Raw genomic sequence first — 115102 nt, forward strand, 5'->3', positions numbered from 1 at the left:
TGCCGTCCTCCTCGGTGGTGGCCTCGTGGTCACCCGTCGCAGCGCAGCGCGCCACTGATCCTCGGCGCCTGATCGCGGCCGCGGTGGCCATGGTCGCCGCCGTCGCAGTACTCGTCTGGGGCCCGGCCCTTCGCGGTGACTCCTCCGAGTCACCCGAGGGCCGGGCCTCGGCCGCACCGGGCGCGAGCGCCACGGCGACTCCGGTCAAGGGCGGCCACGACGCAGGCACCTGGGTCGTCTCAGCCACGCTCGCCTGACCGCCCAAGCGAATGGCCTCCACCTTTGCGGCCACTGGCGAAACTTTCTGACGCCGGATGCAACCATTCACCCCCCTTGGTGCGTCACCATGAGTGAGCGCGGCAACAGGCCGACGCAGTCTCACGATCTCCACAGGGGGAGTCCCATGCACGCCCGCACGTTGACCCGCAGCACCGCCGCAACCCTGCTGACGGCGGGGGTGGCGTTCGGGCTCGGCGCAGCACCAGCCCACGCCGCGAGCGAGAGGTTCCGCTACCTGTGCGACGCGACCACCGAACAGGGTTCCTTCACAAATCTGCCCACCACGGCCGCAGGTGACATCGCCCCCGAGGACGACGCACTCCATCCGGAGGGTAGGCGCGTCCCCATCAGCTCCGTGGTCGTGTCGATGCAACCCGGCGCCGCCCTTCGCGACGTGGTCGAGGCTGTGGAACCGAAGGACTCGGTCGACATGTGGGATGTCGACGCCCACATCGAGGTCTCAGAACTCCCTGACATGCGCGTGAATGTGGCTTGGCAGCCAGAGTGGTTCGGCATGGGGAACAAGTCGATCGGCTTTCTCGGACTCACCGACGCCTCAGTCGTCGCCTCGGTGGCGTCGCCCTACACGGTTCGTATGGGCGAATTCACGCTGACGTATCCCGCGGGTGAGACCCCAGTCGCCACTCTGACCTGTGCACCCGTCCCTGGTCAGGACCTCCAGATTGGCCACATCCACTCCTTCAAGGGTCCGATCTACACCCCCACCTCCACCTCCACGCACACCTCCAGCCCGGCACCGTCGCGCCCCACCGTCGTCCAGACCGACGCCGAGCAGCCGCCGCCCGGGGACAACCGACTCCCGTATGCCGTCGCCGGACTCACCGCTCTCGTTGCGGCGGGTGCCCTTCTCGTTCGACGACGCGGCACGCAGGTGCACTGACGGCGCGAGGCCCGGCTGGGCTCAGTCGTCGTCAGCGGGCGGCTCGACCTGGCACCAATGCTGCGCCACGAGACCGGCGACGGTGAGGATGAGCGCGGCAGCGACAAGGATCGCGAGTCGCCACAGGCGTGACTCATTGGCCACGAGCGAGAGGTCACCGGCGACGACAGCCAGCTGGCCGGCATACCAGCCAACGGCAGCAGCGCCAGTGAGGGTGGCGGCCTGGGCGAGCACGACGACGCGCGCAGCGCGCAGTGGGTCAAACGGTCGGGTGGATCGGCCTGCGAGATAGGACCGGACGGGCCAGGCGAAGCCGACGACGAACGCCGCCATCGCCGCGAGCAGGACGGCGGCGAGCCACGACGGGCGAGGCACCAGGCTGCGTTCGCTCGTGATCAGCTGCCAGAGCAGCCACGACCCTCCCCCGACGACGAGCGCGACGAGGAGTGCCACCCCGGGACGCACACCACGACCGTTCACCATCCGTCATCCATGAGGTTGACGTCGGGTCCGAGTGCGACGCCCTCGTGCCCGACCTCGTCGACGAGTTCGGCCACGCGGCGCACCTTGCCGTCCACCCGCAGCGCGGCTTCGGGGTCGGCGTCGGCCCAGGGCACGAGGACGAAGGCCCGCTCGCGCGCCCGGGGATGGGGAAGGGTGAGCGCCTCGGTCGACAGTCGGACGTCCGTGTCGAACACGGGGTCGCCGTACTGGATGAGGTCGAGGTCGAGGGTGCGCGGCCCCCACCGCTCGTTGCGGACCCGGCCGTACTCGAGCTCGATGTCCTGGAGCGTGCGGAGCAGTCGTTGCGGCGACATCTGGGTCGTGCCGACGACGACGGCGTTGAGGTAGGCCGCCTGCGCGGGTCCGCCCACCGGTGCGGTCTCGTAGACACGCGATGCAGACTTCAGTTCGAGCGCGAGCCAGAGTGCCCCGACCGCGTTCTGAATGGTCTCGAGGGTGTCACCCATGTTGGAACCGATGGCGATGACGACGGGGGTCTCGCGCAGCCGTTCGACGGTGACGGCGACATCGGTGAAGGGGTGCCCGACCGGTGCCTGCGGCTTGTGCACCGTGACCGTGACGGCCTCGACGAGCGGACGGGTGAGCACCTTGGCGGCGATCCGGTCGGCGAGCGCCTCGATGAGGTCGAGCGACTCGCCCTCGATGAGACTGACCACGTCGCCTGCGACCTCGGCGTAGTTGACGGTGTCGTCGAGATCGTCGCTCGTGCCAGCAGGCCCGAGGTCGACTTCCATCACCACATCGACGACGAACGTCTGGCCGTCCCGCTTCTCGAAGTCGAGGACCCCGTGGAAGCCCGTCGCCGAGATGCCCTTGAGCGTGATCCGGTCACTCATGGCTGCTCCTCAACTGGTCGGTGCCACCGAGCGCGTCGGCGACATCCAGCGCCTGGATCGTCGAGGCGACGTCGTGCACGCGCACCGCCCACGCACCGTGCCGGGCGGCGTGGAACGAGGTGACTGCCGTCTGCAGGTCACGCTCTGGGGCAGGTCGTGGCTCGGCGCCCTCGGGTCGCCCCAGTCGTCCGAGGAAGGCCTTGCGGGACGTCCCGACGAGGAGCGGGTGGCCGAGTTCGACGAGGTCATCGAGGTGCCGCAGCAGCGTCCAGTTGTGCTCGGCCGTCTTGGCGAACCCGAAGCCTGGGTCGAGGATGATCCGCTCGCGGCGAACTCCACTCGCCTGCAAGGCATCCACCCGGTCTCGCAGCTCGCGGCTCACTTCGGCGATGACGTCGCCGTAGACCGCGCGGGACTGCATGTCGGCGCTGTGACCGCGCCAGTGCATCGCGATGAACGGCACGCCGGACTCCGCCACGAGTCCCGCCATCTCGCCGTCGGCGAGGCCACCGCTGACATCGTTGACGAGGGACGCTCCGTCCTCGAGGGCGGCTGCGGCGACGGAGGCTCGCATGGTGTCGATGGACAGGACGGCCCCCTCCGCGGCCAGGGCGCGCACGACGGGGATGACCCGGCGCAGCTCCTCCTCGACGGGAGGACGCTCGGCACCCGGCCGGGTCGACTCACCGCCGATGTCGAGGAGGTCCGCCCCCTCCGCCAGGAGGGAACGGCCGTGGGCGATCGCCGCCTCCGGCTCGAACCACTCACCGCCGTCACTGAACGAGTCGGGGGTGACGTTGACGACCCCCATGACGAGCGGCCGGGGACCGGCGACGAGGGGGATCACCGGAGCGCCGATCAGCGCTTGCCGCCGAGGAGCAGGGACATGGCCTCGGCCCGGGTCGCAGGGTCACGCAACTGCCCGCGCACGGCGGACGTGAGGGTGCGAGACCCTGGCTTGTGCACCCCACGCATCGACATGCACAGGTGCTCGGCCTCGATGACGACGATGACGCCCTGGACGTTCAGGTGCTCGACGAGGGCGTCGGCGACCTGGGTCGTGATGCGCTCCTGCACCTGTGGGCGACGCGCGAAGACGTCGACGAGCCGGGCGAGCTTCGACAGCCCGGTGACCGTGCCGTCCACGGCCGGGATGTAGCCCACGTGCGCCACCCCGTGGAAGGGCAGCAGGTGGTGCTCGCACGTGGAGAAGAGCTCGATGTCGCGCACGATGATGAGCTCTTCGTGGTCGATCGAGAAACGCGCCGACAGGACATCGGCCGGGTCCTGCGACAGACCGGCATACAACTGCGTTGCGGCGCGCGCGACACGGTCCGGGGTGTCCCGAAGCCCTTCGCGGTCCGGGTCCTCGCCGATCGCGAAGAGGTATTCACGCATGGCCGCGCGGGCGCGCGCGTGGTCGACCTGCCTCGGGGGGATCGTGTCTTCCTCGTCGTCGAACTCAGAGGCCCGGCGGTCCGCGGGTTCGGTCACGGGATCAGTGGCCTTCCGGGTCGACGCGCTGACCGTCAGGCACCTCGATCACCTGCGTCGGCGGGTTCTCGCCTCCGGTCTGGGTCGCGGGGTGGGCGCCCGCGTCGGCAGCCTTGTCGATGGCAGCCGTCGTCGACGGGTCGCCCTCGTTGACGTGAGCACCGACGGGCTCACCCGACGGGCCGTGCCCGTTGAGGGCAGCCTGCTCGGCCGGCGTGAGCACCGGCGGCTGGTCGGAGATGCCGCGGTGCTCACTCGACAACCAGGTCGGGCGCAGCGGACGCTTGACGATGTCCGCGAAGACCTCGGCGATCTCCTTCTGGTTGAGCGTCTCCTTCTCGAGCAGCTCAAGGACGAGAGCGTCGAGGATGTGGCGGTTGTCATTGATGACGTGCCACGCCTCGTCGTGGGCTGCCTCGATGAGGGAGCGCACCTCTTCGTCGACGATTCCGGCGATCTTCTCGGAGTAGTCGCGCTGGTGGCCCATGTCCCGGCCGAGGAAGACCTCGCCCTGGCTCTGGCCGAGCTTGATTGCGCCGACTCGCTCGCTCATGCCGTATTCGGTCACCATCTTGCGGGCCATCGCGGTGGCCTTCTCGATGTCGTTGGCGGCACCGGTCGTCGGGTCGTGGAAGATGATCTCCTCCGCGACACGGCCGCCCAGGGCGTAGGCGAGCTGGTCGAGGATCTCGTTGCGGGTCGTGGAGTACTTGTCGTCGATCGGCATGACCATCGTGTAGCCGAGGGCGCGACCCCGCGGCAGGATCGTCACCTTCGTGACGGGGTCCGTGTGGTTCATCGCCGCGGCGACGAGCGCGTGCCCACCCTCGTGGTAGGCCGTGATCTTGCGTTCCTTGGCCGACATGATCCGCGTCTTCTTCTGCGGACCGGCGATGACGCGGTCGATGGCCTCGTCGAGGGTCGCGTCGTCGATGAGGGTCTTGTCGGTGCGCGCCGTGAGCAGCGCGGCCTCGTTGAGGACGTTGGCGAGGTCCGCACCGGTGAAGCCGGGAGTGCGACGGGCCACGGCGAGCAGGTCGACGCCGGCGGCCATGGGCTTGCCCTGGGAGTGCACCTCGAGGATGCGGTGGCGGCCGAGCATGTCGGGGGCCTCGACGGCGATCTGGCGGTCGAAGCGGCCCGGGCGGAGCAGTGCTGGGTCGAGGATGTCAGGGCGGTTGGTCGCCGCGATGAGGATGACGTTGGTCTTGACGTCGAAGCCGTCCATCTCGACGAGCAGCTGGTTGAGCGTCTGCTCGCGCTCGTCGTGACCGCCACCGAGGCCGGCACCACGGTGGCGACCCACGGCGTCGATCTCGTCGACGAAGACGATGGCCGGGGCGTTGGCCTTGGCCTGCTCGAAGAGGTCACGCACGCGCGAGGCACCGACACCGACGAACATCTCGACGAAGTCCGAGCCGGAGATCGAGTAGAACGGCACCCCGGCCTCGCCTGCGACGGCGCGCGCGAGGAGGGTCTTGCCCGTCCCGGGAGGGCCATAGAGCAGGACGCCCTTGGGGATCTTGGCGCCGACCGCGAGGAACTTCGCCGGGTCGGACAGGAACTCCTTGATCTCGTGGAGCTCCTGGACCGCCTCATCGGCTCCGGCGACGTCGTCGAAGGTGACCTTGGGCGTGTCCTTGGTGGCGAGCTTGGCCTTGGACTTGCCGAACTGCATGACCCGGGAGCCGCCACCCTGGGCCTGGCTCATCATGAACCAGAACAGACCCACGAGCAGCAGGATGGGGAAGATGCTGATGAGCAGGGTCCAGAGAGGGTTCTGGGTCTCGCGCTTGTCGTTGTAGCCCTCGGTCGGCTCGTTGGCCTTGACCAGTTCCACGAGCGACTCGGCGCGGGCCTCGACGAACTCCGCCTGCACCTTGTCGGCGTCGGCGATGTTGGCTTCCTCGTCGGAGTACGCCGATCCGTCCTTGAGGTCGAGCCTGAGGATGTTGTCGCTCGTGAGCTCGGCCTTGTCGACCTTCTTGTCAGTGATGAGCTTCTCGGCCTTGGCGGTGTCGATCGTCGCGTAGCCGCCGTCACCTCCGAAGCTGAACATCACGACGGTGATGGCGATGACAGCAAGGACCCAGAACAACGGGGTCTTGAACACGCGCTTGGCATCCATGAAATGTGTCGAGGGCCGGGGCCCACGTCCTCCTGATCAACGAGCTCATCCGTGCACGCTCGCGCGCCACAGGCCTAGGTGTACACGCTACCCGTGACAGTGCCGTCACTACTGAGTGCGTCCGACCGAACAACGAGCGACGTATGCCGTGTGTTCCGCCCCGCTGCCCGCCCACCTTCCCGACTTTGTGCCCGATTGGGACACGGTCGTCGGCCGAAGGCCTCCTCAGCGTGTCCCAATCGGGCACAAAGTCGGGGTTTCAGCTGTAGACGTGGGGGGCCAGGGTGCCGACCTGGCGCAGCCCGCGGTACTGCTCGGCGTAGTCGAGGCCGTAGCCGACGACGAACTCGTTGGGGATGTCGAAGCCGACCCACTTGACGTCGACCTCGACCTTGGCGGCCTCGGGCTTGCGCAGCAGGGTCACGATCTCGACCGACGCCGGGTTGCGCGACTCGAGGTTGGCCTTGATCCACGAGAGGGTCAGGCCCGAGTCCACGATGTCCTCGACGATGAGCACGTGCCGGCCCGAGATGTCGACGTCGAGGTCCTTGAGGATGCGGACGACTCCGGAACTCTTGGTGCCCGAGCCGTAGGACGAGACCGCCATCCAGTCGACCGGTGCGGTGATGGGCAGGGCACGCATGAGGTCGGCCATGACCATGACGGCTCCCTTGAGAACGCCGACGAGGAGGACATCCTTGTCGGCGTATTCGCGGGCGATCTCTTCAGCGAGTTCGGCGAGCTTGGCCTGGATCTCGTCCTCGGTGACGAGGACCCGCTCGAGGTCGGCTCCCATGTGGGCAGCGTCCACGGTGCACTCTCCTGGTCGTTCGTGGTCGTCCGGTTGGTCGTGTCCTAGTCAACCGGACGCGACCAGCCGGAGGACAGCCGGGCATCAGCCAGATGGGGCCGCGGTTGCTGCGCGCGCGAAGCGACCGCCGAGCGATGACTGCAGGGCCGCGTCACGATGAAGCATGGGACTTCATCATTGGATCACCGGCCCAAGGCGGCGGGATCCTTTTTCTTGGTCTGGTCCTCTGCGCGCCGACCTGGGCTCGGAGGGGCGCTCAGGTCGGCGGAGAGAGGTCTCCGAGGAATGCCTCGGCCGCCTCCGTGCGGAAATAGAGCAGCGAGCGGCCGTCACGGATACTCGCGACGAGGCCGACGTCGCGCAGCCAGCGCAGTTGCTGGTTCGCCGCGGAGACACTGATCCCGCGCCTCGATGCCACGGTCGTGCTCGACATGGGCTCGCGCAGATTCACCAGCAGGGTGGCACGCGTGTCACCGAGAAGTCGGGCGGCGCGCTCCGGCGCGGCGTCGGGCAGCGCGAGCCGACCCCGACCGAGTGCCGGATAGAGGATGTAGGGCGGTGCCTCGGCATTGAACGGGTACGACGCGTGAGGCGTGAAGTGGGTCGGGACGAACACGAGCCCGCGCCCGCGCGCGTCGGCCTCGAAGTGCGGACCACTCGGGTTCCAGGCGTGGATCTCCTTGCCCTCGAGCGTCAGTGCCGGACTCAGCCCGCTCAGCATGGGACGCAGCCCGATGCGCGTACTCGTCACTGCCCGGATGGTGATGTCGCCCGACAGGTTCGCGTGCATGGGGCTCCACCACGGCCGCACACACTGCACCCAGTACTCGTCGAGAGCACGAACGATGCGATCGAGGACCCGGCCAGTCGGTCCGACGAGTGCTGCTGGACGCCCGCTCGGATAGAGGTCGTCGAGGTCCCGCTCGACGATCCGCACCGGCAGCCGCGAGACCGTGAGGAGCTCCGCGTCGAAGTCGGTCGTGGCCGCGACGGGCCGCGGGTTGAGGAACTCCGGTGTCGAGTAGTCCGGCGCCACGAGGGCCAGCAGCATCTCGAGGTCAACCCCCGCCAGACGACGCTCGATCTCCCGACGCCAGGGCGACATGTGGGGGTAGATCTCCGGACGCCACACGGCACGCAGCGACAGGGTCGTCTCACTGAGCGTCGAGATCCCGAAGGTCGCCATGGTGAGGTCGCGCTCGGCAATCCGATAGGTCACCATCAGGGCTGCTCCCCGCCCGGTGAACTCGCCTGTGCCGCAATGACACCGGCCCGCCGTGTCACTGCAACTCGACCGGGCGCATGCACGGCTCCTTGTCCGTGCCAGTTCGTGATCAGGGCGTCGCACGCCTCCGTATGCCGTGCGCTCACCTGCCCTGCCGGCGCACCTGCCGAGATGAGGAGCCTTCTCCAGACCCGGGTCCGGACGGCCCGGGGCAGGACCTTGAACGCCGCAACGTCCCACGGCCCGGCGCCGAGTTCCAACACGGCCTCGTCGGCCATCGCGTCGAGGGCGTCGGCGTCCTCACGAAGCTGATCGGCCGAACGCCCCAGTGCCGCAACGACTCCGGGCCCGAGGTCGGCCTCAAGGTCGGCGATGGCTCGCCGTGTCCGAACACGTGTGAAGGCCGGATCGTCGTTCATCGGGTCCTCCCACCAGGACACCCCTTCCGCATCCAACGACTCGCGGCATTCGAGGCGGGTCACTCCGAGAAGGGGTCGTCGGAAGATGCCGCGGGCGGACGGCATACCGGAGAGGGAACGGGCACCGGACCCGCGAACGAGACCGAGGAGCACCTGTTCGGCCTGGTCGTCGAGGGTGTGACCCAGCAGGACCACCGCGGCGCCGAGCCGCTCTGCTGCACCGGTCAACGCGGCATACCGGGCATCCCGCGCGGCGGCCTCAAGCCCAGAACCGCTCTCCGACACCGCAGCTCGCTCGACCACGACTGGATCCAGTCCGAGGTCACGGCAGCGTTGGGCCGTGAGTTCGGCAACCTGGGCCGACCCGACCTGCAGGCCGTGGTCGACGACGACAGCCCCACCCCGCCACGGGGCATGCCGCTGCTGGTGTGCGACCGCCTCCGCGAGCGCCATGGAGTCCCCACCACCCGAGCACGCCACCAGCACCAGAGGTCTTCCCCCCGTACCGAACTCACCCAATTGGACGGTTGGGGACACGACCCGCCCGTCCCCAACCGTCCAATTGGGTGAGTTCGGTACGGGACCGGGTGAGAGGTCTGCGAGAGCCGCGCGGACGGCATACCGGATCTTTGCCGTGGAGGGATGCGGACCGGACACGGCCCCAGCCTGCCAGCCACGGCCGGCCACGCAACCGCACTCAGCCGTGGACGCGCGTCACCCAGGCAGCCGGGTCGGTGATCTCGAGCGGCTTCGGGAGCGTCTCGGGCGAGGTCCAGACGGCGTTGAAGCCCTCGACGCCCACGCGCTCCTGGACGCCGCGGACGAACGCTGCGCCGTCCTTGTACTGACGCATCTTGGCCTCGAGCCCCAGGAGCCGCCGCAACACCTTGTCGACCGCGCCGGCGCCCTTGCGTCGCTCGGTGAACTTCGCGCGGATCTCGGCGACAGTCGGGATGTGCGCCGGCCCCACGTCATCCATGACGACGTCGGCGTGGCCCTCGAGGAGCGACATGACGGCCGTGAGCTCGGCGAGCTTGGCACGCTGCTCAGGCGTCGTCACGAGGTCCGTGATGCCACCGGAGCCGCTGCTGAACAGCTCGGGAAGCTTCTCGGTGATGCGCTTGGTGAGCTCCTGCACGCGCTCCTGATCGGGCGCCATGTCGGTCGCGAGCTGGCGCGCCTCAGTGATCATGTGGTCACGCAGCCACGGGACCGCGGTGAACTGCACCCGGTGCGTCTCCTCGTGCATGCAGACCCAGGCGCGGAAGTCCTCGGGGTCGACGCCCAGCTCGCGCTGCACCTGGAGCAGGTTCGGAGCGACGAGCAGGAGCGCCGGCGTCCCGCCGGGCGCCAGGTCGTACTGGCCCAGGACCTTGCTCGACATGAACGCGAGCAGCGCACCTGCCTCCGCGCCGGTGACCTTGCCGCCGATCGAGGCGGCGATGCCGTTCGGAGCCGCGGCCGTCCCCCGCTTGGTCATGATCTGCTCGAACGCCGGCCCGAGCATGGCGCCCATGGAGTCGGCGTTCATCGCGATCCACGTCGGGCGGTCGACGATCAGGGCATCGGGTGCGTCGTCGGGCGTCTGCAGCCGGGAGGTCTCCGCCACCGGTCCGTGGGCGCGCCGCGCCGCCTCGCGGATCGCCCCGACCTCCGCGGCCGCTTCATCGGCCGAGACGCTCGGCCCGGCGGCGACGAGAGTCCTCCCGGTGGTCTTGGCGAATTCCCAATCGACGTAGGTCGTGCTCACGTGCCCTCCTGACGGCAACCGCACTTGGTCAAGGCGGTGACGAACCGATCCAACGCCTTGCGCGCTCCCAGCGTTCCCGACGTTGCCGGAACCTTGTCCGCAAGGATGACGAACGTCAGGAGACGCCCGTCGGCGTCGACGGTCGTTCCGGCCAGGCTCGAGATGCCTCTGAGCGTTCCCGTCTTTGCCCTCGGTATGCCGGCCACGGCCCGGGTCTCGTTGCTGCGGTAGCGATCGTGGAGACTGCCGCTCAACCCTGCCACGGGGAACGTCGCGACCGCCCGGCGGAACTCGGGGAGGTCACCCGTGGCGGCCCGTCCGAGGAGTTCGGACAGGGAACTGGCGGTCAGTGCCTGGCCTGGCGAGAGACCACTGGCGTCGAGGATGCGCAGCCCGTCTGTGGGTATGCCGGCCGCACCGAGGGTCGACACGAGGAACTGCCCGGGCCCGCTCGGTGCGGCGGGAGACTCACCGGCCGCGACCATCGCCTGGCGGACGAGGTTCTCGGTGAGGGCGTTGTCGCTGAGGGCCATGGCCACGCCGAGGTGCTCGCCGTAGGTCGCTGACTCGACGGACCCGAGCTCGGTGGCTCCCTGCGGAGCCGCCGTGCCGGCACCCCGCACCGGCAGAACGGTCGTCTTGTGTCCATCCGCCGTGAGCGCAGCGGCGAAGGCCTTGGCGACGCCGGCCTCGGGGTTGGACGGTGGCTTCTTGCCGGGAACGGCACGCTGCGAGACGAGGTCCAGCATCGACACGGCCTGCGAGAAGCCGGCCGCGACATCTTCTGGCTTCCACGTGGTGGGGTGGCGAGGTCCGGCGGCGTAGGTCGCGTCGACGCGGAGGGTCACCGGCCCGACTCCACGGGCGGTGAGGGCCTCCGCCACCTGGTCGGCGAGCGTGGTGAGACCCGCGTGGCCCTCGACCGAGGTGGGATCGGACCGCCCCTCGGTGAGGAGGGTGTCTCCGCCGGCGACGAGGACGATCTCGTTCGGAGCGTCACCCGTGACGACCTTGGTGGTCATGCGCGCGTCGAGGTCGACGTGCTCGCTCACGGCGAAGGCGCTGAGGACCTTGAGGGTCGAGGCGGGCGCACGTGGGACATCCGGTGACACGGCATACAACTCCTCGCCGGTCACGCCGTCCCGGACGCTGATGCCGACGCTGGGACCCAGCCATGGGTCCTTGGCGAGCGCGGCGAGGGCCGTGGTGAGACCTGCGGACGTCGGGCCGGTCCCCGCCACCCCCGCGGACGGATCGGCGCTCGGCGACACCGCGGGGTCGGCACTGGGAAGCGCAGCCCACGTGGGGCTCGCGGTGGCCGTGCCGGTCGGCGTCGGCGGTGCGACGGGGGCCCCGTCATAGGTGAGGATGCCGGGCGCGAGGTCGACGACGTCGGCAGCGGCATAGCCGACACCTCCCACGAGAAGGCACGTGACCCCCGCCACAACTGCCCGTCGCACGCTCAACCCCTTTCGACGCATCCGTCCGGATGCGGGACACTGATCCCCGAGCGTAGGTCATCCGTATAGATCTGAAAGGCCACCACCGTGGAGTTCGACGTCACGATCGAGATCCCCAAGGGACACAAGAACAAGTACGAAGTGGATCACGAGACGGGGCGTATCCGCCTCGACCGGATGCTCTTCACCTCGATGGCGTACCCGTCGGACTACGGCTACGTCGAGGACAGCCTCGGCGAGGACGGCGACCCGCTGGACGCCCTCGTGCTGCTCGACGAGCCGACCTGGCCCGGCTGCCTCGTCGCGGTGCGCCCCATCGGCATGTTCCACATGCGTGACGAGGCCGGCGGCGACGACAAGATCCTGTGCATCCCGGCGGGCGACCCGCGCAAGGCGCACATCACCGAGCTCGAGCACATCAACGAGTTCGATCGCCTCGAGATCCAGCACTTCTTCGAGACCTACAAGGACCTCGAGCCCGGCAAGTCCGTCGAGGGCGCGCACTGGGCCGGTCGTGAGGACGCCGAGCGCACCATCAGGGAAGCGCTCCAGCGCGCGAAGGACAACGGCGTGAGCACGGCCCGCTGGCGCATGCCGGCCGGTCACGAGTCCGACGGCCATGCGCCGTCGTTCGAGGAAGGTCACGAGTCCGCTGCCCGCACCGAGGAGGAGCACGCTCACGCGGCCGCGAAGGCCAAGGAAGAGCTGGCCACCAAGGAGAACCCGCTCAGCGACTCCCCCGACGCCTGAGTTCACCCAGACAACGACGACGTATGCCGTGTGCGCACCTTGGGTGCCCACACGGCATACGTCGTCTCTTGAGCTCTGTCAGTCACGAGCAGGTGAAGATCTCCCGGGAGACGACCGGAGCGCCCTTGGCGTTGACGGTCCACTTGCCGGAGAGCTGGAGCAGCAGCGCCGAGCCGTCCGTGCCCTTGAGCGGAAGGCGCAACCGGAACTGGCCGACCCTGAGGATGTCGTCGCCGGTCTCGGGGTCGACGCCAGTGATGATCGCGTTGAGCTTCTCGCGGTAGGTGCCGGAGTAGGTGGGCAGCGAGGGGTCATCAGGGATGAGCTCGACGAACCCGTCCACGACGCCGTTGACGTGGAACTCGCCTTCGACCTGGCCACCGGGCGGGACGTGCACGCGATAGCCACCGGTGCGAACCTCGTGGAACGTTGTCGCCCAGTCGCCGCAGAAGTTGTCCTCGGCGGCCAGGTGTTCCGTGCCGTCGAAGGCGGCATCGACGAACTGGTGCTCCGCCCGCTGGGGCGCTGCAGTCGCGGTGGCGGGGGTCAGCGCGACGGCCGCAATCAGGGCGACGCCGAGAGCGGAGGCGAGGCTGGAGACTCTGGACGTGCGGTGGGTCAACATGGTCGTGCTCCTTCGTGGTGGTGATCAGTCCCGGTGAGTTGTCCTCATCGGTGGTGTGGTGCGTCGAGGGTCAGCCGACGACGCACAGGAACGCGCCCGCCGTGAAGGCGAGCAGCCCGAGCACGAGTCCGATGGTCGACCTGGCTGACAGTGAGCCGACCCGGCGCCGGTACTCCAGCGCGAGCCCTGCTGCCGTGAGACCGAACACGAGCGGCCAGCCGGACCAGAAGGCCCAACCAGTGACGAGGGCAGCGATCCCGAGTCCGAGCGCGACGTGCTCGAGCCGCGTTGGCTGCCCGTTCCACGCCCATCGGCCGAGGGCGACCGCCAGAACGACGGCTGCGGCCACGACACCGATGTAGCCGAGGATTTCGCCGTGCTGATCGGCGGGGAGTCGGGTTCATTCCCGCCCGGGTCGAACCTGTAGTTGATCGACATCGTGACGCCGAAGACGGCGGCGCCGACGAGAGACGTGACGAATGGGCTGAGCGCCGAGATCTGGCTGGGGCGAGTGGCTGCGATGGTCATGACGACCTCCGATCGGGGCAGGTGCTGGGACGCATCCAGCACAGCGCGGGGCGGAATCCGGGACCAGCGCCGGGCGTCACGGACTGCCCGGGAGGATGTCCCGGCCGCCCAAGGACTCCAGCCCCCTGACAGGACGCCCTGTCGAGGTTCACACTCGGGACATGGAGGCCCCACGGTCCCCGACCACGACACCTGTGCGGGTGGCTTGGCTGCTCGCGGCGGGCTCGCTGGTGCTCGTCGCCGCAGCCCCGCTGTTCCTGCTGGGCGAGGTCATGGACAGGCCCGGAGTTCACGGCGAGAACGCGCCAGGTGAGCACGTCACCTTCGTTGTCATCGTCGCGGCCTTCACGCTGTCGGGGGCGTGGCTCGTGCGAGCCAGACCCCGCAATCCGATCGGGTGGATCCTGCTGGCCAGTGGAGTGCTCCAGGCCGTGCAGCGGAGCACGGAGCTCTACGGGACGAGAGCAGTGACAGATCCCGACCAGTCGCTGCCGCTCGGCCTGACTGCGCTGTGGGTGGCGTCGTGGACCTGGATGCCATCGTTGCTCATCGTGGTGGCGGTGCTCCCCGGCCTCTATCCATCCGGCCGGCCGGCATCGCGCCTCTGGGTCTGGCAGATCCGACTGGCTGCGACCGCGATTGCCCTGGTGGCCCTTGCCGTCATGACCACCCAGGGCGGCGTCGATGACGCGGTCGACGGCACCCGTTTGCCGTGGGACCTGCCGGCTTGGTGGCCGTGGGTCGTCGGCATTCTCGCGGCGGCCAGCCTCGCTGTCGCCGTGGCCATCGCCGTCGTTGGCACCCTCGTTCGAGTCGTGCGCGCCACGTCACCGGAGCGACAGCAGCTCCTCCTGCTCCTCGTCGCGATCACGGCGATGGTCGGCACCGTCTTCCTGCCCTTGGAGTTCGTGTTCCCTGTGGCCTACGCCGCCGTACCCGTCGCGGTCATGGTCGGGGTTCTGCGCTACCGGTTGCTCGGCATCGAGGTCGCTCTGCGCAAGACCCTGCTCTATGTCCCGTTGACGTTGATGATCGCGCTGATCATCGGAGGGACGACGACGGTGCTGGCTCGACTACTGCCCGACGGACCACTCGCCCTGCTGATCGGCTCGGGAGTCGTCGCAGCGCTGTTCTTCCCCATATCGGGGTTCCTCCGACGAGGCGTCGACCGGTTCATCCTCGGAGGCCGGGCCGACCCACTCGGAGCGGTCACGCGGGTGACCAGCGATGTGGAGTCCTCGGGCCACGACCCGGTCGCGTCGATGCTGGACGCGGTCACGGCGGCGACCGGAGCCACCTACGCCACGGTGACCGACGCGTCCGGAGCGGTGCTGGCGGCGACCGGAGCCGAGTCCGCCTCGCTCACCGAGGCTCCTCTCCTCCACGGCGGCGACCGGCTCGGAACCCTCCGCATCGCACCGCGGAAGGGCGAGCGGAGGGTGACGGATCAGGATGCCCGCCTGGTCGCGGCCCTCGCGCCACACTTCGCCGTGGTGCTCCGCAGCCAACAACTCACGCAGGAACTGGACCGGGAACGACGCCGGGTCACCACCGCGACCCTCGCGGAGCGGGACCGGTTGCGCCGCGACTTGCATGACGGCCTCGGACCTTCCCTGTCAGGGATCGCACTGGGCATCCAGGCCGCCACCCAAAGCCTGGACCACGACCCTGCCGCCTCCCGAGTAGTGCTCGACCGCACTCGGGCCGAAGCAGAGCGGGCCGTGGCCGAGATCCGGCGAGTTCTGCAGGGCCTGCGCCCCTCCGTGCTCGACGAGCGCAGCCTGGTCGACGCACTGCACCAGGCCGCGTCATCGATGGGGTTCGGGCAGCCCGGCCACCCGCTTCTCTCGCTCGACAGCACGCCCCTCCCTGTGCTCAGGCCGGAGGTGGAGGAGACGGCCTTCCGGATCGTCGCCGAGTCGCTCAACAATGTCGCTCGGCACTCCGGTGCGGCCCACTGCACGGTGTCCTTCACCAGCACCCACGGCGATCTCCGGATCGGCATCGTCGACGATGGTCACTGGCACCAGCCGTCCTCCGAGGATGGCGTGGGGGTGCCTTCGATGCATCGACGGGCGACCGACCTCGGCGGGCATCTCTCCGTGATCCCCGGTCCGGACGGCACGGTCGTGGAGGCCACCCTTCCGATGGAGGCGCGATGACCATCCGCGTCGTGGTGGCAGACGACCACCCCATGTACCGCTACGGCATCACGGCCATCCTCGGCCAGGCCGACGGGATCGACGTCGTGGCCGAGGTGGCCGATGGTGAAGCCCTGGTCAAGGCCGTCCACCAGTTCCAGCCCGATGTCGTTCTGACCGACCTCTCCATGCCGGTGCGCGATGGTGCAGCGGCTGCGGGTGCGCTGATCTCTGCGTTCCCTGAACTGGCCGTGCTCGTCATCACGATGCACGAGGACGACGAGCATGTCTTCGCCGCGCTGCGGGCCGGTGCTCGCGGCTACCTGGTCAAGGGCGCCGACGGCGACGAGATCGTCCGAGCGGTCAGGGCGGTCGCGAACGGCGACGCGGTCTACGGCGGGCCGGTGGCGCGCCGCATCGTCGCTGCCTACTCGGGGGGAGAACGGGGATCCGTGACCGCGCGGGCCTTCCCGACCCTCACGCCCCGGGAGCGCGAGGTGCTCGAGTTGGTCGCGACCGGCTGTCGCAACCACGAGATCGCTCGGCGCCTGTTCATGTCGGAGAAGACGGTCCGCAACCACGTGTCCCAGGTATTGCTCAAGCTGCAGGTCCCGGACCGCACCGCCGCCGCCCTCAGGGCCCACGAGGCCGGGGTCCGCGGCCCAAACCCGGGTTCAGGGGGTCGCCAGTGAACGTCGCTGGTGGCCTCCGGCGTCGAAGTTGGCGGGATCGAGCCAGGCCTCATGCGCGGCCCGCACCCGCGGCCACTCCTCGCCGATCACCGAGAACCAGTCGGTGTCGCGGTTCCGTCCCTGCGTGACCATGTGGTTGCGGAAGCGACCCTCCTGCGTGAACCCGAGTCGCAGCGCGGCACGTCGGGACGGCTCGTTGAGGCTGTCGCACTTCCACTCGAAACGGCGGTAGCCCAGGTCGTCGAACGCGTGCTTCATGAGCAGGTGGATGGACTCGGTGGCCGCGCGCGTGCGCTGGAGCACCGAGCCATAGAGCACGCCCGCGACCTCCACCTGCCCGGTCCGAGGGTCGATCCGCTGGAACGACGCGATCCCGGTGGCCTTCCCGGCCCGCTCCCCCTCGAGCGGGATCAGCGCACAGGTTGGATGCGCCTCAGCGGTGGCCGCCAGGTGCATCCACAAGGTTGCGAGCGACGTGGGCTTCGGGATGGGCCGATAGGTCCACAGGGCACCGTCGCCCTCACCGCACACGGCTGCGAAGAGGTCGGAGTAGTGCACCGAGTCCAGCGGGACCACACGGACATAGCGCCCGTCCAGCCGCACCGCCTCCGCAACCGGACGCCGCCCCCAGCCCGGCACCACGTCACCCACCGACTGACCGAACTCGTTCACCTCGGTCACTGCGCCGCGACCTCCGAGTCGGCCACGCCCGGGTCGTCGTCGAACGCCGGGAGACCGTCGAGGCTGGTGCGGTTCTTGGTGCGGCGATAGGCGGCCGAACCGTCAACACCCTTGCGCTCGAAGAACTGTTGGAGCAGATCCCGCTCCCCCACATGAGACATGAGCGGCACGCCCCACCCACACGAGTCCGAGACCCGCGCGACGTCGACGACGACAACAGCCCTCGCGCCGGGCAGATCGGTGAACCGCGAGGCCCACGCGTCGTAGTCCTCGTCATAGATCGTGACGACGCGCCCCGTACCGTGCAGTCGAACGATGTTGGGCGCGCCCTCGAAGGCGCAGAACATCACCGTGATCCTGCCGTTCTCCCGTAGGTGAGCGATCGTCTCGCTCCCGCTGCCGGTGCCGTCGAGCCAGGCGAAGGTGTGCTCATCGATCACGGCAAACGTGCCCGGGAGGCCGCGCGGTGACACGTTGGCGTGCCCGTCCGCGGCCAGTGGCGCAGTGGCGACGAAGAAGACGTGCTGCGCCTCGATGAACTCACGCAGCCGGCCGTCGATCGCCTCATGCACCTTTCCCATGGCCAGCACCCTAGGCGTGCAGTCAGGCGCCACCCCGCACTGCCCCGACCATGCCTCGTTCGCAGGACCGCATCATCCAGGTGTGGTTCGCACGGAGGAGCGGTGCGAGGGCCGGAGCGACATGGCGCAGGCCCCGGGCCGTGATCTCCACCTCCTGCCGAAACGCCACTGCCGCACCGGCATTCACGCCCTCGGAGATCCGGAACTCGGCCCAGCCCGTGAGGTCACGCTCGAGCCGGACCCGCAGCCGACCGGTTGCCGGGTCCTCGATCTCGCGAGTGATGAGCAGTCGCAACGTGTAGGGGAGGACGCTCCTCACCCGCGCCTCCCCGCTCCCCCCGTCGACCCGCTGTATGGAACGGATCTCACGCCACCAGGTGGGGTAGTCATCGACGGCCGCGCACACGGCATACACGTCCTCGACGGGAGCCGGGACGAGCCAGCCGTGGGCGAACCGCCAGAGCCGAGGCATGGGTTCAGTGTTCACGACTTTCCGTATGCCGTCCGCTCCCGTTCGCCGGACAGGCCCCCTTCGCGCGGCGTACGTTCACAGCATCGAGGAGGTGGCGCGATGCGCGGTGGCCTGCGGTGCTGCGTCATCGCACTGTGCTGCGTCCTCCTCGCCGCCTGCGGATCGCGCACCACGTCGGAGACCGACTGGGCCGAGCCGCAGCTTGCGACCAGCCCCGGATTCCGAATCAGCGACCGCGACCCCGATGGTGCCGCGATCGCGAAGGCGGCACGCGAGTGGGTCGATCAGGGAAGCCTGCCCGGAGCCGGGACCCGTTGGGAGTCGATGAGCCGCTGGGCGCTCATCGACATTCACCAGATGATGAGCGGCCTCGGCGAAGGTGGCGCGCCAGCCGCGGGCGCGGCGCCGAGTTGGGGCTACTTCTGGCCGCGTGACGGAGCCTTCCTCATCGTGGCGCTGGACCGGACGGGTCACCACGAGGAGGCTCGGCACCTCGTGGACGTGTTGGCCCGGCTGCCCTTCGACGAGACCGAAGGCTTCGACGCGCGCTATCTCCTGGGTGGGGAACGGGTGACGCTTGATCCGCGCGGTCCGCAGTCGGACGGGTGTGGCTGGGTGCTGTGGGCACTCGGGTCGATGGCGGCCTCGTCGCTGCCGCCGAGCGCGGCCGGCCTGCGGTCGCAATGCCTCACCAACCTCATGCGACTGACCTGGAGCGGATGGCAGCTGCCGCCCCCTTCGCCGGACTACTGGGAACTCCCGGTGACGCGGACCTCACTGGGAACCGTCGCGCCCATGGTCGCCGGGCTGCGTGCGGTGGCTCGATCAGGCACGAAGACAGAGCGCGCACTCGCGGAACCCATGGCCAAACGGCTTGCGGCACAGGTGCATTCGGAGCTCGGACCCGAGCTGGGGCGCTTCGGCGACAGTGGCGGCATGGACGCGGCGGTGGCCATGCTTATGCCGCCCTTCGGCCCGACGGACAGGCGAGTGACCTCACGATGGCTGGCGTACCAACGGGACGCGGCGCGTTCCTCGGGCGGGTTGGCTCCCGGTTCCGGCTGGAGGAACGACGGGACGTCCTGGACACCGGAGACGGCGCTCGTGGCCTACACCGCGGCGGCAGCGGATCGGGATGCGACCGCTCGACGCTGGCTGGACTGGCTCGACGAACACCGCACCGAGTGGGGGTCGTTGCCGGAGAAGGTCAACAGGTCGGGCAACCCCGCAGGTCCCGCTCCTTTGCTGTGGACGGCAGCCCTCGTTCTGTTGACCCTGGACGAACTGGACGCTGCTTGACTGTGGGCATGACCGCGTCAGCCGCCTCCCCAGCCAGTTCGGTCGAACTCACCTTCACGGTGACCGAAGAGGACACGGCCACGGCGCTCGGCTCGGGCAGCCTGCCCGTGCTGGCGACGCCCCGGCTGCTCGCGTGGTGCGAGGCGGCGACGTGTGCGGCGGTGGAACCCGCCCTGGGCGCCGGGCAGACGAGCGTCGGGACGCGGGTGTCCCTTGAGCACTCCGCTGCGTCCCCTGTCGGGGCAGAGGTCATCGTGAGCGCGGACCCGACCCACCGCGACGGGCGACTGCACCGCTTCAGGGTGAGCGGACGGCATACGGACGGGAAGGTCGTCGCCACGGGAGAGGTGACGCGCGTCGTGGTCGACACCGACCGATTCCTCGCGCGGCTCGGCTGACGCGCCAGCGTCAGTCGCCCTCGTGGAGCGCGATCACGTTGCCGTCGGGGTCCTCGAAGGTTGCCCACCAGCTCGTCTCGCTGATCTGCTCCTTCTCCTTCGTGACTCGACCGCCCTGGGCCTTGACCTTGGCGAGGGCGTCGTCGATCGAGTCGACCTCGACCGTGGAGCGCGGCTGGGTGAACGAGCCGTCGCGCGGGGCGAGTCCGCCGCCGCTGACCTCGTTCGGTGATCGAAACATGGGGTAGCCCTCATAGCCGGGGTACTCGACGAACTCCCAGCCGAAGAGGTCCGAGTAGAACGCCTTGGAGCGTTCCATGTCGCCGCTGGGGATGTCGACGTGCGTGATGTCGCCGTGGGCCATGTGCCAACTCCTGGTGATGGGGGCGGCCGTTGTGTCGACCGCATCTGTCGTCGCTTCTGGCGCCTCCGAGTCTGGCACGCTGCTCGTGGCCGCAACAGCGTCTGCGCATGGCAGGATCGCCGCTTGTGCATCGGATCATCTGGGCCCCTGTAGCGGTCGTTCTGGCACTGGCGGGGTGCACCTCCAGTGCCACGCCTGCTGCCCCGGAAGCATCGTCCTCGACGGTGGAGGCTGCCTCCGCAGCTCCGGTCGCGGCGTCGGCGCCCGATCGTGATCTCGGTCCGGATCCGGGAGCCGATGGCTATCGGACTCTCAACCTGTGCGCGCTGGTGACACCCCGTGAGCTTGAGCCTGCCTTCCACAAGGAGGGCGGGACCGGGAAGGTCATCGGGGAGGTCGGCGGGCCTGGCGCCTGCGACTACCGGCACGAAAATGACAAGGGGACTCGGGCCAGGATGGAGTTCGCGGATCCTCGCGCTGAGATGCCCGTCGATGTTCGCACCACTGACCCCGGCACGAACAAGGTCGACTCCAGTGATGCGGGCGTTCTTGTCCACGACGCGGCGGTCGCCGTGGTCCACGTGCTCTCGAAGTCCGGCTACATCGTGAAGGTGACCGGACCCGGTGACACCGTCGATGCGCAGCGACTGACGCTGGCTCTGAGCAAGAAGGTTCGCGAACGCCTGGGCGCCGACGCGCCGTTGCCGCGGCTCGAGGTGCCTGACACCGCTCTGAGCCGGCAGGACATCTGCGCAGCTGCGAAGGAAGCCGACGTCATGGGTGCGCTCAGGGTGACCGGGAGCGTCAAGAGCAGTGTTGACGGACGTGTGTGCGAGTTCCCGGACGGGTTCTGGGTGAGCTTCTCTGTCATGGGGAACCTGCCGGCCACCACCTCGTCCGCGGGTGAGCTCCACATCGCGGGCAAGGCAGCCCAAGTCACGTCGAACTGCGAGATTCTCGTCCCGCTGCGTCGCGCACCCAAGGGTTCCTGGTGGGAGCAGGACTCCCTCTTCGCTGGTGCGAAGGACGAGAGTCCAGCCGCATGCGACCGGCTCATCCGAGCGCTCGACCCATTGGTCACGCACCTGACCGGGTGACGTCAAGGCGCCGCGGCTCACCGATGGCGCTTCCAGGCACACCTGGGTGTGCGCACTCTCCTCCCGGTGGCCGGGCTGGGTCAGGATGTCGTCATGACGACGCCGAAGCAGCACCTCCGGAACGCGGCGGGCTTCACGCTGGTGTGGGTCGCGGCGACGGCTGCGCACCGAGTGCGTTTCCGGACGGCAGGGTCGGTGCCGCGCACCGGACCGGTCATCCTCGTCGCGAATCACCTGACAATGACCGACCCGCTGGCGGTGGCGCGAGCGGCGATCGGGCACAGGCGCTTCCCGCACTTCCTCGCGATGCAGGAAGTGTTCGGGTGGCCGGGCGTGGGGGCTCTGGCCCGGGCTACGGGGCAGATCCCCGTGGCGCGGGGGTCGGCGTCGGCGGCTGCGGCCTTGGACCTTGCATCGGAGCACCTCTCCAAGGGGCACTTGGTCGCGCTCTATCCCGAGGGACGCTTGACGACCGAACCGGACCAGATGCCGGGGCCGGCGCGGACCGGCGCAGCGCGGTTGGCGCTGCGGCATCCCGAGGCGCCCGTCATCCCGGTCGGGACGTGGGGACCGAAGCAAGGCAACGAGCACATCTGGCACCGCCACACGGCGTGCCTGTCCGTGGGCGCCCCGGTCGATCTGTCGGTGTGGGCGGGCAGGACCGATGAGGCCGCGGCGCGCGAGGTGACCGAGGCGATCATGGCTGCCATCCGCGACGAGATCGCTCACGCCAAGGAGATGTGGCACGACCGCTGACCGCTGAGCGGTCGGCGGTGGGGCGATGCGGGCACTGCAAGCGGCAAACGCCCCACTGAGCGGGTCGGTCACGCGTGGGGGACCGGGAGCCGTCGTCGTTTGCCGCCTGACGTGCTCAACTCAGGAGCGTGATGCGCTGGCGCGGCGACCGGTGATGGCTCCGGGCGTGTTCCTGTGGACGAGGAGGTTCACGACCAGGACGAGGTAGCCGATCCAGGGCAAGACGAAGAGGAGCACGAACCACCACACGGGCTTGAGGTTGATCCAGGGCAGGAGCCAGCCACCCGACACATGCTTGGCGTAGAACGCGATCGCGAGAGCGGGGATCAGGAACAGCGGGACGACGCCCCAGTTGATGAAGAAGCCCACGTCCACGTCCACGTGGGCAGGCTACGCAGTTGACGCCTGACCACGCAGAGGAACCGCCCGAGCCGCCCACCCGATCCACCCCACCGCGCCTAGAATTGACGCGTCCTCACGCGATGGAGCAGGGCGAGCGGCCAGGAGGTCGTCATGGGTGAGTCCGAGAACCGAGCCGTCATCGAACGCCTCGTGCAATGCCTCAACGACAAGCGGACCGAGGTGATGGACGACCTCTTCCACGAGGACGCGGTCATGGACTGGCCCCAGTCCGGCGAACAGGTGATTGGTGCGGTCAACCGTCGAGCCATCTACGGCGCGTTCCCCGGGCTGCCAACGATCACGCCGCGACGGATGCTGTCGGCCGGGGACCTGGTGACCCTGGAGGCCACGCTGGACTACGACGGTCCGGTGTATCGGAGCGTGTTCATCTTCGAGCTGCGCGACGGCCGCATCGCCCGCGAGACGGCCTACTGGGCCGAGCCGTTCGAGGCTCCGGACTGGCGCGCGGCGTGGGTCAAGGTCGACCCTGCCTGACCACAGAGGGCGGGCCGCGCGCGGCCCAGCGGGATAGGCCCACCGGCGAGAGCCGATACAATGGACGTGCCTAAAAGATTCAGGCTGGTGTGGTTATTCCAGCCCTCGGTACTCCTGAGATGAAGTCGCGCCACACGGCGCGAACCCGAGGCGCCCAACCCCTCAAGATTGCGGTTGGCGGCGCCCCTCGGAGCATCGATGGCGTCGTCGTCGCGGACAAGGAACGGACGATGGACAAGAAGAGCGCCCTCATCTCGCAGGTCATCATGACCTTCATCATGGCTGCGACCATGTCGGGCACCATGGGCCTGATTTTCGCTGGGCCATCCATGGAATGGCTGGCCGCCTGGCCCCGGCAACTCATCATCGCCTGGCCCATCGCGTTCGCGCTCACGATGATCGCGTGGCCGGTGTCGATGAAGCTGACGGGCGCGATCCTTCGGCCTCGCGAGCGCACACCCCGACCCGCGAACGCTGACTGAACGTCAGATGACCGAGGGTCGGTCGACCTGCCAGTAGTTCAAGCCCACCTCGTCGAACTGCGACTCCAGAGCCTCCAGCCCCGAGGCAGCCACAAGGTCCCGCTCGGCCATCGTGATCGGGAGCAGCCACAGGAACTCAACGTGTCGATCACCAACATGGGACGTCTGGAGGTCGGGTCCGTACGGGTAGGGGCGACAGACAAGCAGATGGTCACACCCGGAACCCGGCAACCACGGTTCTCCGATGGGCTGCGTGTGGCCGATGCTCAACTTCCCACCTCGGTTGTAGAACACGATCATGGCGAGCAGTTCCACGGCTCGGTCCTCTGCGGTTGCGGTGGAGAGTACGAACTCCAGCCCGGAGTCGCCGTCGGCGTCAGCCCAGCCGCCGACGGAAACGTAGGTCCAGACGTCTGCGGTCGTGGCTGGTGCAACACGCAGAACCCGAAAGTGCGGGTTCTGCTCGTGGATCGGCCCAGCGGGCCACGTCAGAACGTCGATCGTGCGGCCTGCAAAGAAGCGGCGAACATGCTCCTCCAGGGCGCCGCACACGTCATCACAGGGCGGAAAATCCGGCACCGGCAGAGTGTAGGACGAGCGGACGAGCGCCTGTCGTCATCATCGGGCTGAAACCGTCACAGAACGGTCCAAGCGCTGCGCGAGGGCTGCCGTGAGTACGGCTGGCCACGCCGCTCAGTTGGTCACTCAGAGCACACTTTCGGCGCTACCACCAACGGACACGGAAACGGCCCCTCGCCTGCTTGTGCGGGTGAGGGGCCGTTTCTGGTGGAGCCGCTTATCGGAATCGAACCGATGACCTATTCATTACGAGTGAATCGCTCTGGCCGACTGAGCTAAAGCGGCGTGGTGCCCGACGCGAGGTCGAGTACGCCGGACGAGTATACGAACAACCCCGCCCCAACCCGAAATCGGGGCCCGCTCGAGCACCATCCGAAGCTGACACGACCGCCAACCGGGCCTCCGGACATGCAGTGCCGCCGACCCAGCCCACCCAGCCCGCCGAGAACCCGCGCCAGCGCACGAGAGGTGAGCGGACGGCATACCCACTGCATGTCCGTGGGCACACGGCTCCCGTCAGACGGTCAGCACTTCAGCCCATCCTGCGGCACGGTCCCCTTGACGTAGAACTCGTTGATCGGCTCGTCGACGCAGTCGCTGGACCGCATGTATGCCGTGTGCCCGTCACCGTCGTTGGTGATGAGCGACGCCTTCGCGAGTTGCTCTCGCAGCCGCACCGACCATTCGTAGGGCGTGGCGGGGTCACGCGTCGTCCCCACGACCACGATCGGCGGCGCACCCTCCGCGCTGACCTTCTTCGGCGGCTCCGACGATCGCTCGGTCTCGACCGGCCACGAGCCGCACGTCAGCGACGACCACATGAGGAACGGGCCCCAGGTGGGCGCCTCTGCCAACGACGCCTTCGCTGCGGCCGCCTGCTCCTGGGCCGAGTCGGACTGGGGCTTGTCGAGGCAGTTCACGGCATAGATGACTTCCATGATGTTGCCGGTGTAGCCACCGTTCGGAACGCGGTCGGCATAGGTGTTGGCCAGCCCCATGAGCTCCGTGCCTTCACCGTCGAGGGCCGCGCGCATCGCCTCGACGAGCGTGTCCCACTTGCCCTCGTCATACATCGCGGCCGCGATCCCGGTCGACGCCCAACCCTCGGTGAGTTGGGTGACGGCACTGTCCCCGGTCTCCGCGAGCGGCTGCTCGTCGACCTTCGCCAGGAAGTCGCGCATCCCCTGCATCACCTCGTCGACAGAGTTGCCCAGCGGACACTCGCCCTGGTCGATGCAGAACTGCGCCCACGCTCGGGTCGCGGTCTCGAACCCCTTGGCCTGACCGAGATTGCTCTCGGCCGCGGTGAGGTCGGGGGCCACGACACCGTCGAGAACGAAGCGGCCCACGAGCTGTGGGAACAGGTCGGCGTAGGTCGCGCCGAGATAGGTCCCGTAGGACTTGCCGAGGTAGTGCAGCTTCTCCTCCCCCAGCGCCGCCCGCAGGACGTCCATGTCCTTGGCGGCGTCGACGGTCGAGACGTGACCGAGGAGTGGCCCCGCGTTGCTGCCGCACGCCTGCGCGAAACCCTTCCAGCGATCTGCGAAGGCCTGCTCCTCACCGGCGTCGTCCGGCGTCGGGTCGGAGCCCAGGAGGGTGTCGAGTTCGGAGTCGCCGAGGCAGTCGATCGGCGCGGACCGACCCACACCCCGGGGATCGAAGCCGACGACGTCAAACCGCTCCCGCACGCCGGCGCCCACGATGAAGTCCGCGGCGCGCGCATAGTTGACCCCCGACGCGCCCGGGCCACCGGGGTTCACGACGAGCGAGCCGATCCGCTGCGACTGCTTGCGGGCCGGGACGCGGAGCACGGAGACCTTGATGGTCTCTCCGTCGGGCTTCGCGTAGTCCACGGGCACCATGAGGTCGGCGCAGAGCCCGCCGCTGCACGACTCCCACTCGAGCTTCTGCTCGTAGAACGTGTCCAGTCCCTCCATGCCGGTCGGCGGCTCCTGCGGCGACCACGACGGGTCCGGCGCCTGCTGCGCGAACAGGTCCTCGACTGTGGAGCACCCCGACGCGAGCAGGGCGACCGAGACGAGGGCTGCGGTGAAGGAGGTGCGGCGCATGGCGCCCGACTCTAAGTGACAAACCTTGGTATGCCGTCCGCCCCCGTCCCAGCGAAACCTCGCCGTCTCAGCGTGGGAGGCGGAGGTCGAGGGCCATGGCCTCGAGCGCCAGCAGGGGCTGGACGTTGGCGGCGATGCGCTCGCGCGCCGTCCCAATGGCGTCCATGGCGATGAGCACGCGCTCGGGCGACAGCACCTGCGCAACCTGGGTCACGGTCTGTCGTGAGTCCTCGTTGACGAGGGCCGTTGGCGCGCCGGTGTGGAGGACGAGCGCGTCGCGATAGACCGACAGCAGGTCGACGAGCGCCCGGTCGACCATGTCGCGGGAGAAGCGTGTGGCCCGGGCTTTCTGCTCCTTCTCGAGCGCCGACAGTTGCGAGCGGATGTGTGGCGGCTGGGTCCGGGCGCTCGGGTCGGCGCCGAGGACCTCCATGAGTTTGGCCTTCTCGGCGGCGTCACGTTCCGCCGACGATGCCTGCGACTCCTCGGTCGCGATCGTCGAGAGGTCCGAGGCGGCGTCAATCGCGTCGCCGACCGTGCGGATCTTGGCCGCCATGGTGATGACGTCGTGGCGCCGGATCCGGGCGTTCTCGTCGCGAGCCAGCCGACGCGCGAGGCCGACGTGCGACTGAGCCGCGCGGGCGGCATACATCGCCATCGGGGGGTCGATCCCGTCTCGGCGCACGAGCAGATCGGCGACGGACTCGACCGACGGGGTGCGCAGGCGGACGTGCCGCGAGCGCGAGCGGATCGTGATGATGACGTCCTCGACCGAAGGAGCGCAGAGCATCCACACGGTGCGCGGGACCGGCTCCTCGAGCGCCTTGAGGAGGGCGTCGGCGGCGCGTTCGGTGAGGCGGTCGGCGTCCTCGACGATGATGACGCGCCACCGGCCGACCGACGGTCGGTGCGCCGCCAACGCCACGAGGTCACGAGCTTGCTCGACCTTGATCGAGAGGCCCTCCGTGGCGATGACGTCGACGTCGGCGTGGGTGCCGTCGGCTGCTGTCCGGCATTCGCGACATTCGCCGCACCCGCCCGTCGGGCACTGCAGGGCGGCGGCGAAGGCCCGCGCCGCCACGGAACGGCCCGACCCCGGCGGTCCGGTGAGCAGCCACGCGTGCGTCATCGACCCCGGCTCGGCCACGGCCCGTGACAGGGTCGCGACGGCCGCGTCCTGGCCGATGACGTCCCGCCACACGCTCACGCCGAACCACCGCCCAGCAGCCCCGACGCCGTGAGCCGCCCCATGACGGCCGCGTGGATCTCGTCGGGCGGGAGCGTGCCGTCGACGACGAGGTAGCGCTCCGGCGACCCCTGCGCCATCGCGAGGAAGTGTGCCCGGATCGCGTCGTGGAAGGTGTCGGCCTCGGACTCGAGCCGGTCGTGAACATCGCCCCGGCGCCTGCGCCCCTCGTCGGCCGTAACGTCGACGATCACCGTGAGGTCGGGCAGCAAAGAGTCCACCGCCCACATCTGCAGGTCGTGCACCTCCGCCGCGCCGAGGTCGCGGCCAGCGCCCTGGTAGGCCACGGCCGAGTCCGTGTAGCGATCGGTGATGACGACAGCGCCCCGGTCCATCGCCGGCCGGATGAGCTGGTCGACGTGGTGCGCCTTGTCCGCGGCGAAGAGCAGGGCCTCGGCCCGCGGCGACACGTGGTCACCGTGGAGGACGAGGTTGCGGATCTCCGCCCCGAGGTCCGTCCCACCCGGCTGGCGGGTCACGACCACCTCTCGACCGAGCTCCTCGAGCGCGCCGGCCAGCAGACGCACCTGCGTCGACTTGCCCGCGCCGTCGCCGCCCTCGAAGGCGATGAAGAGTCCCTGTCCGCTCACGCGCCCGAGCCTAGGCGAGCGGAACGACAACCGAACTGGCCGGCATACAGGCGTGGTCTGAGACGACCGGACGAAAAGTGCGGGGTCCGGAGGGAAATCAGCCCTCCGGACCCCGCACCACCCCTCATGGGGAGCAAAAGTTGGGGCTCACGAGGCGCCAGCGTGGCGGTCGGCGTTCGCGTGGATCGCATCCCGCACGTACTGCGCCAAACCCGGCGCGATGTCCTCGTAGGTCTTCGTGAACCGAGGGTCCGCGACGTACATGTCGGCCAGGTTCCGCTGGAAGTCGTGGTCCAGGTCGTAGAACCACGTCTCGATCTGCACCCGGTGCGCCTCCGCGGCATCCATCGCCTCCGCCGACGTCGCCGGAAGCCCCGCCTCCAGCGCCGCGACGAACGCCTCGTTCACCGCGTCACCCTCGGCCTTGATCTTCTCCCAGTCGGCCTTGGTGTAGCCCTTGGTGCGCTTCGCCGACTGCTTCCACGCGTCGGTCTCGCCCCAGCGCTCCTGCGCCTCGGACTGGTACTCGTCGCTGAACCCGTCGCCGAAGATCTCCTTGAGGTCCTCGTGGGTTGCTGCCTGCTCGTTCATCTCTCTCTCCAATGCTCGGTCGATCGCGTCGACGAGCCCGTGCAGCTCCTCGACCTTGTGCATGACCGCGTCGCGCTGGCGCCTGAGGTGCTCGACGGCCGAGCCGTCGCCACGCAGCAGCGCCGCCACCTCGTCGAGGGACAGGTCCAGCCGCCGGTAGGTGACGATCGTCGCCAGCCGCTCCAGGTCCCCGGGGGTGTAGAGGCGATAGCCGGCGTACGAACGCTCCGACGGACTGAGCAGCCCGATCTCGTCGTAGTGGTGCAGCGTTCGCACCGTCACGCCGAAGATCTCGGCCACCTGGCCCACCGTGAGCATCTCGTCCTTGTCGAGCACGGCAACAGTCTCTCGAATCGCGGTCATGAAAGAAGCGTCACGCCTCACGTCGCGTGAGGGTCAACTTCCTTTTCCCGTATGCCGTCCGCTCACGTCTTCGGCGCTTCCTCGCCGTCCGGCTGGAGCGCGTACCAGTTGCCACCGTTGAGGAAGATGTCGTGGCACCTCACCTCGTTCTTGCCCTCATGGGCGTAGAAGTAGAGCGGTCGATCGTTGTAGGTCACCTGCACCGAGCCATCACTGCGTGTGGTGGTGCCAAGCAGCCTCGCGCGAGCACCCGTGCCCGCGACCGGTTCGCCGTCGGTCAGGACTGGTGGCCACGCCTCGGCGCAGTCGTCGTAGCACGCGGGCTCCGCGGTCGTCTCGAGGTCGAACACGTAGATCGCCTGCCCGCTGGCGTCGAAGAGCACGGCGCCGAACTGGCTGTCGGCCGCGATGATGCTCGTGCCGTCTGCGGCGGCGGTCGAGGTGGCCGAGGGAGTCGGCGCACTCGGAGTGGGCGAGGCGACCGTTCCAGTCGAGCCCGCGGTGGTCGGCGGCGAACTGCTCTCCCCTGCCTCCGGGGCGGGTACGGTCCCGCACGCACCCAGCCCACCCACGAGGACCAGCGCCAGGATCCCTCGCCGTGCGCGATGCCATGGACCGTGCGTCCAACGGGCACTCGCCATTGCCCCATCCTCCACCCTTGCAGGACCCTCGTCATCACCTTCTGGCCGTGGGAGGCTGACGACGTGGCGAACGGCTTCCTCAGCACGTTGACCGGTTCCTTCTCCTCGCCCGCCGACGACAACCCGACGGTGGCGATGATGGAGGCGGCCTACGCCGCGGCCGGGCTCAACGCCCGCCACGTCAATGTCGAGGTGAAGTCTGCCGACCTCGCCGACGCCGTCACCGGAGCCCGGGCCATGGGCTGGGTCGGGTTCACCTGCTCGGCGCCGCACCACGTCGCGGTCATCGACCACGTGGACCAGCTCGCCGAGTCGGCCGAACTCATCGGCGCCGTGAGCTGCGTCGTGGTCAACAACGGGAGCCTCACCGGACACAACACCGACGGCCGGGGTTTCGTCGAGGCGATGCGTGAGTTCCGTCATCCGGGCGGGACGCACGTCGTCGTCCTCGGGGCTGGCGGTGTGGGACGAGCCATCGCCGTCGAGACGGCCCTCGCCGGCGCTGCTCGTATCACCGTCGTCAACCGCGATATCGGCCAAGGCGAGGCCCTGGCCGCGCTCGTCGCCGACCGCACGGGTGTGGACGCGGACTTCCAGCCGTGGACGACCACGTATGCCGTCCCCGACAGTGCCGATGTCGTCGTCAACTCGACGCCGGTCGGGTGGGGTGACGACGGTGCCCTCCACGGCATCGACGTCGACAGCCTGAGACGCGAGTTGCTGGTTGCCGACGTGAGCCCGACTCGGCAGCGGACGGCATACCTGCGCGAAGCGGATCTGCGGGGAGCCGAGACGCTCGACGGAATCGGCATGCTCGTCGCGCAGGGCGCCGTCGCCATCGAGCTCTGGCACGGCCTCAGCCCCGACCGGGACCTCATGCGGACCCGCTTGTCCGAGGCGCTGGGTGCGGAGACGGTGATCTGACGCGAGGATGTACCGTCTTTCCCGTTCCCCTCGTCGGAGCAGCGACGAATCCGCTGCACGAGGTGATCAGCAAAGGATCAGGTACGCCCATGAGCCGCAAGCTCGTCATCGTCGAGTCGCCCGCGAAGGCCAAGACCATCGCCGGATACCTCGGATCCGACTGGGACGTCGAGGCGTCCGTCGGCCACATCCGCGACATCCCCACCCCGTCGGAGATGCCCGCCGACATGAAGAAGGGCCCATTCGGCCGCTTCGGGGTGGACGTCGACAACGACTTCGAGCCCTACTACGTCGTCGACTCCGACAAGAAGAAGAAGGTCGCCGAACTCAAGCGGCTGCTCAAGGGCGCCGACGAGCTCTACCTCGCCACTGATGAGGACCGCGAGGGCGAGGCCATCGCCTGGCACCTCCTCGAGACGCTGCAGCCCAAGGTCCCGGTCAAGCGCATGGTGTTCCACGAGATCACCAAGGAAGCCATCCAGCGCGCCGCAGCCAACACCCGCGACCTCGACACGGCCATGGTCGACGCCCAGGAGACCCGCCGCATCCTCGACCGCCTGTATGGCTACGAGATCTCGCCGGTGCTCTGGCGCAAGGTCAAGGCCGGGCTCTCCGCCGGTCGCGTCCAGTCCGTCGCGACCCGCATGGTCGTCGAGCGCGAGCGCGAGCGCATGGCGTTCCGGTCCGCCAACTACTGGGACGTCGAGGGTGAGTTCACGCCCGACGCCGAGTCCTCCGCGTTCACCGCCCGGCTCTCGTCGGTCGATGGCCGACGCGTCGCGACCGGTCGTGACTTCGGTGACGACGGCCGCCTCAAGGGCGACGTGGCGCACCTCGACGAGGCTGCGGCGACGGGCATCGCCCACGCCGTCATGGCCGCCGACGTCTCTGTCGTGTCGGTCACCGAGAAGCCGTACACCCGCCGTCCGAGCGCGCCGTTCACGACGTCGACGCTCCAGCAGGAGGCCTCCCGCAAGCTGCGTCTCTCGTCGAAGAACGCGATGCGCGTGGCGCAGCGGCTCTACGAGAACGGCTACATCACCTACATGCGAACGGACTCGACGGCCCTGTCGCAGTCAGCCCTCACCGCGGCACGTCAGCAGGCCCGCGACCTCTACGGCGGCGACTACGTCCCCGACGCTCCTCGCAACTACGCCAAGAAGGTCAAGAACGCGCAGGAGGCCCACGAGGCCATCCGCCCCGCCGGTGACCGCTTCCGCACGCCGGCGCAGGTGGCCGGTGAACTGCGTGGTGACGAGTTCCGCCTCTACGAGCTCATATGGAAGCGCACCATCGCCTCGCAGATGGCCGACGCCAAGGGCTCGACCGCCACCGTCCGTCTCGGCGCCACCCTCGACTCGGGTGCCCCCGCGGAGCGGGTCGAGTTCACCGCGAGCGGAACGGTCATCACGTTCCGAGGCTTCCTCGCGGCATACGAAGAAGGCCGGGACGAACAGCGCAACGCGACGACCGACGAGGAGCGCCGCCTCCCCCGCATGGGTGAGGGCACGGCCCTCAAGACCCTGCGCGCCGAGGCCGACGGTCACGACACGTCGCCGCCGGCCCGCTACACCGAGGCCACGCTCGTCAAGGCCATGGAGGAGAAGGGCATCGGTCGCCCGTCGACCTACGCCTCGACGATCGGCACGATCCAGGACCGCGGCTACGTCTCGAACCGCGGCAACGCCCTCGTCCCGTCGTGGCTTGCCTTCGCGGTGACGCGCCTCATGGAGGAGCACTTCACCCGTCTCGTCGACTACGACTTCACCGCCTCGATGGAGGAGGACCTCGACGAGATCGCGCGCGGCGACGAGCAGCGTGCGGCGTGGCTCAAGCGCTTCTACTTCGGTGACGAGGCGAAGTCGTCCGAGGGCCTGCGCGACCTCGTCGCCGACCTCGGCGAGATCGACGCCCGCGGCATCTCCACGATCGAGATCGGCGACGGCATCGTCGTGCGCGTCGGCCGCTATGGGCCGTATGTCGAGGAGGTCGCACCCGCCGGCGTCGACCCCGTGACCGGCGAGATTTCCGAGTCGTATGCCGGTGACTCGGCTTCCGACGACCAGCCCGCCACTCCGCGACGCGCGACGATCAACGACGACATCGCCCCGGACGAGATGACGCCAGAGAAGGCGCGTGAACTGTTGGCCACGGCCGCCGACGACGGGCGCGTGCTCGGCCAGGATCCGGAGAACGGCCGCGACATCGTCGCCAAGGCCGGGCGCTACGGCCCCTATGTCACGGAGGTCTTGGATGAAGAGACGGCCGCGCTCAAGGGCAAGGCCAAGGTCAAGCCCCGCACCGCCTCCCTCTTCAAGGACATGGACCTCGCGACCCTCGACCTCGAGACCGCGCTCAAGCTGCTCTCCCTCCCCCGAGTCGTCGGGGTCACCACCGACAAGGTGACCAACGAGGACGGCACCGAGGGCGAGAAGCAGGTCGAGATCACGGCGCAGAACGGTCGCTACGGCCCCTACCTCAAGAAGGGCACGGACTCGCGCTCCCTCGAGACCGAGCAGCAACTCTTCGACATCACGCTCGAGGAGGCCGAGGCCATCTATGCCCAGCCCAAGCAGCGTGGCCGAGCCGCCGCGAAGCCTCCGCTCAAGGAGTTCGGCCCGGACCCCGTGTCGGGCAAGCCGGTCGTGGTCAAGGACGGTCGCTTCGGTGAATACGTCACCGACGGCGAGACCAACACGACGCTCCGCCGCGACGACGACCTCGAGACCCTGACCGCCGAGCGCGCCTTCGAGATGCTCGCGGAGAAGCGCGCCAAGGGTCCGACGACCCGCAAGCGTGCCGCGAAGAAGACGGCCAAGAAGACCACGAAGAAGACGGCCAAGAAGACCACGAAGAAGACTGCGGCCAAGAAGACCACCGCGAAGAAGGCCACGGCGAAGAAGGCCACCAAGAAGGCCTGACCTCGCGGCACTCTGCTCGTGGGGCCAGGCGCGCAACATCCTGCGCGTCTGGCCCCATTGGCAATTCGCGGCCGATCCGCGACGGGCGACGCGTTGGACTCCGCTACTCTGACGCTGCCGCGCCGTGGGGGCCGGACGTCGCGGGCGGGGATCGTTCGCCAGAACAGAAGGTTCCTCGTCTATGCGTGCCTCGCTGCGCCGACTCCTGTCCATCCTCGGAACGGCCGCCCTGGTCCCGATGCTCCTCGCCGCAGCACCAGCGTCCGCCGTGGTGAGCGACACCGCCTACCCCACGCTCCGTGGGGTCACGATGAGTGCGACCACCGTGGCTGCCGGAAGCTCGATCGTGGCAGTGCTCGATGCCTCCGATGACGTCGCCATCGCGAGCGCGAAGCTGAGGTTCGTCAGCTCCGAGAGCTCACACCGCATCGAGACCACCCGTCCCTGGAGGGACGACGGGAGGGTCGGTCTCGCGGTTCCCGAGAGCAGCACGACCGGGGCCTACACGCTCGACCTCGTCACCCTGACGGACAGCTCCGGCAACAGCGCGACCTACCAGGTGCTGGGACGCAACCTCACGCTCCAGCCACCCGTGTCCACCGGCCCCTTCACGCACGGGCTCGACCTCTCCGCCACGACCTTCACCGTCACCGGCGGGGTCGACCGGACAGCGCCCCGGGTCACCTCCCTGTCGATGCCGGTCCGCCCGACGTACGCCGAAGCACCGGGCGTCCTGGAGGTGGCGGTCGATGATCTCGGTCCCGTGGAGGTGACCGCAGTGTGGCGGCAGCCCTACGGCATATGGGGTACGCCGTACGGCAAGGTGACCGCGCGGGGCGGCACCGGTCGAGTGCCATTCCGGCTCCCCATTGCGGGCACACACACCCTCGACGGTCTTGTGGTGATCGACGCGGAGGGCAACGGCCGCCAGTACGACCGTGACGGTCGCGAGTCGTCCATGAACGGACAGGCGCGGCACACGCTGGACTTCTCACCCTTCGACGTGACCCTGCGACCCAGCCCGCCGAGTGCACGCCTGATCGCCCGTCCCGGGTCCGCGCGGGTCGTCCTCCACGCGACGGAGGACGTTGCGAAATCCATCGACGGCTGGCGCATTTCCGTCTACCCCGGGTCCACCGTGCGCCACGTCCCCGCCAAGGCCGGGCTGACGCAGGTGGACATCGGCGGCCTGTCCAACGGACAGTCGTACAGCGTCTTCGTGACCGCTCAGAGCAAGACCGGTGCCAGCCGGCGGTCCGGCGGGGTGGTCCGCCCCATGCTGTCGACCAATGTCTTCGCCGTCGCCGACGCTACCGGCGACCGACGCGTCGACCTCATCGCGCGGCAGCCGTTCAGCGCCGCGGGCGAGGGCGACAGCTATGTCTACCCGACGAACGGCACGGCTGGCGTCGGGCGACGGTTCGCAGCCTTCCGCGCTGGTGACAACTCGTGCGAGCGAATCGCCCCCTTCGACCACTACATCCTCGGCGACGGTGAGGTGCTCTGCTATGGCCCCGACCTGCTGGCACTGAACAAGGACGGCAGCGGCTCGATTCTGGCCACCGGCGGCTGGTCCGCGATGCGGTTCGTCGACGGCGGATCCGACCTCACCGGGGACGGCTGGCCCGACATCATCGGGGTCGGCACGGACGGTGCGCTCAGGGTCTACCAAACCCGGGACGAGTCACGGATCGTGTCGACCACGAAGGTGGGCGGTGGTTGGGGAGCCTTCACTGCGCTCATGCAGGTGGGCGACTTCAATGGCGACCGCAAGTCCGACCTCGTCGCGGTCGACACGGCCGGGCGCGTGTGGCTCTACCCAGGGAACGGCCGCGCAGGCTTCGGCGCCCGCACCCAGATCGCGTCCGGCTGGGGCGGTTTCGGTGCCGTCCTCCCGCTCCGCGACTTCAACGGCGACGGCAAGGTCGACATCGGCACGATCACCATGGACGGCATCCTCTACATGTATCCCGGCAATGGCCGCGGAGGTTTCCTGCCCAGGGTCGCCATCGGCGGCGGTTGGGGCGTCTACCTCTGAGGTTCAGCCCCAGGTGACGCGGGCGAGTTCGCGCCAGCGCGCGAGCATCGCCTCGTCATCGGTGGTGACCTCGTCGCCGCGGTTCCACAGTCCCAGGCAGAGGTCGGCGGCAGTGCCGCGGAACGTCACGTCGGCGTCGTCCAGCTCCACAGCCTCTGCCGTATGCCGTGTCGCCGCCGGCTGCTCAGCCCTCACCTCGACGATCCACGCACGATCGACGTCGGTCGGGCGCACGGCCACGCGCACCGGCTGTTGCGTGCGGAGCTTGCTCTTGGGGCGTGGCAGGAAGCCGGTGAGCAGTTCGTCCAACCCGTCCACCGCGACGGGCGACGAGACCTCGGAGAGGCGGGCGGACGGCATACCGCCAATCCGGGCGGACAACGCGTCCGCAGCGTGGATCGTCGTCTCGTGACACTGCCGACGGGCCCAGAACTCCCGCGGCGCAGGCGCGTCCGCGAGGAACACGAACGCCTCGAGGTCGGCGGGAGCGGCAGCGAGCGCGGCGATCAGCGCCGAACTCCCCTCGACCAGCCATGACACGGGGTCGGCATGGGCGAGGCCCTCTTCCTCGAACGCCGCCGGAACCTCGATCCCTGCGCTATTTCCGAGCACCTGCGCCGTGGCCCAGCGGTGGACCATCCCCTGGTGCGCGATGAGGTCGCGGACCGACCAGCCGGGGCACGTCGGGACCCGCGCGTCGAGGCCCGCAGCCTGTGCGTCGCGGGCGAATCGGCCCGTCGCTTCGGCCAGTGCGGTGACGTGGGCGCTCAGATCCATGGGTGCATGGTGGCCGTCGGGTGTGACGGGAGGCACGGGCGTCCACGCCTTGTCGCCCTACCTACTCCAACGTAGGGTCTTCGCTTGATACCCCCCGCACCTCAACGAGGAGGACCCTCGCTATGCCCACGATCGACCCCACGACCTTCGCCACGATGGACCCGGCCGAGTTCGCCGCCACCGTGAAGAAGATGTCCGACAAGGAGATCAACGAGATCATGGGCGGGGAGCACCGTCAGTCGATCCTCGACGCGATCTTCGACCGCTTCCCGGTGCTGTTCAACGCCGAGAAGGCCAAGGGCGCCGACGCCCGCGTCAACTGGCGCATCACCGGCGGTCCCGGTGGGAGCGATGACACCTACGCGGTCGTCGTCAAGGACGGCGCCTGCACCGTCGAGAAGGACCCGACCGAGGAGCCCAAGACCTCGATCATGCTCGGCCCGGCCGAGTTCGCCAAGCTCATCACCGGCTCTGGCAACCCGACGATGATGGTCATGATGGGCAAGGTCAAGGCCCGTGGCGACCTCAGCGCGGCGATGGCGTTCCAGAACTGGTTCGACACACCCAAGGCCTGATCCCCATGACGATCAGCCTTCTCACCGTCGGTGCCGTCATGGCCAAGCGCGGGATGCTCGCGCCCGGCCCACCCCACCGCCAGATCAACCAGCTCCGTGCCCTGGGCAAGTGGGGTTGGGGACTGGCCGGCGAGCTCCGTCAGGCGGCCAACCGCAGCCCCAACCACACCGCCGTCATCGACGAGGAGCGGGGCGAGATCACCTACGCCGAGCTCCTCAACCGGTCCGAGCGGGTGGCCCTCCTCCTGCACGAGAAGGGCTTCCGGCAGGGACAGCGTCTCGGCCTGCTGGCGCGCAACCACGTCGGCGCCATCGAGATCATGACGGCTGCATCGTCCATCGGTGTCGACCTCGTGCTCATGAACACTGGCTTCTCGGCGAGCCAGCTCGCTGTCGTCGCCGACCAGCAGAAGATCGACGGGCTGATCCACGACGACGAGTTCGACTCGGTCGTCACGGAGCTCTCGCGACGCATCCAGGTCGTCCGGGAGAGCAGCTGGAACGAGCAGCTGGAGGCCACGCCGGCTCCCCAGCGGATGGTTCCGCCCGAGAAGGGTGGCCGCACGATCATCCTCACGTCCGGCACCACCGGAACGCCCAAGGGTGCGGCGCGCCGGACGCCCAAGGGCTTCGGTCCGCTGATCTCGATCATCGACCGCATCCCGCTGCGGGCGCATGACCGCATCTTCATCGCCGCGCCGATCTTCCACACGTGGGGCTATGCAGCGATGCAGCTCACCATGGCGCTGCGCGGGACCATGGTGCTCCAGCGCCGGTTCGACCCGCAGCGCGCCAAGGACACCTTGGAGATGAAGGAGTGTCACGCGATGTTCGCCATCCCCGTGATGCTCCAGCGCATGATGGAACTCCCCTCCGACGAGGGCGGCAAGAAGCGTCGCAAGAACCTGCGCATCGTGGCCACGTCCGGCTCGGCCTACCCGCACGGGTTCACCACGAAGTTCATGGACGAGTACGGCGACGTGCTCTACAACCTCTATGGCTCGACCGAGGCGTCGTGGGTGTGCATCGCCACGCCCGAGGACATGCGGCGTGAGCCCGACACCGCGGGCACTCCCCCGCTCGGGACCGTCGTCAAGATCCTCGACGAGCAGGGCAAGGAGGTGAAGCCCGGCGAGACCGGTCGCATCTTCTGCGGCAACGACCTCGTCTTCGAGGGCTACACCTCGGGCGCCAACAAGGACTTCATCGACGGACTCGTCTCCACGGGCGACATGGGCCACGAGAAGGACGGCCTGTTCTTCGTCGACGGCCGCGACGACGACATGATCGTCAGCGGTGGCGAGAACGTCTATCCGATCGAGGTCGAGTCGCTGCTCATCGAGCACCCTGCGGTGCGCGAGGTGTCCGTCGTCGGCGTCCGCGACGCCGAGTTCGGCCAGCGTCTGGTGGCGTTCCTCGCCCTCCACGACGGCCACGAGCTCTCCGAGGACGAAGTCTTGCAGCACGTCAAGGCAAACCGGGCCCGGCACGTCGTGCCCCGCGAGGTGCACTTCATCGACGAGCTCCCCCGCAACGCGACCGGCAAGATCCTCGTCCGGGAACTGCGCGCCAGCGTCGACTGACCGACCCTCCAACTGATTGCCCCTCACTGCACGGCCACCGTGCAGTGAGGGGCAATCAGTCGTTTCAGGGGGCGCTTCACGCGGCACGACACAGACGCCCCCGGTGGGGAGCGCTCAGTGGGCCCCTGATCCCACCGAGCGCCCTCCGCCGGGGGCGTCCGTGTCTGCTGCGGCCTACTTCACCTCGCGGTGCATCACCCGCCAGGCACCGATGGCGAGCGGCAACAGCACCCACACGCCGGTCGACGACGCGAGCTGCGCCCAGTTCTCGCCGGTCATGGACCCGCTGAACAGCGGATCGGTCACCTGGTTGAGGTCGAGCCACTTGCTCGGCTCGGCCAAGGACGCGATCATGCCGACCGCGATGCTCCACAGGGTCGGAAGCAAGAGCGACGCGACAATCGCGAACGGCGTGTTGAGGAAGACGAACCCGAACGCCAAGCCCTGCAGGACGAAGATCGCGAACGCCAGGGTCACGCCCAGCGCGACCTGCCACGTCAGGTCCCACGCTCCGTTGCCATCGCCGAAGGTCGAGCCGATGACATTGCCCAACGCTGAAGCGGCGAAGGCGGTGGCCGTGACGACAAGGCCGAGCATGAGCGTCGCGATGATCTTCGCGACGATGACGCGTCCGCGCCGTGGCTCCAGGGTGAAGGTCACGAGTCCGGTCCGTTGGCTCCACTCCGAGGTCGCCGCCATGATGCCGAGGATCGGCAGAAGGATGACGAGCGGGAGCGACGTCAGGCCGAGCAGCTCGCTGTAGTTGGCCTCCTCGGACGGACCCCAGATGAGGAACGCCGCCATGACGACGAGCGAGATCGCCGACATGACGATGAGCATCCAGCGGCCGGCCCTGGTGTCGACCATCTTGCGGAGCTCGACGCGGATGAGTCGCTGCAGCGGCACGCCGGGGCTGCCGTCGACGTCACCCGTCGCTGCGGGGCGAGCCACCTTGGCCGGGTCGACCTGAGGCGCCTGCGGGGTGCGGGTGTCGGTGGTGGTCATGCTGCGGTTCCTTCGCGGGAGGTGGCGGCCGTGAGGCTGAGGAACATCTCCTCCAGCCCCTCAGAGCCGCCGGAGCGGAGCTCGAGCAGGACGATGCGCTCGTCCAGGGCGATCTGACCGACGACACCCGGTTCGGCGTCGACGACAAGTCCCGACGCGACGGAGGTGACGTGGACCTCGGCACGGGAGAGTGCGGCATACAAGGCGGCGTCGTCCGTGGAACGGACGGTCGTGCCACCGCGACTGAGGAGTTCGTCCTTCGTGCCCTGCGCGACGATCTTGCCGCGACCGATCATGACGAGGTCGTCGGCGATGACCTGGACCTCGTGGAGGAGGTGGCTCGAGAGAAGCACGGTGCCGCCTCCGTCGGCGAAGCTGCGCAGGAGTCCGCGCATCCAGTGGATCCCCTGCGGGTCGAGACCGTTGGCCGGCTCGTCGAGGATGAGCACTTCGGGCTGCCCGAGCAACGCGGACGCGAGACCGAGTCGCTGTCGCATGCCGAGCGAGTAGTTGCGCACCCGACGCTTCGCCTCCTCGTCCGTCAGCCCGACGAGCGCGAGCGCGTCGTCGACGCGCGACTTCGGGACCCCGATCTGGATGGCCGCGAGGCGCAGGATCTCGCGGCCGGTACGGCCGGGGTGCTGCGCCGAGGCATCGAGCATGACGCCGACCTGTCGGCCGGGGTTGTGGAGGTCGCGGTAGGGCTTCCCGAGGACGGTCGACCGGCCGCTCGTCGCGGGGGTCAGGCCCGTCATCATCCGCATCGCCGTGGACTTGCCCGCCCCGTTGGGTCCGAGGAACCCGACGACGCTCCCCGGCCGGACCTCGAAGGAGATGTCGTCGACGGCAGTGAAGCCGCCGTAGCGCTTCGTGAGGTTCTCGACTGTGATCATGACAACCACTCTTGTCCGCGGCGTGGGTCGCGCACATCCGTCGGACGGACAGAACGGCCTACGACTTTGGTATGCCGTCCGCTCGCGTTCCGCAGCCCCTGGGCTGACGCGTCGGGCGCGGTCTCGGGCCTACGCTGCCGAACATGTCCGACACCACGACCCGCGAGTACGGCCGAGGGAGCGCCCTTTGGCGCTGGGCCCTCGCGCTGCTCATCAGCGCAGTGGTGTGGGGCACCATCGCCATCGACATGGCCATGGCGGACGTGAGCGACGGGCCGATCATCGGCTGGTTCTTCGTTGCCGACCTCGTCATCGGACTCCTGTCGTTCCTGTTCGTCCCCATGCGCCGCGAGTGGCCCCGCGGCGTCGCCGTCGCCCTCAACCTCGCCTCGACCGTCTCGGCGAGCTCGACCGGACCTGCCACGTGGGCGATGGGCTCCCTGGCGGCCAAGCACCGGTGGCGCGACCTCCTCGTGGTTGCTCCCCTGGCTGTCGTCGCGGGTCTGGGGCAGGAACGCCTCTACCCCGGGGGTGACGAGTTGCCGGCGTGGGCGATCGTGCTCTTCGGGCTCCTCGTCGTCGGCATCGTCATCGCCATCGGATGGGCGATGGGTTCGCAGCGCAACCTCATGGAGTCCCTGCGTGATCGAGCCGTCACGGCCGAGCGCGAGCAGCAGGCACGGGTCGCCCAGGCCCAGGCAGCCGAGCGCACGCGCATTGCGCGCGAGATGCATGACGTTCTCGCACACCGGATTTCGCTCGTGGCGATGCACGCCGGAGCGCTGAGCTATCGGACCGACCTCTCCGCCGAGGAGCAGTCCACGGCCGCGAAGACCATCGAGGAGAACGCCCACCGGGCATTGCGCGACCTCCGTGACGTGCTCGGCGTCCTGCGGGATCCGATGGCACCGACAGGCTCCGGGCCAGAGCAGCCGCAACCAGTCATCGGCGACATCGCCCGCCTCGTGGAGGAGGAGCAGGCCAACGGGATGCGCGTGTCTCTGGCTGAGACCCTCGACGGCGACGTACCCGACGGACTGGGGCGGACGGCATACCGGATCGTCCAGGAAGCACTGACCAACGCGCGCAAGCACGCGCCCGGTACCTCGGTCACGGTGAGCCTCACCGGGTCGCCGACCGATGGGCTGACGGTGACGGTGCGCAATGCGGCGCTCGTCAGCGCGAGTGCCTCGCCGCTGCCCGACTCCGGCCTCGGCCTCATCGGCCTGGACGAACGCGTGGCCCTCTCCGGTGGGCGCCTGCGCCACGGGCCGGACGCCAGTGGCGGATATGTGGTCGAGGCGTGGATACCGTGGGAGGCGTGAGCGACTCCGCACCGATCCGGCTGGCCATCGTCGACGACGACCCGATGGTGCGCGCCGCCCTCGGGATGATGCTCGGCGGCAACTCCGGCATCACGGTGGTCGGTGAGGCGGTGAACGGAGTGGAGGCGCTCACTGTGGTGCCGCAGTCCGGTGCCGACGTGGTGCTCATGGACATCCGGATGCCGGTTCGTGACGGTTTGAGCGCGACCGAGCTACTCCTGCAACGGGATTCGACACTCAAGGTCATCGTGCTCACGACCTTTGACGCCGACGACATGGTACTGCGGGCGCTCCGTCTGGGTGCTGCCGGGTTCATGCTCAAGGACACTCCACCGGCTCGGCTGGTCGACGCGGTGCGCACGGTTGCGGCAGGCCAGCCGATGCTGTCGCCGAGTGTGACGGCCCAGCTCATCGCGGCGGTCACGGAGACCGACGGCGGGGCAACGGATCGTGCAGACGCCGCTCGGGCGCGCCTCGCCGGGCTGACGGAGCGTGAGCGCGAAGTGGCCGATGCGGTCGGCCGCGGCCTGAGCAACGCGGAGATCTCTTCTGAACTCTTCATGAGCGTTCCCACCGTCAAGACCCATGTGGGGCGCCTGTTCACCAAGCTCGATGTCGACAACCGGGTCCAGGTTGCGATCCTCGTCCACGATGCCGCCGACTGAGGCACCAGACGTGACCCAGAGGACGAATGTGGTCGCCACCGAGGGTGCTGCGGCCCCGCAGGTCGGGATCGTCGTGCACCCGGTCAAGCAACGGAGCTCCGATGCCCTGGCCGCCGTGCGTCGGGCCACGCGACATCGCGGCTGGCCCGAACCACTCATCCTCGAGACGGCCATCGACTCCCCCGGCTCCACCCAGGTCGGGGAGCTCCTGTCCCAGGGCGCCGACCGGCTCGTCGCGATCGGCGGCGACGGTACGGTCCGCGAGGTGGCAGCCGCGCTCTCCCGTTCGGGACCGGCCTCCGAGCACGTGACTCTGGGCGTCGTTCCCACGGGTACAGCGAACCTCTGGGCCCGCACCATCGGGATCCACGGCGCATCGCTCGACGAGGCCGCGGTGATCGCCATCGACGGAGCCACCCGCGACAGCGACCTTGCCTGGCTCACCCTGACCGAGGGGGATGGCACCACGCGGACGCACGACGTTGCTGTCGTCATGGGTGTGGGGATGGACGCGGAAGCGTTCGCGGAGACGGCTGAGCGGGCGAAGGCAGCCCTGGGGTGGGCGGCATACTTCGTTGCCCTCGGACGCCGAGCGGTCGGCGAGCCGATGACGCTGACCGCCCTTCTCGATCGCCGGGAACCCGTCCGCGAGTCGGCACGCACTGTCCTCGTCGGCAACTGTCGGGTCCTGCCTTTGGGCCTCCCCCTCATGCCCTCCGCTTCGATGACCGACGGGCAACTCGATGTGCTCGTGGTCGCGCCACGGTCCGTCATCGGCTGGCTCGGCGTCGCCGCGGGAGTGGTCACGCGACGTCGCGGCGCCTGGACTGCGATGCGCACCCGCCGGGCCCGACACGTCGTCCTCGACCTCGACCGACCCACAGCGGTTCACGTCGACGGCGACCCGGTGGGCGAGGCCATGCGCGTCGAGATTGGTGTGACGCCAGGGGCGGTGCTCGTCCGCACGGGCTCGGCGGCGTCCGACGACCCCGCTGCTCGTGTCCGCGCTCTCGTTGCGTCACCGGATCCCGATCTCCCTGCCCGCGCGGGCGCCCTGCAGCGCAGCCGCCGAATGTCTTCGGACCATGCTCACGAAGGGCTGGTCCGTGACGCCTTCCTCGGGCTGCGAGGGCCTGACCTCACCCGGTTCAAGAGCCTGCTGAACTCCGGTCGGGACCACCGCGACCTCGAGCACCTCGTGTATGACGTCGTCGACGACGAGGGACTCCGCCGCGACATCCTCGACCACATCGCCTCCGAGGCTGCGCTCGTCGACGTCCCGGACCTCCACGTCCTCAGCGACATCGACGACACCCTGCGCTGCGCGCTGCACGACGACCGCTATCCCCGGGGAACGGTCTATCCGGGAGTCGTGGCGCTCTATCGCGCGCTCGACGCCGGGCATGCCGCGGACCCCGAGGCGCCGGGGGATCTGACCTTTGTCACGGCGCGTCCGATGGACCCGTTCGGACTCATCGAGCAGCACACCCGACGGGGATTGCGCGACCTCGGGCTCCCGCCGCACGCCGTCCTGTCGGGCACGTTCGAGGGGCTGCGCAGCCACGACGCGATGGCTGGGGTCAAGCTCGAGAACTTCGTGCGCTTCCGCGCCCTCATGCCCGAGACGCACGTCGTCTTCATCGGGGACAGCGGTCAGGGCGACATCGAGGTGGGCCGGCGCATGCTCGGCGCGGACCGCGATGCCGTGCGGCTGGTCCTGATCCACGACGTCGTCGCGCTTCCCGATGAGAAGCGAGAAGCATTGCGGTCAGAGGGGATTGTCGTTGTCGACACCCCCGCGGGTGGCGCTCTGGAGGCGTATGCCGTGGGGCTCGTCTCCGCGTCCGGCCTCACCTCGGTCGTCGCTGCTGCTGAGCGCGAACTCGAACTCATCGAGTGGGACTCCCCCGAGCAGGCGAAGGCGACGCGAGCGCTCCTGGAGCGCGATCTCGAAGCCGCGCGCACGGCACACAACTGACTCACCGGGGCATACGCCTGACTGACCCAGCCGACCCGCCCACCCACGGCCGTGTACCGAACTCACCCAATTGGACGGGTTCTGCACACGACGTGCCCTCCTGCCCGTACCGAACTCACCCAATTGGACGGGTGCTGCACACGGCGGCACTTGACAAGTCCTTGACATGGGATAGATAAACTATCCAATATTGGAGAGCACGCCTATCCAAGGAGTCCCGATGTCCCTCTTGACCGATCCGCAGGCGATGGCGACCGCCACCGCCACTCTGTCCGATGCCTCGCGCACCACCGCAGGGATCCTGCTGCTCGCACTCGTCACCGTCGAGACGGGCGGGCTCTACCTGCTCAGCATCGTGCGTGGCTCCGCCGAGGTGACGCCGTTCCAGGAGAAGTTCGCCCGCGCCGGTCACGCCCACGCCGGCGTCCTGCTGCTGCTCGCCCTCATCTGCCAGGTGCTGGCTGACTCGACGACCCAGACCGGCGCGCTGAACTGGCTGTCGCGTTCGGGGGTCGCGATCTCCGCGCTCCTGATGCCAGGCGGCTTCTTCTTCTCGTCGATGGGGGCCGGGCGGACGAAGCCCAACAAGTTCATCTGGATGGTCTTCGCTGGTGCGGCCCTGCTCGCCCTCAGCCTGATCAGCCTGGGAGTTGGGCTGCTGACCGCTTGAAGACTGGCCCGTGACATCGTCTGGAGCCCGTGCGCAAAATGGAAGATGGTCACTCCAGCCCGCCCCTCCCGCCGTCTGATCCTGACCGGCGCCGCAGCAACCGTCGTGGCGTCCACCTCCTCTCTGTCCGCACCCGCCTCCGCCGGACCCCGACGGGCTCCACGCGCTCCAGAGACCGTCGCACTGCCCAACGGACTCCAGCCCGAGGGCATCACGTCCGGGCCCGGCACCCGCTTCTATGTCGGCTCGCTCGCCGGCGGCCGCATCGTCGCCGGCGACCTGCTGACAGGCACGTCGAACACCCTGCTCGCCGGCGCGACCGGGCGCTCGATCCGCGGCCTCTTCTGGGATTCCCGCACCAACCTCGTCTGGGCCGTCGGCAGCGTCGGCGCTGTGGGCCACGTGTGGGCGGTCAACGGCACCACCGGGGCGATCGTCCAGGACACCGTCGTCCCCGGCGCCGGCTTCCTCAATGACCTCGTGGTCCAAGGCAACACGGTATGGGTCACGGACTCCCCCCTCGACCGGCTCACCGCGATCGCCCTGACACCCGGGGGCGCACCCACAGGCGCCGCTCCGACGTTCCTCCCGCTGAGTGGCGACTGGCCCGCCGCAGGCGGAGCACCGTTCAACTCCAACGGAATTCGCGCCCTCTCGGACGGCAGCCTCATCCTCAACAACTCGCGGGTCGGCGGCCTCTGGCAGGTGAACCCGATGACCGGCCACACCACCGAGATTCCGGTCCGTGGCGGGCCGGGCATCATCGGCGGCGACGGACTCGTCCTCGACGGACAGTGGCTCTACAACGTTCGCGGATCGGGTCCGAACCAGGTGTCGCTCCTCCGGCTCTCTCAGGCCGGGTCGGGCTGGACGGCCCGCTGGCGTGGCGCCCGCACCGACGAGACACTCGACGTCCCGACGACGGCCACGATCGCAGGCGGCTGGCTCTGGGCGGTCAACGCCCGCTTCGGTGTCGCGTCACCCGGCACCGCGAGCTACTGGATCACCCGAATGCCCGCTCGCTGACCGCCCACGACCCGATCCGGGCCTAGAGTCGCGCCATGGAGACTCGCACCCCGACGATCTATCTCAGCCACGGCGCCCCGCCCCTCGCCGACGACGAGCTCTGGACGAGCCAGTTGTCGGCGTGGTCGGCCGACCTGCCCCGGCCCACCTCGATCCTCATGGTGTCCGCGCATTGGGAGCAGGCCCCGATCTCGGTGAGTTCGACGACTGCGGGCACGCCGCTGCTCTACGACTTCTATGGCTTCCCGCAGAAGTACTTCGAGGTCACCTATGACGCCCCGCCCGCACCCGAACTGGCCCAGTCCGTGGCCGGTCTGCTGGGTGACGTCGGCGGCGGTCTGCACCAGGACCCGAACCGGGGCCTCGACCACGGCGCCTACGTCCCCCTCGTCGAGATGTTCCCCGAGGCCGACATCCCCGTCGTCCAGTTGTCGATGCCGACCCTCGAGCCCGAGCAGCTCTTCGCGATCGGCCAGCGCCTCGCTCCCCTGCGCGACGAGGGTGTCCTCATCGTCGGCTCGGGGTTCACCACGCACAACCTGCGCTGGTTCAGGCCGCGTGACGGCGCCGACAGCCCGCCTCCCCAGGCCTCCTCGGAGTTCGACAACTGGGCAGCCGAGGCCGTCGACGCCGGCGACGTGGACTCGATTCTCGACTTCATGAACAAGGCCCCGGCCGCCCAGGAGGCGCACCCCCGCACCGAGCACTGGGCGCCCCTCTACGTCACCCTCGGAGCCGCCCACGCCGGCGGCGGCATCGACGGCGACAGCGTCATCGACGGATTCTGGTACGGCCTGTCGAAGCGTTCCTGGCAGTTCGCCTGACCTCGAACGCTCGGGGACGTTGAAGTCTGCACGTCCCGAACCGAGGAATTCCTCGGTTCGGGACTGAGCCGTCACGCGAAAAAGCGAGATGCCCTGTATGCCGGCCACACGGCATACGGGGCATCTCGCCTTTTCGGGTCAGTGCTTGGGCTTGGGCTTGTTGCGTGGTGCCGGACGGGTCTCGTCGTCCGGTGGCCGCTCGACGTGGTCGGGGACAACGGTCGGGCGGGCCTTGGCCCAAGCCATGAACCCGGCCGCGACGACGAGGAGTGCGAGACCGGTCCAGAGGTTGGCGTTGACGCCGCCGGTCTTGTCGAGCTCCTTGTCACCGAACAGGCCCATGAGCGTGAGGATGATGCCGTAGAGCCCGAGGAGCAACCCGATGAAGTTGCGGATGTCGAAGGCTCCGGCGGTCTTCTTGGTCGTGTCTGACATGTCGAGACCTCCTTAGAAGATGAAGTTGAGGACGAGGACCATGACGCTGGCGAGGAGAGCCAGGGGGACCGTGCGCTGGTACCACGGCTTCGAGGCCTCGTCGGGATCGATGAGGTCCTCCTTGGGGGTCTCCGAGTAGACGAGGCCCTTGAGCTCAGACGCCGGCTTCGGCTCGGTGGCCAGCGAGACCACGACCGAGACGACGATGTCGACGACGAACGCCGTGGACGCCGCGACGAACGCGAGACCCTGTCCGGGCAATGAGAACCAGCCGAGGATGTCCGGGTTGCCGGCAAGCCAGACCAGGACGGCCGAGAGCGTTCCGGACACGAGGCCCATCCAGCCGGCTGTCGGGGTCATCCGCTTCCAGAACATTCCGAGGATGAAGGTCGCGAACAGCGGTGCGTTGAAGAAGCCGAACAGCGTCTGGAGGTAGTCCATGATGTTCGAGAAGTTGCCGGCGATGGACGCGGTGAAGATCGCGATGATTGTTGCCGCGACCGTGGCCAGACGCCCGATGCGCAGGTAGTAGTCGTCGCTGCGGTCCTTGCGGATGTAGCGCTGCCACAGGTCGTAGCTGAACACCGTGTTGAACGCGGAGATGTTGGCTGCCATGCCGGCCATGAAGGCCGCGAGCAGACCCGCGATCGCCAGACCCAGGAGTCCGTTGGGGAGGACGTCGCGCATCAGCAACAGGAGCGCGTCGTTGTATTTGACCTCGCCGCTCGCTCCACCGGCGGGGGTGCCACCGTTCTTGAGCTCGACCATCTCCGTGACGAGGACGGCCGCGATCATGCCGGGGAGGATGACGATGAACGGGATGAACATCTTGGGGAAGGCACCGATGATCGGCGTCTTGCGCGCGGCCGAGATCGAGTTCGAGGCCATGGCGCGCTGGACCTCGACGAAGTTCGTCGTCCAGTAGCCGAAGGAGAGGACGAAGCCGAGTCCGAAGACGATGCCGACTACCGACAGGATCGAGGAGTCGAAGCCGGAGAGCGCCGTTCCTGGCCAGGACGAGGCCTGCTCGGCGACAGTGGCGGTGGTCTCGCCCTCGGCGTCGATCGCGGGCTGCATCTTGTCCATGAGCCCGTCCCAGCCTCCGACCTTGTTCAGGCCGATGAGGGTGAGCGGGAGCAGCGCGGCGACGATGACGAAGAACTGTAGGACCTCGTTGTAGATCGCCGCCGACAGGCCACCGAGGGTGATGTAGGACAGCACGATCACGGCGGCGACGATGAGTGCGACCCAGAGCGGCCAGCCCAGGAGCGCCTGCACGATCGTGCCGAGGAGATAGAGGTTGACGCCCGCGATGAGCAGCTGCGCGAGGGCGAAGCTGATCGCGTTGACGAGGTGGGCGCCGGTGCCGAACCGCCGGAACATGAACTCAGGGACCGAGCGCACCTTGGAGCCGTAGTAGAACGGCATCATCACGACGCCGAGGAAGAGCATCGCCGGGATCGCGCCGACCCAGAAGTAGTGCACGGTCGGCAGGCCGATCTGCGCACCGTTGGCCGACATGCCCATGATCTCGACGGCACCGAGGTTGGCCGAGATGAAGGCCAGGCCCGTCACCCACGCCGGGAGGGATCGCCCGGAGAGGAAGAAGTCGATCGAGTCGGACACGGCTCTTCGGGCCGCGAGGCCGATACCCATCACGAACGCGAAGTACAACGCGACCATGAGGTAGTCGACGACGTTCGCGTCGATGAGCGGTTCGGCAGCAGCCAGGGCCACCGGGGAGAGGGTCACGGACATCAACAGCCTCCTCGCGATCGGACGGCTCATTGAGCCCGAACGATCTCAACGTACTCCCGGAGGCACCCTCAAGCGGGGACGACGAACCGGCCGATCACGAGTCCCGACCCGAGGTGGCGGACGTCAACGCGTTGCGGTGACCCGCTCCCCGACCCATGTGCCGAGCTCGCGCAGCGTCTCGAGGGTGATGCCGTGACCGCCCGGGTCGCGCCGTGCGCGCGTTGTCGCACCCGACTCCACATCGAGGTAGTCCCAGGTGCGGTCGAGCAGCTCTCGCGGGATCACGTGGTCGGCGAGACTCACGATCTGGGTCTCGTCCGAACCCCGGCCGTGGAGGAGGACGACGAGCGGCGCGTCGGGGTCGGTGGACCCGGCGCGGGCGACGACGGGTGCCGCGAAGGCGGTCACGCCGTGGCCTCGGCGGCTTCGACGCTCTCGGTGACGATGCGGCCGGCGGTGCGGACGCCACCCCATTCCGCGATGTCCTTGTCGAGGTTGAGAGGGAGAACGGGTGCGAGGTCGTCGAACTCGCCCCACTTCTCGACGGGGAGCATCCACATGATCTCGAACTCGTTGCCGTCGGGGTCCTTGCCGTAGACGCTGCGGGTCGCTCCGTGGTCGGACTCGCCGACGAAGGCGCCGGCCGCCATCAGGAGATCGCGGGCGGTCTCGAGGTCGGTGATCTCGTCGACCTGCCAGGCAAGGTGGTAGAGCCCCGTGCGGTGCGTCTTGGGGGTGGTGTCCGGGCCGACACCGAAGAGGCCGAGGTCGTGGTGGTTGCCCGAGCGAGGCAGGCGGAGGAAGGCCGCACCGAAGCGGGGCTCGCTGGCGACGACCTCCATGCCGAACACGTCGGTATAGAAGGCGACGGACCGGTTGAGGTCGGCAACATAGAAGACGGCGTGGTTGAGACGGACCGGGTTGATGCCCATGAGGAGCTCCCTGCGAGAGTTGTTCGATTAGTTGACTTGACAACCAATCTAACGCACGTCCGGGTCAGTCTGTTCCAGCGCCGCGCCGGTCCTGCGGCGCGTCACCCTTCGGGTCGACCTTGGTGAGGATGGCCCCGAGGGCTTCGGAGAGCGCAGCCACCTGACGTCCGTTGAGCGGATCGAGGACGTGCTCGCGCACGGTCTGGACGTGGCCGGGCGCCGCGGCGACGATGACCTCCCAGCCGGCGTCGGTGAGCGTGGCGTCGTTGGCGCGCTTGTCGTCGGGGGCCACGGTGCGGGCCACCAGGCCGCGACCCTCGAGGCGCTTCACCACGTGCGACAGGCGCGGCAAGGTCGCGTTCGTCTCACGGCCGAGCTGCGTCATGCGCAGGGTGCGGTTCGGCGCGTCGGAGAGCATCGCGAGGACCTGGTACTCGTAGTGCGTCAACCCACTGTCCCGCCGGAGCTGGGTGTCGAGGACGCCCGGCAGTCGCTCGGCGACCGCGATGAGGCGCAGCCACGCGGTCATCTCGTCGCTGTCGAGCCACTTGACCTCATCGTCCGCAGTCACGGCTCCGAGATTAGCGCCAACATGGACCCGTACCTGCCCCATCGATTCATTGGTTGCACAATCAACGAGTTTAGTTGTAACATCAACCAAGAACACGATCCGAACCCCACCACAGGAGGCAGCAATGGCCAGCATCACGATCTTCGGAAGCGGCAACATGGGCGGCGCCATCGCCGACATCGCCAACGCCGGCAGCAACGAGGTCCAGGTCCTCGGCAAGGAGGACGCCGCCGCCGCCGTCACCGGCGACATCGTCGTCCTGGCCGTCCCCTACGGCGAGGTCGCTGGCATCGTCGAGGCACGCCGCGACCAGTTCTCGGGCAAGGTCGTCGTCGACATCACCAACCCGGTGAACCAGGAGACCTTCGACGGACTCGACGTTCCGGCCGACTCCTCCGCGGCTGCGGTCATCGCTGACGCACTCCCCGACGCCAAGGTCGTCAAGGCCTTCAACACGACCTTCGGCGGCACGCTCGCCGCCAAGGAGGTCGGCCCCCTCCCGACGACCGTCCTCATCGCCGGTGACGACGCGGACGCCAAGTCCTCCGTCGCTGACTTCATCGAGGCCGGTGGCCTCAAGGCCATCGACGCCGGCTCCCTCAAGCGGGCCCGCGAGCTCGAGGCCCTCGGCTTCCTCCAGATCACGCTCGCCGCCGGCGAGAAGGTCTCGTGGAACGGTGGCTTCGGCGTCGTCCGCTGACCCCTCCCCACCTGCGGCTAGCGTCCGCAACATTGGTCACCAGAGCGACCAATGTTGCGGACGCTTTCGTATGCCGCCCGCTTGCGTCCGCAACTTTGGTCACCTGGGCGACCACACTCGCGGACGCAACCCCTCACTCGACGGGTTCGGCGACTGCGGAACGGAACTGCGCGGCATACAGGGCGGCGAAAGCACCACCCGCAGCGAGCAGGTCCGCGTGCGAGCCCTGCTCGACGATCCGGCCGTTCTCCATCACGAGGATCAGATCGGCGTCGCGGATCGTCGACAACCGGTGGGCAATGACGAAGCTCGTCCGGTCCTGACGCAGCGCGGACATCGCATGCTGCACGAGCTGCTCCGTGCGGGTGTCGACCGACGACGTCGCCTCGTCGAGGATGAGCAGTGCCGGGTCCGAGAGGAACGCGCGCGCGATGGTGATGAGCTGCTTCTCCCCGGCGCTGATGTTGCCGGCCTCCGCGTCGAGGACCGTGTCGTAGCCGTCGGGCAGTGAGTGGACGAACCGGTCGACATAGGTCGCGCGCGCGGCGGCCATGACGTCCTCGTCGGAGGCACCCGGCCGCCCATAGGCGATGTTGTCGCGGATCGTCCCGCCGAACAGCCAGGTGTCCTGCAGCACCATCCCGATCTCTCCGCGCAGGTTGTGCCGCGTCAGGTCGGTGATGTCGACGCCATCGAGCGTGATGCGACCGGAGTCCAGCTCGTAGAACCGCATGATGAGGTTCACGAGCGTCGTCTTGCCCGCACCGGTCGGGCCGACGATGGCGACCATCTGCCCCGGCTCCACGGTGAGATCGAGGTTCTCGATGAGCGGGGAGTCGGGGCTGTAGGAGAAGGACACGTTCTCGAACTCGACGCGCCCGTGGGGGTCGTCGAGCACAGTGGGCCGGGCCGCCTCGGCCTGCTGCTCCGGTGCGTCCAGCACCTCGAACACCCGCTCGGCAGAAGCCACCCCGGACTGCATGAGGTTGGCCATCGACGCCACCTGGGTGAGCGGCTGCGTGAACTGACGCGAGTACTGGATGAACGCCTGCACGTCACCGAGGGTCATCGAACCATTGGCCACGCGCAGCCCGCCGACCACGGCGATGACGACGTAGTTGAGGTTCCCGATGAACATCATCGTCGGCATGATGATGCCGCTGACGAACTGCGCCCCGAACCCTGCAGCGAACAGGTCGTCGTTCTTCGCCTTGAACGACGCGCGGGCCTCGTCCTGACGGCCGAACACCTTGACGAGCTGATGGCCGGTGTAGGTCTCCTCGACGATGGAGTTGAGCTCCCCCGTCGACTTCCACTGCTGCACGAAGTGCTTCTGCGACCGCTTGCCGATGAGGGCGGTCACCACCATCGTCACGGGAATCGTCACCAGCGCGATGAGCGCGAGCAGCGGCGAGATGTAGAGCATCATCGCCACCATCGCCACGACGGTGAGCAAGGACGTGAGCATCTGGTTGAGCGTCTGCTGGAGGCTCTGCGACACGTTGTCGATGTCGTTGGTGACGCGACTGAGGAGTTCACCGCGCGGCTGGTTGTCGAAGTAGGGCAACGGCAGACGGTTGAGCTTGTCCTCCACGTCGCGACGCAGGTTGAAGATCGTGCGGTTCACCGCGCCGGTGAGGATGTAGCCCATCGCCCACTGAAGCAGGCTCGCAACGACATAGATCGCCATGACGATGAGGAGCACTCGGGCGACAGCACCGAAGTCGATGCCGGCACCGGGAACGAGGAACGGCATGCTCTCGACCATGTCGGCGAAGGTGTCCTGACCTCGGGCCCGCAGCCCCGCAGCGATCTGCGCGACGGTGCCCTCGGTGGGGAGTTGCTTGCCGACGACACCGGCGAAGATGAGGTCGGTCGCCCGCCCCAGGATCTTGGGCCCGATCGCATTGAGGGCCACACTGCCCACGGCAAAGGCGAGGACGGCATACAGGGCAAGTCGTTCGGGACGCATGAGTCCCAGGAGGCGCTTGGCCGACGGAAGGAAGTTGGCCGACTTCTCCCCCGGCTGACCCACGCGCATGTGCGGCGGTCCGCCGCGGTGAACGGCACCCGGGCCCCGACGCTCCGCGGCGGCCTTCTCTTCTTCGGTGAGGATCCGGTCGGTCATGCCGCCGCCTCCTCTGCGCTGCGCTGGCTCTCGACGATCTCGACATAGGTCGGGCACGTCTCGAGGAGTTCGTCGTGCGTGCCCTGGCCGACGACGACTCCGTCGTCGAGCACGACGATGTGTTCGGCGTCGATGATCGTCGAGACCCGTTGTGCGACAACAACAACCGTCGTATGCCGTGTCACCGGCCTGAGTGCCTCACGGAGCCTTGCATCCGTGGCCAGGTCGAGCGCCGAGAAGCTGTCGTCGAAGAGGTAGACGTCGGGCTTGGCGACGAGCGCGCGCGCGATGGCAAGGCGTTGACGCTGCCCACCTGAGACGTTGGTTCCGCCCTGGGCGATGTGGCTCTCGAGGCCTTCGGGCATCGCGCGGACGAAGTCCTCGGCCTGGGCGATGCGCAGCGCCTCCCAGAGGTCCTCGTCCGTGGCATTGGCGTCGCCGTAGCGAAGGTTCGACGCGACCGTGCCGGTGAACAGATAGGGCTTCTGCGGGACGAGCCCGATGCGCGACCACACGTCCTCGAGGGTCGCGTCGCGCACGTCGACCCCGCCGAGGAGGACTGCACCGTCGGTGACGTCATAGAGCCGCGGGATGAGGGACAACAGCGTCGACTTCCCCGAACCGGTGCTGCCGATAATCGCCGTGGTGCGCCCGGGTTCCGCCGTGATCGAAATCCCCTGCAGCACAGGCACATCGGCGCCAGGGTAGGCGAACTCGACATCGCGGAACTCGACGGTCGTGCCACCGGTGGGCAACGCCGCCGGCTGGATCGGCTGCACGACGGTCGACGACGTGTCGAGCACCTCCGCGATGCGTCCGGCGGACACCGTGGCACGCGGGATCATCATCGACATGAACGTCGCCATCATCACGGACATGAGGATCTGCATGAGGTAGGCCATGAACGCGGTGAGTGCACCGACCTGCATCTGACCACTGTCGACGCGCTGCGCGCCGAACCACAGGACGGCCACGGTGGACGCGTTGAAGATGAACATGACGATCGGGAAGATCAGCGCCTGGAGCTTGCCGACGGCGAGCGCGGTGCCGGTGTATTGCGTGTTGGCCTCGGCGAAGCGCTCCTTCTCATGGTCCTCACGGACGAAGGCACGCACGACCCGAATGCCCGTGATCTGCTCACGCAGCACGCGGTTGACCCAGTCGACCGACTCCTGCATGAGGCGGAAGTTGGGGATCATCTTGCGGATGACGAGGGTGACGCAGAGCGCCAGCAGCGGCACGGCCACGGCGACGAGCCAGGACAGGCCGACGTCCTCACGCAACGCCATGATGATGCCGCCGATCATCATGATCGGGGCCGAGACCATCATCGCGGCACCCATGAACACGACGGTCTGGATCTGCGTCACGTCGTTGGTGTTGCGTGAGATGAGGGTCGGGGCGCCGAAGCGCGAGACCTCCTGAGCCGAGAAGTCGCCGACCCTGGCGAAGATGCCGGCTCGCAGGTCGCGACCGAAGGCGGCGGCGGCACGCGCACCGAGATAGGTCGCCGCGATCGACGCGGCGATCTGCACGAGGGACACGGCGAGCATCCAGCCGCCTGCCGAGAGGATGTAGTCGGTGTCGCCCTTGGCGACACCCTCATCGATGATCCTGCCGTTGAGGCTCGGCAGGTAGAGCGCGGCGATCGTGCCTGCCAGTTGCAGCAGGACGAGCACCGCCAGTGACCCGCGGTAGGGCCGCAGGTAGTCACGCATGATTCTGATCAGCACTACTTGTTCCCCCTGGTGGACGTGGAGTTCTGGGTGAGGCGCGCGTCGCTCGCGAGCGCACCGTCGAGGAGCACGTCGATCAGTGCCTCCGGCGAGGACGCTTCCCCGCCGAGCATCGGGTGGACGCTGGAAAGGGTGAGCATCCGCAGGTGGCCCACGAAGGTGGATGCAGGGATGCGCAGGTGGGCTGCGTCGCCGCCGATGAGTTCGACGAAGGCTGCGTCGAGCTCTGCGGTCGCCTCCTCGCGCCGGCGGTGTGCCTCGCCGTCGTGGTGCGGTCGCAGGGGTTGCCCCGAGGACTGCAGCACGGTCATGAGGGCGAACATGCCGCGGAGGTGCTCCTGCATGATCGCCACGCCGGCCGCCAGCCGCCCACGGAGCGGAAGCGCCCGGTCGATGTCGGCGAGTTCGACGATCAGGGTGGAGTTGTCGAAGGCGTCGTGGATCGTCGCCTCGATGAGCGCTTCCTTGCTCTCGAAGACCCTGAAGATCGTGCCTTCGGCGATCCCTGCCGCCTTCGCGATCTCCTTGGTGCTGACGACCCGACCCCGCTCGCGGAGCAGTGGCATCGTCACGGCGATGATCGAGGCCCGGCGGGCTTCGGGGCTCATGGCGGGGGCGCGGGGAGTCACGTCCTCAAGTATGAGTGAGTGAGCACTCACTCACAACAAGATTCCTGACCTGCGGCGTTACGGGCCACGAAGTCCCCATCGGCCCGCCCACTCACTCACGGGCGGGCCGATCCGTCGGTGGTTGGTGCTGCTGCCTGAGTCGGCCTCAGGCGTCTCAGTCGTCCGAGTGGAGCTGGCCCCGAACGGCCCCGGAGGGGAACTCACCGTTGTGGATGTTGACGTAGTAGTCCTCCGGGTTGGCGAGGATCTCCTGGACCTCGCCCGGGTCGAGACCCTTGCCCACCTCACCCTCGGTGAGGCAGTCCGCCGCCTGGCCGCCTTGCGGGAAGGCGAGGTTGACCTCGACCGGTCCGTTGGCGCCCTTGGCGCCCTCGTGGATGTGCGCCATCCGCGGTCCGCCGGGCGCCTGGTCGAGCTCGGCGATCTTGCTCACCTCGAGGATGTAGCAGAGGGTCGTGGGGTCGCCGTCGATGCCGAAGACGTAGGCCTCACCCCGACCGTTGGGGTCGCCGGCCATCCGGTTGGAACCGTCAGCGGCCACTTCGGCCCGACCCGTGAGGTGGGCCCCGATGAGGGTGTTGGTGTGGCCCGCCTGGGCCGCGCTGGGTGCCAGCACGAGGCCGGCCGCGAGTCCGGCGGCGCCCATGGCACCGCCGATGAGAATGCGCTTCATTGCGGATCAACTCACTTTCGCAGGGAGGGTCGCGGAGTCGACCCTGTGCGTTGTTCGTTGCCGATGGCGTTCCGGATTGCTCCGGCCCGGATCAGGCCTGCGCTTCGACCAGCAGCGCGTCCTTGGCGGCATCGCGCACGAACGCGACGATCTCGCGCTCGGTCTCGGCCGGATCCACGTCGAGGATTCCGGCGATCGCGCCTGCCGCCTGCCTTGGGGTGAGCTCACCGTCCGCGACGGAGAGGTATGCCGCGGTCACCGTCGAGAGCGTGATGATCCGTCCCAGCCCACCGCCTTGACGAGCCACGATCACCGACGGATCGGAGGCGCCGGGGAGGGTGTGACGCTCCTCGGTGACGTCGGGCGTCGCCTTCCACGCCCGGTCGAGCACCTCGTCATCGGTGTGTTCTGCCAACCACGTGCGCGCCTCCAGCCCCACCCACACGGCCTCGCCCATCGCCAGGGGGACGGGTCCACGCTCGTCCATGAGGTCGAGGAAGGGCTCGCGGTCCGTGGTCGGCCGGTGCAGGGTGATCACCCCGAGGCCGATGGACTCGATGTCGCGAGATGCGAAGTCGTCGAGCCACGCGGCATACATCGCGTCGAAGTCCGCCGTCCCGGCGTGGTGACCGCCGTCGCGAGACCACGTCTCGGCGTACTCCGCGGGGTCCTGCACCTCGCGTTGGACGACCCACGCGTCCACGCCTGCGCCGTCCAGCCACCCGCCGACACGCTCGGTCCAGGTGGAACCCGCCGGCACCTCCCAGTTGCCGAGGAACTGCGCCACTCCCCCTGGCTCGAGGTGCTCCCCGATCGAGCGCACGAGTCCGGCGACGACCGCGTCACCAGCAGCCCCTCCGTCGCGGTACTCGAACAACGGCACCTCGCCCGATCGGGGAGTGATGACGAAGGGCGGGTTGCTGACGATGAGGTCGAAGCGTTGTCCTGCAACGGGTTCGAGCATCGAGCCGTCGCGCACGTCCCAGTGCACGTCGTTCAGAGCTGCCGTGAATCGTGCGAAGGCGAGAGCTCGCTCGGAGAGGTCCGTGGCGACGATCGAGTCGGCGTGGGCCCCGAGGTGAAGGGCCTGAACGCCGCATCCAGTGCCCAGGTCGAGAGCGGTGCCGACCGGTCGACGGATCGTCCATGCCGCGAGAGTCGTCGAGGCCCCACCGATGCCGAGGACGTGGTCCTCCCTCACCGGCGATCCCGTCGCGACTTCCGCGAGATCGGACACCACCCACCAGTGGCGCTCGTCAGCGGCGTAGGGACGCACGTCGAACCGCGCCACCACGGCGTCGCCCTCCTCATCGAGGAGGCCGAGGTCCACCGCACCAGTCGCACGCAGGGTCGGCAGGGCCACGTCGACCTCGGAGACGTCGACGGGGTCACCGAGGGTGAAGAGCCGGATGAGGGTCGCGGCCGGAGCGTTCGAAGCACCAGCCACCCGGCGGGCAGGCAGCGGCTGCTCGCGCAAGAGCGCACTGCTCGCGAGAGGTCCGAGCACGTCGAGGACCCCGGTCACGGTGAAGTCTGCAGCCGCCAGGTCGGTGCGCAGGCGCGCGATCAGATCGAGGTCGAGGTGCGGTACGCGGGCGGACACGACGTGCTTCGCTCAGCCGTCGAGGAGTCCGCCGAGCATGCCGCCGCCGCCTCCGCCGCCCGAGGCCGCCGCCGGCGGGCCCTCGCTCGGCTGGACGACGACGAAGCCCGGGCCGTGGAACGCGTACTGGAACGCTTCGCCACTCCCGCCTCGCAGCATCGAGCGCATGTTCATGCTCGACACGACCTGCGGCACGAGACCGAGCGACCAACCGACGCAGGACTGCACGTCGACGTAGGTCGGCTGCTGCGAGCAGTCGAGGACGACCGGCTGCCCGACCGTGTGCATGGCCACGGTGCCCGTGCCCTGGAGGGTGGTGTTGAAGAGGCCTCCGCTCATCATCCCCGCGCCCTGGACGCGCTTGATGTCCCATTCGATCGCCGCGTCGAAGGCCAGGAGGTTGCGGACGTTGAGGCTGATCCCGTCACCGGTGAGCTCGATGAGGTGCACGAAGCCGGCGTCGCTGGCGAAGAAGACCTCACCGTTCCCGGCGACACGCATGAGGCTGACGTCCTCGCCGGTGACGACCTTCTTGAAGAGTTTGCCGACGCTGCCGGCCTTCTCGTGGTCGAAACGGACCTGCCCCTGGTAGGCGACCATCGCGCCCTTGACGGCGAGGACGTCGGCACCGAGCCGCACCCTCAGGAGCTGCGGGTTCTGGAGGGCGAACGCGTGGTCGGATTCGAGCTCGAGGTTGGCCTGTTCGAAGAGCGAGGAGCGCATGCCCCCACCCTAGGGCCGCCCTCTGGCGCGACGACGGGGCTCCCGAGCATTCCCGCTCCGCGCCAGAGCTGCGACGGTCATCTGTGGCGCGAACGAGCCAATAGTTCCCGAGCGCGTCACCGGTGGATGATGCATTCGCCAATTATTGGCTCGCTCGGCTCCCGGTCAGTCGGGGGACCCAGGTCGAGGCTCTCTGGGCACCTAAGCCGCGTCGAACCACTCGTTGCGGGCAGTGGGCCGAACTCCCTGTGCCGCCAACCTGGCGACCATGAGCTGTGGCCGAGTGGCCTCCGCCCAGACCCACCGCGCCATCCTGCGGTCGGTAGCCCGGATGCGGTCCTCTCGCTTCTTCTCACGCCAGAGCACCTGCGTGACCTCCTCGGCTGCCATGCCTTCGTCCACCTGGTACTTCTTGAGGCCGTCGAACTCCCCCACCACACGCTCCCGCTTCCACCAGAAATCGCAGATGCCCACCAGTCCGTCGTCATCCTCGATGGGCACTTGCAGCTGGGGCCTCGGGACGTTGAGCCGAAACATCTGGACTCGGGACAAGGACTCCCCCACCGACATCGCCCCGGGCTCGGCAAAGTCCACGACCAGAGCGGCCCGCGCCCGCCCCCTCGCGCCCACGGGGACCTTGTCGAGTTCGGCCATGAGTTCCTCGCGAGTGCACAACTTGTGGTGCAGCGCATGATCGGCCGCCGCAACCGCGTCAGGGAGTTCCTCGGCGCGTGCGATGTCGATGATCGTGCGAGTCAACGTCGTCACGAGAAGACCATCGATGACGTCATACTCATCCACCTCGCCGATGTGCCTCTTCACCAGACCTGATGAGCGCACCGTCGGGCGCGTCGAGGTCACGGCAATGCGCGTGGGCCACGGAGTGATGCGCGGCAACGCCCGAAGCGCGGCAGCCGACGTGTGGGAGAACCCGATCAGCCTCGAGCCCCTCATCTGCATGGCTGACGCGTGGACGAAGGCGGCGTGTCGCTGTTCCGGCTTCAAGCCAGTCCATAGGTCTGCCGGTGCAACCACCCCGTGCCGGACCATCGTCCACTTGGGCTTGCCCCGAGCATCCCGGTCTTCAGGACTCTCTCCCAGTCTGCGCAGATCCGCGGTGGGACGCAGTCGGCTGAACACCGGTTCATGTGGGCTCGAGGTGGGCATGCTCGATCGTGGCAGCGATGGCGATGTCGCCCGGGGTGTTATCCACAGGGCACCGCGACCGATGCACCAATGGGTGAGCCGACCACCCGTGGGTGGTCGGCTCACCAACTTTTGGCTCGCACGGGTTCAGAACCGCGGCGTATGCCGTGTGCGCGCCTAGCGCTGGGCGGGCACCTCGACCGCGTCGCCGTTCCTGACGCCGTCGCCGTCGGTCAGGACGTCGCCCTTGTCGGCGAGATCGCCCTGCTCGAGAGCCTCGTCGACGGCCTCACCGGGCTCGGTCACCGCACCGGAGTCGGGCGCCGAGGCGTCGAGCTCGCCGGCCGACTCCACGTCGTCGTCGCCGCCGATCGCGAGGTCGCGACGCTTCGAGATGGCCACGGCCGTGACGACGATGACGAGCGCGATGCCGGCGATGCCATAGCGGAGCGGGGCACTCGCGTCGCCGCCGACCGACAGGATGACGATCGCGGGGGCGATGAGCACCGAGACGAGGTTCATCACCTTGAGGAGCGGGTTGATGGCGGGGCCAGCGGTGTCCTTGAACGGGTCACCGACCGTGTCGCCGATGACCGTCGCGGCGTGGGCCTCCGAGCCCTTGCCACCGTGGTGGCCGTCCTCGACGATCTTCTTCGCGTTGTCCCAGGCGCCGCCCGAGTTCGCGAGGAAGACGGCCATGAGCGCGCCGGTGCCGATCGCGCCGGCCAGGAAGCCGGCGAGGGCGCCAATGCCGAGACCGAAGCCGACGATGACCGGGCTCAGTGCCGCGAGCAGACCCGGGGTCGCGAGCTCGCGCAGGGAGTCACGCGTGCAGATGTCGACGACCTTGCCGTACTCCGGCTTGGTCGTGCCCTCCATGATCCCGGGGATGTCGCGGAACTGACGACGGACCTCGAAGACGATGGCGCCAGCGGCACGGGTCACTGCGTTGATGGCGAGGCCGGAGAAGAGGAACACGACGGCCGCACCCAGAAGCAGACCCACCAGAGTGGCCGGGTTGGTCACGAGTGCCTGGGCATCGCCGAGGAAGGCCTCGGCCTGCTCCTGCGTCGTCGTGCCCGGGTCGGTGATCTCGCGGACCGCGGTCTGCCACGCGTCGGTGTAGGACCCGAAGAGCGCCGTGGCCGCGAGGACGGCAGTCGCGATGGCGATGCCCTTGGTGATGGCCTTGGTCGTGTTGCCGACCGCGTCGAGCTCGGTGAGGATCTGCGCGGCCTCCTCGTCGACGTCGCCCGACATCTCGGCGATGCCCTGGGCGTTGTCCGAGACCGGACCGAACGTGTCCATGGCGACGATGACGCCGACGGTCGTGAGGAGTCCACAGCCGGCGAGGGCGATGAGGAAGAGCGAGAGCGCCACCGAGCCGCCGCCGAGCAGGAAGGCGAGGTAGACGGCACCACCGATGATCACCGCGGTGTAGACCGCCGACTCGAGGCCGACGCCGATGCCGGACAGGACGACGGTCGCGGCGCCGGTGAGCGACGTGCGCGCGACGTCCTTGGTCGGGCGCTTGTCGGTGCCGGTGAAGTAGCCGGTGAGCCACAGGATGATCGCCGCGAGGACGATGCCGATGATGACCGCGAGCGTCGCGGTGATCCGCGGGTCTCCCTCGAGGGAGGCGATCCCCTGGTCACGCGAGCCGAGCTCGGCGAACGTCGCGGGCAGGTAGAACCAGGCAGCTGCGGCGGACCCGACCGCGGCGATGACGGCCGAGATGTAGAAGCCGCGGTTGATGGCGTCGAGCGCGCTCTCCGAACCCCGGGCCTTGGTGATGAAGACACCGATGAGGGCCGTGATGGCGCCGATGGCCGGGACGAGCAGGGGGAAGACGAGGCCGTAGGAGCCGAACGCCACGGAGCCGAGGATGAGAGCAGCAACCAGCATCACGGCATACGACTCGAAAAGGTCGGCGGCCATGCCCGCGCAGTCGCCGACGTTGTCACCGACGTTGTCGGCGATGGTCGCGGCGTTGCGCGGGTCGTCCTCGGGGATGCCGGCCTCGACCTTGCCGACGAGGTCGGCGCCGACGTCAGCGGCCTTGGTGAAGATGCCACCACCGACACGCATGAACATGGCGAGCAGCGCGGCACCGAAGCCGAAGCCCTCGAGAACCTTGGGGGCCTCTGCCTTGTAGAGGAGGACGACGGTCGCGGCGCCGATGAGGCCGAGTCCGACGGTCGCCATGCCGACGACACCACCGGTGCGGAACGCGATGCGCATGCCCTCGTCGCGACCGTTCTCACCGCGGGAGGCGGCGGCGACACGGACATTGGCCTTCGTCGCGAGCTTCATGCCGAGGTAGCCGATCGAGGCCGAGAAGAGCGCCCCGACGATGAAGAAGCCGGAACGGCCGAGCTTCACACCCCAGTCGGGAGCCGGCAGGAGGAGCAGCAGGCCGAAGACGAGGACGACGAAGATCCCCAGCGTCTTGAACTGACGGGTGAGATAGGCCTGAGCCCCCTCTTCGACCGCGGCGCCGATCTCGCGCATCTTGTCGGTACCGGTGTCCGCACGCAGGACCTGCTGCCGGAAGACGAAGCCCATGACGAGGGCGATCGCGCCGATGACCGCGACAGCGACCACGAGCGTGACGTTCGATCCGGTGAGGTCCAGCGTGGACGTCGCCTCGGCTGGCGCGAGAGCGAGTGCAGCCATTCCATCCTCCTTGACGGGTGTGCGTCATCAACCGCCCGAGGATCGAGTGCCACAGGCAGACGCGGGGTGGACCTTACCCGGTGACTCAGGTCACATGTGGGCGCCGGTCACGATGTGACCGCCGTCACGCCTCGCCTCGGAGTGTCGGGAGACGAATCAGGCAGAGACGCCGGGCTCGGCGACCGGTGCGTCGCTCGCCCCTTCGACCTGCACGCCCTCGATCGCCGCGTCGACGCTCTCGTGAACCGGCAGCACACGGTCGAGTCCGGTGATCCCGAACAGGCGCAGGATCCGCTCGTTGGTGCACACCACTCGCAGCCAGCCGTCGTCCAGCTTCTTGAGGACCTTGAGCCGGCCGACGAGCACTCCCAGGCCGGTCGAATCCAGGAATCCCACGTCCTCCAGGTCGACGACAAGCTGCGTCCGACCTGCGGCGATGCTCTCCTCGAGCGCAGAGCGCAGCTGGGGGGCGGTATAGACGTCGACTTCGCCCGACACCGTCACGATGGTGACGTCGTCGCGCTCACTGGTTGACACGGTCAGCTTCACAGCAGCCGGCTCCTTGCTCGTTGCTCACGCAATGCGAATGACTCGTGTGCCCGACCCCCTGCCAGCGTCCATGGGACGCGAAGACTGTCAGTGCACCGCATTACGGTAACGCGCATGTCGTCATCTGCCGAGCCGACTGCGATTCTTGCCGCGCTGGCCGCGGGGGATCGTGCTGGTCGCCTGCGCCATGTGGAGCACATCGCGGCGCGGCCGGCGCAGGTCTCGGAGTGGCCCGACTGGATCGCTCCGCAGGTCCTCTCGAGTCTGACCGGCGGCGGTATCGCCCGCCCGTGGTCGCACCAGCGGGAGGCAATGGACCTCGCTCACCGTGGCTCCCACGTCGTGCTGTCGACCGGCACCGCGTCGGGCAAGAGCCTGGGCTACCTCGTGCCGGCCCTCACCGCAGTCCTCGACGGACTCGAGGCACCGACCGGTCGGGGCGCCACTGTCCTCTACGTCGCGCCGACCAAGGCCCTGGCGGCCGACCAGCTCGCCCGCATCGAGGCGTTGGCGATCCCAGGGGTGCGCGCCGCGACCTACGACGGTGACACTCCGACCGACGAGCGGCGCTGGATCCGCGAGCACGCCAACGTCATCCTCACCAACCCCGACCTCCTCCACCACTCGATGCTGCCGGGTCACCAGCACTGGTCGCCGTTCCTCCGCGCGCTGCGCTACGTCGTCATCGACGAGTGCCACATCTATCGCGGCGTCTTCGGCTCCCACGTGTCGTCCGTGTTGCGTCGCTTGCGGCGGGTGGCGGGGCGCTACCGCTCCCAGCCGACGTTCGTGCTCGCCTCCGCGACCGTGAGTCACCCAGCGGCCCACGCCACTTCCTTGATCGGTATGCCGGTCAGTCCCGTCGAGATCGACGGCTCACCTCGCGAGGCGCTCACCTTCGCCCTCTGGGAGCCACCGACGATCGACGAGTCGCGTCGGTCGGCGACGACCGAGGCCGCCGAGCTGCTGGCCGAACTCGTGGACCGCAACGTCCAGACGCTGGCCTTCGCGAGGTCGCGGGCCGGCGTGGAGGCGTTGGCCTCGTCCGCGAGGCGACGGCTCGGGCAGGTGGGCGGAACTCCGGAGGCGACGATCGCGGCATACAGGGGCGGTTATCTTCCGCAGGAGCGGCGCGAACTCGAACGCGCGCTGCGTGAAGGCGACCTGCGCGGACTCGCGGCGACGAACGCGCTCGAGCTGGGCGTCGACATCAGCGGACTCGACGCGGTGCTCATGGCGGGGTGGCCCGGTCGCCGGGCGAACCTCTGGCAGCAGGCGGGGCGCGCTGGGCGATCGGGGCGCGAGTCGCTGGCGGTGTTCGTGGCGGCGGACGACCCGCTCGACACCTATCTCCTGGACCATCCGGAAGCCATCTTCGGTGCGCCCATCGAGTCGACCGTCATGGATCCCTCCAATCCCCACGTGCTCGCCCCGCATCTTGCCGCGGCCGCTCACGAGCTGCCGCTGACCGAGGCGGACCTGCCGATGTTCGGCACCGGCGCGCGCGGTGTCGTCGACCTGCTCGTCGAGCGCGGCATCCTCCGACGGCGACCCACCGGATGGTTCTGGGCCCGCGAGGACCGACCTGGCGACCACGTGAACCTGCGCGGCACGACCGATGTCGTGTCGATCGTCGAACGTCGCAGCGGGCGGGTGCTCGGGACGATCGACGAGGCGTCAGCCCACGCGCAGGTGCACACGGGTGCCGTCCACGTGCACCAGGGCGACACGTTCGTCGTCACCGACCTCGACCTGGACCACGGGGCAGCCACGGTGGTGCGAGGAGACCCCGGATGGAGCACCCACGCCCAGTCGCGCAGTTCGTTCGAGATCGTCAGCGCTCGGCGCGTCGAGCAGTGGGGTGAGATCGAGGTGAGTTTCGGGACGGTCCGCGTCACGACGCAGGTGACGTCGTTCCTTCGCCGGCTCCCCTCCGGCGAAGTGCTCGGCACCCACCCCCTCGACCTGCCCGAACGGTCCCTGGTGACCCGCGGAGTGTGGTGGACGATGCCCCTCGATCTGCTCGAGGAGGCCGGGATCGAGGAGGCCCAGGTGCCGGGCGCGGCCCATGCTGCCGAGCACGCCGCCATCGGGATGCTGCCGTTGGTAGCGACATCGGACCGGTGGGACGTCGGCGGCGTGTCGACCGACCAGCACCCGGACACGGGGCTGCCGACGATCATGGTCTACGACGGCTATCCCGGCGGGGCCGGCTTCGCCGAGCGGGCGCACGGGGCGTTCGGTGAGTGGATCGAGGCGACACGAGACGCGGTGGCCCGGTGTCGGTGCGAGCGAGGATGCCCGTCCTGCGTGCAGTCACCGAAGTGCGGCAATGGCAACGAGCCGCTCGACAAGGCCAGGGCGATCCGACTGCTCGACCTCGTCCTCATGTCCCGACCCGCCTGAGGCGCCGCGAGGAGTGGGACGCCGCGAGCGATGCATCAATTGGCGAACCGACCACCCATCGGTGGTCGGTTCACCCATTCTTGGCTCGCTCGGCGCCACCCCTCACGCGGTGTCGCCCTGACACCCCGGACCCACCCCCTTTCTTGGGTCGGAGACACGACAGGCGGCTCTCATCAGGCCCAATGGCGCCCGTTCGCGCTAGCCTCCGAAGGGTGATCATCCTCGGACTCATCCTCGTCCTGCTCGCCGTCGCTGCCGGGATCCTCCTCTTCGAGGGCACGTCTCAGCTGACCGACGGAGTCGACATCGACGTGCTCGGCGGCTCCATCAGCCTGCCGCCGCTCGCGCTCCTGCTCACCGGCGCCGCAGTCATCACGGTCTTCTGGCTCGGTTGGGTGCTCCTGCGCATGGGGATCAAGCGCAGCGCCCGCAAGCGCCGCGAGGCCAAGGAGGAGGCCGAGCTCGCCGAGCAGCGTCGCCTCGAGGACGAGCGCCGCATGCAGGAGGAGTTCGCGCAGCGCGAGCGCCAGCTCGCCGAAGAGCGTCGACAGCACGAGCAGGAGGCTGCCGCCCTGCGCCGGCAGTCGGAGGAACAGCACCTGTCCACCGAGGAGGCACGCCGCCGCGCCGAGATCGCCGAGGAGCAGGCCGCCGAGGCAGCCCAGTCACAGCGGACCCAGCAGATGCCTCAGGTTCCGCAGCAGGCCCCTCAGCCCCCACGGGGACCGGGCAACGTCGACGGACCGGGCAACGCTGACGGACCTCGCGCGCCCCGCGGCTGACGGCACCGTGGGCGGCGGGACCGCGTTCAGCTGACGATGCCGCGCCTCGCGTTCCATTTCTGGGCGCCGGAGTAGGCGTCAGCCATGGACCACACCCAGGCCACGAAGGCGATGGGGAAGCCGATCAGGATGAGCATCAGCGGGAACGACACGAGCCACGCCAAGAGGAACGCCACACCGGCGGTTGCGTTGCCGTTCATGAACTGGCCCAACCCCGGGATGAAGAAGGACCCGAGCAGTGCGAGGGCGGGGCTCTTCGGGGCCACGACCGTGCCCGTGACCGCCGTGTGAGCGTAGGGCTGGACCGCCTGGACGGCGGCATACCCCTGTGACCCGGGTGCGATCTGGTCAGTCCACGCCCCACCGTCCCAGAAGCGCTGAGAACCGTCCTGCTGTTGATACCACCCTGCTTGGACCCCTGACGTCATGGCCCGACCCTAGGGTGCGACGGGTCGATGGCGAGGTCGTTTGCGGAGACCTGGCCCGCGGGACCCGCCTTGGCCGACGCCACCGCGTGGTCCGGGATGCCGGGCCAGCCCAGCGCGACGGCCCGTCGGGCACCCACCGTCACGGTCTCACCGACACCCAGCGAGCAGTGCACCAGGTCGGCACCGTTGTCGCGGGCCACTGCACCCGCACGTGCGCACGGATCGACCTCACCCGCTTGGAGAGCCCCAGCGGCGGCGAGTGCGGCCAGGTCCGCGGCGGTCCGGGCGTAATGTGCTGCCGCAGCCGCGGAACCAACGAGGAGCCCCGCGACGGCGCCGCTGACCAGAACCCCCGTCGCGGCCAAGACGAGCACCGAGCCCGCACCCCGTTCGCCGCGCACCAGCGGCCAGAATGCTGACGCGTTGGCCATCGTCACCGGACGACCTCGGGCACAGCCCAACCGACACCGTGCGGTCGGGTGCTGAGGCCCAGAACCGCGAGAACGGTCGGCACGTCGGCACTCACCTCAGCGCCGACTCTTTTGGCCCCCACGGTGAGTTCAACGCGTGCGCCCTCGGGCGCGTGCGCGGCGACTTCGGTGCGGACGCGATCCACGGGCTCACCACGAGCCAGCAGCCGGGCGCCCACGCGAGCAGCGTCGATGCAGCGCAGGTGATCGGTGACGGCCTGAACGCCGGACAGCCCGAGCGTCAGCACGAGCACGAGAGCCGGCAGGGCGACGGCGATCTCCGCCGTCACCATGCCGGCCTCTCGGTGCCGGACAGGGCCTTGGGTCACGCGCCCGTGCCGAGTGCGGCCGTGATCACCTTGGCCAGAGCCGCCTTCACCGGCTCGGACCGGACGACGAGCATGAGCACTGCGGCGAACGCACACGCGGCGAGGGTGCCCACGGCATACTCCGCCGTGGTCATGCCCGCCTCGGAACGGGACTTGAGAGCGGTCCATCGACGTGAAAGATGCTGTGTCACAACGAAACTCCTCGATCAGTGCGGGGCTTCTCCCCACCTGCCAAGAGTTCAGCGGACACCGCGCAGGACCGCCAGACCGACTCTGCCGAACTGTGGATGAACCACGCGACGGGGCGGGCCTGTGGACAACCCACCCTCGTGGGACGTCAGCGTGAAGGGTCGCTACAGCGACCGTCGACGCTGACGTTGCGGCACGGACTGAACGTCAGCGGACCTCGGCGATGGCCACGAAGTTCGAGACCCGATGACCATCCGGGCGGTAGCCGTCATCGTCGTCGCACGTGATGAGGGCGATCCGACGAACCGACGAGTTTCCGCCCCAGACGACGGCGTCGCGGCTCACGGCCTCCTTCGTGGCGACCCGTGTCGCCGTGACCGTGTAGACGCGTGGCTGGCCCTGGGCATCGACGACGGTGACCTTGTCGCCGCGATCGATGTCCTGAAGGTTGTAGAAGACGTCGGGTCGCTCGCCGTTGACGACGTGACCGGCGATCACTGCGGTGCCGACCTCACCGGGCCGCACCCGCCCGTAGCCGCTGACCCAGCCCAGGACGCCCGACGCCGGGTTGACGACGCCGTTGACGGCTCGAACGCGCTGCAGCCTGCCACTCACGTCGATGCTCGACGCGGCGAACGCCATGGGTTCGGCCCCGACCGTCGCAGTGGTGGTGGTGGTTCGGGGCGACGCCGTAGCGCTCTTGGTCGGCATCCGGTCGGACGGCGATGCGGTCGGCGCGGGCGCGGAGGTCGTGCTGCTCTGGGAATCCGTGGATGCCGCTGCAGACCGAGCGACCGACGGCTGGCTGTCTCCCCAGTGCAGCACTGACAGGACGACTGCCAAGGCCAGCGCCACGACAGCGCCGACCAGTGGTGTGAACGGACGCAAGCGGTGGGCGGGACCCGTCGGCCCCGCCCACCTCTCGAAGAGCTCACGCATGAGTTTTCGCGTCACTCCTCATGTGCGTAGCGATCAGTTCTGAGCCTTGCGGCGCAGGGCGGCACCGGCCAGGCCGAGCGCGCCGAGGGCAGCAGCGCCACCGAGCACGGCCGGCGACGTGCCGTTCGACTCGACGACGTCGGTCTCGACGATCGGGCCCTTGGGCTCCTCGGGCTTGTTGGGCTCCTCGGGCTTGTTGGGCTCCTCGGGGTTCTCCGGCTCCTCCGGGTTCTCGGGCTCCTCGGGGTTCTCCGGCTCCTCCGGCTCCTCGGGCAGGTCGCCGTCGCAGGTGATGATGTGCGAGATGTCCTTGCCGTCCTCGGTCTCGAGGACGTCGCCCTTCTCGACGAACTCGTAGAGCGTGTTCGGGTCGCCCTCGCTGCTCTGCTCGGAACCGGCCTTGAGCACGACGAGCAGGTAGTCCGCATCCGCCGTCCACTCCGAGGTCTTGAGACCCTCGTCGTGGATCTTGGTGCACTCGGCGTTCTCGACGCCCTCCCCGGTGAGGAGCGCCTCCCAGTACGCCGGGTGGTTGGGGTTGTCGGTGTTGGACTCGGCCGTGGCCGTCGCGGCGAAGCCGACGGACAGCAGGCCAGCAGCGCAGAGCGCGGCGGCGCTGCGCGAGAGGGTGGTCATACGCACAGGGAATCTCCTCGTCATTCCGGGCTTTGCCGGCGGTGCTCAACAGGGATCGCCGCGACCGACGGTCGGGCAGAGGACAGGGAAGCCCCTGCGCCTTCGTCGCGAAGATAGAGGATGGGCGGTGGGCACGGAAGCACCGGGGCGAAAGTGATGCCATCCCGAGTCCATGAATTGGCCCACACGGGCTACGCCGCACTGGCTACCCCGCACTCAGGGTGGATCGCGCGAGGTGGAGCACGACCGGCACGACTGTCGTCCCGATGAAGCCAGGCAGGAAGCATGCCCCCAGGGGCAGGACGAGCAGAACCCCTGCACGCAGCACGGCTGCTTCGACCCGGGAGCCCTCCTCGCGCCGCATGCGTTCGGCAGCCGCCAGAACGACACCGGCCGGCGCCGCACCCGAGCGCTCCGCTGCCTGCCACGCGAGGGCCGCGGGCTGCCACTCAGCACCGACGTGGGCCCAGGCCGTCGCCGAGTCCTGCCCCCACCTGTGAGCACTCGCGACGACGCGCAGTTGGTGCCCAATCGGTCCGGGAACGTGCTGCGCGACAGCTTCCAGCGCCTCGACTGGACCGAGACCGGCACGGAGGACGAGGCCGCACAGGACGAGCGCATCGGCCGCATCGTCGACCGTTGCCGTCGCGTCGCCCTCACGTTCGCCGCCCTCACGTTCGCCGCCCTCACGTTCGCCGCGCTCACGTTCGCATCCAGCCCGTATGCCGTCCGCCCCTGGTGCGCCAGCCCGGACCGGTCCGTGTCGAGCGGGCCACACCCACACGGCCACGGCTACGAGCAACAAGGCCACGAGCAGCATTCAGCCCACCTCCGACGGCCGGAGGGCCCGGTGCAGGACCGTGCGCGACCACCACCAGCCGAGCGCCGTGAGCGCCAGGCCGCCGACGACGGCGATCAGGGCCGCCGGGTTGCCGTAGACGGTTCTCACCGGCAGTCCGAGGACGAGTGTCACCAGGGGTCCTGCGAGAGGCAGGAGCGTGAGCAGCCACATCGAGGCTCTCGGCCCTGCCGCCAGGACCGCCCGCCGATCGCCACTGGCGGCTCGCTCCCGGAGCACGTCTGCCGAGGTCCGTGCCGCGGGTGCGGCAGCCACGCCGAACTCGTCAGTGAGCTGCCAGGCAGCAGCGAGGAAGGCCAGGTCGGGGTCCTCGCGAGCTGCATCCCCCAGGCAGGCACCGACGGAGCCGCCATGGCGCTGGGCCTCCACGAGCCGGTCGCCAAGGGCGAGGAGCTCCGGCCGGGCCCTGGCCACGTCCACCTCGCAGGCCAGGCGAGCCGCCTCGACCGCGGGCAGCCCGGCGTCCAGTCCGACCGCCGACAACTCGGCGAAGTCGGACACCCAGCCTGCCGTTCGTCGCCCGAATCGCAGCTCCCTCGTGAGTGCCGATCGGGCACGAGCCACCAGGTCGCACACCACCGGACCAACGCCCGGCTGACTCCCCCACCGGCCGGTCGTCGCCGCTCCCGCACTCGCCGGTCGGGCGCGCGGCCACAGCACGCCGGCCAACACGACCAGCATCACGAGGGTGCCGAGAACGGTGGAGCCGGCGTCGTGCGCCAGCCCAGCCGCGGCGTACGCCTTGATCCAGGTCACGCGACGTCCTCCGGCGCGGAGGGAGCGACCTGGCGGACCAAGTCGTCGAAGCGGTCAGCGCCGGGGCCGCGCCGCACCTCGAACCCAGGGGCGGCCCCACCGAGGGCTTCCACCACCCAGGCTTCGTCGACCACCACTTCCCTGCCCGTCCACCGGGTCACCCCGACTGCTCGGACGAACCGCAACGGCCCCACCCGGGTCACGTCGATCACGACCTGGACCGCGCCCCGGAGCTGGGCATGGACGACGTCGCGACCGAGCCCCGCGAGCGCCCCCAGCGCCTCGAGCCGAGCTGGCGTCTCTTCAAGACCGTTGGCATGGAGGGTCCCGGCCCCTCCGTCGTGCCCCGTGTTGAGTGCAGCCAGCAGTTCACGCACCTCCGGACCGCGCACTTCACCGACCACCAGCCGATCGGGCCTCATGCGCAGTGCCTGCCGGACGAGGTCGACCATGGTCACCGCACCGGCGCCCTCGACGTTGGGCATGCGCCCCTGGAGGCGCACGACGTGCGGGTGGGCGGGTGCCAGTTCACGCACGTCCTCGACGATGACGACGCGTTCGTGAGCGGGGCACTCCGAGAGCAGCGCCCCCAGGACCGTCGTCTTGCCGGCACCCGTCCCTCCGACGACCAGGAATGACAAGCGTGCCCGCACGACTCGCCGCAAGGCGTCGGCCATCTCTCCACCCACCGCACCCAGTCGGACCAGGCCGTCGACACCGACCGGCTGCTGCCGGGGCACCCGCAGACTCAGGTGCGTGCCCGCTTCGGCGAGCGGCGGCAGGATCGCGTGAAGGCGCACCCCTCCGGGCAGAACCCCGTCGACCCACGGCTGCGATTCGTCGAGCCGTCGACGCGCCAAGCCGGCCAGCCGCGTCGCGAGTGACCGCGCGTCGCTCGCGCTCATGACAACGCCGGTGTCCTGCACGCCATCACCCTGATCGACCCACACCGAACCGTCCCCGTTGACGAGGACGTCGGTCACCCCGCGTCGGGTCACCCACGGCTCGAGCGGGCCAAAACCCAGCACACGCTCGCGCAGCTCTTCACCCGCTGCCGCAGCTCCCACGTCGCCGAGCTCGACGATCCCCTGGGTCAGTTCGGCGATGAGCGACTCATCAGGCCCGCGCCCGTCACGGATGGCGGCCTCCACGCCTGGCCAGGGCGTGCCGTCACCCGAGGTCATGCCACCTTCTCCGCGGCTGCCCGCTCGCGTGCATCGAGGTCGTCCATGAGGTCCAGCACCACGCGATCTGCGTTCTCGCGCAGGCTTCCCCGAAGTCCGGGCCACTCGCCGCGCTCACCGTCGCGTCGCACCCGGGGGTCGTCGCGCAGGTGCGCGAGATGCGCCATGCCGAGATGCTCGACCAAGACCTCCACATCGGCGGTCGCCGACCGCCTCGACCGCGTCACGAGGCCGACCCGCCCCCTGCCTCCGCCGCGGCCATCTGACCCAGTGCCTCCCGATCCCCCGGCCTCGAGTCCCGCGAGCAACGCCTCCGTGTCCGCCACCTGGCGAGCCCGCACACCTGACACCACCTGCACGACATCGGCCTCCGCGACGACCCGCCGGCCCAGAGCAGTGCGCGCCGCCGCGCCGACATCGACGACGACCGGCACGGAGCCACGCAAGGAGCCCAGCACGTCGAGCACGACAGAATCCGCGACGTCACCCCCGCGCCCACCGGCCGACAGGACCGGCACTTCCCCGTGGGGCAGGGCCGACACCAGCCGCGAACAGGACGTCACCCCTCGCAGTCGAGCAAGGTCGGGCCAGCGCAGACCTGGCACGTGCTCAGTCCCGCAGGTCATGTCGAGCCCTCCACCGTGCACGTGTCCGTCCACGAGAACGCACTCACCCAGGTGCAGAGACAGCCGGCGGGCGAGGGCCGCGGCCCACGTCGAGGCGCCCAGCCCGCCGCTGGCACCGAGCACGACCAGGAGAGGAGTCTGCGAGTTCATGCACCCGACGGTGCCGCCCGAGAACCTGGCCCACCACCCCTGCGAGGAGATCTGTGGACGAGCGCGACGGCATACGAGGGCCTGTGGACAACGCGCCCACGAAACCGGAGGAGAAAAGGCGACGGCCCCGGTCGGGGGGGAGGACCGGGGCCGTCGGGTGGGCCGAGCTCCGGGGGGGAGAAGCCGGACCACCCTTCGCTACAACCCCGAGGGGGAGCGATGAGTACATCGTTGCCGATGGATCGATCCCGTGCAACATAAACACGAAAACTCAACGAAATTTGGTCAGTGCATGGCTCCAACGGGCGAGACAACGGGCCAGTCACGACGATGACGCCCCTACGAGAGGGGCGTCATCCGCCGCGAGCACTCGGGGCGACCAAGCGTGCATGTTCCTTGCCGTCGTACCGGGTCAAGCCCGAACAGACCGGTCCATCAGTGGACTGCCCGCGCGTGGGTACCCGTTGCGTCTCACGGTTGTTCTCTGGTCGGCCGGTTCCCCGAGGGGCCTGTCCGATGCCTCCTGTCTACTCCCCTGCGGAGGCCACTTCAAGACTTGACTTTTGGCTCAGCTGAGGCGTCCGGCGAGGACGGCGTCGGCGATCCGCTCACCCTCCTGCGCACCCGCCACGATGGCGTCGCAACTGTGCGCCAACCACAGACCGACGCCTGCGGCGTCACCCCTGACGTATGCCGTGAGCCCACCGAAATACGCCGGCCCACCTCCCGCTCCGTGCCCCACTTCGGGCACCGCGACGCCGGTCGGGTCGAGGCCGCCAGCCTGGATGACGGCCCGCTCGACGGCGCGGGCGACGACGCCGTTGCCACGCGTGAAGGGACGCGCCGTGATGATCTCGGCGTGGGCTACGGCAGCGACGATGGGGACCGGGAGGGAGGCGGCGCCGGCGAGGAGTTCGACGACGCGCTGGAGGCGGTCCCGCGCCTCGGCGGCCGATGGGGCAGGACTGATCTCGAGGAACTCGCGGCTGTCCTCACCGTCCTTGCGCGGACGGCCGAGCTCGTCGTCGGGGACCAGCCCGGCGGCCGCCGCGGTGTGGAGACGGGCCAGTGCCTGCATCGGCGCGTTGAGGACGACCGGGCCGAGGCGCTCGGTCTCGGCGGTCGCGGCGAGGACCCCGCGCATGACCTGCTCGACGGGGTCGGGATCGTCGTGCCAGGTGACGGCTCCACGCATGAGGTCGCGCACGATCTCGACGGAGAGGCGCGCGCCGTCGAGCTCACCGCTGGCGCGGGCCCCCCGGACGCGGGACTCAGCCGCTGCCTCGGGGATACGGCGACGCAGGGCGTTGTGCCAGCGCAGCTGGGTGCAGGCCTCGCGGGCGGCGTCGACCTTCTCGGAGATGCCCGGAAGTGCGGCGAGCGCGGCGACGGAGCTTTGGATTTCGTTCTGCGACAAGGGAACTGAACCTCAGGAGGGGACGGGGGCGGACGGCATACGGACGCCTGCGAGCTGGCGGGACTGGGCCACGACGTGGTCGCGGGAGTCCCAGATGACGGCGTCCTCCTCGAAGAGTCCGCCGATGACGTTGCGGGTGGTGATGCGCATGCGCAGCCAGCCGGGCTCCGGGCGTGAGCGAACGTGACCGGAGAAGGCGATCGTGGGCGCCCATCCAAGGGCGCCGAAGGTGAACGTCACCGGCGGCAGCGCGTCGAGGAAGAACGGCAGCGACAGGACGTCGGGTTCGCGGCCGTCGGCGAAGCGGATCCAGGCGCGCATCTCGCCGTCGTGGGCTGGCTGACCGATGGCCCAGCCGACGGTGGCGGGGTCGATGCGCATGTCGAGGCGGTCGAGGAGGCGGATCTTCTCGGCGAACCCACCCCGGGAGGCGGGGACGCAGAGTTCGGGGTCCGGGAGCTCCGGCGGAGCCTCTTGGAGGTGGACGGGTTCGGCGTTGGCGTCGAGGTCGGCGAAGGTCGCCGTGTGACGCACGCACGGGGTGCCGCCCTGGCTGATCGTGACCTCGGCCGTGGAGAACGACCGGCCGGTTCGCAGGATCTGGGTCTCGACGTGTGCCGGGCCGGGCTGGGCGGCCGCGAGGAAGGTCGTGCTGAAGGCGACCGGGTCCGCGTGGCTGCCGGCGGCGTCGAGGGCGTCTGACGCGGCCTTCGTCGCCAGGGACATGAGGACTCCCCCGTTGACGGCCTCGCCGATGACCCAGCCGTCGGTGAGTTCGGCGGTGCCGTCGGTGAGGCGGATGGCGGCGTCGAACTCACTCATGAACCCGAGCGTATGCCGTGTCTTCCCGTCCGCAGCGCGGGTGTGGCCCGGGCCGCAGTGGTGACGCATCTGAGTCGAGTCTGGGTCACTTCATCGCTCTCGCCGGTCATGACGCGGAAGTTGTCGGATGTCGCGGATATTGCCGCGTCCTGTGACGACTTCCGCGTCATCGGCTCGCGCAGGGTCCCGGCGCCTAGCCTTGCGGGCATGACGGCGTCGTTCCATGTCCCCACTGCTGTGGTCGTGGCGGGGGCGATGCTGCTGCTCGGCCTCGGCGTGTGGCTCGCGGGGCGGGGTCGACGCCGGGGATTCCTGTCGACGGTGGATCGGGTCACCTACTCGACGCTCCACACGGCGTCACTGGCCTCGCGCCACCTCGCCGACGGCCTGACGCCCGAGTCCGCCGAGCGAGCCGGCAAACACCTCCTCGCCATCCTGGGCGCGAGGTCCGTTGCGATCTGCGACGGCAGCGGATTGCTCGCGTGGACCGGTCCGGGCGACCACCACGCGCCCGACGCCTACGACCACGCGGAGCCGACACGCACGTCGGGCAGCCCGTCGGTCCTCGGCACCGACACGATCACCTGCCCCTCCCCCGACTGCCCCGTGCGCGCTGCGGTCACGGCTCCACTCATTGCCGACGGGCGCGTGGTGGGGACGCTCACGGCATACGCCCCCACCGCCTCGGCGGGGCTGGCACAGGCGACCGGCGAGCTGGCCCGCTGGGTGTCCGCCGAACTCGATGTCGCCGAGTTGGGGCGGGCACGCACCCGCGCCATGGAGGCTGAGCTCCGTGCGCTGCGGGCCCAGATCAGCCCGCACTTCATCTACAACTCCCTCGGCGCCATCGCGTCGTTCGTCCGGACCGACCCCGAGCGGGCGCGGGAGCTGCTGCTCGAGTTCGCCGACTTCACGCGCTATGCGCTCCGCCAGGGCGGGTCGTTCACGACGCTCGCGGAGGAGCTGCGCAACGTCGAGCGCTACCTCGTCCTGGAGCAGGCGCGCTTCGGTGATCGGTTGCAGGTGTCGCTCCTCATCGCGCCCGAGGTGCTGCCCGTACGCGTGCCCTACCTGGCGGTGCAACCGTTGGTGGAGAACGCAGTTCGCCACGGCCTCGCCTCCAAGGAGGGTGTCGGGCACGTGACGATCACCGCGTCGGACCAGGGTTCGGAGGCCGAGATCTCGATCGACGACGACGGCGTGGGGGCGTCACCGGAGGCGGTGCAGCGGATCCTCGACGGGCAGTCCCGCGCCGACTCCGTGGGCCTCGGCAATGTCGACGCCCGGCTGCGGCAGGTCTATGGAGACGACTTCGGGCTCGTCGTCGAGACGGCCGAGGGCGCGGGGACCAAGGTCAGCTTCCGAGTGCCGAAGTACGCCCCCGGCGTCCACTCCGAGTGAGCTCGACTTCGTGCCCGATTGGGACGGCGAGCGCCAGCGAGTTGTCCCGATCGCCCAAAACGCCGGTATGCCGGCCGCGCACGATGCGCGGCCGGCATACCGGATTGTTCTGGGTGACCGATCAGGCGGCTTGCGCCTCGGCACGCGCGACGAGCGACGCGGGCGGGGTGAACTGCGGACCGTAGCGGTCGGCGAGCTCACGCGCCCGGGCCACGAAGCCCGCGACGCCACCGGGGTAGCCCTCGACGTACTGCACGACACCACCGGTCCACGCCGGGAAGCCGATGCCGAGGATGGAGCCGATGTTGGCGTCCTCGACGCTGCGCAGCACGCCCTCGTCGAAGCACTTCACCGTCTCGATGGCCTCGGCGAAGAGCATGCGCTCCTTGATGTCCTCGAAGGGGATCTCCTTGGTGCCCGACCCGAAGTGCTCAGCCAGGCCCGGCCACAGACCGGTGCGCTTGCCGTCCTCGTAGTCGTAGAAGCCCGCACCGGCGGCCTTGCCCTTGCGGCCGAACTCCTCGAGCATGCGGTCGAGGACGGCGTATGCCGGGTGCTCGAAGTAGGTGTCGCCCTTGCCGTCCTCGACGAGGCCCTTCTTGGTCGCCTTCTGGATCCGGCTCATCGTCTCGAAGTGGAGTTCGTCCGAGAGCTGGAGCGGGGCGGCCGGGTAGCCGGCCTGAAGACCGGCCTGCTCGACCGACGCCGCGGAGACACCCTCGGCGACCATCGCCTGGGCCTCGTTGAGGAAGGTCCCGATGACCCGGCTCGTGAAGAACCCGCGGCTGTCGTTGACGACGATCGGGGTCTTCTTGATCTGCTGGGCGATGTCGAACGCCTTGGCCAGCGTGGCGTCACTCGTCTTCTCGCCCGCGATGATCTCGAGGAGCGGCATCTTGTCGACCGGCGAGAAGAAGTGCAGCCCGATGAAGTCCTCGGGACGCTTGACGCCCTCGGCAAGACCGGTGATCGGCAGCGACGAGGTGTTCGATCCGAGGACGGCGCCCTCGGCGAGGAACGGCTCGATCTCCTGGAAGACCTTGTGCTTGAGTTCGACGCTCTCGAAGACGGCCTCGATGACGAGGTCGACACCGGTGAAGTCACTCGGCTCCGCGCTCGGCTTGATCTGCGCGAGGAGCGCCTCGCCGGCCTCCTGCGTCATCTTGCCCCGGGTGACGGCCTTCTCGACGAGCGCCGCCGAGTAGCCCTTGCCGCGCTCGGCGTTCTCGAGGGAGACGTCCTTGAGGACGACCTCCATGCCACCCTTGGCGCAGACGAAGGCGATGGCCGCGCCCATCATGCCGGCACCGAGGATGCCGACCTTTGTGGCGACGTGCTTGTCGTGGCCCTGCGGACGACTCGCGCCCGAGTTGATCGCCTGCATGTCGAAGAAGAACGCCTTGATCATGTTCTTGCTCACCTGGCCGGTGATGAGGGACACGAGGTAGCGCGTCTCGATGTCGAGAGCCGTGTCAATGTCGACCTGCGCCCCCTCGACGGCAGCGGACAGGATCGCGCGCGGAGCCGGGTAGTTCGCACCCTTGAGCTGCTTGCGCAGGTTGGCCGGGAACGCCGGGAGGTTCGCCGCGAAGGCCGGGTTCGACGGGGTGCCGCCGGGGATCTTGTAGCCCTTGACGTCCCACGGCGCGACGGCCTCGGGGTTGGCGGCGATCCAGGCCTTGGCGGCCGGGAGCAACTCCTCGACAGACCCCACCACCGAGTCGACGAGGCCGAGTTCCTTGGCCTGGGCCGGGCGGTATTTCTGGCCCTGGCCGAGCACCTTCATCACGGCGTCGACGATGCCGAGCATGCGGGTGACGCGGGTGACGCCGCCACCGCCGGGCAGGAGGCCGAGGGTGACCTCGGGGAGGCCGACCTGGGCGCCGGGGACGTCGGCGATGATCCGGTGGTGGGCCGCGAGGGCGATCTCGAGGCCACCACCGAGGGCGGCACCGTTGATGGCGGCGACGACGGGCTTCCCGAGGGTCTCGAGCGCACGCAGCTGGCGCTTGATCTCGGTGACCTGGTCATAGAGGTCCTGCGCGCGGTCGGGGCCCGCGGCATACATGTCCTTGAGGTCACCGCCGGCGAAGAAGGTCTTCTTCGCGGAGGTGATGATGACGCCGGTCAGGTCGTCCTTCTCGGCGAGGACGCGCTCGACGGCCTTGCCCATCGAGGCGACGTATGCCGCGTTCATGGTGTTCGCGGACTGGCTCGGGTCGTCCATGGTGAGGACGACGACGCCGTCGGCGTCCTTGTCCCAGCGGATGGTGTTTTCGTGTTCGGTCACGTCAAAGTTCCTTTGAATTGCGTTGCAGCAGAAGGGATGAGGGGCTCGAGGCCGCAGATCAGACGCGCTCGATGAGCGTGGCCACGCCCATGCCGCCGCCGATGCAGAGGGTGATGACGGCTCGCTTGCCGCCGGTGCGCTCGAGCTCGTCGACCATGGTGCCGAGGATCATCGCGCCGGTCGCGCCGAGCGGGTGGCCCATGGCGATGGCGCCGCCGTTGACGTTGAGCTTCTCGTCGGGGATCGCGAAGTCCTTCTGGTACTTCAGGGCGACGGCCGCGAACGCCTCGTTGATCTCCCAGAGGTCGATGTCGTCCGGGGTGAGGCCGGCCGTGGCGAGCAGCTTGTGCGTCGCCGGCGTCGGGCCGGTGAGCATGATCGTCGAGTCGGCACCACTCGTGGCGGTCGCGACGATGCGGGCACGCGGGGTCAGGCCGAGGTCCTTGCCGACCTGCTCGGACCCGACGAGCACGAGGGCCGCGCCGTCGACGATGCCGGAGCTGTTGCCGGCGTGGTGGACGTGGTTGATCCGCTCGACCTGGTGGTACTTCTGCAGCGCCACCGCGTCGAACCCACCCTGCTCACCCATGGCCGCGAACGACGGCTTGAGCGCGCTGAGCGACTCCACCGTCGTGTCGGGACGCATGTGCTCGTCGTGGTCGAGGACGACGAGACCGTTCTGGTCGCGGACCGGGACCACCGCGTTCGCAAAGCGACCATCCGCCCAAGCCTTCGCGGCAAGCGTCTGGGAGCGGACGGCATACGAGTCGACGTCTTCGCGGGTGAAGCCCTCGGTCGTCGCGATGAGGTCGGCGCCGATGCCCTGGGGCACGAAGTACGTGTCGTAGTTCGTCGCCGGGTCCATGGCCCACGCGCCGCCGTCGGAGCCGATCGGCACGCGCGACATCGACTCGACGCCACCGGCGATGACGAGGTTGTCCCAGCCGGAGCGGACCTTCTGGCCGGCGGTGTTGACGGCCTCGAGGCCGGAGGCGCAGAAGCGGTTGAGCTGCACGCCACCGACGGTGTCGGGCAGGCCTGCGGCGAGGGCGGCGGTGCGCGCGATGACCGCACCCTGGTCACCCACCGGGGAGACAACGCCGAGGACGAGGTCGTCGATGCGGTTGGGGTCGAGGTCCGGGTGGCGGGCCTGCAGCTCGTCGATGAGGCCGACGAGGAGCGAGACCGGCTTGATGCCGTGCAGCGAACCCTTCTTGCCGCGGCCGCGCGGGGTGCGCAGGTGGTCGTAGATGAATGCTTCGGTCACGATCTTTTCCTTCTCGATTCGCATGCCGTGATCTGTGGTCGGCACAGTGTGCGGGGTATGCCGTGTGTTCCGCTGCGGTGCGGGTCACGTTGGGCGGTGGCTGGGTTTTCCTGCGTGGGGCTCAGCGTTGGAGGGAGCGGGCGATGAGCTCCTTCATCACCTCGTTGGCGCCGGCGAGGATGCGCAGCACCCTCACATCAGCGTAGATGTGGGAGATGGGGTACTCGGACATGTATCCGTAGCCGCCGAAGAGCTGGAGGCACCGGTCGGCGACCTCTGTGGCGCGGTCGGTGATCCAGTACTTCGCCATGGAGGCGGTGGGCGTGTCGAGGTTGCCGGCGACGTGCTGGACGATGCAGTCGTCGAGGAAGACACGACCGATGCGGGCGATCGTCGCGACCTCCGCGAGTTCGAAGCGGGTGTTCTGGAGCGCGAACAGCGGGGCACCGAAGGCCTTGCGGTCCTGGGTGTAGTCGACGGTCAGCGCGACGGCCTTCTCGATGGCGGACTGCGCGATGACGGCCGTGAGCAGCCGCTCCTGCGGGAGTTGCTGCATGAGCTGGTAGAAGCCCTGGCCTTCAGTGCCACCCAGAAGGTTGGATGCGGGGACTCGGAGCTCGTCGAAGAAGAGCTCGGCGGTGTCCTGGCCCTTCTGGCCGAGCTTGTCGAGGTTGCGGCCGCGGGTGAAGCCGGGTGTGTCGTCGTCGACCTCGGCGAGGATGAGCGAGAGGCCTTTGGCACCGGGTTCGTCACCGGTGCGGGCGACGATGACGACGGCGTCGCAGAGGATGCCGTTGGAGATGAAGGTCTTCGAGCCGGAGATGAGGTAGTCGTCGCCATCGCGCACGGCCCGGGTCTGGATGGCCTGGAGGTCGGAGCCGGTGCCCGGCTCGGTCATGGCGATGGACAGGACCCACTCACCGGAGCAGACCTTGGGGAGCCACGCCTTCTTCTGCTCCTCGGTCGCATAGGCGAGGAGGTAGTGGGCGACGATGCCGATGTCGACGGCGAAACCCATGGCGGTGTCGCCCGCGCGGCCCTGCTCCTCGAGCAGGACGGCCTCGTGGGCGAAGGTGCCGCCGCCACCGCCGTACTCCTCGGGGATGGACATGCCGAGAAGGCCGAGCTCGCCGGCCTTGTTGTAGAGGTCGCGGTTGGCGTGGCCCTGGGCGACGTGCTTCTCGGCGTGGGGCAGGACCTCCTTGGTGAAGTAGGTCGCGGCGAGCTCGCGGACGGACTCCAGTTCGTCGTCGCTCCAGCGGGGGCGGGCGGTGAGGGTCACGGGGTCTTCTCCGACTGTGTTTTGGGTGTGACGGTGTTGGGGGCGGCGGTGTTGGGTGTGACGGTGTCGGGGACGGCGGTGGTGGGCGTGCCGTTCAGCACCTCGGTGACGACGGTCCTGAGGATGCGGGCCAGGAGGTCGTGGACCTCGTCCCGAGTGAGGCTTCCCTCGCGGATCCACTCTCGGATGGCGCCCTTGGCGAGCGCGCCGTAGGACCGCCCGATGCCCCGCGCTCGGTCGGAGTCGACGACTGCGGGGTCGACACCGAGGAGGGTGAGCAGTCGGCGGGCGGCGATGTCGTCGGCCTCGATGAGCAGCGCCTCGACCTCGGGGTCGTCACCGACCCCCTCAGCACCGGCCACGGCCACGAAGGTCCGGCCGTGCTCCGACACCATGTCGAGGAGCCAGGTGACGCAGCCGGCGATCCGCGCCTCGAGCGAGTCGGGCACGCCGTCGGGCAGGGCCATGCGCGGGACGATGAGCATCTCGCGGACGACCTCGACATAGAGTCCGCGCTTCGTCCCGAAGTAGTGGTGGAGCAGACCTCGGGTCACGCCGGCGGCGGTCGCGATCTCGGTCGTCGACACCGCGGCATACGGACGTTCTCCGAAGAGCTCGATGGCACAGGCGAGGATCTGTTCGCGCCGTTTGTCGGGCTCGAGCCGAGCGCGGGTGACGGTGCTCATCAGTCGTGCCAGGGCAGGTGGTCGGGCTGGTCGGTCGAGACCCGCAGCGGGAAGACCGGGTCCCGCCGCTCGAGGAAGGACAGCACGCCCTCGTGGGCGTCCTTGCTCGTCGCGCAGCCGGCGATGAGGCGGGAGTCGAGGGCGAAGGCGGCGTCCGGCGAGTCGGCCGAGCCGACCTCTCGGACGGCCCGGCGGATGACCGCCATGGACACCGGGGAGCTCAGCGTCGCCAGCTGGGCGGCGACCTCGGTTGCGCGGGCGAGCACCTCGTCCGGGGCGACGAGTTCGTTGACGAGACCGGTGGCGAGCGCCTCGTCGGCGGTGATGAGGCGGCCGGTGAGCAGCCACTCGAGCGCGCGGCCCTGGCCGACGATGCGCGGGAGGTACCAACTCGAGCCGCCCTCGGGGAAGATGCCGCGTCGGGCGAAGACGAAGCCGAAGCGCGAGTCGGTCGACGCGATGCGGATATCGGCGGCCAGTTGGAGGGTGGAGCCCACGCCGACGGCAGCGCCGCGCGAGGCCGTGACGACCGGCTTGTGCATGCGGTGGAGGACGCTCGTCGCCCTGGTGGCCGGCTCGACCCACGCACCACTGTCGGCGCCATCGGTGACGTCGAGACGGCCACCGCTGAGGTCGGCGCCGACGCAGAAGTCGGTTCCGGCGCCCGTCAGGACGACCGCACGCACGGCGTCATCGGCGTCGACGTCGCGGAGCGCGAGCGCCAACTCGTCGGCCATCTGGATCGTGTAGCCGTTGCGCGCCTCGGGGCGATTCAGCGTGACGGTGGCGATCGCGTCGGTGACGTCGACCGCGACCTGTTCGTAGGACTCCGATGTCATGTGAACATTCGAACCGACTATTGACAGTCTGTCAATAGTCGAGCAGGCTCTCCGCCATGACAGGCATCACAGGGCTCGCCAACGGCGTCGAGGTCTCCGCTGCGAACGCCGCTGGGGCGTCCCCCTTGGAGGGCGGTCCAGCACCGGACAGGCAAGGGGACACAGTCGGATCGTCACCGAATTCCGTTCTCAACAGCCTCAATCCGGCGGATGGCGCCGTCGTTGCGACCTTGGACGCCGACGACGTGTCATCGGTCAGGGCGAAGGTCGCCCGAGGTCGCCAGACGCAGCCGTGGTGGGCCGGCCAGGAGCCGTCGGCACGGGCCGCCGCACTCGGAGCGTGGCGGCGACACATCTGGGCGCGGCACGCCGAACTCGCCGACCTCATCCACGCAGAGAACGGCAAGCCCATCGACGACGCGATCATCGAGATCGCACTCACGGTCGAGCACCTCCAGTGGGCCGAGACGCACGCCAAGAAGGCCCTCGCCTCTCGCAAGCTGAACCCCGGCGCGCTCTTCGCCAACCACAGCGCGCGCGTGGAATACGTGCCGCTCGGCGTCGTCGGTGTCATCAGCCCGTGGAACTACCCGCTCTACGCACCCAACAGCGGGGTGTCCGCGGCCCTCGTCGCCGGCAACACGGTCGTCCTCAAGCCGAGCGAATACACGCCTGCGGTCGCGCGGTGGTACGTCGACGCATTCGCGAGAGCGAACCCCCAGCTGCCACCCGGCATACTCCAGATCGTCGTCGGAGACGGCGCCATCGGCGCCGAGGTCACGCGGGCCGGCGTCGACAAGATCGTGTTCACCGGATCGACGGCCACCGGCCGACGGATCATGGCCCAGGCCGCCGAGACGCTCACGCCCGTCCTGCTCGAGTGCGGCGGCAAGGATCCCGTCATCGTCGCGGCCGACGCCGACCCTGCTGCGGCAGCCCGGGCCGTCGCCTGGGGCGCGTTCACCAATGGCGGGCAGACGTGTGTCGGCGTCGAGCGCGTCTATGTCCTTCGGGAGGTGCGCGACCGGTTCATCGACGCGCTCCTCCATGAGCTCAAGGGCATCCGCCCGGGCGCCGGGCGTGGTGCCGCCTATGGCGCGATGACGATGCCCTCGCAGGTCGACGTTGTGCGTCGACACGTCGAGGCCGCAGGTGCGGCGGGAGGCACCTTCCTCGTCGGCGGGCCCGAGTCGGTCGGGGAGCGCTTCATCGAGCCGATCGTCGTCCTGGACGCCGACGAGGACAGCGCGTGTGTGCGCGAGGAGACCTTTGGCCCGATGGTGACGATCAAGACGGTCGACACCCTCGACGAGGCCGTGGCCCTCGCCAACGACAGCGACTACGCCTTATCGGCCTCGGTGTTCTCGCGCCGGAGCGGCGACGCCATCGCAGCCCGACTGCGCGCCGGACAGGTCTCGATCAACACCGTGATCGCGTTCGCCGGCATGGGCTCCGCGCCCATGGGTGGCGTCGGCGGCAGTGGCTTCGGGCGCGTCCACGGGGTCGACGGCCTCCATGAGTTCGTGAGGCCTCGCAGCACCGTGAAGCAGGACTTCGGCGTGCCCGGTTTCGACCTCATCACCCTGCGCCGGGCGAGTCACGTCCTCCCCCTCATGAAGCGGGTCCTGGCCAAGCGTCACTCCTGACCTCCCTGCCATCCCGCCTCCCTGCAGTTCCGCGCTCCCTGCCGTTCCGCGCTCCCACTCCCACTCCCAACGCACCGAAAAGGCACCCCTCATGGCACACCCGACCACCTGGCCCCGGACCCTGACCGAGGCCTTCCAGAAGACCGCCGCCGCGAACCCGACCAAGCTCGCGCTCATCCCCACCGCCGACGCCGCCCCCGTCACCTGGGGCGAGTGGGCCGCCCGCGCGGAGAAGTGCGCCGGCGGTCTCGCCGCCCTCGGCGTCCAGCACGGCGACACGGTCGGCATCATGCTCACCAACCGGCCCGAGTTCCACATCGTCGACGCGGCCGCGATGCACCTCGGCGCAGCGGCCTTCTCCGTCTACAACACCAACCCGGCCGAGGTCATCGCCCACCAGTTCGGCAACGCCGGCAACCGCGTCGTCATCACCGAGAAGGCGTTCCTCCCGATCGTCCGCGCGGCCATCTCGCAGGGCGGCCAGGTCGAGCACGTCGTGGTCATCGACGGCGACGACACCGACGCGGGCAGCGACGTGATCACCCTCGCGCAGCTCGAGTCGAGCACCCCGGCGGAGTTCGACTTCGCCGCTGCGTGGCAGGCGGTTCAGCCCGACGACGTGCTGACGATCATCTACACGTCGGGCACGACCGGCATGCCCAAGGGTGTCGAACTGACGCACAACAACCTCATCTCCAACATCCGCGGCACCGCCGAGACCCTGCCGCAGGACCTGCGCGTCCTCTCCTACCTCCCCGACGCGCACATCGTGAACCGCTACCTCTGCCAGTACGCACCGATGCTCCTCGGTGGCGAGGTCCACACCCTCGCCAACGGCAAGCTTCTCGTCGACGCCCTCAAGCAGGTGCGCCCCACCTTCTTCGTCGGCGTGCCCCAGGTCTGGTACAAGGTGAAGGCCGGCATCGAGGCCAAGCTCGCTGCCGAGGAAGGCGCCAAGGGACGCCTCGTCAACTGGGCAGTCGACACGGGCAAGCGCTTCGTCCGCCACGAGTCCGACGGCACGCCCGTCCCCGGTAAGCTCGCCTTCCAGCACAAGGTCGCCGAGAAGCTCCTTCACAAGATCCGCGAGGCGGCCGGACTCGACCAGCTCTTCACCGCATTCACCGGCGCAGCCCCCATCGCCCCCGAGGCGCTCGAATACATCGCGGCATTGGGCGTTCCGATCATCGAAGGCTGGGGCATGTCGGAGGTCTCGGCGGTCGCGACCTTCAACCGTCACGGCCACCGCAAGTTCGGCACGGTGGGCCCGGCGACACCCGGGATCCAGATCGCCCTCGCGGAGGACGGTGAGGTCCTCGTCAAGGGTCCGAGCGTCATGCCCGGCTACCGCGGAGATGCCGAGAAGACGGCCGAGACGATCGACGCGGACGGCTGGCTCCACACCGGTGACATCGGCGTGCTCGACGAGGACTCGCACCTGCGGATCGTCGACCGCAAGAAGGAGATCATCATCAGCACTGGCGGCAAGAACATGTCGCCGAGCCAGATCGAGGGTGCGCTGCGCGTGGCCCTCCCGATCCTCGGAGCGGCCGTCGCGATCGGCGACGCCCGCCCCTACATCACCGCGCTGCTCACCCTCGACCCCGACGCCGCCGCGGCGTTCGCGGCCAAGCACGGGATAGCCAACGCCTCGATCGCGGAACTCTCCGCCAACTCGTTGGTGCGCGAGCACATCGAGGCGGGCGTCGCGGCGGCCAACAAGAACCTGTCCAAGGTCGAACAGGTGCAGTACTGGTCACTCCTCCCCACCACCTGGGAACCCGGTGGCGACGAGCTCACCCCCACGATGAAGCTCAAGCGTGGCCCGATCACGTCGAAGTACTCCGACGTCATCGAGAGCAACTACTCCCGCTGACGTCCGACCGCTTCGCGGAGAACCACCACCGGGTATGCCGGCCGCCCCAGTCCCGGGGTGGCCGGCACCGTTGCGTCTGGGCCCCGTACCAAACCGTCCAATTGGGTGAGTTCGGTACGCACGCGAAACGGACGGCATACCCGCCTGTCCGTGCGGAACCGTCCAATTGGGTGAGTTCGGTACGGCAGGTGAGCGGACGGCATACCCGCCTGTCCGTGCGGAACCGTCCAATTGGGTGAGTTCGGTACGGCAGGTGAGCGGACGGCATACCCGCCTGTCCGTGCGGAACCGTCCAATTGGGTGAGTTCGGTACGGCAGGTGAGCGGACGGCATACCCGCCTGTCCGTGCGGAACCGTCCAATTGGGTGAGTTCGGTACGGCAGGTGAGCGGACGGCATACCCGCCTGTCCGTGCGGAACCGTCCAATTGGGTGAGTTCGGTACGGCAGGTGAGCGGACGGCATACCCGCCTGTCCGTGCGGAACCGTCCAATTGGGTGAGTTCGGTACGTTCAGGCGACTTCGCCGTGAAGCCCGGGGGTCAGGGGTGGGCGGGGGCGGGGTCGGGGGACGGGACGCCGGTGAGCATCGGGGTGAGGAAGCGGCGGGCCACCCGCTCGATGGCGTCGTCGTCCTCACTGTCGAGCACGGCATGCGGCGTGAGGATGAAGGAGTGGGCGAGCCTCACGACGATCTCGGCCCGGGCCAGGACATCGTCCTCGTCGACGGCGACCGAACCGTCGCCGCGGAGCAACTCCGCCGCCACGTCGATGGCCGCCAGGAGAATCGGTGATCCGTTGACCGTGAGCAGCGTCAGGACAGTGTCGGGTTCGAGGGTCATGACCCGCTGGAGCAGCTGGTTGTCCCGCAGACCGCGCATCATCGCGACGAACGCGGCGACGACGCGCCCCGCGTCACCCGTGCTCGGGTCGGCAACCGATGCCGCGAGCCGGATGGAGTCGAAAAGTCGGCTCGCATCACGCATGACGACCGCCGTGACCAGTTCGTCCTTGGAGCCGATCCGCCGATAGACGGTCACGCGGTCGATTCCGGCCCGCTTGGCGACCTCCCCGACCGAGGCCCGACGGATCCCGAGGTCCAGGAAGGCCATGCGGGCTGCATCCAGGAGGGCGTCGTCCTCGTGGGACGTCACGTGTGCGGTCATGAGCTCACTTTACCCTTGATGCAACATTGCAACACCAATTGTTGCACTGTACGCTCGGTAGCCAGACGAAAGGAACGGTCAATGACGACCCAGTCCCCCGCCTCAAGAGAGACGTCAGTGGAAGGCGCGCACACGGCATACGCCGAAGAAGCCCTCGCGATCAGGCCACGCAACGTGAGCTTCGACTGGTCGAGCGTGCCCTTCCACTACGTGCCGACCGACGCCTACGCGACGCACTTCTGGAACGTCATGCACCTCGTCCTCCCCGAGGGTGAGCGTGCGATGGCCGACGTCCTCGGGCGGGCCCTCGACCAGATCGAGGACCCGCGGCTCAAGGAGGAGCTCATCGGCTTCATCGGCCAGGAGGAGACGCACGCGAGTTCGCACGAGTCGTTCCGTCACTACCTCGAGGCGCACGGCGTCGACATCCCGCGCGTCACGGGCGTCATGGCCCAGATCATGGACAAGATCTTCGGCGAGCACGACCTCACGGGCCGCGCGGCCGATGCGTGGTTCAAGGAGCGCCTCGGCCTGTATGCGGCGGCCGAGCACTTCACCGCCGTCGTCGGCGAGTGGCTCATCGACAACGCCGAGTTCGACCGCGTCGGCGTCGACCCGACGATGCTCGACCTGCTCCGCTGGCACGGCGCGGAGGAGATGGAGCACCGCAACGTCGCGTTCGACGTCTATCAATACGTCGACGGCGGCTACGCCCGGCGCGTCCGCACCGCGATCGTCGCGAGCGCCGGCCTGCTCACGCTGTGGCTGTGGGCTTCCCGCTTCCTCTATGTCAACGACCCGCGCATCGAGCGCCCGCGCCGCCCCATGCCGCTCGCCTTCATCCGGTCGGCCCGCCGCGGCCTCATCCCCGGCATCGGCTTCGTGCTGCGCGAGATCCCGCCCTACGTCCGACGCGACTTCCACCCGTCGAAGATGGGCCCGATCGACAAGGCCGTGCGCTACCTCGCCAACTCCCCCGCCGCCCGAGACGCCGCATGACCACTCCGCGCGGCGCGTCGCTCGCGGCCTCCCGCACGGTCGCCGCTGCCGCAGCCACCACACCCAGCCGAACGCTGCGGACGCTGGGACGAGCCGCCCACCAGTACCCCCGCGTGGTCACGTCCGACCGCTGGGCCGCCAAGGTCGACAGGTCCGACCCGCAGCGACGCGACGGCTACGACCTCAGCCTCGTCATCGCGGCCAAGGAGATCGTCGCCGGTGACGTCGCGGTCTTCACCTTCGCCGCACCCACCGGTGGCGTGCTCCCCGCGTGGAGTCCCGGCGCTCACGTCGACGTCCTGCTCCCCCGCCCCGACGGCTCGACCCTCATGCGGCAGTACTCGCTCAACGGCGACCCCGCCGACCGCACCCATTGGCGGATCGCGGTGCGCCGCATCGATCCTGCGGCCGGTGGTGGCGGCGGCTCGGTCGCGATGCACGCCCTCGAGGTCGGGGACCGCGTGACCCTGCGCGGACCGCGCAACGCCTTCAACTTCGTCAGCGGGACGGCCTACCGTTTCGTCGCTGGTGGCATCGGGATCACGCCCATCCTTCCGATGGTCCGCGCGGCTGCCGCTGCCGGTGCCGACTGGACCCTTGTGTATGCCGGCCGCTCCCGTTCGTCGATGCCGTTCGTCGACGAGTTGGTCGCCCTCGACTCGGCCCGGGTGACGATTCACACCGACGACGAGGAGGGCCAGCCCGACACGGCTGCGCTCCTCCAGGACCTGGGCGACGACACGGCCGTGTATCTCTGCGGGCCGTCGCCGATGATCGACGCCGCCCGCGCGCTCATCCCGCCTCGTGTGCCCGATGCGTCGCTGCGCGGGGTGTCGTTGCACACCGAGCGCTTCTCGCCGCCGCCTGTCGTCGGCGGGCGGCCGTTCTCCGTGACGTTGGCCCGCACGGGTGCAACCGTCGAGGTGGCGGCCGACGAGTCGGCGCTGGCCGCGATCCAGCGGGTCCTCCCTGACGTGCGCTACTCGTGCAAGCAGGGTTTCTGCGGGTCGTGCGAAGTGGGTGTCCTCAAGGGCTCCATCGAACACCGCGGGTCGTCGATGCGTGCCGTCGACGGCGCCGACTCGATGCTCGTGTGCGTCTCCCGCGCGGAGGGCGACGCGTTGGTCGTGGACTTGTGAGCGAGACGACGAGGAGCATTGCACCACAACGCTCCTCGACTCCGCGGCCGCTGCCCGATCACGTCCGCGTCGCCGTCATCGGCGCCGGCTTCGGTGGCCTCGGGGCAGCGATTCGGCTTCGTCAGGAGGGCCACGACGACTTCGTCGTCCTCGAGAAGGGTGACGACGTTGGCGGCACCTGGTGGTGGAACACCTATCCGGGCGCACAGTGCGACATCCCGTCGGTCCTCTACTCCTTCTCCTTCGCGCCCAAGCCGGACTGGAGTCGTCTCTACCCGCTGCAGGAGGAGCTCCAGTCCTACCTCCACGAGTGCGTCGAGCGGTTCGGAGTCGGGGACCACCTCCACCTCCGCACCGAGATGCTCGACGCGGCGTGGGACGAGAACTCACAGGTCTGGCGCATCGAGACGAGCCGCGGGTCCCTCACGGCGTCGGTTCTGGTCGCCGCCACCGGACCCTTCTCCGAGGCGTCCATTCCGGACCTGCCGGGGATCGACACTTTCCAGGGCGAGGCCTTCCACTCCATGCACTGGCGGCACGACCTCGACCTCGAAGGGAAGCGGATCGGCGTCATCGGCACGGGGGCCTCTGCGGTCCAGTTCATCCCCCAACTGCAGCCGCTGGCTGATCGACTCACCGTGTTCCAGCGGACTGCGACGTGGATCCTCCCTCACCCGGACCGTCCCGTACCGCCGCGAGCGCAGCGCCTCTTCGCCCGGTGGGGCGCTCCGCAGCGCGCCATGCGCCTCGGGTGGGAGCTGGTCCAGGAGGCGATGGTCCCGGGCTTCGTGTGGTGGCCGCCGTTGCAGAAGGGCCTCGAGCTGACCGCTCGCTGGCACCTGCGCCGACAGGTCGCCGACCGAGACCTGCGCGCACAGCTTCGTCCCGGATACGCCGTCGGGTGCAAGCGACCGACCTTCTCCAACTCGTACTACCCCGCATTGGCGTCCGAGAACGTCACCGTCACCGGCTCGGGGATCGACCGGGTCACGACCCACGGCATCGTCACGGCCGACGGCACCTTGCACGAGCTCGACGTCATCGTCTATGGCACCGGCTTCCGGATCACGGGCAACTCGGGCTTCGCCCGCCTGCGCGGTCGTGACGGTCGGACTCTCGCGGAGCATTGGGCGGGCGGTGAGCCCCGCACCGATCTCGGCACGGCGGTCACCGGCTTCCCCAACATGCTCATGCTCCTCGGCCCGAACTCGGTGACCTACACCTCTCAGGTCGTCACCATCGAGGCCCAGGTCGAGTACCTCCTCGAGACCCTGCGCGTCCTCGACCAGCACGACCTCGCCAGCCTCGAGGTGACGACGAGCGCGCAGGCGTCCTTCGTCGAGTGGATCTCGCGCGGCTTGGCGCGCTCGGTGTGGAACACCGGCGGGTGCGCCAGCTACTACCTCAGCCCGACCGGCTTCAACTTCACGTTCTGGCCGGGCTTCGCCCGCGGCTTCAAGCGCCGGATGCAGCGCGTCGAGCTGGCCGACCACGCCGTCGTCGAGGCGCGTGCCGTTCCCGGCGCCCTGAGCCCCACTGCAACCCGCGCGACCGTCGAAAGGCTGGCCCACCGATGAGCCGTCACACCCTGGCCGATCGCCACGCCCTCGTCACGGGCGCTGGCCGTGGCATCGGCGCGGCTGTCGCGACCGAACTCGTGCGCCGCGGCGCCCAGGTCGCCGTGGTCGACCGGGATCCCGACGCGGTGGCCGACACCGTCGCGGCGCTCGGCCCCCACGCCACAGGACTCGTCGCCGACGTGCGCGACCGGGACGCCATGGCCGAGGCCGTGACCGAGGCGCAGCGTCGACTCGGCGGACTCGACACCGTGATCGCCAACGCCGGCATCACGCCGCCACCGGCGAGCGTGCGGACCATCGACCCCGACGACTTCCAGCGGGTGCTCGACGTCAACATCACCGGCGTCTTCAACACCGTCCGTCCGGCGCTCGACAGCGTCATCGCCAGCGGCGGGCACGTGCACCTGGTCGCGTCGGCGGCTTCGTTCGCGCCCGGCGTCGGTGGCGCGGCCTACATGATGAGCAAGGCCGCGGTGGAACAGTTCGGCCGAGCCCTGCGCCTCGAGCTCGCAGGTCAGGGCGCCACCGTTGGCACGACCTACTTCGGCGTCGTCGACACCGACATGGCGCGCGAGACGCTCGTCGACAACCCCCTCGGCCCGCGCATCAACGGACTGCTCAAGTGGCCGCTCAGCCAGCAGATCACGGCCGAACACGCGGCCCGAGTCCTTGTCGATGCCGTGGCCCGCCGGAAGCCTCGATCCATCACCCCCTGGGGATGGGCGCCCTATGCGGCCCTGCGCGGTCTGGTGAACCCGGTCATCGACGCGTCCCTCAGCCGGTCCAGGACCATCCACGAACTCCTCCGTGACGTCGAGCAGCAAAACGTCGAGCTCAACGCGTCCCGCCGATCCGCGCAACCGGATCCGCGATGACACACCCGCAGCCGAGCCGTCGGGCCCGCGCGCTCTATCGGGCCGCACCACGCGTGCTGCGGCCGACGCTACAGCGGACTCGGCCCTCCGGAGTCCCCCTCGCAGTGCTGCGCGGCGCGTTCGACGGCCTGGGCCGGGTCCTCACCTCGCCGCACGTGGGAGCCGAACCCGGCACGGGGTACGAGCCCGTCGACACCTTCGGCCCCGAGGGTGAGACCGTCCGTGGCGAATGGGTCGTCGCTCCCTCGGCCCAAGACCGTGACCCCCGCGACGGCGTCATCGTCTGGTTCCACGGTGGCGGCTACCTCCTCTCCTCACCCGGCAACGCACGCGCGGTGACGTCGACGCTCAGCCAGCTGGCCGGCATACCCGTGTTCGCGGTGGACTATCGCCGAGCACCGGAGAACCCCTACCCGGCAGCGTTCGACGACGCCCTCGCGGTGAGCCGCTGGATGGGCCGGGCGGGTGTCGCGATGGATCGCGTTGTCCTTGCGGGCGATTCGGCTGGTGCGCACCTCGCGCTGTCACTCGCCATCCACCTCGCGGCCCGCGGCGAGGAGACCCCCGCCGCCCTTGCGCTGCACTCTCCCGTGCTTGATCCGCTGGGGTCGCCCGCTGATTCCCGTATGCCGTCCGCCCGCCCGCCGCTCTTGGCCCAGGACCCGCTCATGCCACCGGAGTTCGCGCGTCGAGCAGCGATCTCGTTCCTCGACGGCATCGCGGCCGACGACCCACGAATCGCCGTGCTGAACGCTCCGGACGACGTGATCGCCGCCCTTCCGCCCGTCCTGACGATGGTGGGCGAGACCGAACTGTTCCGCACGGACGCTGAACGTCTCCGCGACCGCTTGACCGACGCCCAGGTCGCCAACGACCTGCACGTCGTGCCAGGGGTCGTGCACAGCTGGATCACCTACGGGCGGGCCATGCCGGAGAGCCTTCACGCCATCGAGGTGACGGTTGCCTTCACCCGGACCCATCTCGGACGTCCGCACGTCGATGGCCCGGACGCGCTGGGCGCCGGCGCCACCCGCTCGACCTCCCCCACTCCACGCACCCTGACTCCCCGATCGGAGACCTACGTGAGCCGCTGGCACAACCTTGAGCCCGTCGACGACGAGTTCCTCCTGTCCGCCCCCGTGAGGATCGTCCACACCCTCGACACCAACGCTTCCGTCGACGAGTTGTGGGCGGCGCTCGAGGCCGACGACGCGATCGTCTCGTGGAGCCCCGTCGTGACCGGCTCGGACTGGCCTCGGCCCCACGGCATCGGGTCCGTGCGCACGGTGACGATCGGCGGCATCGCCACCGTCCGCGAGCGCTTCTACCGGTGGGACGAGAAGGAGCGCATGACCTTCGGCGTCGCCCAGACGAGCGTGCCTGGGATTCGGCGCATGGGTGAGGACTACGTCGTCACCGAGACCGCCAGCGGCTCGCGCCTGGTGTGGACGGTGGCGATCGAGCCGTCGCGGCTTCCCGGTCCGGCCACGGGTCTCGTCGTCGCTGGTCTGCGCACAGCCGTGGGGCAGCTCGCCGCCGGCCTCGAGCGCCGACTGCGCGCCTCAGAGCGAGCGTTCTAACTGTCGGCTTCGCTCCAAGTGTCGGGGATCGTGTGCGTCAGCAGGGAGCGACTTTGAGACGAACTCCGGCCGATTCGCTGGATTCTGAGACGCGCTCAACGGAGGAGTCTGGGCCCAGCCGTCCTGCCCAGTCCGTCTGAGGCGAGTGGGCAATTCCGCCCAGACAACGCTCCGGGGGGCCAGGGCAGTCTCACGCACATGCCGATGTCCGCTCGTTCCCCCAGGGCGAAAGGTCCGCTGCGATACTGCGCAGGTGATGGAGCAACCAGAGGATCAATTTCTCAATCGCCACCCTGAATACGCCGTCGCCCTGATGTGTCTTATGGCCCTGGCGTTCGGTTTCTTGCTCGTCAGGACGGTCCACTGGCGCAGAGACCGCGAGGCTTACGTTAAGCAGGCCGGACGGCTGCAGGCGATGAGCATTTATCATCCATCCCAGGCATACGCCCGTGGGTTGGTAGCGCTGGGATGGCCGATCTACGTCGGCTTCCTCCTGATTTTCGGGCTTGGGCTGTGGGACAACCTGTTTCACAGGAGCTTCGACGGGGCAGGCTGGATTCTGGTCGCGTCAATTGTCTCCATCTGGGCGGGCCTGATCCTCCCGTACTTCTACTGGCCACGAGTGGCCATGCCGCCCCACGCACGAGGAGACATGTCGCCGTTCCAGGTTCGCAGATTGCGTCGTCAGAGGAAACGCGGGCACTGAGAACAGGCTCCGGCACACGGCTCTCGGGCAGCGGATCGGACGACGATGCGTCCTAAATTGCTGCTCTCAGCGCGCGTCAGTTTGTAGTGCGGCGGCTGCAGCCTCGAGCGTTGAACCGCCGTGTCTCTGCGTTTCCAGCGAGCCAGCGACCACCTCCGCCACGCACTCCTTTAACGGCGCGATGTAGTGGTCGAGGAAGTCAAAGCGTCGCTGGTCGTGTGATGGATGGACAGAGTTCTGAACGGTCAACGCACGAATGCGGGAGCTCCTCTCAACCAAGCCGAGCCATCGGACATCGCTCAGGCCGGAGTGCCAAAGCGGGTGGCCACTAATCGATTCGTCATTAGGCGCGGTTAGGGCGGCAAACTCGACGCGTCGCCAGAAGAGGACGAGCGGGCGCTGGTCGGCGTCGTCGGGGTGAGCGCGCACAGCGAGCGTCGTTCGACCCGAGTCATCACTCACCATCACCGCCTCCGGGACGTTGGGTTCCCACTGGACTCGGATGCCGCTCTCAACCACACGCTCGCCCATGCTGATGAATCTAGCCAGAGCGTCGCCGATCCGCCCTCTTCTGCCGCGATGGGCGCGCTCCTACTCGATCAGCGATCCCAGAGAAAGCCGCTGTCCGGAACGAGACCGCTTCGGATGAAGGTGATCAGTTCGTCCACCGCGACGTCGAGATCCTCGACTTCGCAGCGCGTAGACCTTCTCCATTCGACGATCGTCTGCCAGCCGAATGACTCCACCGTCCGCCTCGCCGCTCACCCAGACAACAAGGTCGCCGATATGGGTCGGGCTCTCGAAGGTGATGTGCGACGCCGGCTTCGGGGTCTGCGTCGCTTCCGAAGGCTCGCCGCACACGACCCCGAGGTCCGCCCAGTCAGGAGCTCGGGCAGCGAACGCAGGCCCAAGCTGCGCGAGGTCGTAAGCGGTCACGGGTCCAGTGTCACCGAATCCGTGCTGTCATGCCGCACCTCGCGCGTGATGACGGGTCGGACTAGCCTCGATCTGTGTCCGCCAAGTCCGACCGTCAAGTTGCGCGCGAGGTCGTCGGGGCCTATCACGAGGGCCAGTTGGCTGCGTTGGTGGATCGAGTGGGCGGCGCGATAGACGACTTCCGGGAAGGCCAGCTGGATGCCTTCGGGGTCGACCATCTTCTGTTCCAGTACTCTCGCGCGGCGAAGGAACTGTGGAAGTTCTGCAACCTCGGCACTCCAGAGATCAGAGCCAGGATCATCCGGGATCAGCCAGCCGTGGATTGGTGGGAACGCGGAGTTCCAAGGAGACGTTGACGCCCAGCGCGAACGGCCTCGAATCGGCCCGCTCATGATCGCAGATCGCGGATGCCGATTTGCGGGTCAGCGGACAGAGGTCGCGCTCCTCGGCCGGACTAGAGTCCCGGCATGCCCCTGACGCTCGACAACATCGAAGGGGAGTTTCTCAGGAGATTCCCAGATGTGGCCGCCGCCGTCCGAGAGGACGCTGGCATGGACCCAGCCGGCCGGGTGGACTGGGTGCTTCGCCACTACGTCATGCCCAATGCCATCGACAACCGCGATGCGCTACGCGAGGTCTTCGATTGGATCGAGCGATTGATGCAGTCCCAGGACCCCCTCGTGGAGTACTGGCGGGACGTGCGCCTCCTTGGCCGCACCCTTGCTTCGCCGGAGTGGACAGCGATCGCTGAGGCATATGAGGGCCCGTTGCTGGCAGGTCACTGGGGACGCTAGGCGCGGCGATCCAGTCGCACGCATCTGCCGCTGATCGGGTGAGATGCCATCGTGCAACTATTGCGCGGTGAGCGATGGGTCCCTGAGCGTCTATCGGAGATCGGACGGCTACTACCTGGTCGCCTCGGCGCAGACCACCGCGGGAGTCTGGCTGGACGTCGCTGAGCCGCCGGGGCTGCTGAGCAGGGCTGCCGATGCGGCGCAACTGGGAGGTGAGGTGTTGGATCGCCTGACCCAGCGCCGGCCGACCGTCCTCCACCCGCGGCCTGAGGAATGGGCAGAGGTGACCCGAGGCGGCGTCACCCCGGTCGTGACGGCAGCCAAGGTTCGCAGCTGGCGAGCGTTCGTCACGACGGCCACGCTGGTCGTTGTGGACCGGGCCAACCAGACGTTTTCGGTCTCCCCGATGAAGGCGCTGCCCAAGCCGCGGGGGGCGTTTGAGCCGGTCCTCGACAACGAGACAAAATTGCGGTCTCCCTCGGCGGAGAGCCTTGGAGGTGCGATCCTCCAGGCATTCGATGCGGTCGAGCACACGCACAAGTAGCGTCCGCATCTGCCGCTGATTGAGTGGTTCGATCACCCTGCCGCTAGTCGAGATTCCGGTAGCGCCACCAGCCGGCTCCTTCCGGCGCGAAAGGGGATGGCGTGGTTGCCTGCCGGAACCTCTCATCCAGCGCCTGAACGCGCTTGGAGATGCGCGCGCCGCGCCTCCCTCCGCGAAGGATCAGGGCCTCGAGTTGATCGCGCGCGTCGAGCCCGTCCTCACCGTCGCATTGTGGGCAGCCCGTGACGTGTGCGGCGATTCCCGCCTCAGCACGCCTGACGATGCGTTCCCAGTCGCGCAGAAGGCCCGCGGTCCAGAGTCCGTTGGTGTTCCTGGCGGCACGGGGTCGGCTAGGTACGCCGCGTGAATCAGATCGAGTCATGTCGAGCGCCGTATCGTGGCGCGATCCCGGTGAGGTTCGAACAGGTTAGATCCGCTCAGACGGGAGCGCTACGCCAAACGCCCGCATCTGCCGCGATCCGTTCCTTTGCCGATGAGCGGGCGAGCCAGCCCTCACCTCTCGGGGCAGAACCGAAGAGCGACCCTTACACGGTCGCCCACCTGCATCCGCTCCACGAGGGCGAGCATCTCTGCCCGCTCGTCGGGGGCGAGCGGCTGCTCGTCCTCGCTCAGCACGTCCGCCATCTGTTCGAGGGCGAGCCCGAGTTCGTTTGCGTCGATGGACTCGGCGATCAGAGTGATGTCTTTCCCCGGGAGCCGATCGTCCAGGCGGACGAGAAGGCCGTGCAGTTGCCCGGCGATCTCCTCGTAGTACGCACGATCCACCCGGTGATAGTGCCAGACCAAACGACTCACAGGCCGCGTTCCGCGTGGTCATGGCGATGAGCCGTCGCGGCTCCACCTGAGCGCGACATGGCTTCGCACGGTGTCACGCATTTCCTGCTCGACCGCAGCGCGTGCCTGTGGTGTGGTCTCGTGATCCCTCCGGTCCAGCATCGTGACCAGTGCCCGGTCCAACGGCCCTTGGTCGTTCCACGTCGGGATCTGAACGTAGAAGAGTCCCTCGAAGTTGTGGAGGGGCAGGCCCAGATAGCCGAAGGCCCGCAGGAGGACCTGATACTCGTTCTGCTCGTCATCGGGTTGTGGCACGTCGATGCCGTGCTCTGCGAGCATCTCGCGGACGGGCTGCTCAGCATCGCTGACCCAGGAATCACGGGCCAGCGTGGCGACCGCGACCGTACCTGCTCCTTCCACACCTGAGGCCACCATGTCCTCGGCGAGCCCCACGGCCATGTCCACGTCCAGCCCCGTCGGCAGAATGAAGTCAACCGCCACTCGGTGGAGGCGATCCTCGAAGGCGGTGGTCGCGTTGGCGCTCACAGCGGGATCCTGTCATCCGAACGCACTCATTAGCCTCGATCCGCATCGTGCCGATGAGAGCGCGCTCCCAGCGTGCTGACTACTCTTCGCAGACATGACGGCGACTCAGTGCCCACGGTGCGGTCAGGGCTCAGTCCAGCGGCACGTCTTCAAGGCAACAGGGAAATACATCCGGGTCTGTGACGAGTGTGAGGCTGTCTGGCCCGACGATGGAGTCCTCGATCCACATGGCTTCGAGGACTTCGAAGCGTTCGCGAGCCAGCGAGGCGGCGCTGGAAGGTGGGACGAGTTGTCCCCGGCCAAGCACTGACCCAACGTCCGATCATGCCGCGTTGAGCGTTCAGTTCGCCGATCGTGGAGTGCGTCGACCGCGCAGCCCTGGTGGGCCGTGGCCTCGGCCGGGCGCTGGTCGACGACCTGGTGGGCTGTCCGCGCCCGCTGGGACGGCTGGCCATCCGGCGTGCGTCGTGGCTCGGCCGCGGCGTCTGGCAGACGGCCTGTTCCACAGCCGTTGCTGACCGTGCCTGAACCCGCGAGGAGCTCGGCGGCTCGACGAGCGCGATGGCACATCGAAGTTCTGGTCGAGCGCGAGATCCTGGTGCCGCACGGCCAGAAGCGCGCAACGCGACCCACCGGGCACTGGGACGTGTGATGCGTGTGCTGGACCGGGCCTGACGGCGGTTGAGGACGTGGCTGACTATCCACGAAAAACGCAACAATCGTGCTTACGAATTGTGTTTTTGGTGTTTGGAGTGAGACACTGGTCGACATGTCGCCCATGACTGACACCCGCACCGAGCAGTTGCTCACCACCGGTGAAGCGGCCAAGCTCTTGGGTTCGTCGCGCCAGCACGTGGTCAACCTGTGCGAGTCGGGCGACCTGCCGTTCCTGACCGTCGGCAAGCACCGCCGCCTGCGCCGCGAGGATGTGGAGGAGGCGCGAGCGCGCACTACCCGCTCGAACCGCGCGGATCGGCGCAGTCGATGGCTGAACATCGCGGTCGCGGGCGAGCTCGTGCGAGACCCGGACGCCGTGCTGGAGCGCGCACGCACGAACCTCGCGCTGCTCCAGAGCCGGCACCCCCGAGGCCGTGGCGCGATGTGGCTGAGCGAGTGGGAGAAGCTGCTCAACGGCCCGATCGAGGACGTCCTCGACGTGCTCACCTCGCAGACCCCGCGGTCGCGCGAGCTACGTGCGAACTCTCCATTCGCAGGTGTGCTAAGCAGCGAGGCGCGCGAGCAGGCGCTGCTCGCGTTCCAGACCCACCGGCACTCCCGGGTCTGATGAAGCGCGATCAGCTGGCCCACATCCTGCGCGCTGCGGCTCGCATCGCCAACGACGACGAGGTCATCGTGATCGGCAGCCAGGCGATCCTGGGGTCGTTCGACGAGGACGACCTGCCCGAGCCGGCCTACTTCTTCCTCAACACGTGGGGTGTCGGCGGCATCGCCAGCTGCCAGCCCCTCGCCCACGTCATCGGTGGCCCGGCGAGCGATCCGCGTGCCGCTGCACGCCACGCCGTCGACATCGTCCTCGACGGGATGCGCACACCCCACACCACCGCCTGACTCTGGGCTGATCCAGCCCAGCATCGGTGGTTATCCTCGACCTCATGGCCAATGTCGGCTCCCTGCGTGCCCTCGTCGTCGACGACGAACTCCCCGCCCTCTCCGAAGTCCGCTACCTGCTGCACTCCGATGACCGGATCGGCGAGGTCCTGACGGCGACGAACGGCACCGAAGCCCTGCAGATGCTGGAGGACCACGACGTCGACGTCATCTTCAGCGACATCTCGATGCCGGGGCTGGATGGCATGGCCTTGGGGCGAGTGCTGGCGCGCTTCGTGGACCCGCCACAGCTGGTCTTCGTCACCGCTCACGATCAGCACGCGGTCGACGCATTCGCCCTCGACGCAACGGATTACGTCATGAAGCCCGTGCGCAGCGAGCGTCTCGCCGAAGCCGTCCGTCGCGTCGTGGCCAAGCAGGACGAGGCCGGTATGCCGTCCGCCCCCGTTGCCGAGTCCGGCTCAGCTTCCGGTGGGGGTGCCTCTTCGAACGGCGCGCCGGTCGAGGACGAGACGATCCCGGTGGAGTTGGGCGGGGTCACGCGCTTCGTCTCCCGCTCGCAGATCCGGTGGGTGGAGGCGTCGGGCGACTATGCGCGACTGCACACTGAGGGCGGCAGCCACCTGGTGCGCGTGCCCTTGGCATCGCTCGAGGAGCGTTGGGGCACAGCCGGATTCGTCCGCATCCACCGTTCCACCCTGGTCGCACTCCCACACGTCACCGAGGTCCGCATGGACCACGGGAGGTGCTCGGTCGTCATCGGTGACGTGGAGTTGCAGGTGAGCAGACGGCATACCAAGGAATTGAGGGACGTCCTCCTGAGGCGACCCGGCAGCGGAAGCTGATGGCGCCCGAGCGGTCCGGGGTGCCTGCGCGGGTGCGGGTGACGAGTTCGCGGCGTGGGGCGATGCCGGCGCGGACGCGGGCGCTGGCGACGGACATCGACGAGCAGACGGGGATCGGCGACGTCTATCTCGAGGGGCTGCGGCGGGCGCAGTTGCGGCTCGCCCTGACGGTGCTGGCGCTCATGGCTGCGGCGATCGGCGGGTTCCCGGTGCTGCTCGCGCTCATCCCGACGACACGGACGATGACCGTGGCAGGGATTCCGTTGCCGTGGCTCGTGCTCGGGGTGCTCGTCTATCCGGCGGCGTGGCTGCTCGCGCGGGGGTATGTGCGGCAGGCGGAGCGGTTCGAGGCGGAGTTCGCGGCGATCGTCGAGGCGGGGCGCGACGATGGCTGACACGTTGTCGGTGCTCGCGATCGCGCTGGTGTGCCTGACGACGGTGGTGGTCGGCGGTCTGGGGCTGCGGCTGTCGCGGCGGACGTCGGACTTCTATGTGGCCGGGCGGACGGTGTCGCCGCGGCTGAACGCGAGTGCGATCTCGGGCGAATACCTGTCTGCCGCTTCGTTTTTGGGTGTCGCCGGGCTGATCTATGGCCAGGGCGTGGACATGCTGTGGCTGCCGGTGGGCTACACGCTCGGGTATGTCGTGCTGCTCGTCATGGTGGCGGCGCCGATGCGGCGGTCGGGGGCGTATACGTTGCCCGACTTCGCCGAGGCGCGGCTCGGGTCAGTCGTGATGCGGCGGATCGCGGCGGTACTCGTCGTGGGCATCGGGTGGCTGTATCTCGTGCCGCAGTTCCAGGGTGCGGGGTTGGCGCTGGCGCTGGTGACGGGGGCGCCGCGGTGGGTGGGCGCTCTGATCGTGGCGGTCGTTGTGGCGGCGGCGGTGGGGGCCGGCGGGATGCGGTCGATCACGTTCGTGCAGGCGATGCAGTACTGGATCAAGTTGACGTGCTTGGCCGTGCCGGCATTCGTGCTGCTGGCGTTGTGGGCGCGGTCTGGGGGCGGGATGCCGGAGGTGTCGGCGTCGTGGGCGTTGCCCTTTGAGGGCGGGGGGTCGGACGAACACCCTTGGTATCGCACGGCATCGATGATGCTGGCGTTGTGTCTCGGGACGATGGGGTTGCCGCACGTGTTGGTGCGCTACTACACGAATCCGGACGGGGTGGCGGCGCGGCGGACGACGGTTTCGGTCGTGGCGCTCTTGGGGATGTTCTATCTGATTCCACCCGTGTATGCCGTCCTCGGCCGTCTGCACTTGCCGTCACTTCCCGAGGGGGTGAGTGCCGACACGCTTGTGTTGCGACTGCCCGGGTTTGTGGTGTCCGGACTGGGCGGGGATGTGTTGACGGCGATGGTCGCTGGTGGGGCTTTTGCTGCCCTGCTGTCGACGGCGTCGGGGCTGGCGATGTCGGTGACGGGCGTGCTGCACCAGGAGTTCCTGAGGCCGCGGCTGACTCGGTTGACTGGTGGGGATGCGTTCGGGTTTGGCGGGTTCCGGCTGGCTGCCGTGGCGGCCGTGGTGGTGCCGTTCTTCGTGGCCTTCTTCGTCGAGCAGGTGGGGATCGCGACGACTGTGGGGTTTGCGTTCTCGTTGGCTGCGGCGACGTTTGCGCCGCTGCTGATACTCGGGGTGTGGTGGCGGCGGTTGTCGCGGGCGGGTGCCGTGGCGGGGCTCGTGGTGGGGGCTGTGGCGGCGACGTCAGCGGCGCTGACTGTGTTTGTGGCTGGGCCTTTGGAGGGGTGGCCGGGGGCGTTGCTGGCGAATCCGGCGGCGTGGTGCACACCCCTAGCCTTCGCCACGATGGTGATCGTGTCCCTGGCGACGCCGGCATCAATCCCCCGCGACACCGCGCGCCTGATGGTCCGTCTCCACACCCCCGAGCAAGTTCACCTAGCCAGATCCCGCGTCCCCGACTAGAAGTGCTTGCCTGTCGTCCGTTGGCAAACAGGCCACGGACGCGAGTGACTCTCAGCCAGTGCGCACGCAGCCCGGTTCCCGACTCACCGCACATGCACTGAGCCCCTGTCGGCGATCGTGACTAGGCTCCCGCTGAACCTTCAACAGATTGGCAACCATGACCAGCCAACGGCTCCTCAGTGACGTTGTCGCGGCACTTGGGTACCGCGACTCCACCGGATACGTCGAGCGCACACATGAGCCTGGTTCACGTGACTTCATATGGAGAGACCTTCAAGAGAAGTGCGGGATTGACTCGGCCTACTTCCAAGGCGCCATTCCGGTGGTCGCCTTCACTGCCGCAGAGTCACGTTCTGCGGCACTCCTCACTCAGCGGCGCCTATGGAACTACGGGCGGGTTCCGGTCTTGCTTGCGGCCACCCCCAATGAGGTCCTCGCCCTCAGTTGCAACACCGTAGCCACGGATCAGAATGCTGAGTCTGCTCTTATGGGCCGAGCCGAAAGCGGCCAGGAACTTGCCCGCGTCCTGCGCGATTTCACTCGATACAGCGTGGAGACCGGGAGGTTGACTGAACGTCACGAGAGTCGCCTCGACAGACGGAACCGGGTGGACGCCTCCCTTCTTCGGAATCTGAAACAGCTCAAGGCGCGGCTGCTTCGTTCCGGAGTCACTGAGACCGAAATCGAGCCTCTCCTGGGAAGCTCCATCTTTGTTCGCTATCTTGAGGATCGGGATATTCTTCGCGCAGAAGACCTCGCGGATCTTGGGCAGCCTGGGTCGTTGGTATCGGCGTTTGACAGCGGCTGGGAGGTTTCCGCTTCGTTCTTCAACGCAATGGCCGATCACTTTAACGGAGATGTCTTTCAACGAACTGTATCGACAGGACCAATTCCGCAAGGAGCACTGGACGTTCTCAGCGACTTTTTTCGAGCCACCGACCTGGAATCGGGCCAGCACTCCTTATGGCCATACGACTTTGGAATAATTCCACCAGAACTCATCAGTTCAATATATGAACAGCTTCTCATCGAGAAACAGAAAACTGACGCTGCATACTATACGCCTCGACACGTAGTGGATATCGTCCTAGATGAGGTCCTCACCCCTGAGACTCTCGTGGACGGGGAGGAAATCAGGATACTGGACCCAGCGTGCGGCTCGGGGATATTTCTCACTGAAGCATTCCGGCGGCTTGTGTACTACCGATCAGTGGGTCGAGAACGTGCACCCACTTTCGCGAGCCTCTCGCGTATGCTCAGCGAGTCGATCTTCGGCATTGACCGCAACGATGACGCCGTCGGAGTTACGGCGTTCGGCCTGTACTTAGCCCTGCTTGAGCACGTCGATCCGCGGACCATCTGGCTCACGGCGCGACTTCCAGAACTAATTGGAACAAACCTCGTGGTTTCTGATTTCTTCGAGGACAACCGCCTTGCAAACATTAAGTTCGATGTCATCGTGGGAAATCCGCCTTGGCAGAGTCGCTTGTCGAAGGCCTCTTCAGAGTACCTGCGGCGGGCTGGCCGGGTGGCACCCGACAAGCAAATCGCCGTCGCCTTCGTTTGGCGCGCAACGGAGATGCTCACCGATACTGGATTCATAGGTTTCGTACTTCCGGCCAAGACAATTCTTCACAACAGAGTTGGGCCCGCGGATCGCTTCCGGCTTGAGTTCTTCTCAAAACTAGACGTCCACACCGTTATCGACCTTTCCCCATTGCGAAAGGAGCTTTTCGGAGCGGCGTCAAGCCCAGCCGCAATTGTAATATTCAGCCATGACACCAGAACTCCCGTTTCGAGTGACACACTTCTGCACGTTTCGCCCCGCCGCACACCTATTTCGCAGATTGTGGACGGGATTGTAATCCCCCAGCATAATATTCAGCAGATCTCACGTTCAGTGGCCGCCCAAGATCCCTCCATTTGGAAGACACTACTGTGGGGCAACACGGACGACGTCGCCCTGGTCCGCCATATGCGAGAGACCTTTATGTCTCTTACCGACACTGTCGAGCGCCGGAAGTGGCATCGTGGAGCGGGATATCAACTCGTCGGCGGTGACGAGAACGACGCCTCTCACCTCGTCGATCTTCCACAAATCGCAACGGCGGACTTCCGTCCGATGGCTCTCCCGGTGAAGACCTCCGCACCTGTTACGGCACGCGTCATGCACCGACCTCGCGACACCGAAATCTACTCAGGTCCGCATATATTGATGCGCAAGGGCTTCAAGGATTTTCCCGAAGCTTCGTTCATTCCATTCGACGCGGCTTTTACGGACGGGCTCTTCGCTATTGCGGCCGGTCCCGACGACAAGCAACTACTCCAGGCGATCGCCGGTGTGCTCAACTCGTCCGTGGCGCGATATTGGTTCCTCATGACTGCAAGTTCTTGGGGTGTTGAGAGGGAGCAGTTGCATTACCGCGAGTGGATGAGCCTCCCGGTGCCGGCCCTCCACAGGGAAGACGCCCGCGCCTTGGCCGAGATAGTTCAGAATTCCTTGGCCGGCGCACCTGAGGAGTCTTGGCGCTCCCGTTTGGACGAAATTGTTGAAAGAGCGTATGGCCTCACAGAGCCCGAGCGGCAACTCCTCCGAGATGCACTCACCATCCGCTGGTCTGAACTTCATCAAGGATGGCGGTCCGAGGCGTATTCCCCGCCTGACAACGTGCACTACGCACGGTACGCGGAGTCGCTGAGCCACCAGTTGGAGTTGCTTGAGCTTGGACAGTGGAAGTGCTCAATGACAGAACGCTCGGCGGGATTTGTGATGCTCACCTGCGAGAATCGAGAGTCGGCAATATCAGCAAGTCAGGACGACGGGGCATTCTCGGTCACCCAGCTCCTGGGCGATATTTCTCAAACCCATAATGAGTGGCTCTCAACGGCGACGATCATCGAACCTCAGGCGGTCGTGCTTGATGGAGTCTCTGTCCACCTCATAAAGCCCGATCGCTTGACGTGTTGGCCAATGAGTGCGACGAAGCGCGACGCCGCAGATGTGTTCGGCGCCCTCCTTACCGGCGACGTTGAAGACCGGGGGCGGGTTGACGATGCTTGACCGCGCACTAGATCGCGTTTCTGGCCGCGTCTCCATAAGGATTCACGAGCGGGCAGTGCGGAGGCTCCCCGAGTTGGCTGTTGGTCTCATCGAAGCTGCGTTAGCGCGTTGGGAAGCGAATGATTGGCATACCTACGATGAGTTGGAAGTCAACTGCACCGGCCAGTTGTATCGGTGGCTGCAGGAAGCGCGTCGAACCGAAGAACGATTCCACGTATTGGGGATACAGATCGAGCATGTGGTCCTGACCCCCGAGATGATGGAAGGGCTGACCTCGGTGGTGTCCGCTCAACGACCTGATCTCTATATCTCGGTTCAGGGAGGCGGAATTCACGTTGAGGCCAAAAGGTTGTTGAGCACGGGGCCATGGTGCCGTGATTATGTCAAGAAGGGCATGTCGAGGTTCGTGAGTTCCTCGTACGGCGCTGGTGAGGCGTTGGGGCTCATGATTGGATACGTCCAACAGCCAACCGGTCAGGACCTGCTCCCTCGAGTAAATGACTTTGTGAAGAGTCACCCGGCGATGGGTGCTACACACCAACTACGAGGGCGCGCGCATGCACCCCGCGGGGCATGGCACGAGTCGACTCATGTTCGTGATTCCGACCTGCCCATCAATCTGGTTCACGTTTGGTTGACAATGTGAGGTCAGAAGAACTATTTCGCGGCACCGAGCCCTATGGCGGCTCTTCACCGATGATTGTGGGGTGAACACAACGCGCCGGGGCGCGGGGTGAGAGCTGAATGGGTCGGGGCCCGTGAGGATCAGACCTGACTCGTGCCACTTGATCGGTCCCGAGTCGTGCCACTTTAATGTGTTGGCGCAGTTTGGCTTGTCGGTGATAGATCATCGGAGACCACCAATGCATACAGATGGCGGCTCTACCAGTCGTGCGGGGATTCATGAATTTGACGCAGCAGCTCCGCCTCCGAGTCATCGAGAAGGCCCTGAACCAAAGCCGCTTGAAGTTGCTCTCCTAGCGCCACCTGCGCCTGCCCGAAATCCTCGCCCGCCGACACTTGAACAAGTAGGTCAGCAGCCGCGATCCGCGCCCCCACGTCGACGCCGAGACCAGCGGCCCCCGCGCCGCGTTTGGCCTCAACGATATGAGCTCGAGCTGCCTGGAAATCCGGTCGAAGGAGGTTGGCCAGATGAACGTGTCTGGTTACGGTCTCGGCGTGATCGGAACCCCACAGTCGATCCGCAATCGCAAGCGACTGTTCGAGGAGTGCCACCCCTTCGTCGCGCATTCCATTCTCGAAGTATTCGAGCGCCAAGTTGTTGGTTACTGACGCGAGAACATGGGCTTCGATGTTCGCTGCAAGGCCCGCACTCAGCTCGGCCTCCATGGCGGCCAATAGTTCACCTGATGGCGCATCTGATAGCTGGGTTCTAAGTGAGTACGCATGGGCCCGAGCCCAAGTCGCATCCGGGTCACTCAGTCCACTCTCATCAATTACTCTGACGGCCGCATCGAAGCTTGCGATCGCCGAATCTGTCTCGCCCAATTCAACGTCCGCCTGGCCAACGTGCGTGTAACGACGCGCCAAGAGAACCGGTTCCGAACCTGCACGCTTTTGAAGCTTTGCAGATTCACTCGCGTGGAATCGCGCGGCCTCTCGTTCATTCAACCGCAGCAGGACATTCCCCAGATTGCTGTGCACTCTCGCCAGCCGCTCGTCCTCACCTAGCCGTTGGGCACTCGCCAAGGCGCGCTCTGCGGGTGATCTCGCTTCCTCGAAGCGTTGAAGGCGCAAGAGAATCTGAGCTCGGACTGACTCGACCGTTTCAATGAAGTCCTCGATCATCCATCGGTCCACTCCGTCGAACTCTTGCTCTAGCTCTCCGGGATCGAGAACTGCACTTGACGATTGGTCGTGAAGCCCGAACCTGTCCACCCACGGTCGAGCGGCTCGCTTCGCCTCGGCGACCTCCCGGAGCGCTCCATCGAGGGAACCGGCGTCCATCAGGGCCGAAGCGAGGGAGCGATGCACTAGCGCCTTGGTGTAAGCGTAGCCCTGCTCATCGGGGATCCGGGCAGCTGCAGATGCGAGTGCAGGCACAACTGCTGGGTTCGGAGAGCCGGCCAATATTAGAGCTGCGGTGATAGTGGCGGACACAACGTCGCCGGGGTCGTAAGTCGCGCGCATAATCTCACTCGTGAGGCGGTGCATTCGCAACCAGTCCTCGTCGAGTTCGATTAGACCAACGCGGCGGAGAGCCGCGAGATCCTCGTAGACGTCCGTGTCCTGCAGGATCTGGTGGCCCACTTTTAGGCTTCCACGCACAAATGACTCAACAGGAACTGGGGCGTCGCCGAACGACGAGAGGGCCAGCAGAGTAGCTGCAGCGAGGGGCCGCGTGCCAACCACGGACTCGATTGCCATTGTCACAGTAGCCAGGACGGAGACCGGGTGATCTGGCGCGTGCCCTTGGCCCATTAGGGCAGGCATGTTGCGCCGGAGTGCCGCGAGGTAGCGCTCTACAGGCATGGTGGTTTCTTGCATGTATCCGTTGGCCTGCCGGAGAGCCAGCGGCAGGCACCCCAACTCCTCAGCCAATTCATCAACGGCCGATAGATCCGGACTCATCAAGTCCTCGCTCAAGACGCTCCGAGCATCTGCCAGAGAAAGGGCCTGGATGCGCAGCCGCAGTGTCCCGCTGTTCCACGTCGGGGCGGTGGAAGTGATCAGCAGCCGCCCCGCGAGGTGCGACGGAAATCGCTTGGCAACGCTGCCCTCGTCTCGAGCGCCATCAAGCACCAACAGCCATCGCTCGTTCGCCTGAAGCCACGCATGTGCCGCCACTACGGGGTCACCCTCTTCAGACGCCCCCAGGATGCCCCGTCCGAGGGCCACCAGTGCAGCCTCGAACTCTTGATCACTGTGCATTGGGATCCACCACGCCAGTTCAATACCAGAACTCGTATCAGCTATTGCACTGTGCGCCACTTCAGCGGCCAAGGCAGACTTGCCGACTCCGGGAATTCCATGTGCAACAGCGCACGATCCGGCGCCCCGAAGGCCGGCGACTAGCTTGGAAACTTCCTCCTGTCGACCCTCAAGGGCTCGAGGCCTTGGGGGGAGCGAACGCATCTTCGTAGGCTGCTGAGATTCTCCCGAGAAATCGGCAGGAGCGCCGTGGATTGAGCGTAGCAATGTGAATGTGAAGCGGGCCGCATTTGCCGCAGCAGTTGGTTGCGACCCGCCCGCGTCCGACTCGGCTTTACCTTCAAGAACATCGCTGATTCCCCGTATCACAAAGGAGCGTACGCCATCGCGGCGCCATGCAGCAGCCAATACCCCTAGCCCCTCCATGTCGACTGCCAGCGTGTCGTTGAAGCGCTCCCGAAGGAGTGCGGCCGTGTCGTCGCGCGTGGCGATAACGCGCTCGCCGGCTGCAATCGCGCCGATGAACGCGTAAGGGGGACCAACGGGGTTCCAGTCCTCCCTGGCGATGTCCCGAGCCAGAGATACGATCGATGCGGTGGGCCGATAAACCTCTGGGCGGGAGTAGAAGCCGCCGTCGGTTTCCTTCCCAGCATGATAGCCGTAAACTTTGTCGGCCATTACAACGTCGCCCACTTGGGCGTCCTTGACTCCACCTCCAATTCCAACGAAGCCAATCAACTTAGGGCCCAGTTCCTGCATAGCCGCTGCGGCCACGACGGCGCTGGCCGCATTCCCCATGCCCGACTGAAGGACTGCGACCGAAACCCCTGACGCCCCAGGCAGGGACGCCAATCTGTATACCTCCCCAGAGGCCAGGGTCCGCCGCTCGTGACCCGACAGATGCGATAGCACCGCCGCAGCCTCCAGCTCAAGCGCGGTGAGAATGACGACATCAACCATAGTCAATGGTCCCCCTTTCGATGAATTTTGCGGCATCACGAAATGACTTCGTCACAATTGAAGGTACATGCAGAACTGTTGAACGACGGAAGCAATTCTGGATCAGACGGCTTCCTGTGGCGGAAGTTGGATATTTGGCAATCGTCCCCAAACCGGCCATCGGGCACCCCAGCTCAACGTAGTCATAAAGTGTCTGCGGCCTCACGTGGCCAAACCGGCCCTCGGCATGGCTGCCATTCGCTTGTGTTCTCAACGGGCGGCGGCCTGATCTGCACGGGTCACAACGCTGATGAGCCCCGGGCGGACTGGAATGCGTCGACACAGCGCTTCACGTCTTCCTCAGAGTGGGCAGCAGACAACTGCACCCGGATTCGGGCCTTCCCACGCGGCACCACCGGGAACGAGAACGGGATGACGTACACCCCATCCGCCAGCATCCGATCCGCGATCTCTCCAGCCAGCCGCGCCCCGTCCTCACCAGGGAACATCACCGGCGTGATCGGGTGCGACCCCGGCAGCACCTCGAACCCCGCCTCCTCCATCAACCGCCGGAACAGCGCAGTGTTCGCGGCCAACTGCTCCCGAGCCGACGACGACGAATCCACCATCTCCAGCGCCTTCAACGACCCCGCCACCACACCCGGCGCCACCGAGTTCGAGAACAGATACGGCCGCGACCGCTGACGCAGCAGATCCACGATCTCCTGGTGCGCCGACACATACCCACCGGACGCCCCACCCAAGGCTTTCCCGAGAGTCCCCGTCACGATGTCGACGCGGTCCTGCACCCCGAACAGCTCCGGCGTACCCCGCCCATTCGGCCCGACGAACCCCACCGCGTGCGAGTCGTCCACCAGCACCAGGGCACCAAACTCGTCCGCCAGGTCGCAGATCTTGTCCAGCGGCGCATAGAACCCGTCCATCGAGAACACGCCATCGGTGACGATCACCTTGCGACGCGCCCCAGCAGCAACCGCCGCCTCCAACTGCGCCCGCAAATCCGCCATGTCGGCATTGCGATACCGATACCGCGCAGCCTTCGACAGCCGCACCCCATCGATGATCGACGCGTGGTTCAGCTCGTCGCTGATGATCGCGTCCTCGGCACCGAACAGCACCTCGAACACCCCACCATTCGCGTCGAAGCACGACGAATACAGGATCGTCGCCTCCATCGAGAGGAACTCCGACAGCGCCTCCTCAAGCCGCGAATGCTGCGTCTGCGTCCCACAGATGAACCGCACCGACGCCATCCCAAAACCCCACTCGTCCAACGCATCCTTCGACGCCTGCACGACATCCGGGTGGTCCGCGAACCCCAGGTAGTTGTTCGCGCAGAAGTTCAGCGCCTCACCACCGCTGGTCCCGACGTGCGACGACTGCGGCGTCGTCAGCTCCCGCTCGCTCTTCCACAGCCCGGCCTCCTTGATCTCGGCCAGAGCGGAAGCAAGCTCGTCCTTCACAGACCCGTACACGGCATACCTCTTCGTTTTCGTGCGTCGCAGACGCAAGCCAGCGTATGCCGTCCGCCCGCCTCCCAGCGCGCGGTACGTTCGCGGGGTGAGGGCTGCGGTCAACACCCGCTACGGCCCGCCCGAGGTGGTGCGCCTCGAGGAGGTCGAGCCACCGGTGCCCGGGCCGGGCGACGTCCTCGTGCGCGTGCGGGCCACGACGGTGAACCGCACCGACTGCGCCTACCGGGCCGCCCACCCGTTCTTCATGCGGACCATGACCGGCCTGAGCGCGCCGAAGCGGACGATTCTCGGCACGGAGTACGCCGGCGAGGTCACCGGTGTCGGCTCGAGCGTCACGACGTTCGCGGTGGGTGAGCGCGTGTTCGGCTACTGCGAGGGCACGTTCGGCGCGCACGCCGAGCAACTCGTCGCCGCCGCCGCCAGCATGATCGCGAAGACACCCGAGGGCGTCACCGACATCAGCGCGGCAGCTGCGACGGAGGGCTCGCACTACGCCAGGTCCGCGATCACACGAGGCGGCGTGCGGGCGGGTCAGCGCGTCCTCGTCAACGGCGCAACGGGTGGAATCGGTTCTGCCGCAGTCCAATTGCTCAGGGCGCTGGGTGCTGAGGTCACCGCTGTATGTGCTGGCGAGCACTTCGACCTCGTCCGTGGACTCGGTGCCACCGACGTCGTCGACTACTCGATCGAGGACTTCACCCGACTCGACGAGCGGTTCGACGTCGTCATCGATGCCGTCGGCAAGAGCACGTTCAGGCAGTGTCGTCACCTGCTCGAGCCGGGCGGCGTCTACATCTCGTCCGAGCTCGGGCCCGGCTGGCAGAACCTGCCGCTCGCGCTGATCGGGACGGCGACGCGCGGGCGGCGGCGTGTTGTCTTCCCCTACCCCGAGGAGGGCCAGCACGTCGTCGAGGAGATCCGCGATCACTTGGCGGTAGGAACGTTCCGCCCGGTCGTCGAGCGCACCTATCCGCTTGAAGACATCGTGGATGCCTACCGCTACGTCGAGTCGGGCGAGAAGATTGGCAACGTCGTCATCACCGTTGACCAGGACTGAGGACAGCTCGGTCCGAAGGAACCCGCCATGGACCTCGAAGACCTCCGCGTGGCCATCTACACCTCGTTCGCCGAGACCGGTCTCGCGCCGGACGACGCGCAGTTGGCCGAGCAACTCGGCGCCAGCGAAGCCGAGGTGACCCAAGGCATGCGCGAACTCGCCGACGCCCGCCACCTCGCCCTCGACGACGACGGCGCCATCCTCATGGCTCACCCCTTCGCGACCATCCCGCTCGGCTACTCGGTCATGGGCAAGGACACGCTGTGGTGGGGCGGCTGCGCGTGGGACTCGTTCGCCCTCCCCCACCTCATCCCCGACCAGGCGCCGGTGCTCGTCGCCACCCGCTGCCCCAACTGCCACCGCCCGCTCGCCTGGGACGTCGGCACCGAAGCACCGCCGGCCGGCGACGAGATGGCGCACTTCCTCGTGCCGTCAGCGCACATGTGGGACGACGTCGTCCACACGTGCAGCCACCAGAACCTCTTTTGCTCGGAGTCCTGCATCGACGACTGGCTCGAGCGCACTGGCAACGAGCGCGGCTACGTCATGGACCTGCCGACCCTCTGGAACTTCGCCAAGGGCTGGTACGCGGGCCGACTCGACCACGGCTACGTCCGTCGCGAGCCCAGCGCGGCCAAGGACTACCTCCGCAGCGTCGGCCTCCACGGTCCCTTCTGGGGCCTCGACGACTGACCCCCGGCCAACTTTTGCTCCCCATGAGGGGAGGTGCTCCACCCGGAGGCCTCATTTCCCTCCGGCCCCTCCATCAACCCTCCGGTCGCGCGGACCGAAGCCGTTGGCCTCAGCTCGCTGAGAGGCGCCGGACGATCAACTGGTTGATCGAGACGTTCTCCTCCGCGGCCTCGAGTGCGAGTCGTCGGTGCAGGGTCTCGCCAACGCGAAGGTTGAACTTCCCTGAGAACGATCGCTCGGACAGTGGGTCAGGGACGGACTCCCCCTCGGCACGCATGTCTTCGATCGTGTCGGCGATGAGCGCCTCCAAGCCCTGGAGTGCCGCGACTTGGGTGTCTGCCAGCCACGACAGCGACGGGAACTCAAGGCAGGTCGCCACGAACTCCTCGTCCTCGACGGACCAGGTGACGCGGTAGGTGTAGTGGGCGATATCGGGACTCGTCACGGTCCATGATGGTACCACTGGCGGTACCACAAGACGAGTGAGCCGGGGCGAGCCCCAACTTTTGCTCCCCGTGAGGGGAGGTGCTGCATCCGGAGGGTTCATTTCCCTCCGGCCCCTTCAGGTTCCATCCGGTCGCCCGCGACTGCGCCTGTGGATAGGGTGAAACCCATGCCTCGATTGCGCACGCCCGCAACCCTGCTCATCAGCGGAGCCGTCGCGCTCGGCCTGAGTGCCTGCAGTTCCGACGACCCTCCGGAGGCGACGCCCACCCCGACAGCCTCGGCCAGCGCGCCCTCACCGGCCGCAACGAACAGCGGCATCGTGCCCGACAACGTCTGGGCTGGCGTCATCAAGAGGGCAGTCCCTGTCCTGGCCGAGACTCCGGATGCGGAGATCGTCACCGCTGCCAAGAAGGTCTGCACGACGTTCGAGGCCGAACCGAACAAAGCATCGGCCACTGCGATCCTCAAGGACACCGAGACGACGTTGGAACTCGACACCGTCCAGGCCCGTGTCTTCGCTTCGGCCGCGATCACCCACTTCTGCACGGACCGCTCCGACGAATGGACCGAGGCCTCGATCGGATAGCCGAGGGCCGAGCGAGCCAGACGTTGGTGGACGCATCACCCTTGGAAGGCACGCTCACCGATTGATGCATCGCTGGGGAGCCCTGCCGACCCAGCCCCGATCGAGCACCTTGCGCGGCGTCCCGGGCCCCAGCCGTTGCCGGGACGAGACCTCAGCCACGGCGAGGCGTCCCGCTCCTGTGCGAAAATGAGGCGGCCCACACGGGCAACACACGATCGTTCCCACCTGTGGGACGTCTGAAGGTCGACGAACGACAGCTGGGAGCAGGACGTGGCGGACGGATTCCGCGTGTGGGGCAGGAAGAGCTCCAAGTCAGCACCAAAGGATGACTTCTCGGCCTTCCTTCGGCCCGACCTCCCCTGGGCCGACGAGAGCACGGCTCCCGATGCGCCTGACGCAGCGGACCCGCAGCCCACCTCTGCGGATGCCCACACGCCTGACATCGACGCCACGCGGCCACGCGCCTCACTGCCGGCACCTCCACCCCTGCCGCCGTCGGTTGTGACGACCGAGCCCGTGGTCACCCCGGAGGCGCCCTTCGCGTCAGACCCGGCCGCTGCACTGGCACTGGTCACGTCGGCCCTGCGCCACCTCGCGCCAGACGCGGCGCCAGAGCCGCACCTGACTGAGTCGGAGCCTCGAGTCCCCCAGACACCGGCCGCCGAGCCGGTGTCCACACCGGAGCCACAGGTCACACCGCCAGAGGAGCCCCTGGCCGCAGCGGTGCCCGAGGTCGAGGTCGAACCGCTACCCGCACCCGTCGCCCCACCGGCCGAACCTCACCCAGCACCACAGGTCACACCACCGCCCACCCAGCCCACGCCGCCCACGCCCGCCCCAGCCCCCGAAAGGACCGAAGGACACATGACCCTCGACGAATCCATCCAGCAGCTCCTCGACATCGACGGTGCCACGGGCGTGGCGATCATCGACTCCGAGTCGGGGATGGCGCTGGCTCAGGGCGGGAACCCCGGCTTCGACCTCGGGGTCGCCGCCGCGGGCAGCTCCAACGTCGTCCGCGCGCAGGTCGCCACGATGAAGGAGATCGGGGCCACCGAGGCGATCGACGACATCATGATCACGCTGGCGAACCAGTACCACCTCATCAACGTGCTCAACACCCCGACCACGGAGGGGCTGTTCATCTACCTCGTCCTGGATCGCGTCGGCGCGAACCTCGCCCTGGCCCGCTTCCGGCTCGCGAGCGTCGCCAAGACCATCTCGATCTGAGGCTGCCCCACCGGCTTTGTGCCCCATTGGGACAGGGCCGCTGGGCCGAAGGCCCTCGACGCCCTGTCCCAATGGGGCACAAAGTCGAGAGCTGGGAGGAGGCGATCAGGCGCCGCGCGCCTGACGCTGCGTGACCTCTCCGTATGCCGCGTAGTCCATGACGATGTCCTCGTCCACCTCTGCGGGGTCGAGCACCGCGACGATCTGACCGTCGTGGACGACGGCGACCCGGTCGCTGTGGGCCAGGAGCTCCTCGACGTTGCTCGCGAAGAACACCACCGACGTCCCGTCGTCGAC

The 115102-nt window shown here is 68.2% G+C and carries 114 protein-coding genes and 1 tRNA gene (1 of these 115 cut by a window edge); 49 read left to right on the forward strand and 66 right to left on the reverse strand.

Annotated features, from left to right (window positions below; translation table 11 throughout):
• A partial coding sequence (locus tag N802_RS20475) for a hypothetical protein (RefSeq protein ID WP_035916297.1) occupies positions 1-257 on the forward strand: 257 nt, incomplete at its 5' end.
• 146 nt (positions 258-403) lie between these two features.
• Positions 404-1180 carry a hypothetical protein gene (locus N802_RS11345; protein ID WP_035916298.1) on the forward strand — a complete coding sequence of 259 codons (777 nt, stop codon included), beginning with the start codon at positions 404-406 and terminating at the stop codon, positions 1178-1180.
• Between the two features lie 21 nt (positions 1181-1201).
• On the opposite strand, the gene N802_RS11350 is transcribed toward N802_RS11345, so the two are convergent.
• The 10 genes from N802_RS11350 to N802_RS11395 form a co-directional block, all read right to left on the reverse strand.
• Positions 1202-1663 (reverse strand): DUF3180 domain-containing protein, encoded by a 462-nt coding sequence (locus tag N802_RS11350; protein ID WP_035916300.1) that lies wholly within the window; start codon positions 1661-1663, stop codon positions 1202-1204.
• Positions 1657-2541, reverse strand: coding sequence for a 2-amino-4-hydroxy-6-hydroxymethyldihydropteridine diphosphokinase (gene folK / locus N802_RS11355; protein WP_035916302.1), 885 nt, complete (start codon positions 2539-2541; stop codon positions 1657-1659). The genes N802_RS11350 and folK overlap by 7 nt, the downstream gene beginning before the upstream one ends.
• Entirely contained in the window at positions 2534-3388 is an 855-nt protein-coding gene (folP, locus tag N802_RS11360; RefSeq protein ID WP_245613919.1) for a dihydropteroate synthase, read from the reverse strand. Before folP ends, folK begins: the two co-directional genes overlap by 8 nt.
• A gap of 11 nt (positions 3389-3399) precedes the next feature.
• Positions 3400-3939, reverse strand: a complete 540-nt coding sequence (folE, locus tag N802_RS11365; RefSeq protein WP_052109884.1) for a GTP cyclohydrolase I FolE — start codon at positions 3937-3939, stop codon at positions 3400-3402.
• A 100-nt stretch (positions 3940-4039) separates the two neighbouring features.
• On the reverse strand, positions 4040-6163 hold the full coding sequence (ftsH, locus tag N802_RS11370) for an ATP-dependent zinc metalloprotease FtsH (RefSeq protein ID WP_035916304.1): 2124 nt from the start codon (positions 6161-6163) through the stop codon (positions 4040-4042).
• 259 nt (positions 6164-6422) lie between these two features.
• Complete coding sequence (hpt, locus tag N802_RS11375; RefSeq protein WP_035916306.1) at positions 6423-6974, reverse strand: hypoxanthine phosphoribosyltransferase; 552 nt, start codon at positions 6972-6974, stop codon at positions 6423-6425.
• Positions 6975-7230: 256 nt separating this feature from the next.
• Positions 7231-8196, reverse strand: a complete 966-nt coding sequence (locus tag N802_RS11380) for an ArsR/SmtB family transcription factor (protein WP_035916307.1) — start codon at positions 8194-8196, stop codon at positions 7231-7233.
• Complete coding sequence (tilS, locus tag N802_RS11385; protein ID WP_052109885.1) at positions 8196-9275, reverse strand: tRNA lysidine(34) synthetase TilS; 1080 nt, start codon at positions 9273-9275, stop codon at positions 8196-8198. The genes N802_RS11380 and tilS overlap by 1 nt, the downstream gene beginning before the upstream one ends.
• 40 nt (positions 9276-9315) lie before the next feature.
• Positions 9316-10368, reverse strand: coding sequence for a zinc-dependent metalloprotease (locus tag N802_RS11390; protein WP_035916310.1), 1053 nt, complete (start codon positions 10366-10368; stop codon positions 9316-9318).
• Positions 10365-11828 carry a D-alanyl-D-alanine carboxypeptidase/D-alanyl-D-alanine-endopeptidase gene (locus N802_RS11395; RefSeq protein ID WP_169743423.1) on the reverse strand — a complete coding sequence of 488 codons (1464 nt, stop codon included), beginning with the start codon at positions 11826-11828 and terminating at the stop codon, positions 10365-10367. Before N802_RS11395 ends, N802_RS11390 begins: the two co-directional genes overlap by 4 nt.
• An 87-nt stretch (positions 11829-11915) precedes the next feature.
• Here N802_RS11395 and N802_RS11400 point away from each other — a divergent pair, with 87 nt between their 5' ends.
• Complete coding sequence (locus N802_RS11400) at positions 11916-12578, forward strand: inorganic diphosphatase (RefSeq protein ID WP_035916316.1); 663 nt, start codon at positions 11916-11918, stop codon at positions 12576-12578.
• A gap of 82 nt (positions 12579-12660) precedes the next feature.
• On the opposite strand, the gene N802_RS11405 is transcribed toward N802_RS11400, so the two are convergent.
• Together N802_RS11405 and N802_RS11410 are read right to left on the reverse strand one after the other, a co-directional pair.
• Positions 12661-13203: a hypothetical protein gene (locus tag N802_RS11405; protein ID WP_035916319.1), complete on the reverse strand. Its 543-nt coding sequence runs from the start codon at positions 13201-13203 to the stop codon at positions 12661-12663.
• A 70-nt stretch (positions 13204-13273) separates the two neighbouring features.
• Positions 13274-13552, reverse strand: a complete 279-nt coding sequence (locus tag N802_RS11410) for a hypothetical protein (protein WP_035916322.1) — start codon at positions 13550-13552, stop codon at positions 13274-13276.
• Positions 13553-13892: 340 nt separating this feature from the next.
• On the opposite strand from N802_RS11410, the gene N802_RS11415 reads away from it, so the two are divergent.
• Both N802_RS11415 and N802_RS11420 read left to right on the forward strand, forming a co-directional pair.
• The gene (locus N802_RS11415) at positions 13893-15893 is read left to right on the forward strand and encodes a sensor histidine kinase (protein WP_169743424.1); all 2001 of its coding nucleotides are present in this window, start codon (positions 13893-13895) and stop codon (positions 15891-15893) included.
• Positions 15890-16564, forward strand: coding sequence for a response regulator transcription factor (locus N802_RS11420; protein WP_156971375.1), 675 nt, complete (start codon positions 15890-15892; stop codon positions 16562-16564). The genes N802_RS11415 and N802_RS11420 overlap by 4 nt, the downstream gene beginning before the upstream one ends.
• Here the strand turns inward: N802_RS11420 and N802_RS11425 are convergent.
• The 3 genes from N802_RS11425 to N802_RS11435 are packed head-to-tail and all read right to left on the reverse strand — an operon-like array spanning position 16547 to position 18298.
• Positions 16547-17245 carry a GNAT family N-acetyltransferase gene (locus N802_RS11425; protein WP_035916326.1) on the reverse strand — a complete coding sequence of 233 codons (699 nt, stop codon included), beginning with the start codon at positions 17243-17245 and terminating at the stop codon, positions 16547-16549. The two genes, N802_RS11420 and N802_RS11425, sit on opposite strands and share 18 nt — an antisense overlap.
• The gene (locus N802_RS11430; protein WP_035916328.1) at positions 17242-17826 is read right to left on the reverse strand and encodes a pyridoxamine 5'-phosphate oxidase family protein; all 585 of its coding nucleotides are present in this window, start codon (positions 17824-17826) and stop codon (positions 17242-17244) included. Before N802_RS11430 ends, N802_RS11425 begins: the two co-directional genes overlap by 4 nt.
• Positions 17827-17848: 22 nt before the next feature.
• A complete protein-coding gene (locus tag N802_RS11435; RefSeq protein ID WP_035916523.1) occupies positions 17849-18298 on the reverse strand; it encodes an SRPBCC family protein in 450 nt (149 codons plus the stop codon).
• 99 nt (positions 18299-18397) lie between these two features.
• Between N802_RS11435 and N802_RS11440 the strand changes: the two genes are divergently transcribed.
• The gene (locus N802_RS11440) at positions 18398-19597 is read left to right on the forward strand and encodes a glycoside hydrolase family 15 protein (RefSeq protein ID WP_052109852.1); all 1200 of its coding nucleotides are present in this window, start codon (positions 18398-18400) and stop codon (positions 19595-19597) included.
• Between the two features lie 8 nt (positions 19598-19605).
• Positions 19606-19995 (forward strand): thioesterase family protein, encoded by a 390-nt coding sequence (locus N802_RS11445; RefSeq protein ID WP_035916528.1) that lies wholly within the window; start codon positions 19606-19608, stop codon positions 19993-19995.
• A gap of 10 nt (positions 19996-20005) precedes the next feature.
• Here the strand turns inward: N802_RS11445 and N802_RS11450 are convergent, their stop codons facing one another.
• Positions 20006-20359, reverse strand: coding sequence for a VOC family protein (locus N802_RS11450; protein WP_035916331.1), 354 nt, complete (start codon positions 20357-20359; stop codon positions 20006-20008).
• Positions 20360-20466: 107 nt separating this feature from the next.
• Between N802_RS11450 and N802_RS11455 the strand changes: the two genes are divergently transcribed.
• Positions 20467-21456: a hypothetical protein gene (locus N802_RS11455; protein ID WP_156971376.1), complete on the forward strand. Its 990-nt coding sequence runs from the start codon at positions 20467-20469 to the stop codon at positions 21454-21456.
• 93 nt (positions 21457-21549) lie between these two features.
• Positions 21550-22212: a lysophospholipid acyltransferase family protein gene (locus tag N802_RS11460; RefSeq protein WP_035916530.1), complete on the forward strand. Its 663-nt coding sequence runs from the start codon at positions 21550-21552 to the stop codon at positions 22210-22212.
• 120 nt (positions 22213-22332) lie between these two features.
• Here the strand turns inward: N802_RS11460 and N802_RS11465 are convergent, their stop codons facing one another.
• Positions 22333-22593: a hypothetical protein gene (locus tag N802_RS11465; RefSeq protein WP_035916336.1), complete on the reverse strand. Its 261-nt coding sequence runs from the start codon at positions 22591-22593 to the stop codon at positions 22333-22335.
• A gap of 132 nt (positions 22594-22725) precedes the next feature.
• Here N802_RS11465 and N802_RS11470 point away from each other — a divergent pair, with 132 nt between their 5' ends.
• Positions 22726-23109 carry a nuclear transport factor 2 family protein gene (locus N802_RS11470; protein ID WP_035916339.1) on the forward strand — a complete coding sequence of 128 codons (384 nt, stop codon included), beginning with the start codon at positions 22726-22728 and terminating at the stop codon, positions 23107-23109.
• 230 nt (positions 23110-23339) lie between these two features.
• On the forward strand, positions 23340-23591 hold the full coding sequence (locus tag N802_RS11475; protein WP_035916531.1) for a DUF2798 domain-containing protein: 252 nt from the start codon (positions 23340-23342) through the stop codon (positions 23589-23591).
• A gap of 3 nt (positions 23592-23594) precedes the next feature.
• Here the strand turns inward: N802_RS11475 and N802_RS11480 are convergent, their stop codons facing one another.
• From N802_RS11480 to N802_RS20225, 7 genes are all read right to left on the reverse strand, one after another.
• A complete protein-coding gene (locus tag N802_RS11480) occupies positions 23595-24170 on the reverse strand; it encodes a suppressor of fused domain protein (protein ID WP_169743425.1) in 576 nt (191 codons plus the stop codon).
• Between the two features lie 208 nt (positions 24171-24378).
• Positions 24379-24455, reverse strand: a tRNA-Thr gene (locus N802_RS11485).
• Positions 24456-24694: 239 nt separating this feature from the next.
• Positions 24695-26239, reverse strand: a complete 1545-nt coding sequence (locus tag N802_RS11490; protein ID WP_035916344.1) for an alpha/beta hydrolase — start codon at positions 26237-26239, stop codon at positions 24695-24697.
• 67 nt (positions 26240-26306) lie between these two features.
• Entirely contained in the window at positions 26307-27446 is a 1140-nt protein-coding gene (locus tag N802_RS11495) for a DNA polymerase III subunit delta' (protein WP_035916346.1), read from the reverse strand.
• Positions 27443-28075, reverse strand: a complete 633-nt coding sequence (tmk, locus tag N802_RS11500; protein ID WP_035916350.1) for a dTMP kinase — start codon at positions 28073-28075, stop codon at positions 27443-27445. The genes N802_RS11495 and tmk overlap by 4 nt, the downstream gene beginning before the upstream one ends.
• A gap of 147 nt (positions 28076-28222) precedes the next feature.
• The gene (locus N802_RS11505) at positions 28223-29029 is read right to left on the reverse strand and encodes a MerR family transcriptional regulator (protein ID WP_052109853.1); all 807 of its coding nucleotides are present in this window, start codon (positions 29027-29029) and stop codon (positions 28223-28225) included.
• A 62-nt stretch (positions 29030-29091) separates the two neighbouring features.
• Positions 29092-29670 carry a COG4315 family predicted lipoprotein gene (locus N802_RS20225; RefSeq protein WP_156971377.1) on the reverse strand — a complete coding sequence of 193 codons (579 nt, stop codon included), beginning with the start codon at positions 29668-29670 and terminating at the stop codon, positions 29092-29094.
• Between the two features lie 63 nt (positions 29671-29733).
• On the opposite strand from N802_RS20225, the gene N802_RS11515 reads away from it, so the two are divergent.
• From N802_RS11515 to N802_RS19475, 3 genes are all read left to right on the forward strand, one after another.
• Positions 29734-30594: a shikimate dehydrogenase family protein gene (locus N802_RS11515; RefSeq protein WP_035916353.1), complete on the forward strand. Its 861-nt coding sequence runs from the start codon at positions 29734-29736 to the stop codon at positions 30592-30594.
• 89 nt (positions 30595-30683) lie between these two features.
• Positions 30684-33515 carry a type I DNA topoisomerase gene (gene topA, locus N802_RS11520; protein WP_035916355.1) on the forward strand — a complete coding sequence of 944 codons (2832 nt, stop codon included), beginning with the start codon at positions 30684-30686 and terminating at the stop codon, positions 33513-33515.
• Between the two features lie 181 nt (positions 33516-33696).
• Positions 33697-35553 carry an FG-GAP repeat domain-containing protein gene (locus N802_RS19475; RefSeq protein WP_052109854.1) on the forward strand — a complete coding sequence of 619 codons (1857 nt, stop codon included), beginning with the start codon at positions 33697-33699 and terminating at the stop codon, positions 35551-35553.
• A gap of 3 nt (positions 35554-35556) precedes the next feature.
• Here N802_RS19475 and N802_RS11530 read toward each other — a convergent pair whose 3' ends face one another.
• Positions 35557-36330, reverse strand: a complete 774-nt coding sequence (locus N802_RS11530; RefSeq protein ID WP_035916538.1) for a maleylpyruvate isomerase N-terminal domain-containing protein — start codon at positions 36328-36330, stop codon at positions 35557-35559.
• Positions 36331-36452: 122 nt separating this feature from the next.
• On the opposite strand from N802_RS11530, the gene N802_RS11535 reads away from it, so the two are divergent.
• Positions 36453-36905, forward strand: a complete 453-nt coding sequence (locus N802_RS11535) for an SCP2 sterol-binding domain-containing protein (protein ID WP_035916357.1) — start codon at positions 36453-36455, stop codon at positions 36903-36905.
• A 5-nt stretch (positions 36906-36910) separates the two neighbouring features.
• Entirely contained in the window at positions 36911-38488 is a 1578-nt protein-coding gene (locus N802_RS11540) for an AMP-binding protein (RefSeq protein WP_211254391.1), read from the forward strand.
• Positions 38489-38662: 174 nt separating this feature from the next.
• On the opposite strand, the gene N802_RS11545 is transcribed toward N802_RS11540, so the two are convergent.
• The gene (locus N802_RS11545; RefSeq protein ID WP_035916359.1) at positions 38663-39493 is read right to left on the reverse strand and encodes an ABC transporter permease; all 831 of its coding nucleotides are present in this window, start codon (positions 39491-39493) and stop codon (positions 38663-38665) included.
• Positions 39490-40386: an ABC transporter ATP-binding protein gene (locus tag N802_RS11550; protein ID WP_211254393.1), complete on the reverse strand. Its 897-nt coding sequence runs from the start codon at positions 40384-40386 to the stop codon at positions 39490-39492. The genes N802_RS11545 and N802_RS11550 overlap by 4 nt, the downstream gene beginning before the upstream one ends.
• Positions 40387-40529: 143 nt before the next feature.
• On the opposite strand from N802_RS11550, the gene N802_RS11555 reads away from it, so the two are divergent.
• The 6 genes from N802_RS11555 (at position 40530) to N802_RS11580 (ending at position 46874) form a co-directional block, all read left to right on the forward strand.
• A complete protein-coding gene (locus N802_RS11555; protein WP_035916364.1) occupies positions 40530-41711 on the forward strand; it encodes a sensor histidine kinase in 1182 nt (393 codons plus the stop codon).
• Positions 41708-42376 (forward strand): response regulator transcription factor, encoded by a 669-nt coding sequence (locus tag N802_RS11560; RefSeq protein ID WP_035916543.1) that lies wholly within the window; start codon positions 41708-41710, stop codon positions 42374-42376. The genes N802_RS11555 and N802_RS11560 overlap by 4 nt, the downstream gene beginning before the upstream one ends.
• 10 nt (positions 42377-42386) lie before the next feature.
• Complete coding sequence (locus N802_RS19480; protein ID WP_169743426.1) at positions 42387-44354, forward strand: diacylglycerol kinase family protein; 1968 nt, start codon at positions 42387-42389, stop codon at positions 44352-44354.
• Positions 44355-44574: 220 nt separating this feature from the next.
• On the forward strand, positions 44575-45024 hold the full coding sequence (locus N802_RS11570) for a hypothetical protein (protein WP_052109856.1): 450 nt from the start codon (positions 44575-44577) through the stop codon (positions 45022-45024).
• Positions 45025-45069: 45 nt separating this feature from the next.
• On the forward strand, positions 45070-46050 hold the full coding sequence (locus N802_RS11575) for an NHL repeat-containing protein (RefSeq protein ID WP_035916366.1): 981 nt from the start codon (positions 45070-45072) through the stop codon (positions 46048-46050).
• A gap of 35 nt (positions 46051-46085) precedes the next feature.
• Positions 46086-46874, forward strand: coding sequence for a dioxygenase family protein (locus N802_RS11580; RefSeq protein WP_035916369.1), 789 nt, complete (start codon positions 46086-46088; stop codon positions 46872-46874).
• A gap of 138 nt (positions 46875-47012) precedes the next feature.
• Here the strand turns inward: N802_RS11580 and N802_RS11585 are convergent, their stop codons facing one another.
• The 5 genes from N802_RS11585 to N802_RS11605 form a co-directional block, all read right to left on the reverse strand.
• Positions 47013-47309, reverse strand: a complete 297-nt coding sequence (locus tag N802_RS11585; RefSeq protein WP_052109857.1) for a hypothetical protein — start codon at positions 47307-47309, stop codon at positions 47013-47015.
• 12 nt (positions 47310-47321) lie between these two features.
• Positions 47322-49067 carry a sodium:solute symporter family protein gene (locus N802_RS11590; RefSeq protein ID WP_035916372.1) on the reverse strand — a complete coding sequence of 582 codons (1746 nt, stop codon included), beginning with the start codon at positions 49065-49067 and terminating at the stop codon, positions 47322-47324.
• 123 nt (positions 49068-49190) lie between these two features.
• Complete coding sequence (locus tag N802_RS11595; protein WP_035916374.1) at positions 49191-49475, reverse strand: alpha/beta hydrolase; 285 nt, start codon at positions 49473-49475, stop codon at positions 49191-49193.
• Positions 49472-49999 (reverse strand): VOC family protein, encoded by a 528-nt coding sequence (locus N802_RS11600; RefSeq protein ID WP_035916378.1) that lies wholly within the window; start codon positions 49997-49999, stop codon positions 49472-49474. Before N802_RS11600 ends, N802_RS11595 begins: the two co-directional genes overlap by 4 nt.
• 64 nt (positions 50000-50063) lie before the next feature.
• Positions 50064-50570: a MarR family winged helix-turn-helix transcriptional regulator gene (locus N802_RS11605; RefSeq protein WP_035916381.1), complete on the reverse strand. Its 507-nt coding sequence runs from the start codon at positions 50568-50570 to the stop codon at positions 50064-50066.
• Positions 50571-50694: 124 nt separating this feature from the next.
• On the opposite strand from N802_RS11605, the gene N802_RS11610 reads away from it, so the two are divergent.
• A complete protein-coding gene (locus N802_RS11610) occupies positions 50695-51270 on the forward strand; it encodes an NADPH-dependent F420 reductase (RefSeq protein ID WP_035916383.1) in 576 nt (191 codons plus the stop codon).
• A 133-nt stretch (positions 51271-51403) separates the two neighbouring features.
• Here the strand turns inward: N802_RS11610 and N802_RS11615 are convergent, their stop codons facing one another.
• The 9 genes from N802_RS11615 to N802_RS11655 all read right to left on the reverse strand — a co-directional run bounded on the left by N802_RS11615 (position 51404) and on the right by N802_RS11655 (position 63121).
• On the reverse strand, positions 51404-53398 hold the full coding sequence (locus N802_RS11615) for an ABC transporter ATP-binding protein (RefSeq protein ID WP_035916386.1): 1995 nt from the start codon (positions 53396-53398) through the stop codon (positions 51404-51406).
• Entirely contained in the window at positions 53395-55131 is a 1737-nt protein-coding gene (locus tag N802_RS11620; protein WP_035916388.1) for an ABC transporter ATP-binding protein, read from the reverse strand. The genes N802_RS11615 and N802_RS11620 overlap by 4 nt, the downstream gene beginning before the upstream one ends.
• Entirely contained in the window at positions 55131-55763 is a 633-nt protein-coding gene (locus N802_RS11625) for a TetR/AcrR family transcriptional regulator (RefSeq protein ID WP_156971378.1), read from the reverse strand. Before N802_RS11625 ends, N802_RS11620 begins: the two co-directional genes overlap by 1 nt.
• Before the next feature lie 154 nt (positions 55764-55917).
• Positions 55918-56436, reverse strand: coding sequence for a CHRD domain-containing protein (locus N802_RS11630; RefSeq protein ID WP_211254394.1), 519 nt, complete (start codon positions 56434-56436; stop codon positions 55918-55920).
• A 91-nt stretch (positions 56437-56527) separates the two neighbouring features.
• Positions 56528-58039: a N5-glutamine methyltransferase family protein gene (locus N802_RS11635; protein ID WP_035916390.1), complete on the reverse strand. Its 1512-nt coding sequence runs from the start codon at positions 58037-58039 to the stop codon at positions 56528-56530.
• Between the two features lie 12 nt (positions 58040-58051).
• On the reverse strand, positions 58052-58762 hold the full coding sequence (locus N802_RS11640) for an AIM24 family protein (protein ID WP_035916393.1): 711 nt from the start codon (positions 58760-58762) through the stop codon (positions 58052-58054).
• Positions 58763-58963: 201 nt separating this feature from the next.
• Entirely contained in the window at positions 58964-59722 is a 759-nt protein-coding gene (locus tag N802_RS11645; protein WP_156971379.1) for a hypothetical protein, read from the reverse strand.
• A gap of 363 nt (positions 59723-60085) precedes the next feature.
• Complete coding sequence (locus N802_RS11650; RefSeq protein ID WP_169743427.1) at positions 60086-62584, reverse strand: sodium-translocating pyrophosphatase; 2499 nt, start codon at positions 62582-62584, stop codon at positions 60086-60088.
• A 156-nt stretch (positions 62585-62740) separates the two neighbouring features.
• The gene (locus N802_RS11655) at positions 62741-63121 is read right to left on the reverse strand and encodes an STAS domain-containing protein (protein WP_425402482.1); all 381 of its coding nucleotides are present in this window, start codon (positions 63119-63121) and stop codon (positions 62741-62743) included.
• A 126-nt stretch (positions 63122-63247) separates the two neighbouring features.
• Between N802_RS11655 and N802_RS11660 the strand changes: the two genes are divergently transcribed.
• Both N802_RS11660 and N802_RS11665 read left to right on the forward strand, forming a co-directional pair.
• Positions 63248-65539 carry a DEAD/DEAH box helicase gene (locus N802_RS11660; RefSeq protein WP_035916394.1) on the forward strand — a complete coding sequence of 764 codons (2292 nt, stop codon included), beginning with the start codon at positions 63248-63250 and terminating at the stop codon, positions 65537-65539.
• A gap of 212 nt (positions 65540-65751) precedes the next feature.
• Complete coding sequence (locus N802_RS11665; protein WP_211254395.1) at positions 65752-66321, forward strand: hypothetical protein; 570 nt, start codon at positions 65752-65754, stop codon at positions 66319-66321.
• A gap of 26 nt (positions 66322-66347) precedes the next feature.
• On the opposite strand, the gene N802_RS19485 is transcribed toward N802_RS11665, so the two are convergent.
• The 12 genes from N802_RS19485 to N802_RS11725 all read right to left on the reverse strand — a co-directional run bounded on the left by N802_RS19485 (position 66348) and on the right by N802_RS11725 (position 75126).
• Positions 66348-66749 carry a DUF2510 domain-containing protein gene (locus N802_RS19485; protein ID WP_052109861.1) on the reverse strand — a complete coding sequence of 134 codons (402 nt, stop codon included), beginning with the start codon at positions 66747-66749 and terminating at the stop codon, positions 66348-66350.
• Positions 66746-67180, reverse strand: coding sequence for an Rv3654c family TadE-like protein (locus tag N802_RS11675; RefSeq protein ID WP_156971385.1), 435 nt, complete (start codon positions 67178-67180; stop codon positions 66746-66748). The genes N802_RS19485 and N802_RS11675 overlap by 4 nt, the downstream gene beginning before the upstream one ends.
• 2 nt (positions 67181-67182) lie before the next feature.
• Complete coding sequence (locus N802_RS19490; protein WP_052109863.1) at positions 67183-67512, reverse strand: TadE family type IV pilus minor pilin; 330 nt, start codon at positions 67510-67512, stop codon at positions 67183-67185.
• 32 nt (positions 67513-67544) lie between these two features.
• Positions 67545-67739, reverse strand: a complete 195-nt coding sequence (locus N802_RS11685) for a DUF4244 domain-containing protein (RefSeq protein WP_035916397.1) — start codon at positions 67737-67739, stop codon at positions 67545-67547.
• A gap of 205 nt (positions 67740-67944) precedes the next feature.
• On the reverse strand, positions 67945-68676 hold the full coding sequence (locus N802_RS19495) for a class F sortase (RefSeq protein ID WP_052109864.1): 732 nt from the start codon (positions 68674-68676) through the stop codon (positions 67945-67947).
• 33 nt (positions 68677-68709) lie between these two features.
• Positions 68710-69312: a hypothetical protein gene (locus N802_RS20840; protein ID WP_035916401.1), complete on the reverse strand. Its 603-nt coding sequence runs from the start codon at positions 69310-69312 to the stop codon at positions 68710-68712.
• 205 nt (positions 69313-69517) lie between these two features.
• Entirely contained in the window at positions 69518-70132 is a 615-nt protein-coding gene (locus tag N802_RS11700; RefSeq protein ID WP_052109865.1) for a type II secretion system F family protein, read from the reverse strand.
• Complete coding sequence (locus N802_RS11705; protein ID WP_035916404.1) at positions 70133-70927, reverse strand: type II secretion system F family protein; 795 nt, start codon at positions 70925-70927, stop codon at positions 70133-70135.
• Positions 70924-72111, reverse strand: a complete 1188-nt coding sequence (locus N802_RS11710) for a TadA family conjugal transfer-associated ATPase (protein ID WP_052109866.1) — start codon at positions 72109-72111, stop codon at positions 70924-70926. Before N802_RS11710 ends, N802_RS11705 begins: the two co-directional genes overlap by 4 nt.
• Positions 72108-72887 carry a CpaE-like family protein gene (locus tag N802_RS19500; protein ID WP_052109867.1) on the reverse strand — a complete coding sequence of 260 codons (780 nt, stop codon included), beginning with the start codon at positions 72885-72887 and terminating at the stop codon, positions 72108-72110. Before N802_RS19500 ends, N802_RS11710 begins: the two co-directional genes overlap by 4 nt.
• A 568-nt stretch (positions 72888-73455) precedes the next feature.
• On the reverse strand, positions 73456-74304 hold the full coding sequence (locus tag N802_RS11720) for a Fic family protein (protein WP_035916406.1): 849 nt from the start codon (positions 74302-74304) through the stop codon (positions 73456-73458).
• A 12-nt stretch (positions 74305-74316) separates the two neighbouring features.
• A complete protein-coding gene (locus tag N802_RS11725; protein ID WP_035916410.1) occupies positions 74317-75126 on the reverse strand; it encodes a thioesterase family protein in 810 nt (269 codons plus the stop codon).
• Positions 75127-75333: 207 nt separating this feature from the next.
• On the opposite strand from N802_RS11725, the gene N802_RS11730 reads away from it, so the two are divergent.
• Positions 75334-76527, forward strand: coding sequence for a sensor histidine kinase (locus tag N802_RS11730; protein WP_084072161.1), 1194 nt, complete (start codon positions 75334-75336; stop codon positions 76525-76527).
• 121 nt (positions 76528-76648) lie between these two features.
• Here N802_RS11730 and N802_RS11735 read toward each other — a convergent pair whose 3' ends face one another.
• From N802_RS11735 to N802_RS11755, 5 genes are all read right to left on the reverse strand, one after another.
• On the reverse strand, positions 76649-78817 hold the full coding sequence (locus N802_RS11735) for a 3-hydroxyacyl-CoA dehydrogenase NAD-binding domain-containing protein (RefSeq protein ID WP_035916413.1): 2169 nt from the start codon (positions 78815-78817) through the stop codon (positions 76649-76651).
• A gap of 58 nt (positions 78818-78875) precedes the next feature.
• Positions 78876-80084, reverse strand: coding sequence for an acetyl-CoA C-acetyltransferase (locus N802_RS11740; RefSeq protein ID WP_245613920.1), 1209 nt, complete (start codon positions 80082-80084; stop codon positions 78876-78878).
• Positions 80085-80205: 121 nt separating this feature from the next.
• Positions 80206-81366, reverse strand: a complete 1161-nt coding sequence (locus tag N802_RS11745; RefSeq protein ID WP_035916415.1) for an acyl-CoA dehydrogenase family protein — start codon at positions 81364-81366, stop codon at positions 80206-80208.
• Positions 81363-82052, reverse strand: coding sequence for a TetR/AcrR family transcriptional regulator (locus N802_RS11750; RefSeq protein WP_084072162.1), 690 nt, complete (start codon positions 82050-82052; stop codon positions 81363-81365). The genes N802_RS11745 and N802_RS11750 overlap by 4 nt, the downstream gene beginning before the upstream one ends.
• On the reverse strand, positions 82052-82891 hold the full coding sequence (locus N802_RS11755) for an enoyl-CoA hydratase-related protein (protein ID WP_035916417.1): 840 nt from the start codon (positions 82889-82891) through the stop codon (positions 82052-82054). Before N802_RS11755 ends, N802_RS11750 begins: the two co-directional genes overlap by 1 nt.
• A 56-nt stretch (positions 82892-82947) precedes the next feature.
• Here N802_RS11755 and N802_RS11760 point away from each other — a divergent pair, with 56 nt between their 5' ends.
• Entirely contained in the window at positions 82948-84537 is a 1590-nt protein-coding gene (locus N802_RS11760; protein ID WP_084072163.1) for an aldehyde dehydrogenase family protein, read from the forward strand.
• Between the two features lie 91 nt (positions 84538-84628).
• The gene (locus tag N802_RS11765) at positions 84629-86413 is read left to right on the forward strand and encodes an AMP-dependent synthetase/ligase (protein WP_035916420.1); all 1785 of its coding nucleotides are present in this window, start codon (positions 84629-84631) and stop codon (positions 86411-86413) included.
• A 539-nt stretch (positions 86414-86952) separates the two neighbouring features.
• On the opposite strand, the gene N802_RS11770 is transcribed toward N802_RS11765, so the two are convergent.
• Positions 86953-87576, reverse strand: a complete 624-nt coding sequence (locus N802_RS11770; protein ID WP_052109868.1) for a TetR/AcrR family transcriptional regulator — start codon at positions 87574-87576, stop codon at positions 86953-86955.
• A gap of 81 nt (positions 87577-87657) precedes the next feature.
• Between N802_RS11770 and N802_RS11775 the strand changes: the two genes are divergently transcribed.
• The 6 genes from N802_RS11775 to N802_RS11805 all read left to right on the forward strand — a co-directional run bounded on the left by N802_RS11775 (position 87658) and on the right by N802_RS11805 (position 94455).
• The gene (locus tag N802_RS11775; protein WP_052109869.1) at positions 87658-88575 is read left to right on the forward strand and encodes a metal-dependent hydrolase; all 918 of its coding nucleotides are present in this window, start codon (positions 87658-87660) and stop codon (positions 88573-88575) included.
• Complete coding sequence (locus N802_RS11780; protein ID WP_035916426.1) at positions 88572-89714, forward strand: PDR/VanB family oxidoreductase; 1143 nt, start codon at positions 88572-88574, stop codon at positions 89712-89714. The genes N802_RS11775 and N802_RS11780 overlap by 4 nt, the downstream gene beginning before the upstream one ends.
• Positions 89711-91291, forward strand: a complete 1581-nt coding sequence (locus tag N802_RS11785; protein ID WP_211254397.1) for a flavin-containing monooxygenase — start codon at positions 89711-89713, stop codon at positions 91289-91291. Before N802_RS11780 ends, N802_RS11785 begins: the two co-directional genes overlap by 4 nt.
• On the forward strand, positions 91288-92169 hold the full coding sequence (locus N802_RS11790; protein WP_035916429.1) for a short-chain dehydrogenase/reductase: 882 nt from the start codon (positions 91288-91290) through the stop codon (positions 92167-92169). Before N802_RS11785 ends, N802_RS11790 begins: the two co-directional genes overlap by 4 nt.
• Positions 92166-93749: an alpha/beta hydrolase fold domain-containing protein gene (locus tag N802_RS19925; RefSeq protein ID WP_084072164.1), complete on the forward strand. Its 1584-nt coding sequence runs from the start codon at positions 92166-92168 to the stop codon at positions 93747-93749. The genes N802_RS11790 and N802_RS19925 overlap by 4 nt, the downstream gene beginning before the upstream one ends.
• Positions 93750-94002: 253 nt before the next feature.
• On the forward strand, positions 94003-94455 hold the full coding sequence (locus N802_RS11805) for a hypothetical protein (RefSeq protein ID WP_035916432.1): 453 nt from the start codon (positions 94003-94005) through the stop codon (positions 94453-94455).
• 66 nt (positions 94456-94521) lie between these two features.
• On the opposite strand, the gene N802_RS11810 is transcribed toward N802_RS11805, so the two are convergent.
• Positions 94522-94986: a hypothetical protein gene (locus tag N802_RS11810; RefSeq protein WP_035916434.1), complete on the reverse strand. Its 465-nt coding sequence runs from the start codon at positions 94984-94986 to the stop codon at positions 94522-94524.
• A gap of 479 nt (positions 94987-95465) precedes the next feature.
• Here N802_RS11810 and N802_RS19930 point away from each other — a divergent pair, with 479 nt between their 5' ends.
• From N802_RS19930 to N802_RS11825, 3 genes are all read left to right on the forward strand, one after another.
• Positions 95466-95747: a hypothetical protein gene (locus N802_RS19930; protein WP_084072165.1), complete on the forward strand. Its 282-nt coding sequence runs from the start codon at positions 95466-95468 to the stop codon at positions 95745-95747.
• Positions 95748-95858: 111 nt separating this feature from the next.
• Entirely contained in the window at positions 95859-96185 is a 327-nt protein-coding gene (locus N802_RS11820; RefSeq protein WP_035916436.1) for a hypothetical protein, read from the forward strand.
• A 67-nt stretch (positions 96186-96252) separates the two neighbouring features.
• Positions 96253-96729, forward strand: coding sequence for a hypothetical protein (locus tag N802_RS11825; protein WP_035916438.1), 477 nt, complete (start codon positions 96253-96255; stop codon positions 96727-96729).
• Between the two features lie 513 nt (positions 96730-97242).
• Here the strand turns inward: N802_RS11825 and N802_RS11830 are convergent.
• Both N802_RS11830 and N802_RS11835 read right to left on the reverse strand, forming a co-directional pair.
• The gene (locus N802_RS11830) at positions 97243-97515 is read right to left on the reverse strand and encodes a MafI family immunity protein (protein ID WP_169743428.1); all 273 of its coding nucleotides are present in this window, start codon (positions 97513-97515) and stop codon (positions 97243-97245) included.
• A 48-nt stretch (positions 97516-97563) separates the two neighbouring features.
• Complete coding sequence (locus N802_RS11835; RefSeq protein ID WP_035916443.1) at positions 97564-98070, reverse strand: hypothetical protein; 507 nt, start codon at positions 98068-98070, stop codon at positions 97564-97566.
• A gap of 94 nt (positions 98071-98164) precedes the next feature.
• Here N802_RS11835 and N802_RS20230 point away from each other — a divergent pair, with 94 nt between their 5' ends.
• From N802_RS20230 to N802_RS11870, 8 genes are all read left to right on the forward strand, one after another.
• Positions 98165-98380 carry a TFIIB-type zinc ribbon-containing protein gene (locus N802_RS20230; RefSeq protein ID WP_156971380.1) on the forward strand — a complete coding sequence of 72 codons (216 nt, stop codon included), beginning with the start codon at positions 98165-98167 and terminating at the stop codon, positions 98378-98380.
• Positions 98381-98839: 459 nt separating this feature from the next.
• Positions 98840-99355 carry a helix-turn-helix domain-containing protein gene (locus N802_RS11840; protein ID WP_035916445.1) on the forward strand — a complete coding sequence of 172 codons (516 nt, stop codon included), beginning with the start codon at positions 98840-98842 and terminating at the stop codon, positions 99353-99355.
• A complete protein-coding gene (locus N802_RS11845; RefSeq protein ID WP_035916447.1) occupies positions 99355-99639 on the forward strand; it encodes a hypothetical protein in 285 nt (94 codons plus the stop codon). Before N802_RS11840 ends, N802_RS11845 begins: the two co-directional genes overlap by 1 nt.
• A 44-nt stretch (positions 99640-99683) precedes the next feature.
• Entirely contained in the window at positions 99684-100484 is an 801-nt protein-coding gene (locus tag N802_RS11850) for a LytR/AlgR family response regulator transcription factor (protein ID WP_035916448.1), read from the forward strand.
• The gene (locus tag N802_RS11855; protein ID WP_035916450.1) at positions 100484-100879 is read left to right on the forward strand and encodes a DUF485 domain-containing protein; all 396 of its coding nucleotides are present in this window, start codon (positions 100484-100486) and stop codon (positions 100877-100879) included. Before N802_RS11850 ends, N802_RS11855 begins: the two co-directional genes overlap by 1 nt.
• Positions 100872-102404 (forward strand): sodium/solute symporter, encoded by a 1533-nt coding sequence (locus N802_RS11860; RefSeq protein ID WP_035916452.1) that lies wholly within the window; start codon positions 100872-100874, stop codon positions 102402-102404. Before N802_RS11855 ends, N802_RS11860 begins: the two co-directional genes overlap by 8 nt.
• A gap of 157 nt (positions 102405-102561) precedes the next feature.
• Positions 102562-105465, forward strand: a complete 2904-nt coding sequence (locus N802_RS11865; RefSeq protein ID WP_084072166.1) for an N-6 DNA methylase — start codon at positions 102562-102564, stop codon at positions 105463-105465.
• Positions 105466-105538: 73 nt separating this feature from the next.
• Positions 105539-106111 (forward strand): hypothetical protein, encoded by a 573-nt coding sequence (locus N802_RS11870; RefSeq protein ID WP_156971381.1) that lies wholly within the window; start codon positions 105539-105541, stop codon positions 106109-106111.
• Between the two features lie 236 nt (positions 106112-106347).
• Here N802_RS11870 and N802_RS11875 read toward each other — a convergent pair whose 3' ends face one another.
• Positions 106348-109317, reverse strand: a complete 2970-nt coding sequence (locus N802_RS11875) for a phosphorylase family protein (protein ID WP_245613923.1) — start codon at positions 109315-109317, stop codon at positions 106348-106350.
• A gap of 278 nt (positions 109318-109595) precedes the next feature.
• Entirely contained in the window at positions 109596-110792 is a 1197-nt protein-coding gene (locus N802_RS11880; RefSeq protein WP_035916458.1) for a glycine C-acetyltransferase, read from the reverse strand.
• A gap of 85 nt (positions 110793-110877) precedes the next feature.
• On the opposite strand from N802_RS11880, the gene N802_RS11885 reads away from it, so the two are divergent.
• Positions 110878-111849, forward strand: coding sequence for an NAD(P)-dependent alcohol dehydrogenase (locus N802_RS11885; RefSeq protein ID WP_035916460.1), 972 nt, complete (start codon positions 110878-110880; stop codon positions 111847-111849).
• Between the two features lie 27 nt (positions 111850-111876).
• The gene (merB, locus tag N802_RS11890) at positions 111877-112542 is read left to right on the forward strand and encodes an organomercurial lyase (protein ID WP_035916462.1); all 666 of its coding nucleotides are present in this window, start codon (positions 111877-111879) and stop codon (positions 112540-112542) included.
• A 109-nt stretch (positions 112543-112651) separates the two neighbouring features.
• Here the strand turns inward: merB and N802_RS11895 are convergent, their stop codons facing one another.
• On the reverse strand, positions 112652-112987 hold the full coding sequence (locus tag N802_RS11895) for a type II toxin-antitoxin system HicB family antitoxin (RefSeq protein ID WP_035916465.1): 336 nt from the start codon (positions 112985-112987) through the stop codon (positions 112652-112654).
• Positions 112988-113155: 168 nt separating this feature from the next.
• Between N802_RS11895 and N802_RS11900 the strand changes: the two genes are divergently transcribed.
• A complete protein-coding gene (locus tag N802_RS11900) occupies positions 113156-113575 on the forward strand; it encodes a DUF732 domain-containing protein (protein ID WP_035916466.1) in 420 nt (139 codons plus the stop codon).
• 270 nt (positions 113576-113845) lie between these two features.
• Complete coding sequence (locus N802_RS20845) at positions 113846-114805, forward strand: hypothetical protein (RefSeq protein ID WP_245613921.1); 960 nt, start codon at positions 113846-113848, stop codon at positions 114803-114805.
• Positions 114806-114910: 105 nt separating this feature from the next.
• Here the strand turns inward: N802_RS20845 and N802_RS11910 are convergent, their stop codons facing one another.
• Positions 114911-115102: the end of an ATP-binding cassette domain-containing protein gene (locus tag N802_RS11910; protein WP_052109870.1), read on the reverse strand. 1269 nt of this gene lie beyond the right edge of the window; 192 of the gene's 1461 nt are visible here — the last part of the coding sequence; its start codon lies beyond the right edge, outside the window — the gene reads right to left on this strand; its stop codon occupies positions 114911-114913.

The sequence above is a fragment of the Knoellia sinensis KCTC 19936 genome, from assembly GCF_000768705.1.
GTDB lineage: Bacteria > Actinomycetota > Actinomycetes > Actinomycetales > Dermatophilaceae > Knoellia > Knoellia sinensis.

Coding starts and splice junctions, on each gene's coding strand:
- N802_RS11345 (WP_035916298.1), top strand. CDS start 404: ATGCACGCCCGCACGTTGACCCGCAGCACCGCCGCAACCCTGCTGACG.
- N802_RS11350 (WP_035916300.1), bottom strand. CDS start 1,663: ATGGTGAACGGTCGTGGTGTGCGTCCCGGGGTGGCACTCCTCGTCGCG.
- folK (WP_035916302.1), bottom strand. CDS start 2,541: ATGAGTGACCGGATCACGCTCAAGGGCATCTCGGCGACGGGCTTCCAC.
- folE (WP_052109884.1), bottom strand. CDS start 3,939: ATGCGTGAATACCTCTTCGCGATCGGCGAGGACCCGGACCGCGAAGGG.
- ftsH (WP_035916304.1), bottom strand. CDS start 6,163: ATGGATGCCAAGCGCGTGTTCAAGACCCCGTTGTTCTGGGTCCTTGCT.
- N802_RS11380 (WP_035916307.1), bottom strand. CDS start 8,196: ATGGTGACCTATCGGATTGCCGAGCGCGACCTCACCATGGCGACCTTC.
- N802_RS11405 (WP_035916319.1), bottom strand. CDS start 13,203: ATGTTGACCCACCGCACGTCCAGAGTCTCCAGCCTCGCCTCCGCTCTC.
- N802_RS11415 (WP_169743424.1), top strand. CDS start 13,893: ATGGAGGCCCCACGGTCCCCGACCACGACACCTGTGCGGGTGGCTTGG.
- N802_RS11420 (WP_156971375.1), top strand. CDS start 15,890: ATGACCATCCGCGTCGTGGTGGCAGACGACCACCCCATGTACCGCTAC.
- N802_RS11430 (WP_035916328.1), bottom strand. CDS start 17,826: ATGGGAAAGGTGCATGAGGCGATCGACGGCCGGCTGCGTGAGTTCATC.
- N802_RS11435 (WP_035916523.1), bottom strand. CDS start 18,298: ATGCCTCGGCTCTGGCGGTTCGCCCACGGCTGGCTCGTCCCGGCTCCC.
- N802_RS11440 (WP_052109852.1), top strand. CDS start 18,398: ATGCGCGGTGGCCTGCGGTGCTGCGTCATCGCACTGTGCTGCGTCCTC.
- N802_RS11445 (WP_035916528.1), top strand. CDS start 19,606: ATGACCGCGTCAGCCGCCTCCCCAGCCAGTTCGGTCGAACTCACCTTC.
- N802_RS11450 (WP_035916331.1), bottom strand. CDS start 20,359: ATGGCCCACGGCGACATCACGCACGTCGACATCCCCAGCGGCGACATG.
- N802_RS11455 (WP_156971376.1), top strand. CDS start 20,467: ATGGCAGGATCGCCGCTTGTGCATCGGATCATCTGGGCCCCTGTAGCG.
- N802_RS11460 (WP_035916530.1), top strand. CDS start 21,550: ATGACGACGCCGAAGCAGCACCTCCGGAACGCGGCGGGCTTCACGCTG.
- N802_RS11470 (WP_035916339.1), top strand. CDS start 22,726: ATGGGTGAGTCCGAGAACCGAGCCGTCATCGAACGCCTCGTGCAATGC.
- N802_RS11475 (WP_035916531.1), top strand. CDS start 23,340: ATGGACAAGAAGAGCGCCCTCATCTCGCAGGTCATCATGACCTTCATC.
- N802_RS11490 (WP_035916344.1), bottom strand. CDS start 26,239: ATGCGCCGCACCTCCTTCACCGCAGCCCTCGTCTCGGTCGCCCTGCTC.
- N802_RS11505 (WP_052109853.1), bottom strand. CDS start 29,029: ATGACCGCGATTCGAGAGACTGTTGCCGTGCTCGACAAGGACGAGATG.
- N802_RS20225 (WP_156971377.1), bottom strand. CDS start 29,670: ATGGCGAGTGCCCGTTGGACGCACGGTCCATGGCATCGCGCACGGCGA.
- topA (WP_035916355.1), top strand. CDS start 30,684: ATGAGCCGCAAGCTCGTCATCGTCGAGTCGCCCGCGAAGGCCAAGACC.
- N802_RS19475 (WP_052109854.1), top strand. CDS start 33,697: ATGCGTGCCTCGCTGCGCCGACTCCTGTCCATCCTCGGAACGGCCGCC.
- N802_RS11530 (WP_035916538.1), bottom strand. CDS start 36,330: ATGGATCTGAGCGCCCACGTCACCGCACTGGCCGAAGCGACGGGCCGA.
- N802_RS11535 (WP_035916357.1), top strand. CDS start 36,453: ATGCCCACGATCGACCCCACGACCTTCGCCACGATGGACCCGGCCGAG.
- N802_RS11540 (WP_211254391.1), top strand. CDS start 36,911: ATGACGATCAGCCTTCTCACCGTCGGTGCCGTCATGGCCAAGCGCGGG.
- N802_RS11545 (WP_035916359.1), bottom strand. CDS start 39,493: ATGACCACCACCGACACCCGCACCCCGCAGGCGCCTCAGGTCGACCCG.
- N802_RS11550 (WP_211254393.1), bottom strand. CDS start 40,386: ATGATCACAGTCGAGAACCTCACGAAGCGCTACGGCGGCTTCACTGCC.
- N802_RS11555 (WP_035916364.1), top strand. CDS start 40,530: ATGTCCGACACCACGACCCGCGAGTACGGCCGAGGGAGCGCCCTTTGG.
- N802_RS11570 (WP_052109856.1), top strand. CDS start 44,575: ATGTCCCTCTTGACCGATCCGCAGGCGATGGCGACCGCCACCGCCACT.
- N802_RS11575 (WP_035916366.1), top strand. CDS start 45,070: ATGGTCACTCCAGCCCGCCCCTCCCGCCGTCTGATCCTGACCGGCGCC.
- N802_RS11580 (WP_035916369.1), top strand. CDS start 46,086: ATGGAGACTCGCACCCCGACGATCTATCTCAGCCACGGCGCCCCGCCC.
- N802_RS11585 (WP_052109857.1), bottom strand. CDS start 47,309: ATGTCAGACACGACCAAGAAGACCGCCGGAGCCTTCGACATCCGCAAC.
- N802_RS11590 (WP_035916372.1), bottom strand. CDS start 49,067: ATGTCCGTGACCCTCTCCCCGGTGGCCCTGGCTGCTGCCGAACCGCTC.
- N802_RS11600 (WP_035916378.1), bottom strand. CDS start 49,999: ATGGGCATCAACCCGGTCCGTCTCAACCACGCCGTCTTCTATGTTGCC.
- N802_RS11610 (WP_035916383.1), top strand. CDS start 50,695: ATGGCCAGCATCACGATCTTCGGAAGCGGCAACATGGGCGGCGCCATC.
- N802_RS11615 (WP_035916386.1), bottom strand. CDS start 53,398: ATGACCGACCGGATCCTCACCGAAGAAGAGAAGGCCGCCGCGGAGCGT.
- N802_RS11630 (WP_211254394.1), bottom strand. CDS start 56,436: ATGAAGCGCATTCTCATCGGCGGTGCCATGGGCGCCGCCGGACTCGCG.
- N802_RS11640 (WP_035916393.1), bottom strand. CDS start 58,762: ATGCGCTCCTCGCTCTTCGAACAGGCCAACCTCGAGCTCGAATCCGAC.
- N802_RS11645 (WP_156971379.1), bottom strand. CDS start 59,722: ATGCAGATGAGGGGCTCGAGGCTGATCGGGTTCTCCCACACGTCGGCT.
- N802_RS11650 (WP_169743427.1), bottom strand. CDS start 62,584: ATGGCTGCACTCGCTCTCGCGCCAGCCGAGGCGACGTCCACGCTGGAC.
- N802_RS11660 (WP_035916394.1), top strand. CDS start 63,248: ATGTCGTCATCTGCCGAGCCGACTGCGATTCTTGCCGCGCTGGCCGCG.
- N802_RS19485 (WP_052109861.1), bottom strand. CDS start 66,749: ATGACGTCAGGGGTCCAAGCAGGGTGGTATCAACAGCAGGACGGTTCT.
- N802_RS11675 (WP_156971385.1), bottom strand. CDS start 67,180: ATGGCCAACGCGTCAGCATTCTGGCCGCTGGTGCGCGGCGAACGGGGT.
- N802_RS19490 (WP_052109863.1), bottom strand. CDS start 67,512: ATGGTGACGGCGGAGATCGCCGTCGCCCTGCCGGCTCTCGTGCTCGTG.
- N802_RS19495 (WP_052109864.1), bottom strand. CDS start 68,676: ATGCGTGAGCTCTTCGAGAGGTGGGCGGGGCCGACGGGTCCCGCCCAC.
- N802_RS20840 (WP_035916401.1), bottom strand. CDS start 69,312: ATGACCACCCTCTCGCGCAGCGCCGCCGCGCTCTGCGCTGCTGGCCTG.
- N802_RS11700 (WP_052109865.1), bottom strand. CDS start 70,132: ATGCTGCTCGTGGCCTTGTTGCTCGTAGCCGTGGCCGTGTGGGTGTGG.
- N802_RS11710 (WP_052109866.1), bottom strand. CDS start 72,111: ATGACCTCGGGTGACGGCACGCCCTGGCCAGGCGTGGAGGCCGCCATC.
- N802_RS19500 (WP_052109867.1), bottom strand. CDS start 72,887: ATGAACTCGCAGACTCCTCTCCTGGTCGTGCTCGGTGCCAGCGGCGGG.
- N802_RS11725 (WP_035916410.1), bottom strand. CDS start 75,126: ATGAGTGAGTTCGACGCCGCCATCCGCCTCACCGACGGCACCGCCGAA.
- N802_RS11730 (WP_084072161.1), top strand. CDS start 75,334: ATGACGGCGTCGTTCCATGTCCCCACTGCTGTGGTCGTGGCGGGGGCG.
- N802_RS11750 (WP_084072162.1), bottom strand. CDS start 82,052: ATGAGCACCGTCACCCGCGCTCGGCTCGAGCCCGACAAACGGCGCGAA.
- N802_RS11755 (WP_035916417.1), bottom strand. CDS start 82,891: ATGACATCGGAGTCCTACGAACAGGTCGCGGTCGACGTCACCGACGCG.
- N802_RS11760 (WP_084072163.1), top strand. CDS start 82,948: ATGACAGGCATCACAGGGCTCGCCAACGGCGTCGAGGTCTCCGCTGCG.
- N802_RS11765 (WP_035916420.1), top strand. CDS start 84,629: ATGGCACACCCGACCACCTGGCCCCGGACCCTGACCGAGGCCTTCCAG.
- N802_RS11770 (WP_052109868.1), bottom strand. CDS start 87,576: ATGACCGCACACGTGACGTCCCACGAGGACGACGCCCTCCTGGATGCA.
- N802_RS11775 (WP_052109869.1), top strand. CDS start 87,658: ATGACGACCCAGTCCCCCGCCTCAAGAGAGACGTCAGTGGAAGGCGCG.
- N802_RS11780 (WP_035916426.1), top strand. CDS start 88,572: ATGACCACTCCGCGCGGCGCGTCGCTCGCGGCCTCCCGCACGGTCGCC.
- N802_RS11790 (WP_035916429.1), top strand. CDS start 91,288: ATGAGCCGTCACACCCTGGCCGATCGCCACGCCCTCGTCACGGGCGCT.
- N802_RS19925 (WP_084072164.1), top strand. CDS start 92,166: ATGACACACCCGCAGCCGAGCCGTCGGGCCCGCGCGCTCTATCGGGCC.
- N802_RS11810 (WP_035916434.1), bottom strand. CDS start 94,986: ATGGGCGAGCGTGTGGTTGAGAGCGGCATCCGAGTCCAGTGGGAACCC.
- N802_RS11820 (WP_035916436.1), top strand. CDS start 95,859: ATGCCCCTGACGCTCGACAACATCGAAGGGGAGTTTCTCAGGAGATTC.
- N802_RS20230 (WP_156971380.1), top strand. CDS start 98,165: ATGACGGCGACTCAGTGCCCACGGTGCGGTCAGGGCTCAGTCCAGCGG.
- N802_RS11840 (WP_035916445.1), top strand. CDS start 98,840: ATGTCGCCCATGACTGACACCCGCACCGAGCAGTTGCTCACCACCGGT.
- N802_RS11845 (WP_035916447.1), top strand. CDS start 99,355: ATGAAGCGCGATCAGCTGGCCCACATCCTGCGCGCTGCGGCTCGCATC.
- N802_RS11850 (WP_035916448.1), top strand. CDS start 99,684: ATGGCCAATGTCGGCTCCCTGCGTGCCCTCGTCGTCGACGACGAACTC.
- N802_RS11855 (WP_035916450.1), top strand. CDS start 100,484: ATGGCGCCCGAGCGGTCCGGGGTGCCTGCGCGGGTGCGGGTGACGAGT.
- N802_RS11860 (WP_035916452.1), top strand. CDS start 100,872: ATGGCTGACACGTTGTCGGTGCTCGCGATCGCGCTGGTGTGCCTGACG.
- N802_RS11865 (WP_084072166.1), top strand. CDS start 102,562: ATGACCAGCCAACGGCTCCTCAGTGACGTTGTCGCGGCACTTGGGTAC.
- N802_RS11875 (WP_245613923.1), bottom strand. CDS start 109,317: ATGGTTGATGTCGTCATTCTCACCGCGCTTGAGCTGGAGGCTGCGGCG.
- merB (WP_035916462.1), top strand. CDS start 111,877: ATGGACCTCGAAGACCTCCGCGTGGCCATCTACACCTCGTTCGCCGAG.
- N802_RS11900 (WP_035916466.1), top strand. CDS start 113,156: ATGCCTCGATTGCGCACGCCCGCAACCCTGCTCATCAGCGGAGCCGTC.